The organism is Rhizobium sp. SAFR-030 (genome assembly GCF_059415005.1).
This window is the reverse complement of the sequence record NZ_JBPFDO010000005.1, coordinates 1-113,174: the sequence shown is the minus strand read 5'-3', so window position 1 is coordinate 113,174 and position 113,174 is coordinate 1. Positions and strand designations below refer to the sequence as shown.

The 113,174-nt window shown below is 63.7% G+C and carries 105 protein-coding genes, 2 tRNA genes, 1 other RNA gene and 3 pseudogenes (1 of these 111 running past the window's edge); 67 read left to right on the top strand and 44 right to left on the bottom strand.

What is annotated here, in order from left to right; all coding sequences use genetic code 11:
- The 5 genes from ACR65N_RS16215 to ACR65N_RS16195 form a co-directional block, all read left to right on the top strand.
- Positions 1–83, top strand: partial view of a glucokinase gene (locus ACR65N_RS16215; RefSeq protein WP_440457857.1) — the 3' end only. 943 nt of this gene lie to the left of the window's left edge; the window shows 83 of its 1,026 coding nt (coding positions 944–1,026); the start codon falls outside the window, past its left edge; the stop codon is at positions 81–83.
- Positions 84–193: 110 nt separating this feature from the next.
- Entirely contained in the window at positions 194–1,978 is a 1,785-nt protein-coding gene (locus tag ACR65N_RS16210) for an ABC transporter ATP-binding protein (RefSeq protein WP_440457856.1), read from the top strand.
- A gap of 30 nt (positions 1,979–2,008) precedes the next feature.
- Positions 2,009–2,830: a 4-hydroxy-tetrahydrodipicolinate reductase gene (gene dapB, locus ACR65N_RS16205; protein ID WP_440457855.1), complete on the top strand. Its 822-nt coding sequence runs from the start codon at positions 2,009–2,011 to the stop codon at positions 2,828–2,830.
- 32 nt (positions 2,831–2,862) lie between these two features.
- Positions 2,863–3,498 carry a 2,3-bisphosphoglycerate-dependent phosphoglycerate mutase gene (locus ACR65N_RS16200; RefSeq protein ID WP_430306412.1) on the top strand — a complete coding sequence of 212 codons (636 nt, stop codon included), beginning with the start codon at positions 2,863–2,865 and terminating at the stop codon, positions 3,496–3,498.
- 326 nt (positions 3,499–3,824) lie between these two features.
- Positions 3,825–4,511, top strand: a complete 687-nt coding sequence (locus ACR65N_RS16195; RefSeq protein WP_440457854.1) for a DUF1045 domain-containing protein — start codon at positions 3,825–3,827, stop codon at positions 4,509–4,511.
- Between the two features lie 44 nt (positions 4,512–4,555).
- On the opposite strand, the gene polA is transcribed toward ACR65N_RS16195, so the two are convergent.
- Complete coding sequence (polA, locus tag ACR65N_RS16190; RefSeq protein WP_440457853.1) at positions 4,556–7,555, bottom strand: DNA polymerase I; 3,000 nt, start codon at positions 7,553–7,555, stop codon at positions 4,556–4,558.
- Between the two features lie 513 nt (positions 7,556–8,068).
- Here polA and ACR65N_RS16185 point away from each other — a divergent pair.
- Complete coding sequence (locus ACR65N_RS16185; RefSeq protein ID WP_440457852.1) at positions 8,069–8,509, top strand: MarR family winged helix-turn-helix transcriptional regulator; 441 nt, start codon at positions 8,069–8,071, stop codon at positions 8,507–8,509.
- A 107-nt stretch (positions 8,510–8,616) separates the two neighbouring features.
- Positions 8,617–9,999, top strand: coding sequence for a M20/M25/M40 family metallo-hydrolase (locus ACR65N_RS16180; RefSeq protein ID WP_440457851.1), 1,383 nt, complete (start codon positions 8,617–8,619; stop codon positions 9,997–9,999).
- Between the two features lie 384 nt (positions 10,000–10,383).
- Here ACR65N_RS16180 and ACR65N_RS16175 read toward each other — a convergent pair whose 3' ends face one another.
- Positions 10,384–10,593, bottom strand: coding sequence for a cold-shock protein (locus ACR65N_RS16175; protein ID WP_430306417.1), 210 nt, complete (start codon positions 10,591–10,593; stop codon positions 10,384–10,386).
- Between the two features lie 515 nt (positions 10,594–11,108).
- On the opposite strand from ACR65N_RS16175, the gene ACR65N_RS16170 reads away from it, so the two are divergent.
- Complete coding sequence (locus tag ACR65N_RS16170; RefSeq protein ID WP_440458121.1) at positions 11,109–11,594, top strand: YbaK/EbsC family protein; 486 nt, start codon at positions 11,109–11,111, stop codon at positions 11,592–11,594.
- Here ACR65N_RS16170 and ACR65N_RS16165 read toward each other — a convergent pair.
- Positions 11,588–11,941, bottom strand: coding sequence for a hypothetical protein (locus tag ACR65N_RS16165; RefSeq protein ID WP_430306418.1), 354 nt, complete (start codon positions 11,939–11,941; stop codon positions 11,588–11,590). The genes ACR65N_RS16170 and ACR65N_RS16165 overlap by 7 nt on opposite strands.
- A gap of 114 nt (positions 11,942–12,055) precedes the next feature.
- Positions 12,056–12,304, bottom strand: a complete 249-nt coding sequence (locus ACR65N_RS16160; protein ID WP_430306419.1) for a hypothetical protein — start codon at positions 12,302–12,304, stop codon at positions 12,056–12,058.
- A gap of 356 nt (positions 12,305–12,660) precedes the next feature.
- On the opposite strand from ACR65N_RS16160, the gene ACR65N_RS16155 reads away from it, so the two are divergent.
- From ACR65N_RS16155 to dnaJ, 3 genes are all read left to right on the top strand, one after another.
- Positions 12,661–15,075, top strand: a complete 2,415-nt coding sequence (locus ACR65N_RS16155) for a transglycosylase domain-containing protein (RefSeq protein WP_440457850.1) — start codon at positions 12,661–12,663, stop codon at positions 15,073–15,075.
- Between the two features lie 198 nt (positions 15,076–15,273).
- Complete coding sequence (gene dnaK / locus ACR65N_RS16150) at positions 15,274–17,175, top strand: molecular chaperone DnaK (protein ID WP_430306421.1); 1,902 nt, start codon at positions 15,274–15,276, stop codon at positions 17,173–17,175.
- 83 nt (positions 17,176–17,258) lie between these two features.
- Positions 17,259–18,395 carry a molecular chaperone DnaJ gene (gene dnaJ / locus ACR65N_RS16145; RefSeq protein WP_430306422.1) on the top strand — a complete coding sequence of 379 codons (1,137 nt, stop codon included), beginning with the start codon at positions 17,259–17,261 and terminating at the stop codon, positions 18,393–18,395.
- A 67-nt stretch (positions 18,396–18,462) separates the two neighbouring features.
- Here dnaJ and ACR65N_RS16140 read toward each other — a convergent pair whose 3' ends face one another.
- The 3 genes from ACR65N_RS16140 to ACR65N_RS16130 are packed head-to-tail and all read right to left on the bottom strand — an operon-like array spanning position 18,463 to position 19,596.
- On the bottom strand, positions 18,463–19,005 hold the full coding sequence (locus ACR65N_RS16140; RefSeq protein WP_440457849.1) for a DUF924 family protein: 543 nt from the start codon (positions 19,003–19,005) through the stop codon (positions 18,463–18,465).
- Positions 19,006–19,017: 12 nt separating this feature from the next.
- Positions 19,018–19,257, bottom strand: a complete 240-nt coding sequence (locus ACR65N_RS16135) for a SlyX family protein (protein WP_440457848.1) — start codon at positions 19,255–19,257, stop codon at positions 19,018–19,020.
- 54 nt (positions 19,258–19,311) lie between these two features.
- Positions 19,312–19,596 (bottom strand): hypothetical protein, encoded by a 285-nt coding sequence (locus ACR65N_RS16130; RefSeq protein ID WP_440457847.1) that lies wholly within the window; start codon positions 19,594–19,596, stop codon positions 19,312–19,314.
- 180 nt (positions 19,597–19,776) lie between these two features.
- Between ACR65N_RS16130 and recF the strand changes: the two genes are divergently transcribed.
- Genes recF through ACR65N_RS16115 form a run of 3 tightly spaced genes read left to right on the top strand, consistent with a single transcriptional unit; the run spans position 19,777 to position 22,175 of the window.
- A complete protein-coding gene (gene recF / locus ACR65N_RS16125) occupies positions 19,777–20,898 on the top strand; it encodes a DNA replication/repair protein RecF (protein WP_440457846.1) in 1,122 nt (373 codons plus the stop codon).
- 33 nt (positions 20,899–20,931) lie between these two features.
- Positions 20,932–21,690, top strand: coding sequence for a molybdopterin-synthase adenylyltransferase MoeB (locus ACR65N_RS16120; protein ID WP_440457845.1), 759 nt, complete (start codon positions 20,932–20,934; stop codon positions 21,688–21,690).
- Between the two features lie 2 nt (positions 21,691–21,692).
- A complete protein-coding gene (locus ACR65N_RS16115) occupies positions 21,693–22,175 on the top strand; it encodes a GNAT family N-acetyltransferase (protein ID WP_440457844.1) in 483 nt (160 codons plus the stop codon).
- Here ACR65N_RS16115 and ACR65N_RS16110 read toward each other — a convergent pair.
- Entirely contained in the window at positions 22,165–22,665 is a 501-nt protein-coding gene (locus ACR65N_RS16110; RefSeq protein ID WP_440457843.1) for a DUF3833 family protein, read from the bottom strand. The genes ACR65N_RS16115 and ACR65N_RS16110 overlap by 11 nt on opposite strands.
- A gap of 76 nt (positions 22,666–22,741) precedes the next feature.
- On the bottom strand, positions 22,742–23,746 hold the full coding sequence (locus ACR65N_RS16105; RefSeq protein WP_440457842.1) for a 2-hydroxyacid dehydrogenase: 1,005 nt from the start codon (positions 23,744–23,746) through the stop codon (positions 22,742–22,744).
- Between the two features lie 177 nt (positions 23,747–23,923).
- Between ACR65N_RS16105 and ACR65N_RS16100 the strand changes: the two genes are divergently transcribed.
- Complete coding sequence (locus tag ACR65N_RS16100; protein WP_440457841.1) at positions 23,924–24,478, top strand: SH3 domain-containing protein; 555 nt, start codon at positions 23,924–23,926, stop codon at positions 24,476–24,478.
- Here ACR65N_RS16100 and ACR65N_RS16095 read toward each other — a convergent pair.
- Entirely contained in the window at positions 24,471–25,463 is a 993-nt protein-coding gene (locus ACR65N_RS16095) for an adenosine kinase (RefSeq protein ID WP_440457840.1), read from the bottom strand. The genes ACR65N_RS16100 and ACR65N_RS16095 overlap by 8 nt on opposite strands.
- Positions 25,464–25,804: 341 nt before the next feature.
- Here ACR65N_RS16095 and ACR65N_RS16090 point away from each other — a divergent pair, with 341 nt between their 5' ends.
- Positions 25,805–26,752, top strand: coding sequence for an AEC family transporter (locus tag ACR65N_RS16090; protein ID WP_440457839.1), 948 nt, complete (start codon positions 25,805–25,807; stop codon positions 26,750–26,752).
- A gap of 55 nt (positions 26,753–26,807) precedes the next feature.
- Here the strand turns inward: ACR65N_RS16090 and ACR65N_RS16085 are convergent, their stop codons facing one another.
- On the bottom strand, positions 26,808–27,386 hold the full coding sequence (locus ACR65N_RS16085; RefSeq protein ID WP_440457838.1) for a c-type cytochrome: 579 nt from the start codon (positions 27,384–27,386) through the stop codon (positions 26,808–26,810).
- 162 nt (positions 27,387–27,548) lie between these two features.
- Between ACR65N_RS16085 and ACR65N_RS16080 the strand changes: the two genes are divergently transcribed.
- From ACR65N_RS16080 to ACR65N_RS16070, 3 genes are all read left to right on the top strand, one after another.
- A complete protein-coding gene (locus ACR65N_RS16080) occupies positions 27,549–28,304 on the top strand; it encodes a 3-deoxy-manno-octulosonate cytidylyltransferase (RefSeq protein ID WP_440457837.1) in 756 nt (251 codons plus the stop codon).
- A gap of 12 nt (positions 28,305–28,316) precedes the next feature.
- Positions 28,317–29,180 (top strand): prephenate dehydratase, encoded by an 864-nt coding sequence (locus ACR65N_RS16075; RefSeq protein WP_440457836.1) that lies wholly within the window; start codon positions 28,317–28,319, stop codon positions 29,178–29,180.
- An 84-nt stretch (positions 29,181–29,264) separates the two neighbouring features.
- Positions 29,265–30,176, top strand: a complete 912-nt coding sequence (locus tag ACR65N_RS16070; RefSeq protein ID WP_440457835.1) for a DMT family transporter — start codon at positions 29,265–29,267, stop codon at positions 30,174–30,176.
- Here ACR65N_RS16070 and nudC read toward each other — a convergent pair whose 3' ends face one another.
- Positions 30,177–31,139: an NAD(+) diphosphatase gene (gene nudC, locus ACR65N_RS16065; protein ID WP_440457834.1), complete on the bottom strand. Its 963-nt coding sequence runs from the start codon at positions 31,137–31,139 to the stop codon at positions 30,177–30,179.
- Entirely contained in the window at positions 31,136–31,546 is a 411-nt protein-coding gene (locus ACR65N_RS16060; RefSeq protein WP_440457833.1) for an HIT family protein, read from the bottom strand. The genes nudC and ACR65N_RS16060 overlap by 4 nt, the downstream gene beginning before the upstream one ends.
- Positions 31,547–31,632: 86 nt before the next feature.
- Between ACR65N_RS16060 and ffs the strand changes: the two genes are divergently transcribed.
- The 3 genes from ffs to ACR65N_RS16045 all read left to right on the top strand — a co-directional run bounded on the left by ffs (position 31,633) and on the right by ACR65N_RS16045 (position 34,058).
- Positions 31,633–31,729, top strand: an RNA gene (gene ffs, locus ACR65N_RS16055) — signal recognition particle sRNA small type.
- 80 nt (positions 31,730–31,809) lie between these two features.
- Positions 31,810–33,711, top strand: coding sequence for a DNA polymerase III subunit gamma/tau (locus ACR65N_RS16050; protein ID WP_440457832.1), 1,902 nt, complete (start codon positions 31,810–31,812; stop codon positions 33,709–33,711).
- Between the two features lie 23 nt (positions 33,712–33,734).
- Positions 33,735–34,058, top strand: a complete 324-nt coding sequence (locus tag ACR65N_RS16045) for a YbaB/EbfC family nucleoid-associated protein (RefSeq protein WP_440457831.1) — start codon at positions 33,735–33,737, stop codon at positions 34,056–34,058.
- 95 nt (positions 34,059–34,153) lie between these two features.
- Here the strand turns inward: ACR65N_RS16045 and ACR65N_RS16040 are convergent, their stop codons facing one another.
- Positions 34,154–34,765 (bottom strand): MOSC domain-containing protein, encoded by a 612-nt coding sequence (locus ACR65N_RS16040; protein ID WP_440457830.1) that lies wholly within the window; start codon positions 34,763–34,765, stop codon positions 34,154–34,156.
- Positions 34,766–34,821: 56 nt separating this feature from the next.
- Here ACR65N_RS16040 and recR point away from each other — a divergent pair, with 56 nt between their 5' ends.
- Together recR and ACR65N_RS16030 are read left to right on the top strand one after the other, a co-directional pair.
- Positions 34,822–35,427 (top strand): recombination mediator RecR, encoded by a 606-nt coding sequence (gene recR / locus ACR65N_RS16035; RefSeq protein ID WP_440457829.1) that lies wholly within the window; start codon positions 34,822–34,824, stop codon positions 35,425–35,427.
- 12 nt (positions 35,428–35,439) lie between these two features.
- The gene (locus ACR65N_RS16030) at positions 35,440–36,690 is read left to right on the top strand and encodes a lytic murein transglycosylase (protein ID WP_440457828.1); all 1,251 of its coding nucleotides are present in this window, start codon (positions 35,440–35,442) and stop codon (positions 36,688–36,690) included.
- A 64-nt stretch (positions 36,691–36,754) separates the two neighbouring features.
- Here the strand turns inward: ACR65N_RS16030 and ACR65N_RS16025 are convergent, their stop codons facing one another.
- Entirely contained in the window at positions 36,755–38,395 is a 1,641-nt protein-coding gene (locus ACR65N_RS16025; RefSeq protein ID WP_440457827.1) for an MFS transporter, read from the bottom strand.
- A 244-nt stretch (positions 38,396–38,639) separates the two neighbouring features.
- Here ACR65N_RS16025 and rimP point away from each other — a divergent pair, with 244 nt between their 5' ends.
- The 10 genes from rimP to ACR65N_RS15975 all read left to right on the top strand — a co-directional run bounded on the left by rimP (position 38,640) and on the right by ACR65N_RS15975 (position 51,266).
- On the top strand, positions 38,640–39,245 hold the full coding sequence (rimP, locus tag ACR65N_RS16020) for a ribosome maturation factor RimP (RefSeq protein WP_440457826.1): 606 nt from the start codon (positions 38,640–38,642) through the stop codon (positions 39,243–39,245).
- 59 nt (positions 39,246–39,304) lie between these two features.
- Positions 39,305–40,930 carry a transcription termination factor NusA gene (nusA, locus tag ACR65N_RS16015; RefSeq protein WP_430306448.1) on the top strand — a complete coding sequence of 542 codons (1,626 nt, stop codon included), beginning with the start codon at positions 39,305–39,307 and terminating at the stop codon, positions 40,928–40,930.
- Positions 40,927–41,613 (top strand): RNA-binding protein, encoded by a 687-nt coding sequence (locus ACR65N_RS16010; protein ID WP_440457825.1) that lies wholly within the window; start codon positions 40,927–40,929, stop codon positions 41,611–41,613. Before nusA ends, ACR65N_RS16010 begins: the two co-directional genes overlap by 4 nt.
- A 101-nt stretch (positions 41,614–41,714) precedes the next feature.
- The gene (gene infB, locus ACR65N_RS16005) at positions 41,715–44,480 is read left to right on the top strand and encodes a translation initiation factor IF-2 (RefSeq protein ID WP_440457824.1); all 2,766 of its coding nucleotides are present in this window, start codon (positions 41,715–41,717) and stop codon (positions 44,478–44,480) included.
- Positions 44,481–44,742: 262 nt separating this feature from the next.
- Entirely contained in the window at positions 44,743–45,786 is a 1,044-nt protein-coding gene (exbB, locus tag ACR65N_RS16000) for a tonB-system energizer ExbB (protein WP_440457823.1), read from the top strand.
- 3 nt (positions 45,787–45,789) lie between these two features.
- On the top strand, positions 45,790–46,281 hold the full coding sequence (gene exbD / locus ACR65N_RS15995) for a TonB system transport protein ExbD (RefSeq protein ID WP_440457822.1): 492 nt from the start codon (positions 45,790–45,792) through the stop codon (positions 46,279–46,281).
- Complete coding sequence (locus tag ACR65N_RS15990; protein WP_440457821.1) at positions 46,278–47,282, top strand: energy transducer TonB family protein; 1,005 nt, start codon at positions 46,278–46,280, stop codon at positions 47,280–47,282. The genes exbD and ACR65N_RS15990 overlap by 4 nt, the downstream gene beginning before the upstream one ends.
- Positions 47,283–47,351: 69 nt before the next feature.
- Positions 47,352–48,341, top strand: coding sequence for an Ldh family oxidoreductase (locus ACR65N_RS15985; RefSeq protein WP_440457820.1), 990 nt, complete (start codon positions 47,352–47,354; stop codon positions 48,339–48,341).
- Between the two features lie 371 nt (positions 48,342–48,712).
- A complete protein-coding gene (locus ACR65N_RS15980) occupies positions 48,713–49,339 on the top strand; it encodes a ribonuclease D (protein WP_440457819.1) in 627 nt (208 codons plus the stop codon).
- 220 nt (positions 49,340–49,559) lie between these two features.
- On the top strand, positions 49,560–51,266 hold the full coding sequence (locus ACR65N_RS15975) for a hypothetical protein (protein WP_440457818.1): 1,707 nt from the start codon (positions 49,560–49,562) through the stop codon (positions 51,264–51,266).
- Between the two features lie 85 nt (positions 51,267–51,351).
- On the opposite strand, the gene rpsA is transcribed toward ACR65N_RS15975, so the two are convergent.
- The 3 genes from rpsA to ACR65N_RS15960 form a co-directional block, all read right to left on the bottom strand.
- A complete protein-coding gene (gene rpsA, locus ACR65N_RS15970) occupies positions 51,352–53,055 on the bottom strand; it encodes a 30S ribosomal protein S1 (protein ID WP_430306457.1) in 1,704 nt (567 codons plus the stop codon).
- 162 nt (positions 53,056–53,217) lie between these two features.
- Positions 53,218–53,850, bottom strand: a complete 633-nt coding sequence (gene cmk / locus ACR65N_RS15965; RefSeq protein ID WP_440458120.1) for a (d)CMP kinase — start codon at positions 53,848–53,850, stop codon at positions 53,218–53,220.
- 40 nt (positions 53,851–53,890) lie between these two features.
- The gene (locus ACR65N_RS15960; RefSeq protein WP_440457817.1) at positions 53,891–54,577 is read right to left on the bottom strand and encodes a carboxyvinyltransferase; all 687 of its coding nucleotides are present in this window, start codon (positions 54,575–54,577) and stop codon (positions 53,891–53,893) included.
- 295 nt (positions 54,578–54,872) lie between these two features.
- Between ACR65N_RS15960 and ACR65N_RS15955 the strand changes: the two genes are divergently transcribed.
- Together ACR65N_RS15955 and ACR65N_RS15950 are read left to right on the top strand one after the other, a co-directional pair.
- Positions 54,873–55,259 carry a TIGR02300 family protein gene (locus ACR65N_RS15955; RefSeq protein WP_440457816.1) on the top strand — a complete coding sequence of 129 codons (387 nt, stop codon included), beginning with the start codon at positions 54,873–54,875 and terminating at the stop codon, positions 55,257–55,259.
- Positions 55,260–55,408: 149 nt separating this feature from the next.
- A tRNA-Ala gene (locus ACR65N_RS15950) sits at positions 55,409–55,484 on the top strand.
- Between the two features lie 168 nt (positions 55,485–55,652).
- Here the strand turns inward: ACR65N_RS15950 and ACR65N_RS15945 are convergent.
- Positions 55,653–55,907, bottom strand: coding sequence for a hypothetical protein (locus ACR65N_RS15945; RefSeq protein WP_440457815.1), 255 nt, complete (start codon positions 55,905–55,907; stop codon positions 55,653–55,655).
- Positions 55,908–56,081: 174 nt separating this feature from the next.
- On the opposite strand from ACR65N_RS15945, the gene ACR65N_RS15940 reads away from it, so the two are divergent.
- The 6 genes from ACR65N_RS15940 to ACR65N_RS15915 all read left to right on the top strand — a co-directional run bounded on the left by ACR65N_RS15940 (position 56,082) and on the right by ACR65N_RS15915 (position 61,253).
- Positions 56,082–56,639, top strand: coding sequence for a DNA-3-methyladenine glycosylase (locus ACR65N_RS15940; protein ID WP_440457814.1), 558 nt, complete (start codon positions 56,082–56,084; stop codon positions 56,637–56,639).
- Between the two features lie 130 nt (positions 56,640–56,769).
- A complete protein-coding gene (gene kynU / locus ACR65N_RS15935; protein ID WP_440457813.1) occupies positions 56,770–57,975 on the top strand; it encodes a kynureninase in 1,206 nt (401 codons plus the stop codon).
- Positions 57,976–58,013: 38 nt separating this feature from the next.
- Positions 58,014–58,811 carry a tryptophan 2,3-dioxygenase gene (gene kynA, locus ACR65N_RS15930; RefSeq protein WP_440458119.1) on the top strand — a complete coding sequence of 266 codons (798 nt, stop codon included), beginning with the start codon at positions 58,014–58,016 and terminating at the stop codon, positions 58,809–58,811.
- Between the two features lie 25 nt (positions 58,812–58,836).
- Entirely contained in the window at positions 58,837–59,664 is an 828-nt protein-coding gene (locus ACR65N_RS15925) for a hormone-sensitive lipase (protein ID WP_440457812.1), read from the top strand.
- Between the two features lie 70 nt (positions 59,665–59,734).
- Positions 59,735–60,466, top strand: a complete 732-nt coding sequence (locus ACR65N_RS15920) for a YoaK family protein (RefSeq protein ID WP_440457811.1) — start codon at positions 59,735–59,737, stop codon at positions 60,464–60,466.
- 4 nt (positions 60,467–60,470) lie between these two features.
- Entirely contained in the window at positions 60,471–61,253 is a 783-nt protein-coding gene (locus tag ACR65N_RS15915) for a YdcF family protein (RefSeq protein WP_440457810.1), read from the top strand.
- A 6-nt stretch (positions 61,254–61,259) separates the two neighbouring features.
- On the opposite strand, the gene ACR65N_RS15910 is transcribed toward ACR65N_RS15915, so the two are convergent.
- A complete protein-coding gene (locus ACR65N_RS15910) occupies positions 61,260–61,733 on the bottom strand; it encodes a hypothetical protein (protein ID WP_440457809.1) in 474 nt (157 codons plus the stop codon).
- A 120-nt stretch (positions 61,734–61,853) separates the two neighbouring features.
- Here ACR65N_RS15910 and ACR65N_RS15905 point away from each other — a divergent pair, with 120 nt between their 5' ends.
- Entirely contained in the window at positions 61,854–62,507 is a 654-nt protein-coding gene (locus ACR65N_RS15905) for a trimeric intracellular cation channel family protein (protein WP_430306571.1), read from the top strand.
- 3 nt (positions 62,508–62,510) lie between these two features.
- On the opposite strand, the gene irrA is transcribed toward ACR65N_RS15905, so the two are convergent.
- Positions 62,511–62,927: an iron response transcriptional regulator IrrA gene (irrA, locus tag ACR65N_RS15900; RefSeq protein WP_430306467.1), complete on the bottom strand. Its 417-nt coding sequence runs from the start codon at positions 62,925–62,927 to the stop codon at positions 62,511–62,513.
- A 283-nt stretch (positions 62,928–63,210) separates the two neighbouring features.
- Between irrA and fabA the strand changes: the two genes are divergently transcribed.
- From fabA to fabI, 3 genes are read left to right on the top strand one after another with little or no spacing between them, the layout of a single operon-like run.
- Positions 63,211–63,726, top strand: a complete 516-nt coding sequence (gene fabA, locus ACR65N_RS15895) for a 3-hydroxyacyl-[acyl-carrier-protein] dehydratase FabA (RefSeq protein ID WP_430306468.1) — start codon at positions 63,211–63,213, stop codon at positions 63,724–63,726.
- Positions 63,727–63,786: 60 nt separating this feature from the next.
- Positions 63,787–65,010, top strand: coding sequence for a beta-ketoacyl-ACP synthase I (gene fabB, locus ACR65N_RS15890; protein ID WP_440457808.1), 1,224 nt, complete (start codon positions 63,787–63,789; stop codon positions 65,008–65,010).
- Between the two features lie 4 nt (positions 65,011–65,014).
- Positions 65,015–65,821 carry an enoyl-ACP reductase FabI gene (gene fabI / locus ACR65N_RS15885; protein ID WP_440457807.1) on the top strand — a complete coding sequence of 269 codons (807 nt, stop codon included), beginning with the start codon at positions 65,015–65,017 and terminating at the stop codon, positions 65,819–65,821.
- 102 nt (positions 65,822–65,923) lie between these two features.
- Here fabI and ACR65N_RS15880 read toward each other — a convergent pair whose 3' ends face one another.
- The 6 genes from ACR65N_RS15880 to rbfA form a co-directional block, all read right to left on the bottom strand.
- Positions 65,924–66,616 (bottom strand): tetratricopeptide repeat protein, encoded by a 693-nt coding sequence (locus ACR65N_RS15880; RefSeq protein WP_440457806.1) that lies wholly within the window; start codon positions 66,614–66,616, stop codon positions 65,924–65,926.
- A 78-nt stretch (positions 66,617–66,694) separates the two neighbouring features.
- The gene (locus ACR65N_RS15875) at positions 66,695–67,711 is read right to left on the bottom strand and encodes a class I SAM-dependent methyltransferase (protein WP_430306471.1); all 1,017 of its coding nucleotides are present in this window, start codon (positions 67,709–67,711) and stop codon (positions 66,695–66,697) included.
- 77 nt (positions 67,712–67,788) lie between these two features.
- The gene (pnp, locus tag ACR65N_RS15870; RefSeq protein ID WP_440457805.1) at positions 67,789–69,924 is read right to left on the bottom strand and encodes a polyribonucleotide nucleotidyltransferase; all 2,136 of its coding nucleotides are present in this window, start codon (positions 69,922–69,924) and stop codon (positions 67,789–67,791) included.
- Between the two features lie 339 nt (positions 69,925–70,263).
- Positions 70,264–70,533 (bottom strand): 30S ribosomal protein S15, encoded by a 270-nt coding sequence (gene rpsO, locus ACR65N_RS15865; protein WP_440457804.1) that lies wholly within the window; start codon positions 70,531–70,533, stop codon positions 70,264–70,266.
- A 161-nt stretch (positions 70,534–70,694) separates the two neighbouring features.
- Positions 70,695–71,624, bottom strand: a complete 930-nt coding sequence (truB, locus tag ACR65N_RS15860; RefSeq protein WP_440457803.1) for a tRNA pseudouridine(55) synthase TruB — start codon at positions 71,622–71,624, stop codon at positions 70,695–70,697.
- 6 nt (positions 71,625–71,630) lie between these two features.
- Entirely contained in the window at positions 71,631–72,050 is a 420-nt protein-coding gene (gene rbfA, locus ACR65N_RS15855) for a 30S ribosome-binding factor RbfA (protein WP_440458118.1), read from the bottom strand.
- A 438-nt stretch (positions 72,051–72,488) separates the two neighbouring features.
- Here rbfA and ACR65N_RS15850 point away from each other — a divergent pair, with 438 nt between their 5' ends.
- Both ACR65N_RS15850 and ACR65N_RS15845 read left to right on the top strand, forming a co-directional pair.
- Positions 72,489–73,577 carry a DUF475 domain-containing protein gene (locus ACR65N_RS15850; RefSeq protein ID WP_440457802.1) on the top strand — a complete coding sequence of 363 codons (1,089 nt, stop codon included), beginning with the start codon at positions 72,489–72,491 and terminating at the stop codon, positions 73,575–73,577.
- Between the two features lie 279 nt (positions 73,578–73,856).
- Positions 73,857–74,615, top strand: a complete 759-nt coding sequence (locus ACR65N_RS15845) for a siderophore-interacting protein (protein ID WP_440457801.1) — start codon at positions 73,857–73,859, stop codon at positions 74,613–74,615.
- A gap of 12 nt (positions 74,616–74,627) precedes the next feature.
- Here ACR65N_RS15845 and ACR65N_RS15840 read toward each other — a convergent pair whose 3' ends face one another.
- On the bottom strand, positions 74,628–76,349 hold the full coding sequence (locus ACR65N_RS15840; RefSeq protein ID WP_440457800.1) for a methyl-accepting chemotaxis protein: 1,722 nt from the start codon (positions 76,347–76,349) through the stop codon (positions 74,628–74,630).
- Positions 76,350–76,672: 323 nt separating this feature from the next.
- Here ACR65N_RS15840 and ACR65N_RS15835 point away from each other — a divergent pair, with 323 nt between their 5' ends.
- The 11 genes and pseudogenes from ACR65N_RS15835 to ACR65N_RS15785 all read left to right on the top strand — a co-directional run bounded on the left by ACR65N_RS15835 (position 76,673) and on the right by ACR65N_RS15785 (position 86,937).
- Positions 76,673–76,999 carry an STAS domain-containing protein gene (locus ACR65N_RS15835; protein ID WP_430306479.1) on the top strand — a complete coding sequence of 109 codons (327 nt, stop codon included), beginning with the start codon at positions 76,673–76,675 and terminating at the stop codon, positions 76,997–76,999.
- A complete protein-coding gene (locus ACR65N_RS15830; protein WP_440457799.1) occupies positions 76,996–77,364 on the top strand; it encodes a response regulator in 369 nt (122 codons plus the stop codon). Before ACR65N_RS15835 ends, ACR65N_RS15830 begins: the two co-directional genes overlap by 4 nt.
- Positions 77,361–79,373, top strand: coding sequence for a chemotaxis protein CheA (locus ACR65N_RS15825; RefSeq protein WP_440457798.1), 2,013 nt, complete (start codon positions 77,361–77,363; stop codon positions 79,371–79,373). The genes ACR65N_RS15830 and ACR65N_RS15825 overlap by 4 nt, the downstream gene beginning before the upstream one ends.
- Positions 79,370–79,885: a chemotaxis protein CheW gene (locus ACR65N_RS15820; RefSeq protein WP_430306482.1), complete on the top strand. Its 516-nt coding sequence runs from the start codon at positions 79,370–79,372 to the stop codon at positions 79,883–79,885. The genes ACR65N_RS15825 and ACR65N_RS15820 overlap by 4 nt, the downstream gene beginning before the upstream one ends.
- Positions 79,886–79,903: 18 nt before the next feature.
- Positions 79,904–81,610: a methyl-accepting chemotaxis protein gene (locus ACR65N_RS15815; protein ID WP_430306483.1), complete on the top strand. Its 1,707-nt coding sequence runs from the start codon at positions 79,904–79,906 to the stop codon at positions 81,608–81,610.
- 151 nt (positions 81,611–81,761) lie between these two features.
- Positions 81,762–82,208, top strand: a pseudogene (locus ACR65N_RS15810) (MCP four helix bundle domain-containing protein); the annotation flags it as partial.
- Positions 82,209–82,421: 213 nt separating this feature from the next.
- Positions 82,422–83,669: pseudogene (locus tag ACR65N_RS15805) on the top strand (methyl-accepting chemotaxis protein); the annotation flags it as partial.
- Between the two features lies 1 nt (position 83,670).
- Entirely contained in the window at positions 83,671–84,159 is a 489-nt protein-coding gene (locus ACR65N_RS15800) for a chemotaxis protein CheW (RefSeq protein ID WP_440457797.1), read from the top strand.
- Positions 84,160–84,171: 12 nt separating this feature from the next.
- The gene (locus ACR65N_RS15795) at positions 84,172–85,029 is read left to right on the top strand and encodes a CheR family methyltransferase (protein WP_440457796.1); all 858 of its coding nucleotides are present in this window, start codon (positions 84,172–84,174) and stop codon (positions 85,027–85,029) included.
- Between the two features lie 7 nt (positions 85,030–85,036).
- Positions 85,037–86,116, top strand: a complete 1,080-nt coding sequence (locus ACR65N_RS15790) for a protein-glutamate methylesterase/protein-glutamine glutaminase (protein WP_430306572.1) — start codon at positions 85,037–85,039, stop codon at positions 86,114–86,116.
- 122 nt (positions 86,117–86,238) lie between these two features.
- Positions 86,239–86,937: an AAA family ATPase gene (locus tag ACR65N_RS15785; RefSeq protein ID WP_440457795.1), complete on the top strand. Its 699-nt coding sequence runs from the start codon at positions 86,239–86,241 to the stop codon at positions 86,935–86,937.
- A gap of 10 nt (positions 86,938–86,947) precedes the next feature.
- Here ACR65N_RS15785 and ccoS read toward each other — a convergent pair whose 3' ends face one another.
- The 4 genes from ccoS to ccoG are packed head-to-tail and all read right to left on the bottom strand — an operon-like array spanning position 86,948 to position 91,480.
- Entirely contained in the window at positions 86,948–87,100 is a 153-nt protein-coding gene (gene ccoS, locus ACR65N_RS15780) for a cbb3-type cytochrome oxidase assembly protein CcoS (RefSeq protein WP_440457794.1), read from the bottom strand.
- The gene (locus tag ACR65N_RS15775) at positions 87,097–89,388 is read right to left on the bottom strand and encodes a heavy metal translocating P-type ATPase (protein ID WP_440457793.1); all 2,292 of its coding nucleotides are present in this window, start codon (positions 89,386–89,388) and stop codon (positions 87,097–87,099) included. The genes ccoS and ACR65N_RS15775 overlap by 4 nt, the downstream gene beginning before the upstream one ends.
- Positions 89,385–89,879 carry a FixH family protein gene (locus tag ACR65N_RS15770; RefSeq protein WP_440457792.1) on the bottom strand — a complete coding sequence of 165 codons (495 nt, stop codon included), beginning with the start codon at positions 89,877–89,879 and terminating at the stop codon, positions 89,385–89,387. The genes ACR65N_RS15775 and ACR65N_RS15770 overlap by 4 nt, the downstream gene beginning before the upstream one ends.
- Positions 89,879–91,480 carry a cytochrome c oxidase accessory protein CcoG gene (gene ccoG / locus ACR65N_RS15765; protein WP_440457791.1) on the bottom strand — a complete coding sequence of 534 codons (1,602 nt, stop codon included), beginning with the start codon at positions 91,478–91,480 and terminating at the stop codon, positions 89,879–89,881. The genes ACR65N_RS15770 and ccoG overlap by 1 nt, the downstream gene beginning before the upstream one ends.
- 140 nt (positions 91,481–91,620) lie before the next feature.
- Between ccoG and ACR65N_RS15760 the strand changes: the two genes are divergently transcribed.
- Entirely contained in the window at positions 91,621–91,890 is a 270-nt protein-coding gene (locus ACR65N_RS15760; protein WP_430306492.1) for a hypothetical protein, read from the top strand.
- A complete protein-coding gene (locus tag ACR65N_RS15755; protein WP_440457790.1) occupies positions 91,887–92,312 on the top strand; it encodes a type II toxin-antitoxin system VapC family toxin in 426 nt (141 codons plus the stop codon). Before ACR65N_RS15760 ends, ACR65N_RS15755 begins: the two co-directional genes overlap by 4 nt.
- Here the strand turns inward: ACR65N_RS15755 and ccoP are convergent, their stop codons facing one another.
- The 4 genes from ccoP to ccoN are packed head-to-tail and all read right to left on the bottom strand — an operon-like array spanning position 92,313 to position 95,712.
- On the bottom strand, positions 92,313–93,176 hold the full coding sequence (gene ccoP / locus ACR65N_RS15750) for a cytochrome-c oxidase, cbb3-type subunit III (protein ID WP_440457789.1): 864 nt from the start codon (positions 93,174–93,176) through the stop codon (positions 92,313–92,315).
- A gap of 2 nt (positions 93,177–93,178) precedes the next feature.
- Positions 93,179–93,331, bottom strand: a complete 153-nt coding sequence (locus ACR65N_RS15745; RefSeq protein ID WP_430306495.1) for a cbb3-type cytochrome c oxidase subunit 3 — start codon at positions 93,329–93,331, stop codon at positions 93,179–93,181.
- 12 nt (positions 93,332–93,343) lie between these two features.
- Positions 93,344–94,075, bottom strand: coding sequence for a cytochrome-c oxidase, cbb3-type subunit II (gene ccoO / locus ACR65N_RS15740; RefSeq protein ID WP_440457788.1), 732 nt, complete (start codon positions 94,073–94,075; stop codon positions 93,344–93,346).
- 11 nt (positions 94,076–94,086) lie between these two features.
- Complete coding sequence (gene ccoN, locus ACR65N_RS15735; RefSeq protein ID WP_440457787.1) at positions 94,087–95,712, bottom strand: cytochrome-c oxidase, cbb3-type subunit I; 1,626 nt, start codon at positions 95,710–95,712, stop codon at positions 94,087–94,089.
- A 347-nt stretch (positions 95,713–96,059) separates the two neighbouring features.
- On the opposite strand from ccoN, the gene ACR65N_RS15730 reads away from it, so the two are divergent.
- Positions 96,060–96,833, top strand: coding sequence for an alpha/beta fold hydrolase (locus tag ACR65N_RS15730; protein ID WP_440457786.1), 774 nt, complete (start codon positions 96,060–96,062; stop codon positions 96,831–96,833).
- Between the two features lie 78 nt (positions 96,834–96,911).
- Here ACR65N_RS15730 and ACR65N_RS15725 read toward each other — a convergent pair.
- Positions 96,912–96,988, bottom strand: a tRNA-Pro gene (locus ACR65N_RS15725).
- 206 nt (positions 96,989–97,194) lie between these two features.
- Between ACR65N_RS15725 and ACR65N_RS15720 the strand changes: the two genes are divergently transcribed.
- Together ACR65N_RS15720 and ACR65N_RS15715 are read left to right on the top strand one after the other, a co-directional pair.
- Positions 97,195–98,328, top strand: a complete 1,134-nt coding sequence (locus ACR65N_RS15720; protein WP_430306499.1) for a histidine kinase dimerization/phosphoacceptor domain -containing protein — start codon at positions 97,195–97,197, stop codon at positions 98,326–98,328.
- The gene (locus ACR65N_RS15715; protein ID WP_430306500.1) at positions 98,325–98,741 is read left to right on the top strand and encodes a response regulator; all 417 of its coding nucleotides are present in this window, start codon (positions 98,325–98,327) and stop codon (positions 98,739–98,741) included. The genes ACR65N_RS15720 and ACR65N_RS15715 overlap by 4 nt, the downstream gene beginning before the upstream one ends.
- Positions 98,742–98,772: 31 nt before the next feature.
- On the opposite strand, the gene ACR65N_RS15710 is transcribed toward ACR65N_RS15715, so the two are convergent.
- The 3 genes from ACR65N_RS15710 to ACR65N_RS15700 form a co-directional block, all read right to left on the bottom strand.
- A complete protein-coding gene (locus ACR65N_RS15710) occupies positions 98,773–100,074 on the bottom strand; it encodes a UDP-glucose dehydrogenase family protein (protein ID WP_430306501.1) in 1,302 nt (433 codons plus the stop codon).
- 157 nt (positions 100,075–100,231) lie between these two features.
- Positions 100,232–101,599, bottom strand: a complete 1,368-nt coding sequence (locus tag ACR65N_RS15705) for a sigma-54-dependent transcriptional regulator (protein ID WP_440457785.1) — start codon at positions 101,597–101,599, stop codon at positions 100,232–100,234.
- A complete protein-coding gene (locus ACR65N_RS15700; RefSeq protein WP_440457784.1) occupies positions 101,596–103,410 on the bottom strand; it encodes a sensor histidine kinase in 1,815 nt (604 codons plus the stop codon). The genes ACR65N_RS15705 and ACR65N_RS15700 overlap by 4 nt, the downstream gene beginning before the upstream one ends.
- A 263-nt stretch (positions 103,411–103,673) precedes the next feature.
- On the opposite strand from ACR65N_RS15700, the gene ACR65N_RS15695 reads away from it, so the two are divergent.
- Positions 103,674–105,005: a dicarboxylate/amino acid:cation symporter gene (locus ACR65N_RS15695; protein ID WP_430306504.1), complete on the top strand. Its 1,332-nt coding sequence runs from the start codon at positions 103,674–103,676 to the stop codon at positions 105,003–105,005.
- 95 nt (positions 105,006–105,100) lie between these two features.
- Here ACR65N_RS15695 and ACR65N_RS15690 read toward each other — a convergent pair whose 3' ends face one another.
- Positions 105,101–105,697 carry a DUF922 domain-containing Zn-dependent protease gene (locus tag ACR65N_RS15690; RefSeq protein WP_440457783.1) on the bottom strand — a complete coding sequence of 199 codons (597 nt, stop codon included), beginning with the start codon at positions 105,695–105,697 and terminating at the stop codon, positions 105,101–105,103.
- 114 nt (positions 105,698–105,811) lie between these two features.
- Positions 105,812–109,483: a trifunctional transcriptional regulator/proline dehydrogenase/L-glutamate gamma-semialdehyde dehydrogenase gene (putA, locus tag ACR65N_RS15685; protein WP_440457782.1), complete on the bottom strand. Its 3,672-nt coding sequence runs from the start codon at positions 109,481–109,483 to the stop codon at positions 105,812–105,814.
- A gap of 156 nt (positions 109,484–109,639) precedes the next feature.
- Here putA and ACR65N_RS15680 point away from each other — a divergent pair, with 156 nt between their 5' ends.
- Positions 109,640–110,101 carry an Lrp/AsnC family transcriptional regulator gene (locus tag ACR65N_RS15680; protein ID WP_440457781.1) on the top strand — a complete coding sequence of 154 codons (462 nt, stop codon included), beginning with the start codon at positions 109,640–109,642 and terminating at the stop codon, positions 110,099–110,101.
- 376 nt (positions 110,102–110,477) lie between these two features.
- On the opposite strand, the gene ACR65N_RS15675 is transcribed toward ACR65N_RS15680, so the two are convergent.
- The gene (locus tag ACR65N_RS15675) at positions 110,478–110,651 is read right to left on the bottom strand and encodes a DUF1328 domain-containing protein (protein WP_430306508.1); all 174 of its coding nucleotides are present in this window, start codon (positions 110,649–110,651) and stop codon (positions 110,478–110,480) included.
- Between the two features lie 169 nt (positions 110,652–110,820).
- Between ACR65N_RS15675 and ACR65N_RS15670 the strand changes: the two genes are divergently transcribed.
- Positions 110,821–111,741, top strand: coding sequence for a DMT family transporter (locus ACR65N_RS15670; RefSeq protein WP_440457780.1), 921 nt, complete (start codon positions 110,821–110,823; stop codon positions 111,739–111,741).
- Between the two features lie 71 nt (positions 111,742–111,812).
- On the opposite strand, the pseudogene ACR65N_RS15665 reads toward ACR65N_RS15670, so the two are convergent.
- A pseudogene (locus tag ACR65N_RS15665) lies at positions 111,813–112,706 on the bottom strand (IS3 family transposase); the annotation flags it as partial.
- Positions 112,707–113,174 lie beyond the last annotated feature (468 nt).

The following is a 113,174-nucleotide window of genomic DNA, read 5'->3' as shown; positions in this document are numbered from 1 at the left end:
CGGCACTCGCGGGACTGGCGTCCTATGCGCGGACGCCCGAGCAGTTCGGATTGGCGACGGACGGACGTCGCTGGCGGGGGTAGTAATGCAACAGCCGGCTGGAATCTAAAGGGTGCTTCTAGCCAAAGATGGCACGACTGGTTAAGACCCCAACGCGCGGCCATCTTGCCGCACCGATAAGGGAAGACCTTTTTTGGACGCAGTCGACACAGCGAAGAAGCGCAAGTCCCTCGTGGATTCCGGCACCGTCACGGGCGTGCTGAAGCGGATCATTGCCGAAAACGGCCGCGAGCACCTGGGCGGATATGCGATTGCGATCTCCTGTCTGGTGGTGGTCGCACTGTCGACCGCCTTTACCGCCTGGATCATGGAATCGGTCGTCAACGAGGCGTTCGCCAACAAGCGTGCCGATCTCGTCTGGATGATCTGCGGGGCGATCTTCATCGCCTTCGTGCTGCGCGGCCTTGCCACCTACGGCCAGGCCGTCACCCTGTCGAAGATCGGCAACAACATCGTGGCGCAGTACCAGCGCCGGCTTTATGCCCATCTGATGACGCTGTCGGTCGGCTTCTACAGCGAATCCCGCTCCGCGCATCTTGCCGCGCAGATCAGCCAGAACGTCAACGGCATCCGTGACGTGCTGAACCTCACCGTCACGTCGACGGCGCGCGACTTCCTGACGCTGGTGGCACTGATCGCCGTCATGGTCAGCAAGGATCCGATCCTGTCGCTGATCGTCTTCGGCGTCGCCCCGCCGCTTCTTTATGCGCTACGCTACGTATCGAAGCGACTGCGCAGCGCTACCAAGGAATCGGTGGAACTGAACAGCCACGTCGTCGGCGCCATGCAGGAAACCATCCAGGGCATTTCCATCGTCAAGTCGTTCACGATGGAGAAGGAACTCAGCCGCAAGGTCAACGGCATCATCGACGCCGCCGAGAACCGGGCGAACCGTATTGCCCGCCTGACCGAGCGCACCTCGCCGCTGACCGAAACGTTCGCAGGCCTGTCGATTTCCAGCGTGCTGGCCTATGCCGCCTTCCGGTCCATCTACGACGGCGTACCGCCCGGTGCCTTCTTCGCCTTCGTCGCGGCGCTTCTGATGGCCTACGACCCGGCTCGCCGACTGGCGCGCCTGCAGGTGCAGATGGAACGCGCCGTGGTCAACGCCCGGATGATCTACGAGCTTCTGGACCTGCAGCCGCAGCAGCGCGAAGAGCCGAATGCGCGGGACCTGGTGGTCACCGAGGCACGCATCGAGCTCAAGGGAGTGACCTTCCGCTACGGCGGCGGCGACCAGATCCTGAAGCAGGTCGACATCGTCGCCGAGGGTGGCAAGACGACGGCTCTCGTCGGCCCTTCGGGTGCCGGCAAGTCGACGATCATATCGCTGATCCCGCGTTTTTACGATCCGGCAGAAGGCGTCATCCTGATCGATGGCCAGGACATCGCCAAGGTCACCAAGTCGTCGCTTCGCCGTCATCTCGCCTACGTCTCGCAGCAGCCCTACCTGTTCGAGGGAACGATCCGCGATAACATTCGCTACGGCCGCCCGGAAGCTACCGATGCCGAGGTGGAGGAGGCCGCGAGGCTCGCCTATGCGCACAGCTTCATCATGGCACAGCCGCAGGGCTACGAAACACCGGTTGGCGAGAACGGCGTGACCTTGTCCGGCGGCCAGCGGCAGCGGCTGTCGATCGCCCGGGCACTGGTCCGCAATGCGCCGATCCTGCTGCTTGACGAAGCGACGTCGGCGCTCGACAACGAGTCCGAAGCCGCCGTCCAGAAGGCGCTCGATACGGCGATGAACGGCCGCACGGTGGTCGTCGTCGCGCACCGCCTGTCGACCGTCGTCAAGGCTGACAAGATCATCGTCATGGCGGAAGGCCAGGTGGTCGAGGAGGGTAACCACGAGGCGCTTGCACGGCGCCCCGACGGGCTTTACGCTCGGCTGAACAATCTTCAAACGCCCGTCTGACGGGACGCAGAACGGAGCCGAAATTTCCGCATGAGCGAACATGACATGAAGCTGGTGGTCGTGGGCGCCGCAGGACGCATGGGCCAGACGATTATCCGCGTCATCCAGCAGATGCCCGGCGTCAGGCTGCATGCCGCCGTCGAGCGCGAAGGTTCAGCATTCATCGGCAAGGACGCAGGCGAACTGTCCGGCGCCGGCTTCGTCGGCGTTCCGATCACGTCCGATCCGCTGGAAGCCTTCCTGCATGCGGAAGGCGTCATCGACTTCACCTCCCCCGCCGGCTCCGTCGAATTCGCAGCACTCGCCGCTCAGGCACGCATTGTCCACGTCATCGGCACAACCGGCTGCTCGACTGCCGACGGCGACAAGATCGCCGCGGCCGCGCGGCATGCGCGGGTGGTCAAGTCCGGCAATATGAGCCTCGGCGTCAATCTGCTCGGCGTGCTCGTCGAACAGGCCGCGAAGGCACTTCCGGCCAGCGGCTGGGACATCGAAGTGCTGGAAATGCACCACAAGCACAAGGTCGACGCGCCTTCCGGCACGGCGCTTCTGCTGGGTGAAGCCGCAGCCTCCGGGCGCGGCATCGACCTGGCCGCCCAGGCGGTGAGGGTCCGCGATGGCCATACGGGCGCCAGGAGCGAAGGCACGATCGGCTTTGCGGCCCTGCGCGGCGGCTCGGTCATCGGCGAGCACTCGGTCATCCTTGCCGGCGAAGGGGAACTCGTGACCCTCTCCCACAGCGCTCTCGATCGGTCGATCTTCGCCCGCGGCGCGATTGCCGCCGCACTGTGGGCACGGCCGGAAAAGCCCGGCCTCTACTCGATGCTCGACGTGCTCGGGCTTACCCGCTAACTCTCAGATCATAGACCTTCCTGGAGGAATTCATGACCGGCACACTCGTCCTCGTTCGCCACGGTCAGAGCGACTGGAACCTGAAGAACCTGTTCACCGGCTGGAAGGACCCGGAACTCACCGAGCTCGGCGTGCAGGAAGCGAGTTCCGGCGGCGTGGCCCTGGCGGCAACCGGGATCAAGTTCGACATCGCCTTCACGTCCGAACTTAAGCGTGCGCAGGAAACCTGCCGGATCGTGCTCGACAAGGTCGGCCAGAGCGACCTGGAAACGATCCGCGACGTGGCGCTCAACGAGCGCGACTACGGCGATCTCTCAGGTCTCAACAAGGATGACGCGCGCGCAAAGTGGGGCGAAGAACAGGTGCACATCTGGCGCCGCTCATACGACATCCCGCCGCCGGGCGGCGAAAGCCTGCGCGATACCGGTGCACGGGTCTGGCCTTACTATCTGACGGAGATCCTGCCGCGCGTGCTGCGTGGCGAAAAGGTTCTGGTTGCCGCACACGGCAACTCTCTGCGGTCGCTGGTGATGGTCCTCGACCGGATGAGCAAGGCGGAAATCCTCAAGCTCAACCTCGCGACCGGCGTTCCGATGGTCTACCGGCTCAATGCCGATTCGACCGTCGCTTCCAAGCAGGTGCTGGGCGACATGTCCGGCGCTCACTAGGCGGCGAGCAGCACAAGACGGTGGAATGCGCGTCGTTTCCGGGCGCATCCCCTACTTGGCGTACCAGTAGGCCGTGAGAACGCCGCTGGCGGCAAAGATCGAAATGAAGGTGGTGAAGATAACGGTTGCGTCCATGATCCTGTCTCCTTTTACGAGCGGTCAACGCAGCGAGTATCAATTTCGTTGCATCCCCTCTTGAAGACCCATCACATCCGGCTGAGCTGACACGTCGATGTCATGATCGCAGCTTAGCTGTCGCTGCCTCGCAGACAGGTCGCCGACAGGGCTGAACCCGGCTGCGGCGCTTCAATCAGGTGACATTTCGCATGCGTTACGCCGTCTATTTCACTCCACCCGAAGCACATCCGCTGACCAGCGCCGCTGCAATCTGGCTTGGACGCAATGCTTTCGATGACGCGAAGCCATCGATTTCAGTCCCGCAGACCGATCTCGCCCACGATCAATGGCTGACGGCAACGGCGGAACCGCGCCGCTACGGCTTTCACGCGACGCTGAAGGCACCGTTCTTGCTTCCCCCCGATATGCAGGCGCACACGCTTCACGAGGCGTTCCGCAGCTTTTGCCGGGCGACCTCGGCAACCGTCATCCCAAGGCTGGTGCTGGCCCAGCTGGGTCCGTTCTTCGCTCTTGTTCCGGATGGCGAGTGCCACGCCGTGGCAGAGCTTGGCGCGTCCTGCGTTCAGGCCTTCGAACCCTACCGCGCCCCGCTCTCAGAGGCCGACATGGCGCGCCGCAAGCCTGAGCGGCTCACCGCCCGCCAGCGCGAGAACCTGGAACGCTGGGGCTACCCTTACGTCTTTGACGAGTTCCGCTTCCACATGACCTTGACCGGGCCGATCGAGGCCGCCGACCAGCCGCGGATGCGGGCGATCCTCGAGGAGCGCTTCGCCCCCTTCATCGGCCAGCCGCTTAAGATCGAGCACATTGCATTGTTTGTCGAGGAAGAGCGCGGATCGCCGTTCAAGGTCGCCGAGCTTCTGCCGCTCGCCTAGCCGCGAGCGGCGCGGTTGCTACCACATGGATCCGTTTGCCAAGATCAGTGGGCTTCGTCCCAGTTCAGCGCGGCGCGGGCATCGACCTTCAACGGCACCCGCATATCGAGCGCCGGCATCGCTGAATGCTCCATCGTCCGCACGATGACCGGCATCGCCGCGTCGATCGCATCCTCCTCGACCTCGAAGATCAGTTCGTCATGCACCTGCAAGAGCATCCGCGCACGCTCCGCGAGGCCTGACTTTTCCAGCGCCGGCTCGATCTGTACCATGGCCCGGCGGATGATGTCGGCGGCCGAGCCTTGGATCGGCGCGTTGATCGCCGCCCGCTCGTTGAACGCGCGCACCGACGGGTTGGACGACTTGATTTCCGGATAGTGGGCGCGGCGGCCGAAGATGGTTTCGACATAGCCATGTTCGCGGGCAAATGCCTTGGTGCTTTCCATATAGTCGCGGATGCCCGGGAAGCGCTCGAAATAGCGCTTGATGTAGTCGCCCGCCTCGGACCTCTCTATCGACAGCTGATTGGCGAGACCGAAGGCCGAGATGCCGTAGATGATGCCGAAGTTGATTGTCTTGGCGCGGCGGCGCACATCCGCCGACATGCCATCCACCGGAACGCCGAACATCTCGGATGCCGTCATCGCGTGGATGTCCACGCCATCGGCAAAGGCCTGGCGCAGCTGCGGGATGTCGGCGACATGGGCAAGCACGCGCAGTTCGATCTGGCTGTAGTCGGCCGACAGCAGCCTGTGGCCGGGCGTCGAGACGAAGGCGGTGCGGATCTTGCGGCCTTCGGCATTGCGGACCGGAATGTTCTGCAGGTTCGGCTCAGACGAGGAGAGGCGCCCGGTCGAGGTTGCCGCCATCGAGTAGCCGGTATGCACGCGCTTCGTCTCAGGATGCACGTAGCCCGGCAGCGCATCGGTGTAGGTGGACTTGAGCTTGGTCAGCTGGCGCCAGTCGACGATCTTGCGCGGCAGCGGCTCGCCCTGGGCTGCAAGATCCTCGAGCACCTGCGCTGACGTGGACCACTGGCCGGTCTTCGTCTTCGACCCGCCCGCAAGCCCCATGCGGCCGAACAGGATGTCGCCAAGCTGCTTTGGCGAGCCGATGTTGAAGCGCTCCCCGGCAAGCTGGTAGATCTCGTCCTCGAAGGCTGCTGCCTTCTGCGCCAGCTCGCCGGAAAGCCTCGACAGAATCTGGCGGTCGACGGTGATGCCGCGCTCTTCCATGCGCGCCAGAACCGGCACCAGCGGCCGTTCAAGCCGCTCGTAGACGCGCGTCAGACCTTCGGCCGCCAGCCGCGGCTTCAGAACGAGCCATAGCCGCAGCGTCAGATCGGCGTCCTCAGCGGCATACGTCGTCGCCTTGTCGATATCGACGAGGTCGAGCTTGACGGCCGATTTGCCGCTGCCGGCAACTTCCTTCAGCGGGATCGGCGTGTGACCCAGCCACCGCTCGGCGAGCGGCTCCATGGCATGATTGCCCTGGCCTGCCTCCAGCACATAGGAGATCAGCATGGTATCGTCGAAGCTCTGCATGGTGATGCCATGCCGCTTCATCAGCAGGTAGTCGTATTTGAGGTTCTGCGCGACCTTCAGCACCGCCGGGTCTTCCAGCAGATCCTTCAGAGCCGCAAGGCCTTGGGCCAGCGGCACCTGGTTGTCGACGAGCTTCACGCCCTCGCTGAACAGATCGTCGGAGCCGCTCTTGTGGGCGAGCGGCACGTAAGCGGCACGGATGGTCGAAGCCGCAGGACCCGTCCGATTGTCCTGCACGGCCAGCGAGACGCCGACAAGTTCCGCCTGCATCGGGTCGATCGACGTGCTTTCGGCGTTGAAGGCGACGATGCCGGTGTCGCGGGCCGCAGCGATCCACGTGTTGAGGGTCTCGATATCGCGGATCGTCACGTAGCCGCTGTGATCGATCGGGTGACCGGAAAACGCTTCGTGGCGGGCGGCGGCCACGTCTGCCGCACGGCCGCCGTCGAGAGAGGCTTTCGCCTTGCCGGATGTCCTGGCCAAGGTCACCGGAGCGCTTGGCTGGGCGGCGAGATCCTGGTTGTGCTCGACGCCGGGATCGAGGTCAGGACCATGGGCCGTCGTTCCCCATTCGACCAGAACCTCCGCCGGCTCGATGGCGCTTGCGTCGCAGTCACACGCATCCGCCACGCGGCGCGTCAGAGCGCCGAATTCCATCGCCTTGAGGAAGCCGATCAGCTTCGGGCCATCCTGCTTTTCGAGCACCAGCGCGTCGAGCGGCATGTCCAGCGGCACATCCGTGCGCAACTCGACCAGACGGCGCGAAAGCCGCGCCTGCTCGGCATTGGCGATGATGTTTTCACGCCGCTTGGCCTGCTTGATCTCACCGGCACGCGCCAGCAGCGTTTCCAGATCGCCGAATTCTTCGAGCAGCTGGGCCGCGGTCTTCGGACCGATGCCCGGAATGCCGGGCACGTTGTCGACAGAATCGCCGACCAGCGCCTGCAGGTCGATCATCTTTTCCGGCGGAACGCCCCACTTCTCGATGACGTCCGGGATGCCGATCTGCTTGTCCTTCATGCTGTCGTACATGTGGACGTTCGGCGTCACCAGCTGCATCAGGTCCTTGTCGGAGGAGATGATGGTGACGTCGGCACCGATCGCTTCGGCGGCTCTGGCATAGGTGGCGATGATGTCGTCCGCTTCGAAACCATCGGTTTCGATGCACGGCAGGTTGAAGGCGCGCGTCGCCTGGCGGATCAGGCTGAACTGCGGCACCAGCTCTTCCGGCGGCGCCGACCGGTTGGCCTTGTAGTCTTCAAAGAGCTCCTTGCGGAAGGTCTTCGAGGAGTAGTCGAAGATCACCGCGAAATGGCTTGGCGTGACGCCGACATTCGTGTCGCGGGCGTTGGTCAGCAGCTTCCACAGCATGTTGCAGAAGCCGGAGACGGCACCGATCGGCAGGCCGTCCGATTTGCGCGTCAGCGGAGGCAGGGCATGGAACGCCCGGAAGATGAAACCGGAGCCGTCGACGAGGAAAAGGTGATCGCCATTTTTCATGGGCGATGGATAGCGCGGCGCGCGGCAAAGGTCCATCCGCCAGCATCGCGCGGCCAGTGAATTCCAGGGTTTGAGCTGGCCCCGGCGACCGTCGACGCGTGCCAAGTCTCCCTGGGATCTTCACCGTAACGTTACCGCTTTGTAATTTTCAGATGTCTTGAAAACCCCAGCCAGTGGGGCCATTTCCGATCCATCGGCGATTGATCACGCCGTCGTCTGGTTGCTGGCCTGTCCCCCGCCGCGCCAGACCTGGGCAAAGGCCTCACCCCCTCTCCGGGCCTTTGTCCTTCCATCACCGCCACGGCCTTCCCCCCTCCCGGGCCGTGGCGGTTTTCATCTGGCCGTTCAGCTCGCAGCCCAGGCCGCTTCCCCAACAGTTCGATAATCGATAGAGTGCTATGCAGCTTCGGCTCAGGCATCCGCACATCTTGTTCTCTCGCTGGCAGCCTCGACGAGACCAGCGACAACGCGGGGGACTGCGCCTTCAACCGCAACGGCAAGGGATGTCGTTACATGGGCTTTGAACGCTCGGATTCCCTCCTCTATCTCGCCAGCCGCCTGACGAAGACCTTGGCGCGCGCGCTGCACAAGCGGGCCGCCGCGCTCGGCTTCTCGCCCGGCCAGTTTCCCGTCCTTCTTTCGCTTTGGCATCAGGACGGGCTGACGCAGAGACAGCTTCTCGATCGTCTGGAAGTGGAGCAGGCGACGCTTGCCAATACGTTGGCGCGCATGGAGCGCGATGGACTGATTGCCCGCAAGCCGCACCCAAAGGACCGGCGGGCGCAGATCATCGAGCTGACCGAGCGCGGCCGCGATCTGGAACGCGTGGCGACGGAAGCCGCGGCGCAGGCGGATGCCGAGGTGTTTGCCGGTTTCCGGCTGTTCGAGCAGGAATTGCTGAAGGAGTATCTTCGCAAGGCAGCTTCCAATGCCAAGAACCTCGACCCGCCCTAAGTTCGCCGGTTTCAAGGAAGCGCAAAATCCGGATTTCGCGGTTTCCCTCGCCAGCCGAAAGGGTTTAGGTTGAGGCCTATCCTATCATCCGCAAGGCAGATCCCCTGATGACCGACCTAACTTCCGTCCTCGAGCAGGCCGACCGCAATCTCACGTCCAGCCTCGACCGCCTGTTCGAGCTGGTGCGCATCCAGTCCATTTCCACAGATCCGGCCTACAAGGCCGAGTGCCGCGAGGCTGGCGAATGGCTGGTGTCGACCCTCAACGAGCTCGGCTTTACCGCCTCGCTGCGGGACACGCCCGGTCATCCGATGGTGGTGGCACATCACAATGCGGCTTCGTCCGATGCCCCGCACGTCCTCTTCTACGGCCATTACGACGTGCAGCCGGTCGATCCGCTGTCGCTGTGGGAAAATGATCCGTTCGACCCGAAGATCAAGGATATCGGCGAAGGGCGCAAGGTTATCACCGGCCGCGGCACCTCCGACGACAAGGGCCAGTTGATGACCTTCGTCGAAGCCTGCCGCGCCTACAAGGAAATCAACGGCAGCCTGCCGGTGAGAATCACCATCCTGTTCGAAGGCGAGGAAGAATCCGGTTCGCCGTCGCTGAAGCCTTTCCTCGAAGCCAATGCCGCAGAACTGAAGGCGGAGTACGCGCTCGTCTGCGATACCAGCATGTGGGACGCAGAAACGCCGGCAATCGCCGCAACGCTGCGCGGCTTGGTCGGCGAGGAGATAACGATCACCGCAGCCGACCGTGACCTACATTCCGGCCTGTTCGGCGGCGCTGCCGCAAACCCGATCCACATCCTCGCGAGCATCCTCGCCGGCCTGCGCGACGAGACAGGCCGCGTCACGCTCGACGGCTTCTATGACGGCGTCGAGGAGACGCCGCAGAACATCAAGGCAAGCTGGGACAATCTCGGCCGCTCCGCCGAAAGCTTCCTCGGCGAGGTGGGACTGTCGCAGCCTTCCGGTGAGAAGGGTCGTTCCGTCCTCGAGCTGACCTGGGCTCGGCCGACCTGCGAAGTGAACGGCATCTGGGGCGGTTATACCGGCGAAGGCTTCAAGACGGTCATCGCTGCCAAGGCCTCGGCCAAGGTCTCCTTCCGGCTTGTCGGGGAACAGGATCCGGCGAAGATCCGCGAGAGCTTCCGCAACTACGTGCGCTCCGGCATTCCGGCCGACTGCAGTGTGGAGTTTCATGAGCACGGCGGCTCGCCCGCGATCCAGCTCGCCTATGATTCGCCGGTCCTGACCAAGGCCAAGGCGGCGCTTTCCGATGAATGGCCGAAGCCCGCGGTGGTGGTCGGCATGGGTGGCTCGATCCCGATCGTCGGCGACTTCCAGACCTACCTCGGCATGGACTCGCTGCTCGTCGGCTACGGGCTGATCGACGATCGTATCCATTCGCCGAACGAGAAGTACGACCTCAACTCGTTCCACAAGGGCATCCGCTCGTGGATCCGGATCCTCGCAGCGCTCTGACGCTGCCTCAACGCGCCTGCGCCACCAACCGTGGAGCAGGCGCAGGCTCACCTGACTGACATGCCTCAGAGAGAGAGCCGCAAAAACAAAAAGGCCGGGACTAAGCCCGACCTTTCATACCCGTTTCCACCTGCCAGTACATCCGTGGTCAAACACGAAACGGGTCCGGCATTTCGATCGCTGCGGCTTCTCAGCCTTCGCTTACAAGTCCATCGTCTGCCAGCAAGGTTAACATCCGGTTAAGATGTCCCGTCATTGGCCTACGGCGCAACAGATGTTGCTCGGAGCGGGCGCTGCGATCGTGCCGCTTGATCCAAGAAATGGGAATGGCGCCCCGCGTTTGCAAGGGCGCCATCAATCTTTTCAGCAGGATGTCGCGAAGGCTCAGGCCGAACGCAGGTTGTCCGCCGACATGCGGCCCGAACGCTTGTCCGAAACCAGCTCGTAGGAAACCTTCTGGCCGTCGTTGAGGCTGCCCATGCCGGCGCGCTCTACAGCCGAGATGTGAACGAAGACGTCCTGTGCGCCGTCGTCAGGCTGGATGAAGCCGAAGCCCTTGGTTGCGTTGAACCACTTTACAGTACCGGTAGCCATTACGATGTCCTTTCGATCGCAACGTTGACTCTGCTCCATGACCAGCACGGAGCGCGGATTTCGTATTTGAAGGATGGGTCGTCGTCGGCATGTGCCGTAGTACCGTCGTCAAACAAATAGCGATTGGCATGACCTAGCGTCGAGCCTGAATCGTGTCAAGACGGAGCAGAACTGGGTTGGCTACAGCTGCAACCCCAACATCCGCAAGCCTGATACGTCGGACAGGCTTTCGAGGATGGTGTCTGGACGCCGAAAAGCAAGAAGCCCGGCGCGGGAGGAGGTGCGCCGGGCTTCTAAAACTGACCAGCAACCGGGAGGAGGAGGTGTTGCTGGTCCCCTCGCAAGACACTGGGAGGAGGAGTGCGTCTTGCGATGATTTGACTATAGCTGAGGCACGCTTAAAAAACAGACAGAATTTCGCAGCGCAGCACTGCGAAAAACGCATAGCTCTTGGAGCGTCCGGTTCCTATCGGCGGGACTTGCCGCCGTCACCTCGCGTGGCTAGTCTTGCCCGCATGAGCCTGTCATCCGTCAAAGCCTTCTTCGCCGCGCATGCCGCTGACATCGAGGTGATCGAAACCAAAGAAAGCTCGGCCACGGTCGCTTTGGCTGCCGCAGCCCACCAGGTCGACCCTGATCAGATCGCCAAGACCATCTGCCTGCGGGCCGGTGACACGATCATGCTACTGGTGACATCGGGCAACAGCCGGCTCGACAATCGGAAATTCCGCGATGCGTTTGGGGCAAAGCCACGCATGCTTTCGGCGGAAGAAGTGGTTGAGCGGACCAGCCATCCAATCGGCGGGGTCTGCCCGTTCGGACTGGCCGAACCGCTTGCCATCTATTGCGATGTGTCGCTGAGACGCTGGCCACTCGTCGTGCCTGCTGCAGGCGCCATCAATGCGGCGGTGCGCATTGCTCCAGAAAAAATGGCGGCACTGACGGCCGCCACCTGGATCGATGTCTGTCAGGAGCCGAGATCCGGCGATCCCGATCAGTAGTAACGGTGGTACCAGGCCTGCCGCTGTTCGGCAGAGGCCGAAGCGGATGCCACCAGATAGCCGATCGCGAAGCCGATGCCGCCGATCAGCGTCATCAGTGTCGTCGCAGTCGCGGGGTGTTCGCGGATGACGCCGGCCATCGAGGTGGCTTCTTCCTGGACGTAGACGGCTGCATCGCCAGCGCGGCGCTTCACCGTCTCATAGGTTTCGGCACCGAAATCCGACATCGTCGAGCGGATGCTTTCGATTTCTGCGCGCAGCGAAGAAATCTCGGCCTTCATCGCCTCGGAAGCTTCCTGGGCGGCTCTCTGTTCGTGGCTTTCCGGCGATCCTACGGATTCTACCATTGCGGTCTCCTCGACTATCGCTGTGTGGTGATGTGACGGCCATCAACTTGCGAAGTCGCAATAGGTTCCAGAGACGGCGTGGCAAGCGTCAGGACTGTTGTGGCGAGGAGAGGCTCAGCGGCTATGCGCGAGAGCTTCGGCCAGCGAGGCGAGTGCCTCCTTCTCGCTCATGCCCTTCTGCAGCGAGTTGACCAGGATGAGGGCGAGCGCTTCACCATCGGCGCTTGCCTTGTTGATCTGATGCTCGGCGCAGGCGGCATCGAAGACCTGCTGCAGCAATGACAACTGGTCTGGATTTACCGGACGTCTCACAACTTGTGTTGGCACCAATCCCTCCATCTCCGACAGCTTGTTCTCCGCCATCTTCGTAATCCACCCCCAGCGACTAGATTTATTTCATGGCGCGAGCGTGGCAAGTCTTATTCCAGTCACGTTATTTAGTATCCACTTAAAATTAGGGTGCCGACGCTTGGACTACCAAACAAGAGGCCGAAATGTTCCATCGAGCGCGCTTGCGCAGAAGATAAACCCGCTCCTGCCATTCGGTAGGCGGCGTGGATCGCTATCCTAACGACTCCTTAAATCGCCGCATTTAACCTTCATCGGGATCACAGCGGACGGCTCGGACGCTCATGACCTCCTCAACGGAGACACGCGTCGCTTGCCGCTATAGCAGATACGAGCATTCGCAAGACGGCTGGGGAGCATCACCGGAACACATGGCATCGGGAAACAGATCGCGCCATCGCGTCGAACCGTCCTTCGGCGGGGATCGGCAAGAAGACGAAGTCCGCATCGATGCCGCCGAACGGATTGTCGGGGGTCGAACGGGCAGGACGTCCCGGCAGACGGTCGACGACGAGCAGGCGAAGCCGGCGGCTCGCGCCTCGCGCGCCAGGCGCGGACGCCGAGAGGGCGGCAGCTTCTTCGGCGCCATCCGATCGCTCGTCTATTGGTGCATCGTGCTCGGCATCTGGGGCGCCATCGGCGTTGGCGGGCTGGTGCTCTATTTCGGCGCGCAGATGCCGAGCGCCAGCTCCTGGAACATTCCGAACCGGCCACCCAACGTCAAGATCACCGCGCTCGACGGCACCCTGCTTGCCAACCGCGGCACCACCGGCGGCGAGGCGGTGGCGCTCGAGGAAATGTCGCCGTTCATCCCCCAGGCGGTGATGGCGATCGAGGACCGCCGCTTCTACTCGCACTTCGGCGTCGATCCTCTCGGCCTGGCGCGTGCGTTCGTCAACAATCTCACCGGCCAGAGCATCCAGGGTGGATCGACGATCACCCAGCAGCTTGCCAAGAACCTGTTCCTGTCGCCGGACCGGACGTTCGAGCGCAAGATCCAGGAAGTGCTGCTGTCCTTCTGGCTGGAGCACAAGTTCACCAAGGACCAGATCCTGGCAATGTATCTGAACCGGATGTTCTTCGGGTCGAATGCCTATGGCGTCGAGGCCGCCTCGCAGCGTTACTTCAAGAAATCCGCGCGCGATGTGAACCTTCAGGAGGCCGCGACGCTTGCCGGGCTGCTGAAGGCGCCGACCCGCCTTTCGCCTGCCCGTGATCCGCAGGCTGCCGAAGCCCGTGCTCAGGTGGTGCTCGGCGCCATGCGCCAGGAAGGCTATGTCACCGCCGAAGAGGCGAAGACCGCCATGGCGCAGCCGCCGGCCAAGGCGCGCAGCTACTGGTCTGGCGCCGAACACTATGCTGCCGACATGGTGATGGACGAGGTCAAGTCGCTGATCGGCGACGTCAAGACCGACGTTACCGTGCAGACGACGCTGGACCTGAGGCTCGAGCAGGATGCCGAAAAGGCGCTGACCGATGTGCTGAAGAAGGAAGGCGGAAAGCTCAACGCCTCGCAGGCGGCACTGGTATCCGTCGATGCCACCGGGGCGATCCGCGCCGTCGTTGGCGGCCGCGACTACACCGAAAGCCAGTTCAACCGCGCCTTCAAGGCAAAGCGTCAGCCGGGCTCCGCCTTCAAGCCCTTCGTCTATGCTGCAGCCCTGGAGGCCGGATATCGGCCAGACACGGTGATGGTCGACGGGCCGGTGAAGATCGGCAACTGGACACCGGAAAACTACGAGCAGAAGTACCGTGGCAATGTCACCGTTTCCACGGCGCTCACCCATTCGCTCAATACCATTGCGGCGCAGCTGGTCGTCCAGGTGGGACCGAGCAACGTCATCGCCATGGCCCACCGGCTGGGCATCGACAGTGAGTTGCAGCCGAACGCCTCGATCGCGCTCGGCACCTCGGAGGTCTCGCTCGTCGAACTGACCTCGGCCTACGCGCCCTTCATGAACGGCGGACTGAAAGCAACGCCGCATCTGGTGACGCGGATCACCGACAACGACGGCAAGGTGCTTTACGATGCCGATTTCTCCAACCCGCCACGGGTGCTGAGCGAGCAGATCGTTGCCAGCATGAACGGCATGATGAACCGCGTTCTCGTGGAAGGAACCGGCAAGGCGGCACGGCTTGCCGACTGGCAGGCGGCCGGCAAGACCGGCACCACACAGTCGTTCCGCGACGCGGTGTTCGTCGGCTACACCAGCACACTCACCACCGGCATCTGGTTCGGGAACGACGACGGCACACCGATGAAGAAGGTGACCGGCGGCGGCCTACCCGCCAAGGCCTGGAAGGAATACATGACCGCGGCGCTCGACGGTTATCGCCCGACCCCGCTCTATGGCGTCGGCGTGCTTCCCGCGCAGCCGGCGGCACCTGTCGGCGAGCCGTCGATCGGCGACCTGATCTCCGGTGTCTTCCACGGCGATGCGCCGGAAAACGCCTATCCGGCCGCCCCTCAGGCGCCGGCACAACATCCGACGGCCCAGCACCCAACGGCACCGCAGCCGACGGCAGCCGTTCCGCAAGCTGCGCAGCGCATGCCGCCGATCAACGATCCCCCCGCCGCAGGTGTGCGCGACTATCGCGATTACCGCGGGCCGTACGATCAGGCGAACGGGCGCGGCAGCGAGCCGGAATACGATGAAGACTACGACCAGCCCCTGCCGCCGGCCGATGTCGGAGGCGGGCCGGTCCCTCCCGCTGACGTCGGCGAGCAGGCGCCGCGCCGGTACTCGCGGCAGAGCACCCTGCTCGACGTCATCATGGGGCAGTGAGTTCCACGCGCCGCAGTCCGACAACGGCTGATTTTTTTGCTCTGCGGCGGACCTCTTATCGCCTTGCAGTCGGAAAAACCGGTCCTTATATACGCCGCATGACAGCAGCCCATGCTGCGCACCATCCCAGTCGAGGAACTGTCAGGGAAATGCCTTGATACGGGGTTCCGACAGTTCGCTTTAAGGAGAGAGAAGAACATGGCAAAAGTAATTGGCATCGACCTTGGCACAACCAACTCCTGCGTCGCCGTCATGGACGGCAAGGACGCACGGGTTATCGAAAATGCCGAAGGCGCGCGCACCACGCCGTCGATGGTGGCATTCAGCGATGACGGCGAGCGCCTCGTCGGCCAGCCGGCAAAGCGTCAGGCCGTTACCAACCCGACGAACACGCTGTTCGCCGTCAAGCGCCTGATCGGCCGCCGCTACGAAGATCCGACCGTCGAGAAGGACAAGGGCCTGGTGCCCTTCGAGATCACGCGCGGCGACAATGGCGACGCCTGGGTCACCGCCAACGGCAAGGGCTACTCGCCGTCGCAGATTTCGGCGATGATCCTTCAGAAGATGAAGGAAACCGCGGAAGCCTATCTCGGCGAAAAGGTCGAAAAGGCCGTCATCACCGTTCCGGCCTACTTCAACGACGCCCAGCGTCAGGCCACCAAGGACGCAGGTCGCATTGCCGGCCTCGAAGTCCTGCGCATCATCAACGAGCCGACGGCTGCGGCCCTCGCCTACGGCCTCGACAAGAAGGACGGCAAGACCATCGCCGTCTACGACCTTGGCGGCGGCACCTTCGATATCTCGGTTCTCGAAATCGGCGACGGCGTCTTCGAAGTGAAGTCGACCAACGGCGACACCTTCCTCGGCGGTGAAGACTTCGACATGCGTCTCGTCGAATACCTCGCAGCTGAGTTCAAGAAGGACCAGGGCATTGACCTGAAGGGCGACAAGCTTGCCCTGCAGCGTCTCAAGGAAGCTGCTGAAAAGGCGAAGATCGAACTGTCCTCGTCGCAGCAGACCGAAATCAACCTGCCGTTCATCACTGCCGATGCTTCCGGTCCGAAGCACCTGACGATGAAGCTGACCCGCGCCAAGTTCGAAAGCCTGGTCGACGACCTGGTTCAGCGGACGATGGCACCGTGCAAGGCAGCCCTCAAGGATGCCGGCGTCACCGCAGCCGAGATCGACGAAGTCGTTCTCGTCGGTGGCATGAGCCGCATGCCGAAGGTTCAGGAAGTCGTCAAGCAGCTGTTCGGCAAGGAGCCGCACAAGGGCGTCAACCCGGATGAAGTCGTCGCACTTGGCGCTGCCATCCAGGCCGGCGTTCTGCAGGGCGACGTCAAGGACGTGCTGCTGCTCGACGTGACCCCGCTGTCGCTCGGCATCGAAACGCTCGGCGGCGTGTTCACCCGCCTGATCGACCGCAACACGACGATCCCGACGAAGAAGAGCCAGGTGTTCTCGACCGCTGAAGACAACCAGCAGGCCGTGACCATCCGCGTCAGCCAGGGCGAGCGCGAAATGGCAGCTGACAACAAGCTGCTCGGCCAGTTCGACCTCGTCGGCCTGCCGCCGTCGCCGCGCGGCATGCCGCAGATCGAAGTGACGTTCGACATCGACGCCAACGGCATCGTCCAGGTCTCGGCCAAGGACAAGGGCACCGGCAAGGAACAGCAGATCCGCATCCAGGCATCTGGTGGTCTGTCCGACGCCGACATCGAGAAGATGGTCAAGGACGCCGAGGCGAATGCCGAGTCCGACAAGAAGCGTCGTGCCGGCGTTGAAGCCAAGAACCAGGCAGAAAGCCTCGTTCACTCGAGCGAAAAGTCGCTGGCCGAATACGGCGACAAGGTCACCGAGACCGACCGCAAGGCGATCGAGGATGCCATCGCCAGCCTGAAGACGGCTATCGAAGCTTCCGAGCCGGATGCCGACGACATCCAGGCGAAGACGCAGACGCTGATGGAAGTGTCCATGAAGCTCGGCCAGGCGATCTACGAAGCGCAGCAGGCGGAAGCCGGTGCTGAAGGCGGCAAGCCCGAAGACGGCGTCGTTGATGCCGACTACGAGGAAATCAAGGACGACAAGAAGTCGGCCTGAGGCGCGTCTCGCTCGTATCCGTGTAAATGCGTTGACCTCCGGCTGCCTCGTGCAGCCGGAACCTTTTCGGGACCATTACCTTCATGGCAAAAGCTGACTATTACGAAACACTGGGTGTCGGCAGGACCGCTGACGAGAAGGAGCTGAAAAGCGCCTTCCGCAAGCTCGCAATGAAGTTTCACCCGGACAAGAATCCTGGCGATCAAGAAGCCGAGAAGAAGTTCAAGGAAATCGGCGAGGCCTATGAGGCCTTGAAGGATCCCCAGAAGCGGGCGGCCTACGACCGTTTCGGTCATGCAGCCTTCGAACAGGGTGGCATGGGCGGAGGCCAAGGCTTTGGCGGGGGCGGCCAGGGTGCCGGTGGTTTCTCCGACATCTTCGAAGACATCTTCGGCGAGATGATGGGCGGCGGACGCGCAAGGCGTTCGTCCGGCGGCCGCGAACGCGGTGCCGATCTTCGCTACAACATGGAGATCTCTCTGGAAGAGGCCTATGTCGGCAAGACCGCGCAGATCCGCGTGCCGACGGCCGTGACCTGCGACGTCTGCTCCGGATCGGGCGCCAAGCCGGGCACGCAGCCGAAGACCTGCGGTACCTGTCAGGGTTCCGGCCGGGTGCGCGCCAGCCAGGGCTTCTTCTCGGTCGAACGCACCTGTCCGACCTGTCACGGCCGCGGTCAGATCATCCCTGACCCCTGCTCCAAGTGCCACGGCCAGGGTCGCATCACCGAGGAGCGCTCGCTGTCCGTGAACATTCCGTCGGGCATCGAGGACGGCACCCGCATTCGGCTGCAGGGCGAAGGCGAAGCCGGGGCTCGCGGCGGTCCGGCCGGCGATCTCTACATCTTCCTGTCGGTCAAACCGCACGAGTTCTTCCAGCGCGATGGCGCCGATCTCTACTGCAGCGTGCCGATCTCGATGACGACGGCAGCGCTCGGCGGCACGTTCGACGTGGCGACGCTCGACGGCACCAAGTCACGCGTCACGGTGCCGGAAGGCACCCAGCCGGGCAAGCAGTTCCGACTGAAGGGCAAGGGAATGCCGGTGCTGCGGTCGTCGCAGACGGGCGATCTCTATATCCAGATCCAGATCGAGACGCCGCAGAAGCTGAGCAAGCGACAGCGCGAGCTGCTGCAGGAGTTCGAGCAGCTGTCGTCGAAGGACAACAATCCCGAATCCACGGGCTTCTTTGCCCGGATGAAGGAATTCTTCGACAGCTGAATTGTCTGCCGAACTGTGGATGAAGAAACGCCGCCGTCATCTGACTGGCGGCGTTTTGCTGTCCGGATCAGCCGGAAAAGCCGCCGGCCGCCAGAAATGCCTGCTCCCCGGGCGTCGTCGTGCGCAGCAGTATGTCGTTGCGATGCGGAAAGCGTCCGAAGCGCTGGATGATCTCGCGATGCTCGACGGCGTGCTTCAGCAGATCCGCACCGAGCGGTTCGCAACGCCGGCAGCAAAGATCCTGGTCGTCCAGATCTTCGGAATGCATGAACGGCAGGTAGAAGAAGATCCGCAGCGCCTCCTCGACCTGGCAATCCCACCCCTTGTCGAGCATCAGACGCGCGTAGTGACGCGCCAAAGGGTCGGTCGCATACATGTGTGCCGTGCCCCGGAAGCAGTTGCGTGGAAACTGGTCGAGCAGAAGCGTCAGTGCCAGGCTGCTCTCGGCGTCATCGAGCCAGAAGGCCAGATCCTGACGGGCCGCCGCCAGATGCAGCTCCCGGAAAGTCTCGTGGAAAAGGGCGTCGAACTGGACGTCCTTCTTGAACCACTTGTCCGGTCCTGCCTCCTTCCAGAAGCCGACCACGTCGCCAGCGGACGCCATCATCATCGAATGTGTCTCTCAGTAATGCGGCGGACGGGTATTTGCCGGCGCGTCGAGCGAGGTCTCTTCCAGTGAGAGGAAGCGCTCCGTCAGCCGGTCGAGCTTGGCGCGCGTCTGTTCCACAACCTTCCATTGCTCGGCCAGCTGTTCGGACAGCTCATCGATCGTCCGCGCCTGGTAGGCGACGGTTTCCTCCAGCGCGAGAATGCGGTCGGCAGCGCTAGAATTCGGTTCGGCTGGATGAGGGTTCTGGGACATGGGGCCTTCCTACTGCAGGCGCGCTTCCTTGGGAAGCGGGTCGCTTCGCCCGCGTCAGTCTCTGTGCCTGCGCCTGTCGGGCAGCATCATGATGGCCGAAGCCGTCAACGCACCTGCAAAGGTCGAGGACAATGGCGCGCAAAGCAGGATGAACGCGAGGACCGGTGTCTGCGACCGGGCGATCCGGGAGCCCAGGCCCGCCACGTCCAACCATGCCATCAGGGCCGCCATCGAGAAGCCCAGCACCATACCGAAAGCGGCATTCACGCCGAGGAAGCGCAGCATCCGCGCATGATCTGCGCGGGCCTCCTCCTGTGTCAGGTCTCGCTCATTGCTCATGACCCGTATCCACGTCTGCTCCAGGCGGGAGAACAACAACCATGACCGAGAGTTCCGTCAGCATCGGCCTGTCGCGGATCCTGACGGCGACGAGTGCCCGATGCGGAAGCCCGACAGCTCCGTGCTTGCCATCCGCGGCGCAACGCATTAGCTGCTGAGCCTGGCGAAACGCGAAGGTCCATGGCGCAGAAGACTTCGATATCCCGGCTCAACCTGACCGATTTCCGCAATTATGCGGAAGCCGCGCTGTCGCTCGACGACCGGCATGTGGTGCTGACAGGCGATAACGGATCCGGCAAGACCAATCTCCTTGAAGCGGTGTCCTTCCTGTCGCCAGGGCGTGGCCTGCGACGGGCAGTGCTGTCGGACGTCACCCGCGTCGGAGCGAGCGGCGGATTTTCGGTCTTTGCACACGTCGACGGGCGCGATGGCGACGTGGCAATCGGAACTGGCATCGATGGCGGCGAGGACAGCAATGTCCGCCGCCTGCGGCTGAACGGCACCACCGTCCGCTCGGTGGAGGAACTCACCGACCACCTCAGCGTCCTGTGGCTGACGCCGGCGATGGACGGGCTGTTCACCGGCGGCTCGTCGGACCGCCGACGTTTCCTCGACCGGCTGGTCCTGTCGCTCGATCCCGCCCATGGTCGGCGGGCGGCCGACTACGAGCGCGCCATGCGCAGCCGCAACCGGCTGCTGTCGGAAGGTCGCTTCGATCCCAGCTGGCTGTCGGGCATCGAGGTGCAGATGGCAGAACTCGGGATCGCCATGGCCGCGGCCCGGATCGAAATGCTGGGGCTTCTCTCGGCGCTTGTGGCACGCAGCGGCGAGACTGCCTTCCCCTCCCCCGATCTGGCCCTATCCGGCTTCCTCGACGACCGCGACGGCAGACCATTTGCCGAACTGGAGGAAGAATACGTGATTGGACTGCGTGACAGTCGCTACCGTGACGCTGCCGCCGGCCGCACGCTGGCCGGGCCGCACCGGGTGGATCTTCTGGTCCGCCACCGGGAGAAGGACATGGACGCCGCCCGCTGTTCGACCGGCGAACAGAAGGCGCTGCTGGTGGGTCTGGTGCTTGCCCATGCGCGTCTGACGGCCGACATGACCGGTCACGCCCCGGTGCTGCTTCTCGACGAGATCGCCGCGCACCTGGACGAAGGGCGGCGCGCAGCATTGTTCGACCTCGTCGATGGGCTGGGCGGCCAGGCCTTCATGACCGGCACCGACCAGGCGATGTTCTCGGCGCTCGGCGCGCGCGCGCAATTCTTCACCGTCAGCCATGGCAAGGTCGTGGCCTGATCCCGTTCCTCTCTCGATGCTGGACTTGACCCCATGGACCCACTGAACCCGGACGAGATCGAACGCTACAAACGCCACATCCTGCTGCCGGAAGTCGGCGGCAGCGGCCAGCAGAAGCTGAAGGCGGCGCGCGTTCTGGTGATCGGCGCTGGCGGCCTCGGCGCGCCGGTCCTGCATTATCTCGCGGCAGCCGGCGTCGGAACGCTGGGGCTTGTCGACGACGACCGGGTTTCACTCTCCAACCTCCAGCGCCAGGTGATCCACGACACCGGCACGATCGGCGAGATGAAGACGCAGAGCGCGGCAGAGACGATCGCGCGGCTCAATCCGCATGTGCGGACGCTGCGTTTCGAGGAACGCTTCGATGCGACGTTTGCGGCGATGCATCTTCCGCGCTTCGACCTCGTCATCGACGGGTCTGACAACTTCGACACCCGTTACGCCTCGGCTGAGGCCGCAGAAGCGGCGCGATTGCCGCTGGTGACCGGCGCTGTCGGCCGTTTCGATGGAACCGTCACGGTGCTGATGCCTTACGCGGAAGACGGTGAAGGTCGGCTCAACCCGACCTATCGCGACCTCTTCCCGGTCAAGCCGCCGCAAGGCCTGCTTCCCGACTGCGCCCAGACCGGCGTCATCGGGGCGCTCACCGGCGTCATCGGCACGCTGATGGCGATGGAGGCGATCAAGCTGATTACCGGCATTGGCGAGCCGCTCGTCGGCCGCCTGCTCAGCTATGACGGCCTGGCCGCGTCCTTCAACACCATCCGCTACCGCCGCCGCGGGAAGGCCTGACCGTGGTCACCATCACGCCGATCGATCCGGCCTTCGATGACTGGGACGGGTTGCTGTCGCTCATCATGTCTTCGTTTGCCTCGATGGACGGCGTGATCGATCCGCCGTCGTCCGTCCACCGCCTGACGCCGGCGTTGCTGAAAGAGAAGGCGTTGGAGGAGATTGTCCATCTGGCGCAGGACGAAGGGCAAATGCTCGGCTGCGTGTTCTGCAAGCCGGAGCCGCCGCAGAGCCTCTATATCGGCAAGCTTGCCGTCCTGCCGCAGGCGCAGGGCAGAGGCATCGGCCGCCTGCTGGTCAATGCAGCGGAGATGGAGGCAAGACGGCGGGACCTGCCGGAATTGCGGCTGGAGACGCGCATCGAACTTACCGCCAACCAGTCGACCTTCGCCAGCTGGGGGTTCGCCTGGAGTGCCGACGGCGCGCATGCCGGTTATGCGCGCACGACCTTCATCGAGATGCGCAAGCCACTGGTCAGCGGCTGAAGACGACCTTGGACCGGGCAACCGGGAAGAGGAACTTGGTGACCAGCGCCGTGTTGACGAGGCTCCCGTCCGCCTGCAACTCCATCCGATCGTAGAAATGCACCCGGTTCGGCTTGGCCGGCGTGCCGAGATCGACGACATAGTTGAAGCGGGCGACCTTGCCCTCGATGACGACGTTGGTCGAGCCGACCACATCCTCGCGCGTGCCGGTGTAGCGTCCTTTGCCGGTCTTGGTGAAGCGCCAGGTTTTGGTGTCGCGCTCTCCATCGGAATAGTGGAAGTCCTCGCGCAGCGTCAGGACCTTGCCGTTCCAGCGGCCCGTCAGCGCGACGGTGAACTCTCGCCTGACGCCGTTGATCGCGCTGAACGAGCCCGTCGCCTGCGTCTTGCCGGAAAAATACCGTTCGAGAGCCAGGTCCGCTGCGTGCGCGGTATGCGTCATCGCCAGCATCGTCAGCCCCATCGTCATCGAGAAAAGAGCCCTGTTCATAGAGTGGCCTCCAGTTGATCTGAAGACTTCTACGGCAGGCGATGGAACCTGGATCGATGCGGCCGGAGCAAATCTCTCAGGAGCGGCCCGGGAGAACCCGGTTCGGCGGACGGTGGCCGTCGAAGAAGGTGCGGATGTTGATGATCACCTTGTCGCCCATGTCGATGCGGCCCTCGATGGTCGCCGATCCCATGTGCGGCAGCAGAACCGCCTTGCCCGCGCTGGCAAGCTTCAGGAGCTTCGGGTTGACGAGAGGTTCGTTGGAAAACACGTCGAGCCCGGCACCGGCAATCTTGCCGTCGCGCAGCAGCTGGATCAGCGCCGCTTCGTCGATGATGTCGCCGCGGGCGGTGTTGACGATGATGCTCGAGGGCTGCATCAACGCCAGTCGTCGCGCGGACAAGAGATGGAAGGTCGCCGGTGTCGACGGGCAGTTGACCGACACGATGTCGACGCGCGCCAGCATCTGGTCGAGGCTGTCCCAGTAGGTGGCCTCCAGCTCTTCTTCCGTTGCCGGATTGACGCGGCTGCGGTTGTGATAGTGGATGGACAGGCCGAATGCCTTGGCGCGGCGGGCGACCGCCGTTCCGATCCGTCCCATGCCGACGATGCCGATCCGCTTGCCGCCGATGCGCCGGCCAAGCATCCATGTCGGCGACCAGCCAGCCCAGCTGCCCGGCTGTTCCGTCAGCACCCGCGAGCCCTCGATCAACCGGCGCAGGACGGCGAAGATCAGCACCATGGTCATGTCGGCGGTATCTTCGGTGAGGACATTCGGAGTGTTGGTAACCGTGATCCCCTTGCGGGCCGCGGCGTCGACGTCGATGTGATCCACGCCGTTGGAGAAGCTGGCAATCAGCTTCAGCTGCGGGCCGGCAGCCTCGATGACCGCCGCGTCGATTCGATCGGTGACGCTTGGCACCAGAACCTCGCAAGTGCGCATCGCTTCGGCCAGTTGATCATGCGTCCGCGGCACGTCGTTAATGTTGAGTTCCGCGTCGAAGAGTTCGCGCATCCGGGTTTCGACGGCGTCCGGCAGCTTGCGGGTGATGTAGACCCTGGGCTTTTTCCTGGCGGTCATGGGTGTCCTTCGACGCGTGTTGAGAAGTCGTTAACCAAGATCGGCGACATTCGACGGATCAGGCGTTTTCTACCAGACCCACCGGCGAAGACAAACGAAACCTCGTGGCGGCGGGCCGCTGCAGGCAGCCGGAAGGTCCGGGTGGTCTCACGTCTGGCGACATCGAAGAGAAGACCCATGCGCCGCTTTCCCCGTATTTCCCGCTTTGCTATCCTTCTGGCTGTCTCGTCCGTACTTGTAGGCGCAGTCGCCGATCAGAGCCCCGTTTTTGCGCAAAGCGCAGCGAAGGGCGCCAGCGGCCTGCCGCTGCCACGCTTCGTCAGCCTCAAGTCCCGGCGCGTCAACATCCGCGTCGGCCCGAGCACGGACTACGCCGTCTCGTGGATGTATATGAAGGAAGGGCTGCCGGTCGAAATCATCCAGGAATACGACAACTGGCGGCGTATCCGCGATGCGGAGGGCACGGAAGGCTGGGTGAACCAGGCCCTGCTGTCCGGCGAAAGGACAGCCGTCGCTGCCCCCTGGATGCGCGGCAAGGGGCAGGACGTGTTCGTCAACGTCAGGCGTGATCCGCAGTCTTCCGGCCAGTTGCTGGCCAAGCTGGAGCCGGGCGTCATCGTTCGCATTAAGGAATGCAACGGCACATGGTGCCGGTCGGAAGCCGGCTCCGTGCAAGGCTGGGTGAACCAGGGCGAGATCTGGGGCGCTTACCCCGGCGAGGCCTTCAAATAAGGCCTGCCGCTTCTCCCGCAGCCTTCAACGATGCCATCGGACGCGGGCCGATCTGCTGGATGACGATGCCTGCCGCAAGGCAACCCAGCCTGCCGCAGACGTCGAGCGACTTGCCGGCGGTGTAGCCAACTAGGAAGCCCGAGGCAAACAGGTCGCCGGCGCCGGTCGAGTCGACCACGTTATCGATCTTCAGGGCATCGACCTTGATGCGCTCTTCGCCGCGCACGATGACAGCCCCATCCTCGCTCAGCGTCACCGCCGCCAGCTTGCAGTCGGCAGCGATCTGGGTCAGCGCCGCCTCGAAATCATCCGTCTGGTACAGTGCCAGCGCTTCCTGCTTGTTGGCAAAGACGATGTCGACAGTGCCGGATCGCATCAGATCGAGAAACTCGTCACGGTAGCGGTCGACGCAGAAGGAGTCCGATAGCGTCATCGACACTTCGCGGCCATTCTCGTGGGCGATGCGGGCACATTCGCGAATGGCTTCCTTGGCACGCGGCGGATCCCACAGATAGCCTTCGAAATAGGTGACCTTGGAATCGGCGACGATCTGCGGCTCGACATGCTCCGGCCCGAGATCGACACAGGCGCCGAGATAGGTGTTCATCGAGCGTTCGCCGTCGGGCGTGATGAAGATCATCGAGCGTGCGGTCGGCGGCACCGTCCCGTCGGGAAGCGTCTGGTAGTGAACGCCCTGGGCGCGAATGTCGTGCTGGAAGATCTTGCCAAGCTCGTCCTCGGCCACCTTGCCGAAGTAGGCCGCGCGGGCGCCGAAATTTGCCACGCCGGCGGCCGTATTGCCGGCGCTGCCGCCGGACGCCTCGTGTGCGGGCCCCATCAGCGAGTACAGCAGTTCCGCACGATCGGCATCGATGAGGTTCATCGCACCCTTGATGATGCCGTTCTCATCGAGGAAGCGATCCTCGCACCGCGACAGGATGTCGACGATGGCGTTGCCGATGGTCAGGACGTCGAACTTGCTCATTGAGCTCTCAATCTTCGAAGGTTGTAAGGCAATCCCGTCTTAAAGATTTCGAGATCGAAGAAAAGCAAAAAGGCAGTCCCAGCCGCCGCCGTCATGCTTTCGTCATCGAGCCTTGCTAGATGCTCGATTATCGGAACGCTCTTCAGACCACGGATGAACTGGCAGAGAGCGTGCCGATGCCATCGGGGCGCGGGCGGTCGACAACACAGTCCGTCATCTGTCGGTAAGTTCCAGCTGCGACAATCCCTGTCTGGCGATTGACGCGCCCGGACGCCATAGCGCTTTCATATCCCCGCCAAAGGATTTAAACGGAACCTCTCCTCTCTTGGAAAGACTTCCGCGTGTCAGCCGTTTTCGTCAACGTCGCCCCCGTTTTCCTGCTCATCCTCATCGGATGGATGGTCTCACGAACCGGCCTCATGGAGGAGAAGGCGGGAGACGCGATCGCCGAATTCGTCTTCAAGATCGCCCTCCCGACACTGGTATTCCGTACGCTTGCCGAGGCGCATTTCGAGGGTGCTTCCCCGTTTCGCCTGTGGATCGCCTATTTCGGCGGCGTCGCGATCACCTGGACGGCCGGGCACCTCGTGGCACGACGGTTCTTCCAGCGCGACGCGAAGATCGGCGTCATTGCAGGCATGTCGTCGGCCTTCGCCAACAACGTCTTCATCGGCCTGCCGCTGGTCGGCCGGTCGGTCGGCAATGACGGCATCGTTGCGATCTCCATCCTGCTCGCCATCCACCTGCCGCTGATGATGATCGCCGGCACGATCCTGATGGAGCACGCCGCCTCAAAGGTCGACGGCGGCGGGCGCCGGAGGCTCGGCGCCATTCTGCGCCAGGTGGGAGCGAACCTGGCGCGTAACCCGCTGGTGATCGCCCTCTGCGCCGGCCTCATCTACAATCTGAGCGGCCTCGGTGCCCTGCCGGTGGTGGTGAAGAGCGTCGTCGACCAGATTGCCAGCACGACGGCGGCAGCGGCCCTGATCTCGCTCGGCATGACGCTGCGCAAGTATCCGGTGCGCGGCAATCTTTCGCTGGCGGCGGTGATGGCGGTGCTCAAGCTGCTGCTCCTGCCGGCAGCCGTGTTTTCGCTCGCCAAGCTGCTCGGGCTCTCGCCCGCCTGGACGTCGGCCATGGTGCTGACCTCGTCGGTACCAACCGGGATCAACGCCTGGATCATTGCCACCCGCTTCCAGTCCGGCAGCAGCCTTGCCGCATCGGTGATCAGCATCACGACGATCTTCGGCGTCATCTCGGTAAGCTTCTGGGCCTGGCTTCTGAACTGAGCGGGCCAAACAAAAAGGCCCGGACGAGCCGGGCCTTTTCTTATTTTGCGAGAAATCAGTTGGTCGCCGGGGCTGGCGCGGCTGCCGGATCCGGCAGCGGAACCGGGCTCTCCGCCAAAGACCGCAGATAAGCGATCAGGTTGGCGCGCTCGTCGTCCTTCTTCAGGCCGGCGAAACCCATGGCCGTGCCCGGAATGTAGGACTTCGGCGCCGTGAGAAAGTGGTTCAAGTGTTCGAAGTCCCAGACGACGGACCCACCCTTGGAGAAGTCCTTCATGGCTGCCGAGTAGCCGAAGGCGGCATGCGATGCGAGAGGCCGATTGACCACGCCCCAGAGGCCGGGTCCGACCTTGTTGGGGCTGCTGGGATCGGCGGAGTGACAGCTCGCGCATTTCTTGAAGACAGCTTCGCCGGCCTTGGCGTCGGCCGTAGCGAGAAGCTGGGCGATCGGCACTGCGGCCGCAGTGGCTGCAGCAGCGCCACCTTCGCTTGGAGCTTCTTCGGCAACGATCGCGAAGCCCGGCTTCTCCGGCGCTTCCGAATGGAAGAGGCCCTCGGACGCGATCGAAACCGACATCATCACAAAGACAGTGCTGAGCAAGGCCCCCACAGCCATGTTCGTATAGGAATTCATCCGCCAAAAGCTCCTTGCCGCCCGCCGGCCCACCCGCCGGAATCACAGGCGTCCCACCTTGAAATTCGCCGAAAGCTATGTCTTTTGCGGAACCGGTGCAACCTTATTCACATGATCCCCCCTGAGACCTTTTGCCATCCTCAGGGCCGAGCGAGGCCTTCCATGCGCAATCCGGATTTCGACAGAACGATCGTTCTCATTCCTGCCCGCATGGCCTCGACGCGCCTGCCCGGAAAACCGCTTGCAGACATCTGCGGGGCGCCGATGATCGTCCAGGTGGCGCGTCGCGCACGCGAGGCGGATGTCGGCCGTATCGTTGTTGCCGTCGACGACCAGCGCGTCTTCGACGTGGTGAAGAACGAAGGCTTCGATGTCGTCATGACCCGTCAGGATCACCAGTCTGGCTCGGATCGCATCCACGAGGCGCTGCAGTCCGCCGATCCCGATGGCAGGAGCGAGTTCGTCGTCAATATTCAGGGCGACCTGCCGACCATCGACCCGGCCGCCGTGCTCGCTTCGCTGCGTCCCATGCAAGACCCTTCCGTGGATATCGCGACGCTTTCCGTCGTCATCGACAACGAGGCCGACAAGACCCTGCCGCACATCGTCAAGGTCGTAGGCTCGCCGCTCTCGGACACCCGGATGCGGGCGCTCTACTTCACCCGGGCGACGGCTCCGCATGGCGAGGGCCCGCTCTATCACCACATCGGCCTCTACACCTATCGGCGCCGCGCGCTGGAACGCTTCGTGTCGCTTGCACCGTCGGTGCTCGAGAAGCGTGAATCGCTGGAACAACTGCGGGCACTCGAGGCGGGCATGCGCATCGATGTCGAGATCATTGACACCGTTCCGCTCGGCGTCGATACTCCGGCCGACCTCGAAAAGGCTCGCGCGCTCCTCGCCGGCCGCTCCCTCTGACGGACATCCCCCATGGCTTCCCCGACCAATCGCATCGCCTTCCAGGGCGATTATGGCGCAAACTCCGACATGGCCAGCCGGGACATGTTCCCGGCCATGGATCCGCTGCCCTGCCCGACCTTCGAGGATGCCTTCACGGCACTGGAGAGCGGCGAGGCGGACCTGGCTATGATCCCGATCGAAAATACGCTTGCCGGCCGCGTGGCTGATATCCACCACCTGCTGCCGGAATCGAAGCTGCACATTGTCGGCGAATATTTCATGCCGATCCGCTTCCAGCTGATGGTGCTGCCGGGCGTCGGACGGGACGAGATCCGCACCGTGCACAGCCATATCCATGCACTCGGCCAGTGCCGCAAGATCATTCGCTCGAACGGCTGGAAGGCCGTTGTCGCGGGTGATACGGCCGGCGCCGCGAAGCTGGTCGCAGAACGCGGAGACCGCTCGATGGCGGCACTTGCGCCGCGGCTGGCCGCCGGCCTCTACGGTCTCGACATCCTGCAGGAGAATGTCGAGGACTCCGAGCAGAACGTCACCCGCTTCGTTGTCCTGTCGCGGGACGAAAGCTGGACGCCGAGAACAGGCGGCGCGGACGTGGTCGTTACCACCTTCGTCTTCAATGTCCGCAATATCCCGGCAGCCCTGTACAAGGCGCTCGGCGGTTTTGCGACCAACGGCATCAACATGACGAAGCTGGAAAGCTACCAGATTGGCGGGACGTTCACCGCCACGCAGTTCTATGCCGACATCCAGGGACATCCCGAGGATGCCCCGGTGCGTCGGGCGCTGGAGGAGCTGCAGTTCTTTTCGGAAAAAGTCCGCATCCTCGGCGTCTATCCCGGCCACCCGATGCGCGGTGCGCTGAACGGCAACTAGCCCTCCTCTCTCGTCCCGGGCGGCGGCGTCGGGGCATTCATCGCCCTCGGTCGTCGGGGCGAAGGCATCACAAGGATGTCCGGCATGTTCATCGGAATTCTCGCCGGCTTGCTGACGGGCGCCCTCTGGGGGCTTACCTTCGTCGCGGCGCGGCTGGTCCAGCCCTTTTCGCTGTTCGACATCACCATTGCCCGCTATGCGATCTTCGGGCTGACCTGCCTGATCACCATGCTGCATCCGCGCTTCCGGCTGCGCGGTATCGGCATACGGCGGGCATTCGTCGGCATGGCGCTCGGCGTCATCGGCTATGTCGGCTATTTCGTACTCGCCTCGCAGGCAGTCCTGCTTGCCGGACCGGTTGTGCCGCCGCTGATCATCGGCGTGACGCCGGTGGTTCTGCCGGCTATCGCCAACCTCATCGAGCGGACGATCGGCTGGAAACGGCTTGCCGCGCCGCTCCTGATGATCGGTGCCGGCATCCTCATCGTCAATGTCGAGCTGGTGGCCAAGCTGGATGTCGAAGGCCAGCGGATGATGCTGGCGGGAGCCGGCTGCGCCGTCGCAGCACTTCTGGTCTGGGTCATCTACGGTATCGTCAATTCCCGGCTGATGCGCGCCGAGAACCCGCCCAGCGCGCTCGACTGGACGACGCTGCACGGATTTGGGGCGCTGGCAGGCTCGCTGCTACTGATCCCGTTCTCCTCGGACGCCTACCGGACTGTACCGACTGAGGTGCTCACGCATTTCCTGCTCTGGGCACTGGTGCTCGGCATGGCCGCCTCTTGGCTCGCCACCTGGTGCTGGAGCATCGCCTCGCACCGCCTGCCGCTTGCCCTCACGGCCCAACTCATCGTCGCGGAGACGGTGTTCGGGCTGATCTTCGGCCTGTCGCTCGACGGGCGGTGGCCGACGGTCTCGGAAGCTGCCGGCTGCCTGCTGCAGATCGCCGGCGTATCGCTTGCGGTGCGTGAATTCACCCGAAGGCAGCACGCCTGATCAGCGCGGCCACTCGACCCAGTCACGCATCAGCCGGTGGGCGATCGCGCCCCCAGGCGGCGCGAACGGTCCTTCGCTGGCCGGATCCGCGTCGAGCATGGTCTCCACCTCTGATCGGGTGAACCAGCGGCAATCGGCAAGCTCCTGCGTGTCCACCGAAATCTCCTCCGACAGCGCCTCGGCAAAGCAACCGATCATCAGCGAATGCGGCATCGGCCAGGGCTGCGAGGCGTGGTAGCGGACGCGGCCTGCACGGATGCCGCTTTCCTCCAGCGTCTCGCGCCGGACGGCATCCTCAATGGTTTCGCCCGGCTCCAGGAAGCCGGCAAGCGTGGAATACATGCCCGGTGTGAAGTGGTGACTACGGCCGAGCAGGACGCGATCGCGTGCGACGTCGACCGTCAGCATGATCACCACCGGATCCGTGCGCGGGAACATCATGTGGCCGCAGGCGGGGCAGATGCGCTTATAGCCGCCGAGTTGGCTTTCGGTCGGCGTGCCGCACTTGCCGCAGAACCTGTTGGCGGCGTTCCAGTGCAGCAGGCTCAGCGCCTGCGCCACCTCGCCCAACGTCTCCTCGTCCAGCAGCCCGTCGCGGAAGGCGGAGCGGGCTTCGGTGATCTTGAAATGGGTCGCCAGTTCCTCTGCCTGCAGGGCGACGTTGACCGCCAGCCGCGGCTCGCCGTTCGGCCGGTAGCCGAGCAGGATCAGCGTATCCATCTGCGGATGCAGCCCGGCCAGTTCATGCGGAGCAAACAGCGCATCGAGCACCTGCTCGTCGTGCTTCAGCACGAGCTTGCCGGCGGCAGAGACCAGGACATGGGCGCCCGGATGCTGGAGCGCCGTTTCGATGCAATCATCGCCGCGATGCTCGGCATCGCGATCCAGACGGTTGCCGGAGAAGGCTGTGAGGCGGCTCGCCTCCTCGTGAGGTGCAGCGGTATCGAACAGGGCAAGTGTCATGATGAGAGGGCTTCACTCAGTGTTTTCAGAAAGGCCTTCCTGGCGTTTTCGTCGTAGGCTGTGGCAGAACCGTGGCCCCAGATCGGCCCGGGCCAGTTCGGATCACCCTCGTTGCGCGCCACAACATGCACGTGCAGCTGCGAGACGACATTCCCCAGCGCGCCGATGTTGATCTTTCGCGCGTTGGTGACCTTCTTCAGCGCCTCGGCGACGAGATTGGTCTCGAAGGTCAGCAAGGCCTGGTCGAGCGGCTGCAGTTCGAAGACCTCCGTCTTGCCGGCCCGCTGCGGCACCAGCATCAGCCAGGGCCAGCGGCTGTCGTGGAGAATTCGCAGCTGGCAAAGGCCAAGCACGGTCACCAGATCGGAATCCCTGGCCAGCCGCGCATCCAGTTGAAACTCACTCACGACACCCTCCTAATTTTCATAAGGGCTAGCAGTTTTTTGCCGGCTTGGCTTGCATTTGGTTCTCGAATTGTCGATATGTGACGCCGGGAGGTTGGTGGTGGACGAGCCACTCGCCAACCGGGTCAGGTCCGGAAGGAAGCAGCCCTAACGAGCCAGGCACGGGTCGCCGTGCCAGCCTCCCACCTCATTTTTCCTTGGTCAGCGTCCGGTCCAGTCCATAGGCTGGTTGAAGGCTGGAACGGCCCTTAAGGCTGGCGGACTTCATGAGCGACACCTTGCCGACAATTTCGGGAAACGGCGCGACGGGAGCCTCCGGCTACCGCGTGCTGGCGCGCAAATATCGGCCTAAGGATTTCTCAGATCTGATGGTCGGTCAGGAGCCGATGGTCCGCACGCTGACCAACGCGTTCGAGACCGGCCGCATCGCCCAGGCCTACATGCTGACCGGCGTGCGCGGCGTCGGCAAGACGACCACGGCCCGCATCCTGGCGCGCGCGCTCAACTACAAGACCCACGAGATCGATAGACCGACGATCGACCTGCGCATCCCCGGCGAGCATTGCCAGGCGATCATGGAAGGCCGGCACGTCGACGTGATCGAGATGGATGCCGCCTCGCATACCGGCATCGACGACATCCGCGAGATCATCGAGCAGGTGCGCTACCGGCCGGTTTCGGCGCGCTACAAGGTCTACATCATCGACGAAGTGCACATGCTCTCGACGCAGGCCTTCAACGGCCTCCTGAAGACGCTCGAGGAGCCGCCGGAGCACGTCAAGTTCATCTTCGCGACGACCGAGATCCGCAAGGTGCCGATCACGGTCTTGTCGCGGTGCCAGCGGTTCGACCTGCGCCGCATCAGCGCCGCCGATCTGGTCGGCCTGTTCTCCACCATCCTTGGCAAGGAAGGCATTCCCTTCGAACCCGAGGCGCTGGCAATGGTTGCCCGTGCCGCGGAAGGTTCGGCGCGCGACGGCCTGTCGCTGCTCGACCAGGCGATCGCGCATGGCGGCGGGCATGTGCAGGTGGACACCGTGCGCAGCATGCTCGGCCTTGCCGACCGGGCGCGCATCGTTGACCTCTTCGCCAACATCGTCAGCGGCGACGTGACCGCTGCCCTGCAGGAGTTCACCGGCCAGTACGAAGCAGGTGCCAATCCGGTGGTGGTGCTGACGGATCTTGCTGACTTCACCCACCTGGTCACCCGCATCAAGTATATCCCGGATGCCGCCGACGATCCGTCGCTCAGCGAAGTGGAACGGTTGCGCGGCGCCGAGTTCGCCGGGTCGGTCGCAGTCAGCACGCTGTCGCGCATCTGGCAGATGCTGCTGAAGGGCATTCCGGAAGCCGAGAATTCGTCCCGCCCGGCCGGTGCCGCCGAAATGGTGCTGATCCGCCTGACGCACGCGGCACACCTGCCTTCGCCGGAGGATGCCGCACGCCGCGTTGCCGATCTGTTGAATGGCGGCGAAGGCAGCGTCCAGTCGGCCGCACCGTCGCCATCCGGCAACGGCGGCGCGCGGGCAAGCCTCGGCGGCAATGGTTCGGGACAGGCTTCCGCAACGGCCCGCTCTATCGACGTCGCCATGCCTTCCCGCGCGCCACAGGCTCAGCCAACGACGATGCTGCATGCAGTGCCGTCATCTCAGCCTCAGCCGTCAGTCGTCGGCGTGACCGAGGCGCGGACGCAGGAAGCTCCACAGCCGAAGGTCCCCGTCAGGTCGCTGATGGATATCGCCGATCTCTGCACCAAGAACCGTGACGCCAAGCTGAAGGCGCTGGTGCGCAACTTCGTCCGGCTGGTGAAGATCGAACCCGGCCGGCTCGATATGCGGATGACCGACGGCGCGCCTGGAACGCTGCCGGGAGAGCTCGGCGTCAAGCTGAAGGAATGGACAGGCATCCACTGGATCGTCAGCCTCAGCAAGGAGGCCGGCGAGCCGACCCTCATCGAGGCCGACAATTCCGCCCGCGAGGCGCGGCTGACGGATGCCCGTGCCGATCCCGACGTGGCGGCGATTCTTGCCCAGTTCCCAGGCGCGAAGGTCACCGATGTGCGGATCCGCGTCAGTGAAGAGGACGAGGCCGCCGAGGAAGCGCCGTTGCCGGCGGCCATGGAAACCGCCGAGGGAGACATTCTTCCGGGCGACGACATCGAATTCTAACGAGAAGAAGAAGGAGCCGCCCGATGCGCGACATCATGGGAATGATGGGCAAGGTCAAGGAAATGCAGGCCAAGATGGAGACGATGCAGGCGGAGATCGCCGCGCTCGACGTCGAGGGCAAGGCCGGCGGCGGACTGGTAACGGTGCGACTGAACGGCAAGGGCGAGATGCTCGGCCTGAAGGTGGACCCGTCGCTGTTCAAGGAAAACGAGGTGGAGATCCTCGAGGACCTGATCATCGCCGCTCACAAGGACGCCAAGGACAAGGCCGAGACGATTGCCGCGGAAAAAACCCGCGAGCTGACGGCCGGACTTCCCATTCCTCCCGGCATGAAGCTGCCATTCTGATAGCCGGCTGAGATCCGATCAAAGCGCATGAACTATCGTGCGCTTTGATCCTTGCTCTCTGAAGATGGCAGGTGCCGCAGTTGCGATCGCGCCCGCTAGCTTGCGAAGGTCGGCCTCCAGCGGCTGCCGATCGGGGCGGCGAGGAACCGGGCCTTCTCGGCATCCGTCAGCGTTTTTCCGACAGCGGCCAGCATTTCGGCAATGCTTACGCGGTCGCCTCCGTAGAGTTCATGACGGACCGGATCGCCGACGGAAACGGCACCCGTTTCGATGACGCGGCAATAGATGCCGGGCCGCCCGCCTCTGAAATAGGTCTTGACGAAGGTCGGATCACCCATCTTCACCGCGAAGGTGTTGCACGGACTGCGGGCGCAGCTTGCTTCCAAGACCACCTCCCCCACATGGAAGCGGTCGCCGGCGGCGACATCGCGATTGTCCAGCCCGTCGATGACGAGGTTCTCGCCGAACGTTCCCGGCGGCAGGTCCCTGCCGAGCTGCTGCGCCCACCAGTCCAGGGTGAGACTGCCTTCGAGGAGAACCGCCTGGTCCGGTCCGCCATGGTATTTGCGATTGCAGACCGCATCACCCAGCAGACCTTCGGTGTCGACAAGCACCGCCGACGACACCGGCTGCTTGTTGATGCCTGTCTTGAAGCTCTTGCCCGGCAGCTTCTCGGCATTGCCGATGCAGATGGCGCTGACTTTCATGCGAGGAGCCTTAACTGTTGATTCCGTTCCGCAACCATATGGTCTAAAAGCGGCGCATGGCAAAACGCGTTACCGGTCCAGAAATCGAAAAACTCATCCAGCTGCTGGCAAAGGTGCCGGGTCTCGGGCCCCGGTCGGCGCGCCGGGCAGCTTTGCACCTCATCAAGAGGCGCGAACAGCTGATGGGCCCGCTGTCGCATGCGATGGGCGAGGCCTACGACAAGGTGAAGATCTGCTCGCATTGCGGCAATGTCGACACTGTCGATCCCTGCACGGTCTGCACCGACGAGCGGCGCGATCAGTCGATGATCATCGTCGTCGAAGACGTCTCCGATCTCTGGGCGCTGGAGCGCGCCGGAGCGATGAGTGCCGCCTATCATGTCCTCGGGGGTACACTATCACCGCTCGACGGCGTCGGGCCCGACGACCTCAACATCAAGGGGCTGATCGACCGGGTGAGCGAGGGCGGCATCCGCGAGCTCATCCTTGCTGTCAACGCGACGGTCGAAGGCCAGGCAACGGCCCACTACATTACCGACCGGCTGACCGACCTGCCGGTCAAGATCACCCGGCTTGCTCATGGCGTGCCGGTGGGCGGCGAGCTCGACTATCTGGACGAAGGAACGCTGACGGCGGCGCTTCGTGCCCGAACCGCGATCTGAGGAGCTGATGCGATGAGAAAAGCCCCCCTTCTTCTCGCGGCAGCGACGGCATTCATCCTGTCGCTTGGCCTTCCAGCTTCTGCTGCCCCGTCGAAATCCGAAGTGGAGGCACAGTTCCGAACCTGGCTGACCCGGGAGATCACCCCGGAAGCGCAAAAGGCCGGCGTTTCCGCCGCGACCATTTCCGCCGCGCTGAACGGCATCAGGCTCTATTGGGATCTGCCGGATCTCGTGCCGCCGGGAACCACACCGCCGAAGGAGCGCGACCAGAGCCAGGCGGAGTTTTCCTCCCCCGGCGCCTATTTTTCCGAACAGCGCCTGCAGGGTCTGGCCGCCAGCGGCCGGACGCTTGCCGCCACGCATGCCGCGACGCTGCGCAAGATCGAGCAGGCCTATGGCGTGCCAGGTGCGATCGTGCTGGCCGTCTGGGGTCGCGAATCCGGTTACGGCCGGGCGAAGCTGCCCTACCCGGCGATCGACGTGCTGGCAACGAAGGCCTTCATGTCGACTCGCAAGGAGATGTTCCGCACCGAGCTTATCGATGCGCTGCGGATCATCCAGCACGGTGACATCTCGGCCTCGCGGATGATGGGGTCCTGGGCAGGAGCCCTGGGGCAGCCGCAGTTCATGCCGTCGAGCTATGCCAAATATGCGGTCGACTTCGACGGCGACGGACGTGCGGACATCTGGGATTCGGTGCCGGACACCCTGGCTTCGATCGCCCACTACCTAGCTTTGAAAGGCTGGCAGCGTGGCCGCGATTGGGGCTTCGAGGTGACCATTCCCGCCAGCGTCTCCTGCGCGCAGGAAGGACCTGACCTCGCCAAGCCGCTTTCGGCATGGGCTGCGACCGGCATCGAGCGCGTCGGCGGCAAGGCTTTTCCGGCCAACGAGGCAAAGTCGGACGGGATGATGCTGGTGCCGGCCGGCCGCCACGGCCCGGAATTCCTGGTGACGCCGAACTTCTACGTGCTCAAGGAATACAACAACTCCGATCTCTACGCGCTGTTCATCGGCAACCTTGCCGATCGCATCGCTCATGGAGCGGGCTCCTTCCAGGGCCAGTGGGGCGCTGTCGGCAAGATGCTTCGGTCAGATGTCCAGTCTATGCAGAAGGCTCTGCAGGCGAAGGGTTACGACGTCGGCAAGGCTGACGGGCTGGCCGGCTTCAAGACGCGCCGGTCTCTCGGCGACTGGCAGGCGAAGAACGGGCTCGCGGCCACCTGCTTCCCGGACGAAAGCCTGAAGGCCCGGCTGCGGTAGCAGCCTTCACAGCGATAGCTTGGAGCCCAGCACGGTGGCGCAGACACGCGTCATCGGCGGGTCCTCAATGGTGAAGATCGAGCGACGTCTTGTGAAACACGTCGTCGAGCGCATCATGCGGCGGTATGGCCTGGCGCTCGATCATCCGGTGGACGCGCGGCCCTTCGCCTCCCGCATGCAGCTCGCGGATCCGCTTCCAGACCTCTGCATCGGCCTGCGTGCGCCGCTGGTTGTGGCGCACATAGTCTGCCCAGGTGGCGGTGTGGTAAGTTTCCGTCCAGATGTCCGGGTTCTCCAGGTCGCGCATCAGCGCCCACTGCCGCGCGCCATCGCGGATGCGGATACGGCGGCGCTCCGACATCAGCGTCAGGAACTCGGCCACGTTCTCCTCGTGGATCGTGTAGTCGATAAGCAGCACGATCGGCCCGCTGCGCGGCTGCAGGTCGAGGCGCAGCGAAGGCTCGCGGAAGGTGTTGGCGGGGTCGAGGTTCAGCGTCTCGAGCGACGGCAGCCAGAGCTTCCAACCGACTGCGGCGCCGAGCACCATGACCAGGCTTGCCAGCATCAGCGAGGTGGAAACGCCGTATTCCTCCGCGAGGTATCCCCAGACCCAGCTGCCGACGGCGATGCCGCCGAAAGCCGCGGTCTGATAGAAGGACAGCGCCCGACCGACAACCCAGCGAGGCGTCGAGAGCTGCACCGTGGTGTTGAACAGCGACAGCGCAAGCACCCAGCAGGCGCCCGGCACCAGCAGCACCAGAGCCGTCATCCAGGTTGAACTGGAGAGCGAGGCGACGACGGAACTGGCGGCAAATCCGATGAACGAGATGCGGACGATCATTTCGCTTGAGAACATCTCCCGCAGCCGGGCATTCAGCATCGCGCCGCCGACCGCGCCAACCCCGAAGGCGCCGAGCATCACGCCATAGGTGAGCGGTCCACCGGCCACGAGGTCGCGCGCCACGAGCGGCAGAAGCGCCAGGATGGCGCTTGCCGAAAGGCCGAAGAGCAGCGCCCGGAACAGCACGTTGAGCAATTTCGGCGACATGGCGACATAGCCGAAGCCGGCCGACAAGGCGCGCGCCATGGTTTCCCGCGGCAGCTTGCTGTCGGGCGTCTCCAGCTTCCAGCGGAACAGCGCGAAGATCAGCGCCAGATAGCTGCAGGCGTTGACGGCGAAGGCGGCCGCTGCGCCGAATGCGGCAACGATGGCGCCGCCGACCGCCGGGCCGAGGCTGCGGGTGATGTTGAAGCCGACGCTGTTCAGCGTAACCGCGGCCGGCAGCACCTCACGCGGAACGAGATCGCCGACGGAGGCCTGCCACGACGGATTGTTGAGTGCCGTTCCGCAGCCGATGAAAAAGGTGAAGGTCAGCAGCAGCCAGGGGCTGAGCAGGCCGAAGAAGGCAAACACCGTCAACAGCAGCGACACCGCCAGCATGAAGCCCTGGGCGGTCAGCATGATGGTCCGCCGGTTGTAGTTGTCGGCGAGCGCGCCTGCGATCAGCGAGAACAGCATGATCGGCAGCGCCGTGGACGACTGGACGAGCGCCACCATGTTCTCCGAACTGGAAATCGCGGTCATCATCCACGCGGCGCCGACGGCCTGGATGAGCCCGCCGAAGTTGGATGAAATGCTGGCAATCCAGATGGTGCGGAAGGTCTGGTGACGGAACGGCGCCAGAGGGGAGACCCGCTGTGGCACGGTAAACCTCTCAGTGAATCATGATATGGTTCTAAACTAGTCGTGCCGTCGGGATCGGCAAGCCGAAAAGCGGCGCCAGGAGGCGGAAAGCCGGAGCCCTTGCAATAGCGGGTCCAAAAGTGTATATGAACAGCATATTCTTGATCGGCAGATGAAGAGTGGGCCCGCAAGGACCCGCTCTTTTTTGTTAGGCGATCGACCACCAGGATGTTCGCCGCATGCGGCGACTGCGCCGGAAGAGCTTATGCAGGACAATGTGAAGGAACCGCGTCTTATCGTTGAGACCGGCCTCGACCTCAGGGTCGCTGAAATCATCGAGCCGACGCTCGATGCCATGGATTTCCGTCTCGTACGGGTTCGGCTCCTCAACCAGAACGGCATGACGCTGCAGATCATGTGCGAGCGCAACGACGGGACGATGAATGTCGAAGGCTGCGAAGCAGTGTCCGTCGCCATCTCGCCCGTTCTTGATGTGGAAGATCCCATCGATCGGGAGTATCATCTGGAAGTATCGTCGCCGGGCATCGACCGGCCGATGGTGCGCAAGTCGGATTTCGTCCGCTGGTCCGGGCATCTGGTCAAGTGCGAAACATCGGTGCTGGTCGACGGGCGCAAGCGCTTCCGCGGCAAGATCGTCGAGACCAGCGAAGACGGCGTGACGCTCGAACGTGACCAGCCGGCAAACGGCGAGGATCCGCGCGTCACGGTTCCCTATTCGGCGCTCGCCGAGGCAAAGCTGATCCTGACGGACGACCTTATTCGTGATGCGTTGCGCGCCGACAAGCTGGCGAAGGCCGAGGCCGCCAACCAGAACGACGAAATCGAAGACGAAATCGAAGACGAAGACTGAACCTTTTTCCTGTCCCGCACCCCGGGACACCGAAATTCGATCTACGGAGACCGACGACAATGGCAGTGAGTGCTAACCGGCTAGAACTTCTGCAGATTGCAGATGCAGTGGCGCGCGAAAAGGTCATCGACCGCGAAATCGTGCTGGCCGCCATGGCCGATGCGATCCAGAAGGCCGCACGCTCGCGCTACGGCACCGAGAGCAATATCCGCGCCGACATCAACTCGAAGACCGGCGAAATCCGCCTGCAGCGTCTTCTGGAAGTGGTCGAAGTGGCGGAAGACTACACGACGCAGATCCCGCTGGAGCTGGCGCGCGACCGCAACGTCGACGCCAAGATCGGCGACTTCATCGCCGACCCGCTGCCGCCGATGGATTTTGGCCGCATCGCTGCCCAGTCGGCCAAGCAGGTGATCGTGCAGAAGGTTCGCGAGGCCGAGCGTGACCGGCAGTTCGACGAATTCAAGGACCGCGTCGGCGAGATCGTCAACGGCACCGTCAAGCGCGTCGAATACGGCAACGTCATCGTCGACCTCGGCCGTGGCGAAGGCATCATTCGCCGCGACGAGATGATCCCGCGCGAGAACATGCGCTATGGCGACCGCGTCCGTGCCTATGTCTACGATGTGCGCCGTGAGCAGCGCGGCCCGCAGATCTTCCTGTCGCGTACCCACCCGCAGTTCATGGTGAAGCTGTTCACTATGGAAGTGCCGGAAATCTACGACGGCATCATCCAGATCAAGTCGGTTGCCCGCGATCCGGGCTCGCGCGCCAAGATCGCCGTCATCTCCAACGATAGCTCCATCGATCCGGTCGGCGCCTGCGTCGGTATGCGCGGTTCCCGCGTCCAGGCCGTCGTCGGCGAGCTTCAGGGCGAGAAGATCGACATCATTCCCTGGAGCCAGGATCCGGCTTCGTTCATCGTCAACGCCCTGCAGCCGGCTGAAGTCGCCAAGGTCGTTCTCGACGAGGATGCCGAGCGGATCGAAGTCGTGGTGCCGGACGAGCAGCTGTCGCTGGCCATCGGCCGCCGCGGCCAGAACGTCCGCCTGGCATCGCAGCTGACCGGCTGGGACATCGACATCATGACGGAAGCCGAGGAATCGGAACGTCGCCAGAAGGAATTCAACGAGCGCACCAACCTGTTCATGGACGCGCTCGACGTCGACGAAATGGTCGGTCAGGTCCTGGCATCGGAAGGTTTCGCGCAGGTCGAGGAACTGGCCTATGTCGAACTCGACGAGATTGCCTCGATCGACGGCTTCGACGACGACACGGCCAACGAAATCCAGATGCGCGCCAAGGAATACCTGGAGCGGATCGAAGGCGAAATGGACGCCAAGCGCAAGGAGCTCGGCGTTACCGACGAACTGCGCCAGATCGATGGCCTGACAGCCAAGATGCTGGTCGCGCTCGGTGAAGAGGGCATCAAGACTGTCGAGGATTTCGCCGGCTGTGCTGCCGACGATCTGATCGGCTGGAGCGAGCGCAAGGACGGTGAGACCAAGAAGTTCGAGGGCACCTTCTCGAAGTTCGAAGTGTCGCGCGTCGAGGCGGAGAACATGATCGTGCAGGCCCGTCTGATGGCCGGCTGGATCACCGAGGAAGACCTTGCCAAGGATAACAATGCCGAACTGGACGCCGATGAGGCTGATGAGGAGGCGGACGCCGCAGTTCAGGAATGATCGCGGCAGCGACTGTCGATGACGGAGGCGCAGACGATGCGGAGCTGGTGGTGAACGACCGCACCTGCATCGTCACCCGCGAAGCCACGTCGCCGGAGATGCTGATCCGCTTCGTCGCCGGCCCCGCCGGCGACGTGGTTCCCGACCTGAAGCGCCAGCTTCCGGGACGCGGGTGCTGGATCAAGGGCGAACGGGCCCTGATCGACACGGCGATCAAGCGCAAGATTTTTGCGCGGGCGCTGAAGACGGACGTGACGGCATCGCCGGATCTGGGCGATCTGGTGGAACGGCTTCTGGTTGCCGACCTTCTCGGCATGATGAGCATGGCGCGCAAGGCGGGCCAGTTCGTCACCGGCGCCACGAAAGTGGATGCCGCCATCCGCTCGGGAGCGGCCGCCGGCGTGTTTCACGCAGCGGACGCTGCAGCCGACGGAGTGCGAAAGATAGACCAGGCCCGCAAGGCCTGGAGGCTGGGTACGGAAGCGGAAGAGGACATTCCCTCCTTCGCCCTTCTGACCTCGGCCGAAATGGACGAACTGATGGGCCAGAATGCTTTTATCCATGCCGCGGCGCTTGCCGGACAGGCGGGTGAGGGTGTAGTGAAGCGCGCAAACATGCTCGAAAGGTACCGCAATAGCGGTCAATCCGGAGCACGGAGCGGCGCTGGCCGGCCAGAACTATGATGCGGTCACCGGCAACAGCCGGCCGCCGTACCGGATTAATGCATACAATCGACGGGATTTGATGGTCGCCATCCGTTCCCGTCCGAAGGAACAGGAACGGAATGACCGACAACAAAGACGACAAGACGCTCGGCGTAAAGAAAACCCTCACCCTGAAGCCGTCAGGAATGAGCCAGGGTACCGTGCGCCAGGACATGGGTCGCGGGCGCACGAAGGCGGTCGTGGTCGAGACCGTGAAGCGCCGCCCCACCCGACCGCTGGACGAAAAGCCGATCACACCGGTGGCAGCACCCGTACAGCCGCAGCGCACCGCTGAAGCAGCTCCTGCTGCCGCCCCGCGCCCGGCAGCACCCCAGGCACCTTCGCCGCGCACCCCGCAGCCGAGCCAGCCGTCGCAGCGCCCGCATCAGGCAGGCCAGCGTCCGCAGCAGTCCGGCCAGCGTCCGCAGCCGAGCCCGCAGCGCCAGCCCGACCGGCCGCGCGGCACCGTCCTGCACGACCTTTCTGCCAGTGAAATGGATGCCCGTCGTCGCGCACTTGCCGACGCCCAGGCGCGTGACATCATCGAAGCCAAGCAGCGCGCCGAAGACGAAGCGCGCCGCAAGGCCGACGACGAGCGCCGTGCCGAGGAAGAACGTCTCGAGGCGATCCGTCGCGCCGAGGAAGCGCGCCTCAACCCGCATGCAGCCGCCGAAGCTGCTGCGGCCGAAGCTGCGGCTGCGGCTGCTGCCGAGGCAGCGGCTCAACAGGCCGCAGCGCCCGCTCCGGTTGCCGCACGCGGCGCCGATGGCCGTCCGCAGTCGGCACGTCCCGGCGCTCCGGCTGCTGCTCCGGCACAGCCAGGCGTGGTACGTGGCCGCAAGGGCGGCGACGAAGACGACGATCGCGGCCCGCCGCGCGGCATCCCGGGACGTGGCAAGGTTGCCGCTCCGGCACCCGCCAAGGTTCCTGCACGTCCGAAGGAAGAAGACCGCCGCCGCGGCAAGCTGACGGTCACCACCGCCGGTACCGACGAAGACGGCAATGCTCGTGGCCGCTCGTTGTCGGCCATGCGCCGCCGCCAGGAAAAGTTCCGCCGCAGCCAGATGCAGGAACCGCGCGAAAAGGTCATGCGCGAGGTCATCCTGCCGGAAACCATCACCATTCAGGAGCTGTCGCAGCGTATGGCCGAACGGGCCGTCGACGTGATCAAGTACCTGATGAAGGAAGGCCAGATGATGAAGCCGGGCGACGTCATCGACGCCGACCTTGCCGAACTCATCGCGACCGAATTCGGCCACACCGTCAAGCGCGTGTCGGAATCCGACGTCGAGGAAGGCATCTTCAACGTTGCCGACGACGCCGGCGAACTGGTGTCGCGTCCTCCGGTCGTAACGATCATGGGTCACGTCGACCACGGCAAGACCTCGCTGCTCGACGCCATCCGCCAGGCGAACGTCGTGTCCGGCGAAGCCGGTGGCATCACCCAGCATATCGGTGCCTACCAGGTCGAACAGAACGGCCAGAAGATCACCTTCATCGACACGCCCGGCCACGCCGCCTTTACGGCCATGCGTGCCCGTGGTGCACAGGCGACGGATATCGCGATCCTCGTGGTCGCAGCCGACGACAGCGTGATGCCGCAGACGATCGAATCGATCAGCCATGCCAAGGCGGCTGGCGTTCCGATCATCGTGGCGATCAACAAGATCGACAAGCACGAAGCCAATCCGGACAAGGTGCGTCAGCAGCTTCTGCAGCACGAAGTGTTCGTGGAATCGCTGGGCGGTGAAGTTCTCGACGTCGAAGTGTCGGCGAAGAACAAGACCAACCTCGACAAGCTGCTCGAGGCCATCCTGCTGCAGGCCGAAATCCTCGACCTGAAGGCGGACCCGAGCCGTACGGCCGAGGGCATCGTCATCGAAGCGCAGCTCGACCGTGGCCGTGGTGCCGTGGCAACCGTGCTCGTCCAGAAGGGCACGCTGAAGCCAGGCCAGATCATCGTTGCCGGCGATCAGTGGGGCCGTGTGCGCGCGCTTGTCACGGACAAGGGCGAACAGGTCAAGGAAGCCGGTCCGGCCATGCCGGTCGAAGTGCTTGGCCTTTCGGCGACGCCTGCTGCCGGCGACCGTTTCGCCGTCGTCGAGAACGAGAGCCGTGCCCGCGAGATCTCCGAATACCGCCAGCGCCTGACCCGCGACAAGGCAGCCGCCCGTCAGTCCGGCCAGCGTGGTTCGCTCGAACAGATGATGAGCAAGCTGCAGAACACCGGCTACAAGGAGTTCCCGCTGCTCATCAAGGGCGACGTACAGGGTTCCGTCGAAGCCATCATCGGCGCGCTCGACAAGCTCGGTACCGACGAAGTCCGCGCTCGCATCGTACACTCCGGCGCCGGCGCGATCACCGAATCCGATATCTCGCTCGCCGAGTCCTCGGAAGCGGCAATCATCGGCTTCAACGTTCGTGCCAATGCGCAGGCGCGCACGGCAGCCGAGCGTGGCGGTCTCGAAATTCGCTACTACAACATCATCTACGATCTGGTGGATGACGTGAAGGCAGCGATGTCGGGCCTGCTGTCGCCGGAACGCCGCGAGACCTTCCTCGGCAATGCCGAAATCCTGGAGGTGTTCAACATCACCAAGACCGGCAAGGTCGCGGGTTGCCGCGTCATCGAAGGCAAGGTCGAACGTGGTGCGGGCGTCCGCCTGCTGCGCGACAACGTCGTCATCCACGAAGGCAAGCTCAAGACGCTCAAGCGCTTCAAGGACGAAGTGGCCGAAGTGCCGATGGGCCAGGAATGCGGCATGGCTTTCGAGAACTACGAAGACATCCGCGCCGGCGATACGATCGAGTGCTTCCGCGTCGAGCATATCACCCGGACGCTCTAAGCCTCCGTCACACGAAAATCGCAAAGCGCCGGGCCTCGTGCCCGGCGTTTTCGTATCCGCCGGCGGCCCCACTCCCCCGCACGCATTTCATTATTCTTTTCGCATCTGCGACATAAAATAGTTGTCAAAGTTACTCATGTTTATTATCCGGTAGCCATACCATGCGAGCGCGCCGCCACGATGGCTTCGTTCGCCTTCTCTGCCCATGGGCCCGCAGCGTCCCTTGAGGCAGCGCCTACGCAAAACATGTCCGGAGTTCGTCATGCCGATCAAGTCCACCACCGCCCGGTCGATCGAACGGTTTTCGTCGCTGCCGCTGATCGCGGTGATTGCCGGACTGACGCTCGCCACGCCCACGGCGTTCGCCCAGACCGCGCCACCGGCACCGACGGAAACCGTTCAGCCGCAGCCAGCGCCCGCCACAGACAATGCCGCACCGCAGAGCCTCCCGGCACCGCAGGACCCTCAGCCACAGAACGCTCAGCCACAGGCTGGCACGCCCGCGCCGGACGTCGCACCCGCTCCGGAAGCTGAGCCGGCCGGCCTCATTCCGCAGTTCCTGGAGCCCGATGCGCGGACCGATATTCCGCACAACCTGTCGCCAGTCGGCATGTTCATGGCAGCCGACTGGGTGGTGAAGAGCGTGATGATCGGTCTCGCCATCGCCTCGCTGATCACCTGGACCGTATGGGTGGCAAAGTCGCTGGAACTGGCGGGTGCAAGCCGGCGGGCCAAGACGGTGATCAAGTCCATCCGCGGCTCGAAAACCTTGTCGGAAGCTCTCGCTGCTACCGAAAAGCGCGGCGGGCCGGCGGCGCTCATGCTGCGCGAGGCGGCCCGCGAACTGCAGCTTTCCGAAGGCGCACTGGATCACGCCGAAAATGGCGGCGTCAAGGAACGCGTCTCGTCGACGCTGGGCCGGATCGAATCCTATGCCGGGCGGCGGATGACGCGCGGTACCGGCGCACTTGCCACCATCGGCTCCGTCGGACCATTCGTCGGGCTGTTCGGCACCGTCTGGGGGATCATGAACTCGTTCATCGGCATCTCGGAGTCGCAGACGACCAATCTCGCGGTCGTCGCACCCGGCATCGCCGAAGCACTGCTCGCAACCGCGATCGGCCTGGTCGCCGCCATCCCGGCAGTGGTGATCTACAATATCTTTGCCCGCTCAATCACCGGCTACCGTCAGTTGCTGGCCGATGCCGCAGCCGGCGTCGAGCGGCTGGTGAGCCGCGACCTGGACTTCCGCAAGGTACCTCCGGGCGCGCGCAAGACGCCCGTCTCGCTGGTGGCTGGAGAGTGAACCATGGCCGGAGGCATTCGCGACAACCACGGTGACGACCTGCAGGAAAACCATGAGATCAACGTGACGCCGTTCATCGACGTCATGCTGGTTCTGCTGATCATCTTTATGGTCGCAGCGCCGCTGGCAACTGTCGACGTCAATGTCGATCTGCCAGCCTCGACGGCGACGCCCGCGCAGCGTCCGGACGAGCCGCTCTACCTGACCGTCAAGGACGACCTGAGCCTCAATATCGGCAATGACGCCGTTGCACGCGAACAGCTTGCAGCGACGCTGGAACGCGTCACCGAGGGCGATCGCGAAACACGCATCTTCCTGCGTGCCGACAAGGCTGTCGACTACGGGCACTTCATGGAAGTGATGAACCTGCTGCGTGACGCCGGTTATCTGAAGATCGCGCTGGTCGGTCTGGAATCGGTCCCCGGTGCGGCGCCCGCCGTACCGGCCACGACCGCCACACCGGCGGCCGGAGGCGTTCCCGGAGCCACACCATGAGCCCGATCGTCCCGCGCAGCCGTAACCGTAAGATCGGCGAGGCCATGCTCTGGAGTGGCGCCGCCGCTGTCGTGCTTGTCGCGCATATTGCCGGAGCGGCGGTCCTGCTACGCCAGGAGCCGGATAGCGCGGCGCCTCCAGGCGCGCCCGCTGCCATCATGATCGAGCTGGCGCCAGAGCCGGAAGCAGCGGCAATCGAAGAGACGGTGGTTTCCGAGGAGCAGCAAGATTCGCAGGAAGTGAAGAGCGAGGCGGTGGAGCCGGTGGAAGAACCACCACCCGAGCCGACGCCCGTTCCACCCGAGCCGACGCCCGAACCCGTTGCCGAACCGCCGCCGGAGGTTACGCCTCCGCCAGAGCCGCCGCAGCCCGAACCGATCGTCGAGGAGGTTCAACCCGAGCCGCCTGAGCCGGAGATCGCCGAGACCACTCCCGAACCGCCGCCGGAGCCCGTCGAGCCGGAAGTCGACGTGCAGGCCGAACAGCAGCTGGCACTGCTGAGCAAGGTAGAGGTGCCGTTGCCGGTCGTGCGGCCGCCCGAACCGGTCGAGCCGAAACCCGAGGTGAAGAAGCAAGAGCCGAAGCCGGTGCGCAAGCCGGTTGCCGAACGTCCACGGCCGAAGCCGCCGGCACCGGCCGCCAGGGAGAGCCAGCAGGCTAAGGCTGAGGTGCAGCAGTCGAACCGTACCGCGGCTCCCAAGACATCGGACAACGTCGCGCGCTCTTCCGTGTCGCCTGTCCGCTGGCAGAGCCGCCTCGCCGCCCATCTTGCCCGTCAGAAGGGTAAATGCCCTGCGGCCGGCCGCGGTAGCACCGCCTATGTGACGTTCCGCATCGACAATAGCGGTAATCTCAGCGGCGTCGGCCTGTCGCGCTCGTCGGGATCGCCTGATTTCGACAGCTACATGGTGGATCTGGTGCGGCGCGCCTCACCGGTTCCGGCACCGCCGGCCGGCGTCGGTAACAAGGTGACGGTTCCGCTCGGCTTCAGGAACTGCTAAGGCGGCGGCTGACCTCCCACCGGGTCGCATGCTCTCTGCCTGCGGCCCACCGCCTCAGGAACCTGCAGAATGCACACCCCGCTTGCCGAGCTGGAACGGCAGATCTCCGCCGTCTTCGAAACGAATGACGTCCTCCCCTCCGCGGCGCGCTCGGTCGCGCGCGCACTGGTCGCCGCCGAGGCCGCCGGGCAATCGGGGCACGGCCTGCGTCGGGTTCCGGCCTATGTCAAACAGGTCCGCGCCGGAAAGGTAGACGGCCGGGCAGAGCCGGTCGCCGAGCTCCGCCGTCCGGGCGCGCTGTCGATCGATGCCGGCTTCGGCTTTGCCTATCCGGCTCTCGATCTGGCGGTCGCCGAGCTTGCACCGCTGGCGCGCAGCCAGGGTATCGCTTCTGCCGCCATCCACCGTTCGCACCATGCCGGGGTCATGGCCCTCACCGTCGAACGGTTCGCCGAACAGGGCCTGATTGCGATGATGTTCGCCAATGCGCCGGCGGCGATGGCACCTTGGGGTGGCAAGAAGCCGCTTTACGGAACCAATCCCATCGCTTTCGCGGTGCCGCTGACGGATGCCGATCCGATCGTCATCGATCTGGCGCTCTCGAAGGTGGCGCGCGGCAAGGTGATGGAAGCGCAGCAGAGGGGCGTCGCCATCCCCGACGACTGGGCTCTGGATGCCGACGGTCATCCGACCACCGATCCCGACGCGGCGATGAAGGGAACAATGGCGCCGGCCGGCGGGGCGAAGGGCGCAGCTCTTGCGTTCATGGTCGAGGTGCTGGCAGCCGGGCTGACCGGTGCGCATTTCTCTTATGAGGCAAGCTCGTTGTTCGACGACAAGGGGCCACCGCCAGCACTCGGCCATTTCATCATCGCCTTCGATCCGCAGGCGACCGCTGGTGCAGGCGTCGCCGAACGGCTCGGTGCCTTGGCGCAGGCCATGCAGAGCGAAGACGGCGTGCGGCTTCCCGGACGCAGAGGCCGCTCTCTGCGGCGCCACGCTCTGGAACAGGGACTGGAGATAGATGACGGTGTGATGCAGGCGATTGCCGCACTCTGATTCTGGCGGGGCGCCTCGGGCGCCCTTGCTTCCTCGCAGACGCGAATCCCATTTGGCGAACGTTGGAAGCTATGCCTGAAAATGAAAAAGCCTGCCGCGGGAGGAGGTGCGGCAGGCTTTTAAACTTGATCGGCAATTGGGAGGAGGAGGAGACTGCCGATCTCATCTGGCGACGCTGGGAGGAGGAGTGCGCCGCTTCGATGCTCAATATCTAGCGACGGCACCTGATTCAGGCAAGCCGTACTGCTGCATTGCAGCAATGCATCCCATGCAGGGCTCCCGTCGCTGCTGCCGCTCGCACGTGCATCTCCGGGGCATATCCAGTTCGCCACAGTTGCGCTATAGCGATGCCAACGAGACAGAAGGATTTCATGATGGCTACCATTCGCTACCACGAGGGAGATATTTCGGCCGAGGATGCGGCACGCTACGCCGGCGCCATTGCCATTGATACCGAGACGCTCGGGCTGGTGCCGCGTCGTGACCGGCTCTGTGTCGTGCAGCTCTCGCCCGGCGACGGCTCGGCCGACGTTATCCGGATTGCAGCAGGCCAGCAGCAGGCGCCGAACCTTGTCGAGATGCTCGCCGACGAGCGCCGCGAGAAGATCTTCCACTACGGGCGGTTCGATATCGCCGTGCTCTTCCACACCTTCGGCGTGACGACCGCCAACGTCTTCTGCACCAAGATCGCCTCACGGCTTGCACGGACCTATACGGACCGGCACGGGCTGAAGGACAATCTCAAGGAGATGCTCGACGTCGACGTCTCCAAGGCTCAGCAGCAATCGGATTGGGCGGCAGCCACGCTTTCGCCGGCACAGCTGGAATACGCCGCCTCCGATGTTCTGCACCTGCATGCGCTGAAGGACAAGCTGACCCAGCGGCTGATCCGCGACGATCGGCTGCACCTGGCGGAAGCCTGCTTTGCGTTCCTGCCGACGCGGGCGAAGCTCGACCTGCTTGGCTGGGAAGAGACCGACATCTTTGCCCACAGCTGAGGCTTCGCAGCGCCAGCGCGCGGTATCCGCCGCGGTTGGTTCGAAACCATTTTCAGGGCCGGGACGTGCGTTAGCAATTCGTTAACCATTTCCCGGCATCATCATCTGTCATACGGCCTACAAGACACCATGAGGCGCTGCGGCAGCGACACATCGAACGTCGCATTCCATATCAGCCGAGGCCAGCCTGTCCCGTCAATCGACCAGCGTGGAGCAGCCCGTGTTGCCGCCCGTCGCCTCAGTCACGGACATCCTGCGCGGTCAGTCGAACCAGCCGCAGGTCGTTGCCGCCACTCCCCGGGTCTTGATCGGCCAGCCACCTGCCGAGGCGCGGGTGCCGTCCGATGCCACGGCTCTGACCCCGGCAACCGACCGCCTGACGATCCTCTCGGTGTCCGGCCAGATGCAATTGGCACAGGGGCTGTCGGTGGCCGCCGAAACCGTCGGCGCAATGATGAAGATCGCCCGACGCGAAGGCGAGCCGCTGTCCGACTATGCCGGACGCATTGCCGAGGCGATCGCCGCCCTCTCCAGCGCCCAGAGAGCTGCCCTTCAGCGGGCGCTGAACCAGCTGGTCAAGGGATTGACGATCCGGCTGCTCGCCGAGATCCTCCAGAACCCGGCCGGACCGGAAGCCACGCGGCTGTCGCTGCAGCTGGAAAACCGCACGGCCAGGGATCGCGACCTTGCAGCCCGAGGCGTCGTCAGTTCCTACCGCCAGAATGACAATTCCGGCATGCCCGCCGCGATCGCCGCGCGACCGCCGACGGTGCCGAGCCGTCTCTCCTCTGCAGCCGCGGGTTCGGTGCCTGCCCCCACGCAGGTCACTGCAGCTCTCTCGCCCGCCGGCGCCTCGGCGGCGCCCGAACCACGCGCAGGCGGCGCGCTGTCTACTGCCCCTGCCGACCATACAGGCGATAGCGCAGAGACAGCTCGGCCTGCGGCTCCAACAACGACAGTCTCAGCCGAAACCGGAGAGGCTCAATCCGAGGCTATGCGTGCTGCAGGCAACGATGGAGCAGCCGTCGCGGAGGCGGCCTCGCCGACAGTTTCAGGCGGTCGAGCCGTCATCCCGGGGTTACAGGCAGAGGTAATGGCCCCGCAGGATGTGCAGGGCGCCGAGCAGCCGTTGAAGGACGACGCGGCGTCGCAAGCCGTTGCCGATGCGGGTGAAGCCGTGGCAGCCCGCGCCCGGTCGCTGCAGGGCACTACCGAAGAAATTACCTACGACGCCATGGCGCTTCTCCGCGAGCGCGCGCTCACTTCTGCAGCAACGCAAGCAGCTGCCACTCCCGGTTCGTCCGGCATGCCATCGGCTGCCCGGGCAGCCGGAGGCGGGCTGGTCGCCGCGATCCTTGGAACCGGCTGGTTGGCGGGCGCCGCCGCAGACGGAGCTGCAACCGTGCCGACGCAAGCCGAGGGCCCACCGACCAGCTCATCTCCCTCCGCATCGGCAGGATCACCGATCGACGGTCGCGCTGCCATGGCCACGCCAGCATTGGCCGGGATGAGCGAAAGCGCAGGCCTGGCTGGCGAACCTGCCTCGCTTGCGACTGAGATGGAGATGTCACCACCGGCAGATCCTCATGCCGGTGCCGACATCAACCCTGCGGAACTACAGCTTGCCGTCGTCGCCCAGGCGGTGCTGCTGGCGCGTGCAGCGCCACGCGACGCGCTGGTTCCCGTCTATGTTCCCTATCCTCCGCGTGAGGAGGAGGACGACGATGAGGACCGTGCATCGGTCTCGGCGGTCGACAGGGTTGATGAAGACGGATCGCGCGGCAACAACGGTCGCCAACCGGATGAGCAGGCGGACGACAACGCGGACGGTGATGCGGAAGCGGAAAGCGAAGCCGGCGCAGCCGAGGAAGGCGATGCGGCATCCAGGGACGCCCAGCAGTTCTACCGACGCATGACGGCCTGGTAGCGGCTCACGGCCACGCCGCGATCGGACATGAAAAAACCCGCCGGATCGCTCCGGCGGGTTCTTCATTCTAGAGGCTTTGCGAGGATTATTCGCCGCCGCGGTTCTTCAGAGCCGCGCCGAGAATGTCGCCGAGCGAAGCGCCGCTATCGGACGAACCGAACTGAGCAACGGCTTCCTTCTCTTCTGCGATCTCGAGAGCCTTGATCGACAGCATGACCTTGCGGTCCTTCTTGGAGAAGTTGACGACGCGGGCGTCGAACACCTGGCCAACCGAGAAACGCTCCGGACGCTGATCGTCGCGATCGCGTGCCAGGTCGCCACGGCGGATGAAGGACGTGACATCTTCGTGAGCCACGAGCTTCACTTCCACGCCGCCATCGTTGACGCCGATGACTTCGCACGAAACGACAGCGTTCTTGCGCAGTTCGCCGGAGGTTGCAGCTTCACCAACCGCATCGCGGCCGAGCTGCTTGATGCCGAGCGAGATGCGCTCCTTGTCAACGTCGACGTCGAGAACGACGGCCTTGACGACATCACCCTTGTTGTACTCTTCGATGACCTGTTCGCCCGGACGGTTCCAGTCGAGATCCGACAGGTGAACCATGCCGTCGACATCGCCTTCGAGGCCGATGAACAGACCGAATTCAGTCTTGTTCTTCACTTCGCCCTCAACTTCAGTGCCGGACGGGTGGCTGAAGGCGAATGCCTGCCACGGGTTTTCCAGCGTCTGCTTGAGGCCGAGCGAGATGCGGCGCTTCGACGGATCGACTTCGAGAACGACAACGTCGACATCCTGCGTCGTGGACAGGATCTTGCCGGGATGTACGTTCTTCTTGGTCCAGGACATTTCGGAGATGTGGATCAGGCCTTCGATGCCCGGCTCCAGCTCGACGAACGCACCGTAGTCGGTGATGTTCGTGACGGTACCGGAGATCTTCTTGCCGACCGGGTACTTGGCCGAGATGCCATCCCACGGATCCGACTCGAGCTGCTTCATGCCGAGCGAGATGCGGTGGGTTTCCTGGTTGATGCGGATGATCTGAACCTTGACCTGCTGGCCGATGTTCAGGATTTCCGACGGATGGTTGACGCGGCGCCATGCCATGTCGGTGACGTGCAGCAGGCCGTCGATGCCGCCGAGGTCAACGAACGCACCATAATCGGTGATGTTCTTGACGACGCCGTCAACAACCTGGCCTTCTTCGAGGTTCTGAACGATTTCCGAACGCTGCTCGGCACGCGATTCTTCAAGAACCGTACGACGCGAAACAACGATGTTGCCGCGGCGCTTGTCCATCTTGAGGATTTCGAAGGGCTGCGGGTTGTGCATCAGCGGGGTGACGTCGCGGATCGGACGGATGTCGACCTGCGAACGCGGAAGGAAGGCTACAGCGCCATCCAGATCGACGGTGAAGCCACCCTTGACCTGGTTGAAGATAACGCCTTCGACGCGCTCGCCGGCTTCGAACTTGGCTTCGAGCTTGATCCAGCTTTCTTCGCGGCGAGCCTTCTCGCGCGACAGAACAGCTTCGCCAAGTGCATTTTCGATGCGCTCGACGTAGACTTCGACTTCGTCGCCGACCTTGAGCGAGCCGTCCTTGCCCTTGGCGCCGAATTCCTTCAGCGCGATGCGGCCTTCAACCTTCAGGCCGACGTCAACGACGGCCATGTCCTTCTCGATCCCGGTGACGATGCCTTTGGTGACATAGCCTTCGGCCAGATCGTTGGTTGCGAAGGATTCCTCGAGGAGGGCCGCGAAATCATCACGCGTGGGGTTTGCTACTGACATGAAATCTCCTGGTCGCGTCCCTTTACGGACACGGGTGGCGCCGGGGGTTCGTGTTGATGATCTCAAAGAGAGGTCCGCCCTCCTTTTGGAAGGCAATCCGGCGCGGGGACCTAAGCTTTGAGCTTGCTGTTGCGATGGACTGGCCGGCAAGCCGGCAGGCCGTCAATTGTTTTCCAGGGCGGCGTCGATGATAGACTTCGCGGCACTGAACGCGGCCTCTATACTCATTTCCGAGGTGTCAAGCAAGTGCGCATCCGGAGCCGGCTTCAGGGGACTGTCGGACCGGCCCATGTCGCGTTCGTCACGCGTCTTCACCTCGTCGAAGATGGCCGCATAATCGGCCGCCTTTCCACTGGCGACGATCTCGTCGAAACGGCGTCTGGCGCGCACCTCCGGCGAGGCCGTCACGTAAAGCTTCACCGCCGCATCCGGACAGACGACGGTGCCGATATCGCGCCCGTCGAGGACCGCTCCTGGCGAACGCTGCGAAAAGGCGCGCTGAGCCTCCACCAGTGCCTTGCGAACCGACGGCATGACGGCAATGCGGGATGCCGCCTCGCCGATCGAATGCACCGCCAGCACCGAACGATCGAGCCCGGCAAGGTCCACGTCCCGCGCCATCTTCTGCGCAACCGCCTCGTCATCGAGCGGCAGGCCTGCATCGAGCAGCGCCTTGGCCGTTGCCCGATAGGTAAGCCCGGTGTCCAGGTGGTGGAAGCCGTAGGTCTCGGCGATCCTGCGTGAAAGCGTGCCTTTCCCCGCAGCAGCCGGTCCGTCGATGGCGATGATCACGATGTCGCTCCTTCTTTCTCTGTCGGCTTTCTCTATCGGCTGGCTATCTCTGTCCGGCGACGCTGTCGGAAGGCTCGCTCCCGTCGCAGACGACTTCTGCTGCCATCAGCCGTCTGCGGCCGGTAACCGCGATCTGTGCCGGACCTGACCCGGTCTGCCTCAAATTGATCTCGGCACCGAAGCTGCGGAAGAGCTCGACCAGCCGCTCTGGCTCCCGCGGTGCCACGACAGAGGTGCGACCTTGCGTATTCAGGCCGGCCAGAAGCACGGCGGCACAGATATCCTTGGAAACGCGGGGCGTCATCCATGAGATCGGATTTGCGATGCGCGGGCCGTGCAGGACCGCCTGACAAGGAAGCACCTCCACCTGTGCGCCCATTGCCGCGAGCGGTGAGAGAAGGTCGGGATCGGGTGCTCCGCCTAGGCGGCAGGTGACCGGGAAATCATAGCTCGATGCCAGGCCGGCAAACAGCGCGAAGGCGCGCGGCGCATTCTCAATATCGAGCGCCTGCGACGGCTCGAGCAAGGCCCCGCTTCCTGCACCGGCAACCACCCAACCCGAAGCGCTCCGGTCGATCATCACGCCCATTGCCTCGAGCGCCTGCGCCGCCACAACGAGATCGCTGCTTTGAGCCAGTCCGACGAGCCTGCTGCGACCGATCGAAACACCAGCCAGAAGCAGGGCAAGCACCGACAGAAGCGGCAGGTCCTCAGCTGGTGCTCTCAGCACGAGCCTCGGCCGTTTCGACTGCTCGACAGGCTCCAAATACCCCGGCTGCGACATCTCAAAACCCTGTCATCTGCGAAACGCTGCGAGATCGGCACGCGGGCGACCAGCCTCGCTGCCGGCTCCTATCACAAGAAACATCCGCGGTCATGCGCAGGCACCGCGGAAACCCGGGGCTTTGGCTGCCAAGTTTGCCTTTGACATGCCTGGGGACAACGATTAAGGGGACCGGCTAGCATTTTCAGCGCCGCTTTCGCGGCAACGCCGAACAGATCGGCCATTTTACGGGGCTTCGACAGTGGCAAAAGCGGAACTTGGAACCAAGCGCACCGACCCGGATACGGGCAAGAAATTCTACGACCTGAACCGTGATCCGGTGGTTTCCCCCTACACGGGCAAATCCTGGCCGCTCTCCTTCTTCGAAGAGAACACCGTCCAGATGAAGATGGAGCAGGCCGAGGAAGAGGAAGTCGCGGAAGTCGATGCCGAAAACCCGGACGTCGAGCTGGTCTCGCTGGAAGAGGGTGATGAAGCCGCATCCAGCGATGATATCCCCGACATGGGCGATGACGACGTCGAGATCGAAGGCGACGACGACGACACCTTCCTGGAAGCCGACGAAGACGACGACGATGACGATGTCTCCGGCATCATCGGTGTCGGCGGCGACGACGACGAGGTCTGATCCGACAATTCCGGCCCGGGCGAAAAAATTGCCCGGGCTTTTCATTTTTGGCTTGCACTCCGAAAACACCGGACGTATGAAGCCGCCACCCCGACGCAAGCACTGCTTCGGCGGGGTTCCCGGAACCGGAGAATGCCCGGTACCCTGATGGGGCTATAGCTCAGCTGGGAGAGCGCTTGCATGGCATGCAAGAGGTCAGCGGTTCGATCCCGCTTAGCTCCACCAAACTTTTCCCTAATCTATGGTAGTTGATCTAAGTCTGAGTTCGTCAAACACGATCCACCGTCGCGATCTTCCAGATCCGTCGGTGAGATGAGTTGCCGACGAGGTCGGCATCCGACTGCCGGCCCAAGTCCATGCGACAGCGATCAGACAAGTGACGCCTGCCACCCACTACCGCCGCGGTTCGCCGCCGGGGGCGTAGACGCTCTTGCTTTCGAACCGGAACTTGTGGCTGCACTGGCAGCGCAGCATGTATTTCTTCGGGTCGCGCGAGGCGAATTCGGTGAAGAAGCCTTTTGGCATCTCGTCGACCGAAAAACCCGGATCCCTGCGGCGCGGGTCGTCGTCCTCCGACACTTCGGCAAAGCCGGCATGTCCGCATTGGGGGCATTCGAGTTTTCGGGAATATCGGTCGCGTGCTGCCATTTGCGCTTAACTAGTGATTCGCCCGGCGGGTGGCAAGCCGGCAAGCGCAACTCCGATCCCCGGCGTCTGACGGCCCAGCACCCGCAGCTACTGGGCGCCGCAGATCAGCCCTTGCCCTTGCATCGTCTCGCAGCCGATAAAACGACATTCATCAACGACATGAACGGCGATGCCATGCAGCTTCAGACTTTCTTCGACCGTAGCGCCGTCACGGTGGCATCCGAACTGATCGGCGCCATGCTCAGCGTCGACGGGGTCGGCGGGATGATCGTCGAGACGGAAGCCTACCAGCCGGACGATCCTGCGTCGCACAGCTTTCGCGGGCCGGGCATCCGCAACCGGACGATGTTCGGGCCGCCTGCGCATGCCTATGTCTACCGGTCCTACGGCATCCACTGGTGCCTCAACTTCGTCTGCCGGGCAGGCTCTGCCGTGCTGATCCGGGCGCTGGAGCCGGTCTTTGATCTGTCGCGCATGGCCGAGCGTCGCGGCCGGGCCGATCCGCTGACTTTGTGCGCCGGGCCGGGCCGGTTGGCGCAGGCCCTGGGCATCGATATCGGCGTGGACGGTGCATCGCTCGAACAGCCACCGTTCCGGCTCGAGCTTCGCCAGTCGGAGCCGGCGATCGTCTGCGGTCCGCGGATCGGAATTACCAAGGCGATCGACCTCCCGTGGCGTTTCGGCCTGCAGGGTTCGCCGCATCTCAGCAAGCGGTTTCCGAAGACACCCTGATCTCGGCGGGAACCAAATGACGGTGTGCGGCAAAATTCGGTTCAAACCCGCATCGTCTTCGCTATGCTCCGCACTCCAGCAGGAGTGGAGACTGCCAGCGCAGTTCCGGAGGGTGCAGAAAGTGGCAAGCATGACGGATTTCGACAGGACACGGGCGCTGTTTCACATGCCGACAGGCGTGATCTATCTCGACGGCAACTCGCTCGGGCCCCTGCCGCTTGCCGCGACGGAACGCGTGGCGTCGCTGATGACGAACCAGTGGGGCGAGATGCTGATCCGCGGCTGGAACCAGGCGGGCTGGATGAACATGCCACGGCGTATCGGCGACCGCATCGGCCGGCTGATCGGCGCGCCGGAAGACACGGTAGTCATGGGCGACACCCTGTCGATCAAGGTCTACCAGGCGCTCGCCTCGGCGATTCAGCTTGCCGCCGAAGCCGATCCGAAGCGCCGGGTGATCCTATCGGACAGCGGCAACTTCCCATCCGATCTCTACATCGCCGAAGGACTGATCGGCGCGCTCGACCGCGGCTATCACCTGAAGGTGGTGGAGCCGGAGGCGGTCGAGGCGGCGATCGACGACAGCATTGCGGTGCTGATGCTGACGGAGGTGGATTACCGGACCGGCCGGCTGCACGACATGAAGGCGCTGACCGCGAAGGCGCACGAGGCGGGGGCGCTGGCGGTCTGGGATCTGGCGCACTCGGCCGGTGCGCTGCCTGTCGATCTGGCCGGTGCCGATGCCGATTTCGCCGTCGGCTGCACCTACAAGTACCTGAACGGAGGCCCGGGCGCGCCTGCCTTCATCTACGTCGCGCCCCGTCACCTCGACAGCGTACGCCCTGCCCTCTCCGGCTGGCTGGGACATGAAAAGCCCTTCGCCTTCGATCTCGGCTACCGCCCGGGCGACGGCATCGACCGGATGCGCGTCGGCACCCCGCCGGTCATCGCGCTCGCGGCTCTCGACGCGGCGCTCGATGCCTGGGACGCGGTGGACATGACCGATGTGCGTGCCAGATCGATCGCGCTCAGCGACCTCTTCATCGCGGAAGTTGAACGGCGCTGCCCGTCGCTGACGCTCGGCTCGCCGCGCGACGGCGCTAGCCGCGGCAGCCAGGTGTCGTTCCTGCACGAGGAAGGCTACGCAATCATGCAGGCGCTGATCTCGCGCGGCGTGATCGGCGACTTCCGCGCCCCGAACGCCATCCGCTTCGGCTTCACGCCGCTCTATATCGGCGAGCGCGAGGTGCTGGCGGCCGTCGACATCCTGTCCGACATCATGAACAAGCGGTTGTGGGATGTGGCGCAGTTCAAGCAGAAGGCACTCGTGACGTGACCGAACACCGCTACGATCCGGCAGAGGAAGGCGCGCAGATGTCCTTCCAGGAGCGGATGTCCTACACGGACTACCTGCAGCTCGATCCGATCCTGTCGGCGCAGAAGCCGCTGTCTTCGGCGCATGACGAGATGCTGTTCATCATCCAGCACCAGACGTCCGAGCTCTGGATGAAGCTTGCCATCCACGAGATCAGCTCGGCGATCAGCGCCATCCGGGGCGACCAACCACAGCCGGCCTTCAAGATGCTGTCGCGCGTGGCGCGCATCTTCGAACAGCTGAACAACGCCTGGGACGTGCTGCGCACCATGACGCCCAGCGAATACACCGAATTTCGCGAGGCGCTCGGCCAGTCGTCAGGCTTCCAGTCCTGCCAGTACCGGGCAATCGAGTTCCTGGCAGGCAACCGCAATCTGGCCATGCTGGGACCGCACCGACACCGGCCGGATCTTCTGGCGCAGCTCGAAGCGATCCTCTCGCGGCCCAGCCTCTACGACGAGGCAATCCTTCTGCTTTCGCGGCACGGCTTTGATATCGGGGCCGATGCGGCACGGACGGACTGGCGGGAAACCCGCCGCGAGAGCGCCGAGGTGCTGGAGGCATGGCGTCAGGTCTATGCCTCGCCGCAGCGATACTGGCACCTCTACGAGCTTGCCGAGAAACTCGTCGATTTCGAGGACTATTTTCGTCGCTGGCGGTTCAACCACGTGACCACCGTCGAGCGGGTGATCGGCTTCAAGCGCGGCACCGGCGGAACCTCCGGCACGCAGTATCTGAAGAAGATGCTCGAGGTGGAGCTCTTCCCAGAACTGTGGCGCGTGCGTACCGTGCTCTGAGACGACGATAAGACGAGAGGCCGAGATGATTTTCCAGCAGATCAAGGATTGGGACAACGCCTATACCAATGGCGCCAACATCCCGGGCGGCGAGGCCTGGCCCGCCGCATGGGTCGAGCCGGCCAGAGCCTACCGCGAACAGCTGCTGGCGGCGGGCCGGGCGCAGCTCGATCTGTCCTACGGCGACAAGCCGCGCAACCGCTTCGATCTGTTCCTGCCGCAGGAAACGCCGCGCGGCCTCGTCGTCTACGTGCATGGCGGCTACTGGCAGGGCCTCGACAAGTCCTACTGGTCGCATCTGGCTGCCGGCTCGGTGGACAGCGGCTATGCGGTCGCCATGCCCAGCTACACACTCTGCCCGGAAGTGCGGGTCGGCGAGATCGTCGAGGAGGTCAGCGCGGCGATCACCGATGCGGCGAACGAGATCGACGGGCCGATCCACCTCACCGGACACTCGGCCGGCGGCCATCTGGTGACGCGGATGATCGCTGCCACCTCGCCGCTTGCTCCTGCAATCCGCCAGCGGGTGCGCACCGTGGTGTCGATCTCCGGCGTGCACGATCTGCGGCCACTCGTGAACACGTCGCTCAACAAGAACCTGCGGCTGTCGGCGGAAGAAGCGGCCGCCGAAAGTCCGGTGCTGATGAGCCCGGGCGACGGAGCCCGGCTGTTCTGCTGGGTGGGCGGCAATGAGCGGGCGGAGTTCATTCGCCAGAACGCGCTGATGGCGAGCCTCTGGCTGGGGCTCGGTGCCGAAACCGGCGCCTATGTGGAGCCGGACCGGCATCATTTCAGCGTCGTCGACGGCCTTGCCAACCTCGATCACCCGCTGACACGGACGCTGCTATCCTGATACGCGGCTAACCAGTCTCAAGGGCATCTGCGGATGCAGCGCAGCCCGATGCAAAACCGTTGGAGCGAACATGACACGCGCGAGGCGAAGACGGATCATACGCATCCAGCGCACCTGGACGGGCATAGCGCTCGTGGCCGCGATCTCCTTCATCGCCGGAATGACCGATGCGGTAGGCCTGCGTCTCTCGGGAGACTTCGTGTCGTTCATGACCGGCAACACCACGCGCGCGGCGATTTCTCTGGCCGATGGTGAAACACACCATGGACTGATCCTGCTGCTGGCCATTCTGGTCTTCGTTGCCGGCAATGCGCTGGGCGTCATCGTCGCCCATCTGGTGGCGCGCCGCATCTTCGGGGTGCTGGCCGGCGTCTCCATCCTGCTGGCAACGGCATCGCTTCTCGGCGAGCCGTCGCTGCACCTGCCGCGCTTCTATCTGGTGGTTCTGGCGATGGGCATGGTCAACGCCGCCGTCGAGCACATCGAGGGCCTGCCGATCGGCCTGACCTACGTGACCGGCGCCCTGTCGCGGCTGGGACGCGGGATCGGTGCCTTCATCATGGGCGAACGGCGGCTCGACTGGGGGATTCAGCTGGTGCCCTGGCTCGGCATGGTCAGCGGCGCGATGACGGGTGCCGTCATCGGGATCGCGATGCCGCAGTTCGCGCTGTTCATCGCCGCCATGCTGTCGCTCGCCGTTGCCCTTTCGACGCTCATGCTGCGCCGCGCCCTTCACCAGCGCTACAAGAACCGTCGCCCCGCTTCCGCTTCTGCCGTTCCCCGCACTCTCGCCCGCAAATGAGCTGATGTTCTATCTGTCTAAAATTTTTTGGCTCGTCGTCCAACCACTGTCCCTTGCATTCCTGCTGGCGATGATCGGCGCCTTGGCGGCCCTTGCCGGGTGGCGACGCCTCGGCGGCTTGTCGTCGCTCGTTGCGGCGCTCGTCCTGTTCGTGACGCTCTACACCACCACGGGCAATGTCCTGCTTCAGTCCCTGGAGGACGAGGTTGCGCGACCCGCCGAGCCGCCATCCGCTATCTCCTGCATCGTCATGCTGGGCGGTGCGGTGGAAAACGAAGTGATGAGCGGCCGTGGCGGCATCGAGTTCAATGCCGCAGCCGACCGTTACACCGAGACGCTGCGGCTGGCACTCGCCCATCCGCAGGCAAGGATCCTCGTGTCCGGCGGCGACGGCTCGTTCAGCGGCAGATACGAGGGAGAAGCCGGCGCCTCGGAACGGTTCTTCGCAGCCTATGGAGTGCCGGCCGATCGGCTGATCAAGGAAAACACCTCGCGCAATACCTGGGAGAATACGCTCAACACCCGTGACATGCTGGCGGCGGAAAACCTTGCGGACTGCGTGCTGGTGACCTCGGCCTTCCACATGCCGCGGGCGATGGCGCTGTTTGCCAAGGCCGGGATCGAGGTAACGCCATGGCCGGTGGATTATCGCACCAGCGGCCGCCTCTCATTCGGCTTCGACTTCACCCAGCCGTCCCTGAATTCACAGAATACGGCGACCGCGGTGCGCGAATGGCTGGGGCTGATCGGCTACTATGCAGCAGGACGCATCGACCGGCCGTTCTGAAACCCGCTACTTTCTGGAGATGGTGACCATCCGCGCACCACGGACACGGACCGTCATCTCGCAGGGATTGTCATCGGTGCGATCGCAGTAGCGCGGCGCCATCTTGAAGACGAAGACCATGTTGCCGAAGCGCTTGATGAAATCGTAGCCAAAGATCTGCGCGGTGGCGATCATGAAGTAGCCGCCCTCCTTGACCTGCAGATAGAAGTTATAGGGGCAGCCCTCGTCGTTGCATGCAGCGGCCTTCTTGCCGTCGCAGGTCATTTCGCCGTGGTTGGCGATGGCATCGATGATGCCGTCATTGTTGATGTCCAGACGGGTAATGAAGCCGTCGCCGAATTCGACCTTCTGGCATTGCTTGCGGAAATGATCCTTCTCGTAGATTTCCGGGTCGCTCAGCAGGCTCTGCTGGGCGCCGGCCATGGTCGGCATGAGCACCAGCGCCAGCAACATGGTCATCCGGATGAAGATATGCTGCATGGCCGTCGATCCCTATTCGTCTGTAGACAATGCGCGGCGTCGATGGCCGGGCGTGGCGTGCGGCGCTATGCTATGTGCGTGCACTTGCGCGACGCTGGTGCCGGCTGACGGGGAATGACGATGCCGCTTCTGACGATCCTGGATTATGCCGGCGTGGCGCTGTTTGCCGCAACCGGGGCGCTTGCCGCCTCGCGCAAGGAACTCGACCTCATCGGCTTCCTGTTCTTTGCCGCCGTGACCGGCGTCGGCGGCGGGACTCTTCGCGACCTGGTGCTCGGCCAGGGCCCGGTGTTTTGGGTGGTGGATCCGACCTACCTGATCATCTGCGCCGCGATCGGCGTCATCGTGTTCCTCAGCGCGCACCGCGTCGAGTGGCGATACCGGCTGCTGGTATGGCTCGATGCGGTGGGACTTTCCGCCTACAGCGTCATGGGCGCGGCAAAGGGGCTGGCGATCAGCCAGTCGCCGACCATCGCCATCGTCACCGGGACGATGACCGCGACGTTCGGCGGCATCCTGCGTGACCTGATTGCCAACGAGCCGTCCATCCTGCTGCGCCCGGAGATCTACGTGACTGCGGCGCTCGCAGGTGCCAGTGCCTTCACCGCGGCACAGCTTCTCGGACTGCCGCCGACCTTCAGTTCGGCTGTCGGCATCCTGCTGGCGTTTTCGCTGCGCGGCGGCGCCCTGCGGTTCGGCTGGACGCTGCCACGATACCGCCCGCGCGCCGGACGTCCGGCGCACGAGGCGATGAAAAAGAAGAAGCGGAAATGAGTGTCAGCCGCGCTTTTCGCGCAGCCGGATGATCACGTCGACATGCGCGATTTCCATACCGTCCGGCGCATCGGGCAGGTTGCCGATGGCGATGTTGCTGACCGGAATGTCGAGAACCTCGTTGCGGCCTTCGACGAAGAAATGGTGGTGGTCCGAGACGTTGGTATCGAAGTAGGTCCGGGCGCTCTCGACGGCGAGGACGCGGATGAGGCCCGCTTCGGTAAACTGGTGGAGCGTGTTGTAGACGGTGGCGAGCGATACCGGAACGCCGGCGGCGGTCGCTTCCTCGTGCAGTTCCTCCACCGTCAGATGCCGATCACCCTTGGCAAACAGCAGATCGGCGAGAGCCACCCGCTGCCGGGTCGGCCGCAGGCCACAATGGCGCAGTCTGGTTTCCACATCCGTGATGGCTTCGGCCATTATCGAGGCAAACTCCCGTCGAACGACGATTTGTCGAGTTTGGATATAACTTTTACTTGGCCACCTTTCAATAGGGCCCTTCCGTGCGCCTGCGACCGGCTCGATATGTAAAAATTTGCCTCGCTTGCCTCTAGTTTGCCCTGCCGGGTTCCTATATGCGGACCTATCTCAACCTTGGATACGGCAGCCCTGTGTCGCAGGAAGCCGCCTCCATGCGCTTCAATTTCGAACGGTCTTGCTTTAAACACGCAGGACCGATGACGAGGGGGAACGGACAGACCTCATGGACAGCAGACAATCCAGCTTCACCTACGAAGAAATACTCACCTGTGCGCACGGCCAGATGTTCGGCCCGGGCAATGCACAGCTGCCACTGCCACCCATGCTGATGTTCCACCGGATTACCGAGATCTCCGAGACCGGAGGCCCTAACGACAAGGGCTTCATCCGTGCCGAATTCGACATCACGCCCGACCTGTGGTTCTTCCCCTGCCACTTCGAAGGCGATCCCGTCATGCCCGGCTGCCTCGGCCTCGATGCCATGTGGCAGCTGACCGGCTTCTATCTCGGCTGGCTGGGCGAGCCCGGCAAGGGCCGCGCGCTGTCCACGGGCGAAGTCAAGTTCACCGGCATGGTGACGCCGGAGACGAAGCTTGTCGAATACGGCATCGACTTCAAGCGCGTCATGCGCGGTCGACTGGTGCTCGGCATCGCCGACGGCTGGATGAAGGCCGACGGCGAGGTGATCTATCGCGCTACCGATCTGCGCGTCGGTCTCTTTCAGGAAAAGGCCGCCTGACGGCCCGCGGCCGGGTGTGAACTCGGTCTCGCGATACAACGATTGAAAAGGTCTAATCTCATGCGACGGGTAGTTGTCACAGGTCTCGGTGTGGTTTCCTCCATCGGCAACAATGCCGAAGAGGTCACTGCGTCCCTGCGCGATGCCAGGTCCGGCATCTCGTTCTCCAACGATTTTGCCGAGCATGGCTTCAAGTGCCAGGTCTGGGGTAGCCCGAACCTTGATCCGACCGATCTGGTGGATCGACGGGCGATGCGCTTCCTGTCGCAGGGCGGCGCCTGGAACCATGTGGCGATGAAGCAGGCGATCGCCGATTCGGGTCTCGAGGAAGCCGACTACGCGCAGAACGAGCGCGTCGGCATCATCATGGGATCGGGTGGTCCATCCACCCGCACGCTGATCGAAGCCGCCGAGATCACCATCAAGAACAACAGCCCGAAGCGTATCGGCCCGTTTGCCGTGCCGAAGGCCATGTCTTCGACGGCATCTGCGACGCTTGCCACCTGGTTCAAGCTCCACGGCGTCAACTACTCGATCTCGTCGGCCTGCTCGACCTCGGCGCACTGCATCGGCAATGCCGTCGAGATGATCCAATGGGGCAAGCAGGACATGATGTTTGCCGGCGGCCACGAAGACCTCGACTGGACGATGTCGAACCTGTTCGACGCCATGGGCGCCATGTCGTCGAAGTTCAACGACCAGCCGGCCAGCGCGTCCCGCGCCTATGATGTCAACCGCGACGGCTTCGTCATTGCCGGCGGCGCTGGTGTGCTGGTGCTCGAAGAGCTGGAGCATGCAAAGGCCCGCGGCGCCAAGATCTATGCCGAAGTGGTCGGCTACGGCGCGACCTCCGATGGTTACGACATGGTGGCTCCGTCCGGCGAAGGCGCTGCGCGCTGCATGCGCCAGGCGCTCGCCACCGTCGACGGCACCGTCGACTACATCAACACCCATGGCACGTCGACGCCGGTCGGCGATTCGAAGGAAATCGGTGCCATCCGCGAAGTGTTCGGTGACAAGATCCCGCACATCCAGTCCACCAAGTCGCTGACCGGGCATTCGCTCGGCGCCGCCGGCGTGCAGGAATCGATCTACTCGCTGCTCATGATGCAGGCCGGCTTCATCGGCGAAAGTGCGCACATCCAGGAGATCGACCCGGAATTTGCCGACGTGCCGATTGTTCGCAAGCGCATCGACGACGCCAAGATCGACATCGCACTTTCCAATTCATTTGGGTTTGGCGGCACGAATGCCACGCTCGTCTTCCAGCGTTTCAACGGATAAGACCATGAGCGGACTAATGCAGGGGAAGCGCGGCCTCATCATGGGCGTCGCCAACAATCACTCTATTGCCTGGGGTATCTCCAAGGCGCTGGCGGCACAGGGCGCTGAACTCGCCTTCACCTACCAGGGAGATGCACTCGGACGCCGGGTGAAGCCGCTGGCGACGGAAGTCGGATCGGACTTCGTCGTCCCCTGCGATGTCGAGGATCTCGCCTCCGTGGACACTGTCTTCTCGGAGGTGGCGGAGCGCTGGGGCAAGCTCGATTTTGTCGTGCATGCCATCGGCTTCTCCGACAAGAACGAGCTGAAGGGTCTCTACGCCGACACCACGCGCGAAAACTTCAGCCGGACCATGGTGATTTCCTGCTTCTCGTTCACCGAGATCGCCAAGCGGGCAGCCGGCCTGATGACCGAAGGCGGTTCGATCCTGACGCTGACCTATGGCGGCTCGATGAGGGTGATCCCGAACTACAACGTCATGGGCGTCGCCAAGGCGGCACTTGAGAGCTCGGTTCGCTATCTGGCTGCCGATTTCGGCCCCAAGGATATTCGCGTCAATGCTATCTCGGCCGGTCCGGTGCGCACGCTTGCCGGCGCCGGTATCTCGGATGCCCGGGCGATCTACTCCTGGAACCAGAAGAACTCGCCGCTGCGGCGCACGGCGACGATCGAGGACATCGGCGGATCCTCGCTCTACCTGCTGTCGGACCTGTCGCGAGGCGTGACCGGAGAAATCCACTATGTGGATGCCGGCTACAACATCACGTCGCTGCCGACCCTCGAGCGCCTGCGCAACGCCGACGTGGAGTAGGCGGAGCGCCTACCAATAGTTCGCCGCCCACAGCGGCATCGACCATCAATGACAAAGGCCCAGCCATCGGAAATCGACGGCCGGGCCTTTTTCGTTTGGCGGTCAGCGAGACACTGGTTTTGCGGCAGGCAACCGCCGCAGCTCTGCCTGCGCTTGCGCATTGCCAGCCTCGGCGGCCTGGCTCAGCAATCTTGCGGCACGGCGGGCGTCCGTCGGCTTGACGATCTGCGACAGCCTCCACATGGCCCAGCCATCGCCTGTCTCGGGCAGGCTCAGCTCGAAGTAGCGCTTCGCCTTCTCCAGGTCTCTCGGAACGCCCTCGCCTTCGGCGTACAGTACCGCCAGCATGTGGTAGCCCCAGATGTTGTTCTGGCTGGCCGCCTTCTCGTACCAGCTTGCGGCCATCGCACCATCGGGCTCGACGACAAGGCCGTTCTGGTAGAACCAGCCGATCCGCAGTTGAGCATACCTGTCACGGCGAGCCGCCGCCTCGCGGTACCAGTAGAGCGCCTTCGACAGGTCCTTGGGGACGCCACTTCCGGCCTCATAGGCCTCGCCGAGCTTATAGGCGGCTGCCGGATTGCCATGTTCGGCCGCGCGACGAAAGTAGCGCGCCGCAATGGCTAGGTCGTCCCTGCCCTTCACCTTGTAGTTTCGATAGGTCTCGGCGGCGTTGAACCACTCCCAGGTGATCTGCGCTGGGCCCGGATCGGTAGCCAGCAGAGCTGCGATCAGCGTGGAAGCAAGCGTCGAGCCCATCATTGTCACACCCATGACGACACCAGGCGCAACCATAGTTTGCATCCGGTGGAAGTCAATTCGGGCGCGATCCGCCGGGTGCGCCTCAACGCATTCCGACGGCTGTCGTGATTACTACTTGCGCGCCTGAAGCACCTTGAAGCGGGCGTTGCGGCACACTTCGCCGCTCTCCTTGAACTCGGCGGCCAGGGTCGGCTCATAGGGCAGGCCGCGGTTGGCAACCATCAGCAGCCGGCCACCGATCCGCAGGGCGGCGGAGGCAGCCTTGATGAAAGCCTGACCAAGTTCGGGATCGGCCGCATGTCCTTCGTGGAAGGGCGGGTTCATGATCACCAGGTCGTATTTCTCCTTGATCGGCTCGGCGGCCAGATCCTGCCAGAAGAAGCGGGCCTGCAGGTCCGGGCAGTTAAGGGATAGGTTCTTCTTCGCGAACTCGAGCGCCCGGTGATCAGCCTCGAAGAGGTCGATGCGGTTGGTCCGCGGCGATGCTTCCGCCAGCATCACCGACAGGTAGCCCCAGCCGGCGCCGAGATCGGCGGCGTTGCCGTCAAAGTCGGTCGGCAGGCGGCTGGCGAGAAGTTCCGAGCCCGGATCGACGTGATCATGCGAGAAGGTACCGGGAATGGTCTGGAAGCGCGCCGAGATCACGCTCGGCTGCTTTGTGAGCTTCTCGACTGCTGCCGAGACGTCCTGCGGGCGCTCGAACCACGCAACGACGCCGTGGTACTTCGGCAGGTGCTCTATCGTGAAACCGAAATTCGCCAGCTGCTTGCGCAGCGGCTGGATACCGTCTTCCTTGGAGCCGGCAATCACGATCATGCCGCCGTCGCGGACGCGTGCGAGCGCTTCGGCAACATTCTGCTCGTTCTCGCCCTTGTGCTTACCGCACAGGATCAAGGCGGCATCGTAGCCCTCACCCTCCGGCTCCGGCACCACATGCGCGCCAGCGATGCTCAGGGGGCGAAACAGCGGCCGCAGCGGCTGGACGTTGGTAATCTCGGCAGCGAAGCCTTCCGGCAGGCGCGGACCGCTCTCGGCGGCGAGAAACAGGATGCGAGATCCTTCGGCAGGCGCCGGCAGCGTGCCGGTCGCGAAGGGATGGAACAGCGTCTTGACTGCGTCGCGGCTCATGGGCGTTTTTCCATGTCTTGATAAGAAAAGGGCGCGGAAAATTCCCGCGCCCCGAGAGGTGTCCGGAAGCTCAGGGCTTACTCGGCAGCTTCGCCGCCTTCAGCCTTGGTGAGTTCCTTGCCGGTTGCCTGGTCGACGACCTTCATGGACAGGCGAACCTTGCCGCGTTCGTCGAAGCCCATCAGCTTGACCCAGACCTTCTGGCCTTCCTTGACCACGTCCTGGGTCTTGGCGACACGATCGGAGGCGAGCTGCGAGATGTGGACGAGACCGTCGCGGGCGCCGAAGAAGTTGACGAAGGCGCCGAAGTCGGCGGTCTTGACGACCGTGCCCTCGTAGATGGCACCGACTTCCGGTTCTGCGACGATCGAGTGGATCCACTTGCGGGCCGCTTCGATCTCCTTGCCGGAGGACGAGGCGATCTTGATCGTGCCATCGTCTTCGATGTTGATCTTGGCGCCGGTCTTTTCGACGATTTCGCGGATAACCTTGCCGCCGGAGCCGATGACTTCACGGATCTTGTCGACCGGGATGTTCATGACTTCGATGCGCGGTGCGAATTCGCCGAGCTGGCTGCGACCCTCGGTGATGGCATTGGCCATCTCGTGGAGGATGTGCTTGCGGCCGCCCTGTGCCTGGCCGAGCGCGACCTTCATGATCTCTTCGGTGATACCGGCGATCTTGATGTCCATCTGCAGCGAGGTGATGCCGTCGGCGGTGCCGGCGACCTTGAAGTCCATGTCGCCGAGGTGGTCTTCGTCGCCGAGGATGTCGGAGAGAACCGCGAAGCGTTCACCTTCGAGGATCAGGCCCATGGCGATGCCGGCAACCGGCTTTGCCAGCGGAACGCCTGCATCCATCAGAGCCAGAGAGGTGCCGCAGACGGTTGCCATCGAGGACGAGCCGTTGGACTCGGTGATCTCGGAGACGACGCGCAGCGTGTAGGGGAACTGTTCCGGCGTCGGCAGCATCGGACGAATGGCGCGCCATGCGAGCTTGCCGTGGCCGATTTCGCGACGGCCCGGGGAGCCCATGCGACCGGTTTCGCCGACCGAGTAGGGCGGGAAGTTGTAATGCAGAAGGAAGCGTTCCTTGTACATGCCGGTCAGGCTGTCGACGTACTGTTCGTCTTCGCCGGTGCCGAGCGTCGCAACTACGATCGCCTGGGTCTCGCCGCGGGTGAACAGGGCCGAGCCGTGGGTGCGCGGCAGGATGCCGACTTCCGAGACGATGGCGCGAACGGTTTCAAGGTCGCGGCCGTCGATGCGGCTCTTGGTGTCAAGGATGTTCCAGCGAACGATCTTCGCCTGCAGATGCTTGAAGACGGCGCCGATGACTTCGTTCGTGTACTTCGGCTCGGCACCTTCCGGGAAGAAGTGCGCCTTGACCTTGGCCTTGACGGCGTCGACGGCAGCGTAACGTTCGGCCTTCTGCGTGTTCTTGTAGGCAGTGCGCAGTTCGGCTTCGAAATGCTGCAGCATTTCGGCTTCGAGAGCCGAATGGTCTTCTGCTTCGAACTCGCGCGGCTCCTTGGCAGCCACTTCGGCGAGCTTGATGATCGCGTCGATGACCGGCTGGAAACCACGGTGACCGAACATCACTGCGCCGAGCATGATGTCTTCGTTCAGTTCCTTGGCTTCCGATTCAACCATCAGGACTGCGTCGCCGGTGCCGGCAACGATCAGATCGAGGGTCGACTCATCCATCTCGTCGAGATGCGGGTTGAGGACGTATTCGCCGTTGATGTAGCCAACGCGCGCGCCGCCGATCGGGCCCATGAAAGGGATGCCGGAGATCGTCAGGGCAGCGGAAGCGGCAACCATCGACAGCACGTCCGGATCGTTTTCCAGGTCATGCTGAATGACCGTGACGACGACCTGCGTGTCGTTCTTGTAGCCTTCCGGGAAGAGCGGGCGGATCGGACGGTCGATCAGGCGGGAAACCAGCGTTTCCTTCTCGGACGGACGGCCTTCGCGCTTGAAGTAGCCACCCGGGATCTTGCCGGCGGCGTAGGTCTTTTCCTGGTAGTTGACGGTCAGCGGGAAGAAGTCCTGGCCCGGCTTCGGCGACTTGGCCGAAACGACGGTGGCGAGAACAACGGTTTCGCCGTAGGTGGCGAGAACGGCACCATCGGCCTGACGGGCGATCTTGCCGGTTTCCAGCTTGAGCGGGCGGCCTGCCCACTCGATTTCAACGGTATGCGTATTGAACATGATATGTCCTTCGTAGCGTGGCGGCGCGGCATCGGCTCCCTCCTCGGGAGCCGGAAATGGCGGCGGCCTTCGCAATGTGAACGATCACGGGCAAGACAGCGGGAGGCTTTCGATCGAGCGCCCTCATTTTCGAGGATCGTGGAGAAGCGTTGGCGCTTCATCCCAAAGCATCCGGCAATCCTGCCCCATGACAGGTCAACGGTTTGGTTTTGGCAGAGCCGGCCCATCCGGATCTGCGGGCACTCTCACCACGCGAACAGGGCGCGGCGCGGGAATTGCATCGGACAGGGTCCGAACGTAAAGCGGCAGGCGCTCGATGCGAGCGCCTGCCGGAATGTGCTAGCGGCGGATGCCCAGCGCAGCAATGATCTTGCTGTAACGGGCTTCGTCCTTCTTCTTGAGATAGTCAAGAAGCGAACGACGGGTCGATACCATGGTCAGAAGGCCACGACGCGAGTGGTTGTCCTTCTTGTGATCCTTGAAGTGACCCGTCAGATTGTTGATGCGCTCCGTCAGGATCGCGACCTGAACTTCCGGAGAACCGGTGTCGCCTTCAACGGTTGCGTATTCCTTGATGAGCTCAGCCTTGCGCTCTGCAGTGATCGACATCGGGTGATCCTTTCGTGAAGGGGGAACAGGACGCCAGAAGCCGAGATGTCGGTCAGCTTTGGCCGTGAAAGCTTAAAGAGGCGCAATAAAGCGCGTCTACAGCTGGCGGTGCCTATAAACTATCCGGCGAGCCTTGGGAAGTGGAATGTTCCGGCCGGCCCTCAGGCAAAGACGCGCTTCGGGCGGAACTCCCCCTCGCCGATTTCACCGATCGCCACGAGCTTGCCGCCGGCAAGCGCGACCGCTTCCGGCTCGGCCACGGGCGCATCGCGGCCGCGCAGGATGATCGGATTTCCCATCCGCAGGCGGTGAGCCTGGTCGTCGCTGATGCGGATTTGCGGCAGTGCCGACAGAGCCTCGCTGGTATCGACCAGATAAGCATCGAGAGCCGCCAGACGTTCGTCACGATCCTCGATTTCCTCAAGGGCAATCAGCGCCGAAAGCGGCACCATCGTCTCTTCGGCGAACGGCGCCACGAAGCTGCGGCGGAGTTCGGAGATGTGGCCGTAGCAGCCGAGCTCACGGCCGAAATCACGCGCGAGCGACCGGACATAGGTGCCCTTGCCGCACTCGACCTCGAAGAACGCCCTGTCCGTCTCCGCCTTCAGGAGCGTCAGGCGGTGCACCTCGACCTCGCGTGACGGGATTTCCACCGTCTCTCCCTCGCGGGCCAGATCGTAGGCGCGTTCGCCGGCGATCTTGATGGCCGAGAACTGCGGCGGGATCTGACTGACGACGCCGATATAGGCCGGCATGAGGGCGCGGATCTGTTGTTCCGTCGGCCGCTGGTCGGAGGTCTGCGTGACCTCGCCCTCTAGATCGTCCGTCGAACGCTCTTCGCCCCAGGTGACGGTGAATTCGTAGATCTTGCGGCCGTCCATGACGTAAGGGACGGTCTTCGTCGCATCGCCAAGCGCGATCGGCAGCATGCCGGATGCAAGCGGATCGAGCGTACCGGCATGGCCGGCCTTCTGGGCGTTGAACAGCCACTTGATCTTGCCGACGGCTTCGGTGGAACCGAAATCGACGGGCTTGTCGAGGATCAGCCAGCCGGAAACCGGCCGGCCCTTGGGTTTGCGGGGTCTGGACATGCTTCTCTATTCTGGTTTGTCGTCAGTTGACGCGTCGGGCTCTTCCAGATCGCGACGGACTTCAGGCGAGCGCAAGAGGGCGTCGATCTTCCTGTAGTTGTCGAAGCTGGTATCATCGCGAAAACGCACTTCCGGCATGTACTTCATCTGGCGCAACTGGCCACCGATGCGGCCGCGGATGAATTTGGCGTTCCTGTTCAGCGCTGCGATCACCCCTTCGTGGTCCGCCAAACCGAGCGGCGTCACATAGGCGGTCGCCATCTTCAGGTCCGGCGACATGCGCACTTCGGACACCGAGATGACCGTCTTCTCGAGCAGATCGTCGCGGACTTCGCCGCGCTGCAGAACCTGGGTGATGGCGGCGCGAACCTGTTCGCCGACCCGCAGCATCCGCTGCGACGGCGCGGAAGATGTAACTTTGCTCATTTTTGTTTTTCTTTCCTTCGGCCAGTTTCTTGCAGGCAATATAACAGAAATGCCGCCGACTGGCGCGGGCAGGCGTGCCTCATGCCTTGCAAAGGCGAAAAGGTCAAGGTGATCACGCCGATCCCAAAAAAAGGCTGCTGCGGCTTCGAATGCCATGCAAGCGGAATGGGCGCAGACGCGGACGCCCTTGACGTTTAGCGAAAAGCCGCCAATTTAGGAACAGTCTCCTGCGGTCCAACCGAACCCCAGGGCGGAATACTGGTGCCGGGCCCCTCTGGCGAGAGTTTTTACGGCGCTCTCGCGATGTCGGTACCGCCTGCAAGCAAGCCGGCGGATTGAACCCATGAAATCCTTCAACATCCCACGCGCGGATGCAGCCTTTGGCATGCATGCCGCCTACTCGTCCTTGTGCCTCGTCCTGCCGATCGAGGTGCGCACATGAATCCGAATTCCACGACATCGGCGCTCGGCTACTTCCGCTGGGCCTTCATCGTCACCATTGTCGGCCTGATCCTCGGCGGCGTGCTCGGCTGGCAGTCCACCGGCACCATCGGCGGCATGCTGACCGTGTTCTTCATCTGCGCCGTGCTGGCGGTGCTGGAAATCTCGCTCTCCTTCGACAACGCCATCGTCAACGCCAACAAGCTGAAGGACATGACGCCGGTCTGGCAGCATCGCTTCCTCACCTGGGGCATCCTCATCGCGGTGTTCGGGATGCGCATCGTCTTCCCGTTGCTGATCGTCGTGATCGCCGCCGGCATTGGGCCGATCGATGCGATCGTGCTTGCCGCCGCGGAACCGGAAGAATATGCGCGCATCATGAACGACGCGCACCTGCCGATTGCAGCCTTCGGCGGCACCTTCCTGATGATGGTCGGCCTCACCTACTTCTTCAACCACGAGAAGGACATCCACTGGATTGAGGTGATCGAAAGCCGGATGGCGCGCTATGCGTCGATCAAGGGCGTCGAGATCGCCTTCGTCCTGCTGCTGATCATGCTGTTCTCGCAGCTGCTGCCGGAAACGGAAGCATCAACCTTCGTCCATTCGGCGGTCTACGGCCTCCTTACCTTCCTGCTCGTCGAAGTTCTGGGCGGGGTGCTGGATGCCTCACAGAAAACCATGAGCGAAGCCGCAAAGGGCGGCCTCGGCGCCTTCATCTATCTGGAAGTGCTCGATGCCAGCTTCTCGTTCGACGGCGTGATCGGCGCCTTTGCCCTGACGCAGAACCTGTTCATCATCGCCATCGGCCTTGGCATCGGAGCAATGTACGTGCGCTCGATGACCATCATGCTGGTGGAGAAGGGCACGCTGGCGGAATACCGCTATCTCGAGCACGGCGCATTCTACGCGATCCTGATCCTGTCGGTGATCATGTACGTGCAGACGCTGTACCACATCCCGGAAGTGATCACCGGTCTGGGCGGTGCGGGACTGATCGGCCTCTCGCTCTGGTCGTCGATCCGCTACAATCGGCGGGAACGGAGCCGCGAGACGCATGGCACGCTGGAGAGCAGCCACGTCTGAAACGCCTTCAACATCTGACGACACGACAGGCCCTTCGGGGCCTGTCTTTGTTTGAACGCGGCGACCTGGCGACACACCGGTCGAAATCCGTTCCGCGCGTCTCGGCCGCACGGAAACCCCGGCAACTTTCTAGGGTTCTCATGGCGATATCCGACATCTCGTGGCCGGCCGCATCGCGCTCACAAAATATGACTTCTAAGGGAAGGAATTCCGCGGTATCGGTCAGCATGTTCTGGAGGCAGCGCGGAGCCGCTGCCCGATCGAAGAAAGGAACCTCCGATGGATCAGCCTACCAACACTGCCGAAGGAGCGCCGCGCCAGCGCCCGATGCTTCCCAGCTGGACGCTCACGGTAACCGACGCCTTCGACGTGACGCCACAGCTGCGCCGGGTGCTTCTCGGCACCGACCGGATCGCCGAGTTCACCTACAGACCGGGGCAGGACATCGTGTTCTTCCTGCCGCTGGAGAATGGCGAACTTGGGCGCCGCCACTACACAATCCGCAAGGTCGACCGCGAGACCGGCACCGTCGCGGTCGATTTCGTCATGCACGGCGACAGCGTCGGACCGAATTTCGCCCGAGGTGCCAAGGCTGGCGACACGGTTGAAGTGAAGGGGCCCAGAGGACGGATCGTCTTCAACCCGGAGGCCGACTGGCATCTTCTGACGGGCGATGAGACCTGCATTCCGGGTATCCTGCACATCCTGGAAGAGCTGCCGGCCCGGTCGCGCGCCTTTGCCTTCATCGAGGTGCAGGATGCAAGCTGGCAGATGCCGCTCGACACGTCCGGCGACGTGTCGATGGAATGGATCCATCGTGGCCAGATCCCGGCCGGGCCGAGCAACGTCATGCTCGACCGGCTGTCCGCCTTCGCCCTGCCCGACGGCCGGGGCCAAGCGCTGATCATCGGCGAAACCAGCAATGTGCGGGCCCAGCGGCATCATCTGCTGGAGCGGGGCATGCAACGCAGCCAGATCGCTTCCGAAGGCTACCGGCGACCGGGCCGCCTGGGCGGCCACGACCACGTCGACGACTGAAGGCCGCCGCTCCTAGAACAGCGCGTCGTCGAGATCATCGTCCGACAAGACCATCGGCGGCGATTCGACCGGCGCGGCTGTTCCCAGGATGCGCGCATGCAGTTCGCGCTCCGATGCCATGGTGTAGAGCCTGTTGATCTGCGGGCCGACCACGGCGATCGCCTCCTCCAGACCCTCCAGCGACAGATCTTCGCCGTCGATGGCGAACTCTTCGGCGCAGAGCCGCAGCGTGTCGCCGAGATCGGCCTGGAAGTCGAGCTTCAGCAGAGCGGCATTCATCTGCCGGATGCCGCCCTGTCCTTCCTCCGCGATCCGTTCGAGATCGGATTCCATCGCATCCGCAACCGCATGGATCCGGTCGATGGCACGAGCGAGGCGCGCATCGAGCGTATCGCCTTCCGGCTGTGCCGAAGTCCCATCCGCATCGGCCAAAAGCTGCTCGGTCGTGCCCTGCAGACCCTTCAGTTCGTCCAGGATCTGGTCGGCCACCTCATCAAGCCGGCCGGCAAAGATCCGCAGTTCCGCCGTCACCACGTTGATCGCCCGGCCCTCCTCGCCGATCTTGCCACAGCGCAGGTTGGTGTTCAGCGCCATGTAGTGGATATCACCGCGGACGATCTGCACGACGCCGATCCCCTCCAGCAGCGCCTGCACGGTGGAGAGCGTCCGTTCGGTCATCTCGCCCGCAGAGCGCGCCACCAGTTCGATCTCGCCGACAGCCCGGCGCGCCTCGGCAACGCCTGCTTCGAGGTTTCGCATGGCGCCGGCGCTCCGATCGTCATCCTCACCGGTCATTGCCTGCTGGATGGCGGCAATCTGCGCCAGTTCCGATGTGAAGCTCGAGACGGTTTCGACGATCAGGGTCGTGTCGCGGTCGAAGTCGTGCCGCGATTGTGCGAGCTGATTGGCCACAAGGTGACGAATGAGCGCCGTCAGTTTCTCGCGGTTGTCGGCATTCAGATGATCGGCGTCGGCGGAGCCGAGATAGTCTTCGAGGATCGCGAAGCTGGACTGGCAATGTTCGAGGCGCTGGCGGGTGATGTCGCCGATCTGCATGGCTGACAGCGTCGAGGCAAGCTTGCCCTGGATGCCACGGGCGATGGAGCGCACCTGGCCGGCGCGGGCTGCAAGATCCTGCCGCTGGGAGCGGATCTGGGTGATGCCGCCATTCAGGCTGTCGACGATCTTCGGCACCTGCTGGCCGTAACGGGCAAGCGTTGTCTCGCCCTTGGCCATCACCGGGCCGAGACCGGCGCCCAAGGCTGCAAGCCAATCGGAGAAGTTGTTGACCTGCTGCGCGCCTTCCTGGATGCGCTGCAGGATTTCCTCGGCGAAGCCGGCGAAATCGGCGATGCCGGCACCGGTGATCTTTGCAGTCACGGCAAAGGTGCGGAGGTAGCGGAGCGTCTCCTGCATGGTGGCGACGTGTGGCCGCAGGACACGCTCGCAGAGCGCGATGTCCTTGAGGCGAGCCTGGCGATCGGCCTGCCGAGCCGTCATGCCGGACAGGACGGAGATGGTGGCGGCAAGTTCGTCCATCGTCGCGGCGGCGGTCTCCTCGTCCAGCGAGCCGGTCAGCGCGTCAAGCGAAGCGATCATCTTGTTGAGGATGTCGAGAACCGACAAGAGTACCGCCCCACCATCCAGAAAGCGCTGCTCGAGACGCGAGCGAGCCTCTTCGATCATCGTCAGCTGCGGATGCCCGGACAGCGTCGGTTGGGTTTGGTAACTCATCGCAGTCAAAGCCACAGCCGCGGCCTCCTTCATCATGTCCCGCCTTCGCGGATCTCGCAGCCGTTGCGCAATGATGCGTCCGATCTTGCGTCGCCCATCCAGCACGTTGCGCATCCAGGTTGTGACGAGGGGGCGTTAATGACTGACCAATGGCCTTTTTCAATCGGCGCGCGTGGTTAATTTTGTTCTGCTAATTTACTGCGGAATCGACCATCAGTCTTTCCGAGCGAGAAGTGGTAGCGGGCCCTTAGGGAACCATTAATGATATTTGCTCAGCTTCTGCGTGCACTATCGTAGGCAATGACGCACGGAGAGCGCCTAACATGTCAGTCGTACCGGGGCGCTTCGAGCTCAGCCTGAACGGCCCTCTTTCTCTGCGCACCATCACCGATCATCGCGCGAGCCTGCTGTCAGCTCTCACCGCCAATTCGTCGGTATCTCTGGCCATCGCCGAGGATGCGCAAATCGATCTGAGCTTCCTGCAGCTCGTCGAGTCGGCGCGGATCTATGCCGCCACCTCCGGCCGACAGATTGCACTCGCCAAGCCTGCTTCCGGAACCCTGCGCGATCTGCTCGAGCGCTCGGGCTTCCTTCAAGACATGTCGTCGGAAGATGCAAACTTCTGGCTTCACCAAGGAGACGTACAATGACTGCCAGCATCCTGACCGTTGACGATTCGGCCAGCATCCGCCTGACGACGCGGGTCGCGCTCAGCCATGCCGGCTACACCGTCACCGAGGCGGTGGACGGCGTCGATGGCATCGCTAAGCTGCAGGGCGCCCAGTTCGACCTCATCGTCACCGATCTCAACATGCCGAACATGGACGGCCTGACGATGATCCGCGAGCTGCGCAAGATCCCCTCCTGCATGGGTGTCCCGGTCATCTTCCTGACGACCGAGTCCGACCAGGAACTGAAGCAGGAGGCCAAATCGGCTGGTGCCACCGGATGGCTGACCAAGCCTTTCGATCCGGAGAGCCTGGTAAAGATCGTCAGGAAGGTACTCGGCCGATGAGTTTCCCCGATCCCGTCCAGGTGTTCCGCACCGAGGCCGCCGAGCTCCTGGAACAGGTCGAGGCGGGTCTCCTGGATCTCAACCATGACCTTGGCGACAAGGAACAGATCGACGCCGTGTTTCGCGGACTGCACACGCTCAAGGGCTCCGGCGCCATGTTTGGCTTCGAAGCCCTTGCGGCGTTCACGCATCATTGCGAAAGCGCATTCGACCAGGTGCGCAAGGGAACGGTTCCGGCCAGCCACGATCTCGTCAACGCAGTCCTCGGCGCCACCGATCACATGCGGGCGCTGATCGAGGTGCCGGGCGGCAACCATGACGCGGTGAGCGAGATGCTTCTGGCGCGGCTGCGCACCGCTGTCGATTCAGTCGGCAAGCCGGCTCCGGCTGTACCCGCGAGGCCTGCCGCCTGCACTTACAGGCTGCGCTTCCAACTGCCGGTCAACGCCATGGCGAACGGCACCAATCCGATCGGCCTGCTGGACGAACTTCGCGACCTGGGTGATTGCAGGATCGTTGCCGACCGCTCCACCGTACCGGCGCTCGACGACCTGGTCCCGACCGATCTTCACATCGCCTGGACCGTCGAGCTGATGACCGAGCAGCCGCGGTCGGCCATCGATGACGTGTTCATCTTCGTCATGGACGACATGCAGCTCGATGTCGAAGTGATCACGGGTGCAGGCCCGACTACCGGATCCGTGCGCAAGCCGGCGGTGGAGGCCGTCAGGCCGGAAGCCGCACTGCCGCAGGTACAGAGCCAGCCCGCCGCCGCCGAACTGCCGGCAGCGACAAGGTCCGCGCCAGCCCAGGCCGATCCCAAGCAGGCAAAGAACAACGAAAACGTCCGGGTTCCGGCCGAACGCCTCGACGAGTTGATGGATCGCGTCGGTGAGCTCGTCATCGCCCAGTCGCGTCTCAGCCAGCTGGCCGGTGTCAGCGGCGACCTGATGCTGCGGGCGGTATCGGAGGACGTCGAACGTCTGTCGGGCGAGCTGCGCGATACGATGATGGTGCTGCGGATGGTGCCGGTGGCGCATCTGTTCAGCCGCTTCCGCCGGCTTGTCCACGACCTCTCCATCGAGACCGGCAAGACCATCGAACTGATCACCGAGGGCGAAAGCACCGAAGTCGACAAGAGCGTCATCGAAAGGCTCGCGGATCCGCTGGTTCACCTGGTGCGCAACTCGTGCGACCACGGGCTTGAAACGGCCGATGAGCGCCGCGCCACCGGCAAGCCCGCCTCGGGCAGCATCCTCCTGTCGGCCCGCCAGGCCGCCGGCGAAGTGATCATCACCATCAGGGACGACGGTCGCGGCATCGACCGCGACCGGGTGCGAGCCAAGGCGGAAGCATCCGGGCTGATCGCTCCCAATGCAGTTCTCGGCGACCAGGAGCTTCTGCAGCTGATCTTCCAGCCGGGCTTCTCGACCGCGCAGCAGGTGACCAACCTGTCCGGCCGCGGGGTTGGCATGGATGTCGTCAAGCGCACCATCGATGCATTGCGCGGCACCATCAGCGTCGTTTCCCGCCCCGGCGAAGGGTCGGAAATCTCCCTGGCCATTCCGCTGACGCTTGCCATCATCGACGGGCTCCTCGTGCGCGTCGGCACCGGCCGCTATGTCATCCCTCTGTCGGCGGTCGAGGAGTGCCTCGAACTGTCCGTTGAGGAAGACATGCGCTCGCGCGGCCGCAGCTTCATCTCGCTGCGCGACAGCCTGGTTCCGTTCATCCGGCTGCGGGATCTCTTCCGCACCGGCAGCAAGCCCGACCAGTTCCAGAAGGTGGTGGTGATTTCCACCGGCTCCGAGCGCGTTGGCCTGGTCGTCGACCAGATCATCGGTGACCACCAGACCGTCATCAAGAGCATGTCCAAGCTTCACCACGATGTCGCCAGCTTCTCGGGCGCCACGATCCTCGGAGATGGCGGCGTGGCACTCATCCTCGACGTCGCGCATCTCGTGTCGGCTGGACAATATCAGGAGGCGCAGTTGCGCGCTGCAGGATGAACGAAACGCTTCGCAAGATCTCCGACAGCCTCTGGGCAGGCCGCACCGAACTCGAGGTGCTGACCTTCGACATCGCCGGCGAGATGTTCGCAATCGAGGCGGTAAAGGTTCAGGAAATCCTCGACCTCCTGCCGGAGACGCCGGTGCCCGGGGCGAAGGCCTTCGTCGGCAGCGTCATCAACTTCCGCGGCAAGGTCATTCCGCTCGCCGATATCCGGCTCGCTTTCGGCATGGAGGCGACGGTCCCGACCATCGACAGCCGCATCATCGTCATCGAACTCGACATCGAGGGCGAGCCGACGCTCACCGGCATCCGCACCGACAAGGTCAACGAGGTGACGACGCTGGAGAGAAGCGCCGGCGAACCGCCGCCGAGCGTCGGCATGCGCTGGCGGCCGGACTTCATCGACTGCCTCGTCCGGCGCGGCGGCGAATTCATCATCATTCCCAACCTGCAGACCATCTTTTCGAGCCAGCAGGAGCGGCCATCCGCTCATGCTCTCACGGCCTAACGCACCAGAGGACATATCATGCGTGCATCGATCAAACTTAAACTGGCCTCCGCGTTCGGCTTTCTCATCCTCATGCTCGTGGCCGTCGCGACGCTTGGAATCATCAGCCTGGGCGGTCTCAACGCGACGCTCGAAAACACCATCGAAGGTCCGGCCGCCCGCCTCAAGCTGACCCAGGATCTCGCCAACGCGCAGCTGCAGCAGCTGAGACAGCAGAAGAACATGCTGCTCGCCACCGATGCCAACGAGATCCCCGGCTACGCATCGAAAATCGATACGCTGCGCAAGGATTTCGACGTCAGCTACGACGCGATCCTGCAGAAGGCTACCGAAAAGGGCATGGTCTACTGGAGCAAGCTGAAGTCGCTGGTGACGGATTACCGCAAGCAGGACGACCAGATCCGCGCGCTGATGCTGGCTGGCGATCATGCCGGTGCGCTGCGGATTTCCTCGACCGACAACCGCGTTACCGTGACCGAAATGGACAAGCTCCTCGACGAAGTCGTCGAGATGGAAACCGCGCGCCTGGCCGAAGCGAAGGCGGATGCGGCAGCAGATTACCAGCAGACGCGGATGATCATGATCGCGGTTGCCGGCATCGCCCTGCTGGTCGCGCTTGCCGCTGCTTTCTGGATCGCGCTCTCCATCAATCGCGGCCTGCGAAATGCCGTGACTGCGGTACAGAACGTTGCCGAGGGCGACCTGACGACGCTCGCCACGATCACCACCCGCGATGAAATCGGCGACCTGCTCGGCTACGTCAACACGATGATCGAACGCCTGCGCGGCGTGGTCGGCGACGCGCTTGCGGCTTCCGACAACGTGTCGTCGGGCAGCCAGGAACTGTCGTCCAGTTCCGAGCAGCTGTCGCAGGGTGCGACGGAACAGGCATCTGCTGCAGAACAGGCCTCCGCGTCGATGGAGGAAATGGCGGCCAACATCAAGCAGAATGCCGACAATGCCGCACAGACCGAAAAGATCGCCCGCCAGTCCTCGCGTGACGCAGAGACCTCCGGACAGGCCGTTTCGCGTGCCGTCGGTGCCATGCGCACGATCGCCGAGAAGATCTCGATCGTTCAGGAAATCGCCCGCCAGACAGACCTCCTGGCGCTGAACGCCGCCGTGGAAGCCGCACGTGCCGGCGAACACGGCAAGGGCTTTGCAGTCGTCGCATCGGAAGTCCGCAAGCTTGCCGAGCGCAGCCAGGCGGCTGCGGCGGAAATCTCTGCGCTCTCCGGCGACACCGTTCAGGTGGCGACCGATGCCGGCGAGATGCTGAACCGGCTCGTGCCGGATATCCAGAAGACGGCCGAACTGGTGGCCGAAATCTCGGCTGCCTGCCGCGAGCAGGACGTCGGGGCAGCTCAGATCAACGAAGCGATCCAGCAGCTCGACCGGGTGACCCAGCAGAACGCCAGCGCATCCGAGGAAATGTCCTCGACCTCCGAAGAACTCGCCGCGCAGGCCGAGGAACTGCAGGCGTCGATCGCCTTCTTCAAGGTCGAGCATGGCCATGGGTCAGCCCGCAGGCTTGCGCCGGCAGCACAGCCGGTGGTTCGCAAGATCGCGCCTGCCAAGTCCGCTTCGCCGAAGGCGGCGGCCACACAGGCCCGCCGTGCCGAACACAGCGTTACTGCCCAGCAGGCACGCGTGAAGGGATTTGCCCTCGACATGTCGACGGGCGGCCCGGATGCCGACGACGCCGACTTCCGCCAGAGCGCCTGAAGACAAAGCGCGGGGCCTCGGGTCCCGCGCAGCTTTTACGTCTGCGCATGATGCACGGGATGTTCAAGCGGCCGGTGAAAGCAGGAGCTTTCGCACCGGCCGCGCTTGTGCCGGATGTGGATCCGACATGTAACGAGATTGGATTTGCGAGATGCGGTTCACCATCAAATCAAAACTGAGCCTGGCGTTCGCGCTGCTGACGGCGCTGCTGATCGGCGTCGCCATCTATGGCGGCGTGAGCGTCAGCAAGTTGAACGACGCCAGCACGCACATGCTCGACGGTCCGGTCCGGCGCCTGGAACTGGCACTGACGGCGAACGTCGCCTCGGTGGATGCCGTTCGCGCGCAGGAAACCGCGCTGCTGATGACCAATCCGGCTGAGGTGAAGGCATTCTACAAGGAATCGGACGAACACCTCCAGCTGTTGACGAAATCGGCCCAGGAAGGCCTGAACATCTCGGCGGCTGAAGGGCGCGCCTATTGGGAGCAGCTGCTGGCGGATGCCAAGCTGTTCAGCCAGAAGAGCGACGAGATGGAAGGACTGCAGACCAGCGGCAACCGGGATGCTGCCGTCGCCCTGGCGATGAACGAGGTGCATACGATCTCGACGGAACTTGCCGCCTCGGTCTCGGGGCTTCTCGACATCCAGCGCCGCGGCATGGCGGAAACCCGCCAGTCGGATGCTGAACTGTTCACCGCGACGATGACCATCCTCACCGCCGCCGCGACCCTTGCCGTACTCGTTGCCATCGGCGCGGCATTCTGGATCACGCTCGGCATTACCCGTGGCTTGAGCAAGGCGTCTTCCGTCGTCAATGCAGTGGCGATCGGCGACCTGAACCAGACGGTATCGGTAAAGACGAACGACGAGATCAAGGACCTGATCGACACCGTCAATGTCATGACCGCCAATCTGCGGGCGACGGCCGGTATTGCCGACCAGATCGCCACCGGCGATCTCTCCGTCGAGCCCAAGCCGCTTTCCGACAAGGACACGCTCGGACATTCGATGCGCAGCATGGTGTTGAACCTGCGGGAGACGGCGCGCGTTGCAAACGAGATCGCCTCCGGCGACCTGACCGTATCGCCGAAGCCGCTGTCCGACCAGGACACGCTGGGTCTTGCGCTGCGCAGCATGGTGGAGCGCCTTCGCGGCGTGGTCGGCGACGCGCTGTCGGCTTCCGACAACGTCTCGTCCGGCAGCCAGGAACTGTCGTCCAGCTCAGAGCAGCTGTCGCAGGGTGCGACGGAACAGGCATCGGCTGCCGAACAGGCATCTGCCGCCATGGAAGAGATGGCCGCCAACATCAAGCAGAACGCCGACAACGCTGCACAGACCGAGAAGATCGCACGCCAGTCCTCGCTCGATGCCGAAGCATCGGGACAGGCCGTGTCGCGGGCCGTCGGTGCCATGCGCACGATCGCCCAGAAGATCTCGATCGTCCAGGAAATCGCCCGCCAGACAGACCTGTTGGCGCTGAATGCTGCGGTCGAAGCCGCACGTGCCGGCGAACACGGCAAGGGGTTCGCGGTCGTCGCATCGGAAGTGCGCAAGCTTGCCGAGCGCAGCCAGGCGGCGGCGGCGGAAATCTCCGCGCTCTCCGGCGACACGGTGCAGGTGGCGACCGATGCCGGCGACATGCTGAACCGTCTGGTGCCGGATATCCAGAAGACCGCCGAGCTTGTGGCCGAGATCTCGGCGGCCTGCCGCGAGCAGGACATCGGCGCGACCCAGATCAACGAAGCGATCCAGCAGCTCGACAAGGTCACTCAGCAGAATGCCGGAGCCTCCGAGGAAATGTCCTCGACCTCCGAAGAGCTTGCCGCCCAGGCCGAGGAGCTGCAGGCCTCGATTGCCTTCTTCCGGGTGGAAACGGCACTGAAGGCAAGAACGGCCGGACGCGCGCCGACCGTCCGCCAGCCTGCCCAGACCCAGCCGTCGCAACCTGCAACAGGCCGTTCGTTGTCTGCTCAACAGGCGCGGGTGAAGGGCTTTGCCCTCGACATGTCGATGGGCGGGCCAGACGAAGACGACGCAGAGTTCCGGGAGAGCGCATAACATGGCAGCAGCATCTGAAGCGCAGTTCGTCACCTTCAGCCTCGGCAACGAGATCTTTGCCGTGCCGGTGGAAGTCGTCCGGGAGATCCTCGACCACGAGGAACCCTTCCGCATTCCGCATGGGCCGGAATATCTGCTGGGGCTGCGCGACGTCCGCGGCCAGGGTGTGCCGGTCATCGACCTGCGGCTGCGGCTCGGGATGAGTGCTACGGAGAAGACGCCGCACACGCGCATCCTGGTGCTCGACGTTCCAGTCGACGGTCGCGTGCTGGCGCTCGGGCTGGTGGCCGACCGGGTCTACGAGGTCGTGCCCTTCCAGCGCGAGCAGATCGAGACCGCGCCGGACATCGGTATTCGCTGGCGTTCCGACTATATCGCCGGCGTCGTGCGTCGCGATGGCGGCTTCGTGGTGATCATCGACCTCGCCCGGTTGTTTTCCGATTCCGGCAGCGCGCTTGCGGGCGTGACGCCGGCACAGCAAGTGGCATAAGCGGAGTTCAGCGTGGCCTCATCGGCAAGCCTTCAACGACAGCCTCTGGACGACCGCCTCAGCCGGCGGAACTTCGACAGGCTGGCGAAGTACATCTACGACTACAGCGGCATCAAGATGCCGATCACCAAGCTGACGATGCTGGAGGGCCGGTTGCGGCGCCGGTTGCGCGCGACGGGGGCGACGACCTTCGACGGGTACTGCGACTTCCTGTTCAGCGGCAACGGGCTGGAGGGCGAATCCGTCTATCTGATCGACGCCGTCACCACCAACAAGACGGACTTCTTCCGCGAGCCCAAGCATTTCGAGTATCTCGCCGAGGCCGCCCTCCCCGAACTGCTGCAGTCTGGCAGCAACCAGATCCGCGTCTGGAGTTCGGCCTGCTCAACCGGTGCCGAACCCTACACGATCGCCATGGTGTTGGCCGAGTGTTTGGCACAGCGGCCCGACACCTCGTACAAGGTGATCGCCACCGATCTGTCGACGGAAGTCCTGGAGACGGCCCGCCGGGCGATCTACACCAAGGAAATGGTGCGGCCGGTGCCGACCCAGATGCGGCGCAAGTACGTGATGGAGGCCATCAATCCGCGCCGCGACGAGGTGCGCATCGCGCCGCTCTTGCGCCAGCGCGTCGGCTTCGGCCGGCTCAACCTGATGGACGAAGCCTATCCGCTGAAGGAGGCCCAGCATGTCATTTTCTGCAGAAATGTGCTGATCTACTTCGACAAGCCGACTCAGCAGCATGTTCTTTCGCGCCTGTGTGATCGTCTGGTGCCAGGCGGCTATCTGTTCATCGGCCATTCGGAAACCGCCTCGGGTCTCAACCTGCCGATCCGCCAGGTCGCCAATACTGTGTTCAAACGGGTATGACGCCATGCTGGGAAAGAAGATCCGCGTCCTGATCGTCGATGATTCGGCCAGCATCCGCCAGACGCTTACCCAGCTGCTGTCCGAGGATCCGGAAATCGAAGTGATCGGGGCTGCGGCCGATCCCTTCGCCGCCGCACGCAAGATCCGCGAAGAGATCCCGGACGTCATCACGCTCGATGTCGAGATGCCGCAGATGGACGGCATTACCTTTCTGCGCAAGCTGATGTCGCAGCATCCGATCCCCGTCGTGATGTGCTCGTCGCTCACCGAGGCGGGATCGGAAACTCTCCTGCAGGCGCTTGACGCCGGCGCCGTCGACGTCATCCTGAAGCCGAAGATCGGTGCGGCCGATCATCTTGCGGAAAGCGCCGAGCGCGTGCGGGCGGCGGTCAAGGGTGCGGCGCGCGCCCGGCTTGGCAAGCTGCGCCGGTTCCGGCCGGACAGCGCACCGACGGCCAAGCTGACTGCCGATGCGGTGCTGCCGCCGCCGCGTATCGGCGCCATGGCGAAGACCACTGAGATGGTGGTCTGCGTCGGCGCCTCGACCGGCGGCACCGAGGCGCTGCGCGAGCTGCTGGAAGCGCTGCCGGCAAATGCGCCGGGCATGGTCATCGTCCAGCACATGCCGGAAAAGTTCACGGCCGCCTTCGCCAAGCGGCTGAATAGCTTGTGCGAGGTCGAGGTGAAGGAGGCCGAGCAGGGAGATCCGGTGTTGCGCGGCCATGTTTTAATCGCTCCCGGCGACAAGCACATGCTCCTCGACCGGCGCGGCGCGCGCTACGAAGTGACCATTCGCTCGGGCCCGCTCGTGTCACGTCACCGCCCGTCGGTCGACGTCCTGTTCCGCTCCGCCGCCCGGGCTGCGGGGGCGAACGCCATGGGCGTCATCCTGACCGGCATGGGCGACGATGGAGCGCGCGGCATGGACGAGATGCACCAGGCAGGTGCCTTCACCATTGCGCAGGACGAGGCAACGTCGGTGGTCTTCGGCATGCCGAAGGAGGCAATCGCCCGCGGCGGCGTCGATCGTGTTGTGCCGCTCGATCAGGTGGCGCGGGAAATCCTGGCGGCCGACAAGCGCCATTAGTCCGGGTCCGGACAGGCCGTCTTCGTCTTTCGTTAACCATGCTGCGTCAGAATGGCGGCTGCACAATGACAGTGCTCTGACTGAGCGATCGAGGCTCACGAACCTTTGCCCAAGGATCGACGATGCCCGTCATCACATTTGCCAACACCAAAGGCGGCGCCGGCAAGACGACCGCCGTGCTGCTGCTTGCGACAGAGCTCGCCCGCATGGGCCACCGCGTCTGCGTCCTCGATGCCGATCCGCAATATTGGATGTCGCGCTGGTACGACCTTTCGCAGCCGGTAAGCCGGCTATCGGTCGTCTCCTACGTGACGCAGGCCTCCATCGATCGCCATCTGGAAGAAAAGCGCGCCACCACGGACTATTTCCTCATCGACCTGCCGGGGGCGCGCAGCCCGCTTCTGGCAAAGGCCATTGGCCTGTCGGACCACGTGCTGATCCCGATCCAAGGCTGCGCGATGGATGCCCAGGGGGGCGCGCATGTGCTCGAACTCCTCCAGTATCTCGACGCCAAGCTCGGGCTGAAGGTGCCGCATTCGGTGGTCCTGACCCGGGTGAACTCGATGGTCACCACCCGTGCTCTGCTCGCCGTCAAAGGTCTGCTGGCGCAGCGCAATGTCGACGTCCTCAATACACCGATCATCGAACGCTCTGCCTTCCGAGATGTCTTCGACTGCGGCGGCACGCTCTACTCGATGAGCCCGGACCGGGTCAGCAATCTCGACAAGGCACGCGAGAACGCCGGCTTGTACGCGCAGGAAATCCTGCGCCGGGTCCCGGTCGGGATCGCCCGGCCACGCATGGAGCAAAGCGCCGCCTGAGACGGCTGCACTAAGCACCCGGCGTGTCATCCTCCTCCAGCACCCGCCAGGCCGCACCGTCGAGGTCGTCATACTGACCGCTGCCCAGCGACCAGAGAAAGGCGCCGAGGCCTAAGGCTCCCAGCAACAGCGCGATCGGGATCAGGTAGATCAGCATGTTCATGCGAGGCTGGCCTCCGCAGCAGTCTGGACGCCAAGTCGCTGCGTTTGAGCAGCATCGGTTGTCGGCCGCGCCATGCGGTTGAGACGCAAGGCATTGACGACAACGATCAGCGACGATGTCGACATGGCCACGGCCGCAACCAGCGGTGTTGCATAGCCGGTGATTGCCACCGGCACGGCGATGATGTTGTAGCCCACGGCGAGCGCGAAGTTCTCGCGGATCAGCCGCGCGGCAGTGCGGGACACCGCGATGGCCGTCTGCACCGGCTCGAGGCCCTCGCGCAGGAAGACGAAGTCGGCGGCCCGACGACCGATATCGGCGGCCGTCGCTGGCGCCATCGATACGTGTGCGGCACTGAGCGCCGGCGCGTCGTTGATCCCGTCACCCACCATCAGGACGTGTCGTCCCGCAGCACGCAGCCGGTCCAGGGCTTCAGTCTTGCCCTGCGGCGATACATCCGCCGTCCAAGTCTCGATGCCGAGCCGGTCTGCAGCATCCCGGACGGCCGCGGCGCGGTCGCCGGAGAGGATCGACAGCGGAAACCCCTGCTGCTGCAAAGACAGCACGACGCGTCTTGCATCCGGGCGCAGGGCGTCGCGAAAGGCGAAGCGTGCCTTTTCCTCGCCGTCGACGGCCAGCACGACTTCGGAGGCAACGTCGGCGTCCCGCGTCGTGGATCCGGCGCAGGCAAAGGCACGTCGTCCGAGCCGCACTTCGCCGGCCGGTGTGTCGACGGCCATCCCCTCGCCGGCGATTTCACGGACGCCTTCAATGGCAGGCGTTGGACCATGATGCAAGGCCGCCAGCGCCCGCGACAGCGGGTGACGCGAATGGGTGGCAATCGCAGCGGCCAAGGCCTGAAACTCGGGATCGCCCTCAGCCTCGATCAGCACGGGCCGGCCGACAGTGAGTGTTCCGGTCTTGTCGAAAGCGATGGTATCGGCTTCGGCGAGCCGTTCCATCGCCGACCCGTCCTTGACCATGATGCCGCTCTGAAACAGCTTTCCGGCCGCCACTACCTGCACCACCGGCACCGCAAGTCCCAACGCGCAGGGGCAGGTGATGATCAGCACCGAGATCGCGATCAGCATCGCCTGCTTCCAGTCGCCGCCGAACATGCCCCAGCCAAGGAAGGTCAGAAGCGCCAGAAGATGAACGACTGGGGAATAAATGGTCGCGGCGCGATCGGCAATGCGGCGATACTGCGCACGACCGCCTTCGGCAGCTTCCATCAGAGCGATGACTTCAGCGAGGAAGGATTGGTGGACGGTGGCGGTCGCCCGCAAAATCAGCGAGCCGGTGAGGTTGATGACGCCCGCCTGGACCGCGACTCCGGGACGGACGGGCTGTGGAGCGCTTTCGCCTGTGACGATGGAGAGATCCAGATCGCTCATCCCTGAAATCACGATGCCATCCACCGATACCCGATCTCCGACAGCGACGGCAAACCGGTCCCCCGGGGCGATTTCTTCCACGGGACGGTATTCGCGGCTACCGTCGTCCAGCACGACCATGGCCCCACGCGGTGCAAGACGCGCGAGCCCGGTGATTGCCGAGCGGGCGCGGTCACGCATGATATGATCCAGCGTCCGGCCGATCAGCAGGAAGAACAGCAGCGACACCGTCGCATCGAACCAGGCGTGCTCGCCGTGGTGCACTGTCTCCCACAGCGAGACGGCATAGGAGAGCGTGATGGCGAGTGCAATCGGCACGTCCATATTGGTGCGGCCATGCCGCAGGGCCTGCCACGCCGACCGGTAGAAAAACCGCCCGCCATAGATCAGCGCCGGCGCCGCGATAAAGGCGGAGATCCAGTGGAAGAGGTCGCGGGTCGAGGCTTCCGCTCCGGACCAGACAGAGACCGAGAGCAGCATGATGTTGGCCGAGGCGAAGCCCGTGACGGCGACACCGCGGATCAGTTGCATCCTCAAGCGGTCGCTCTCCTCGGCGTCGCCTGAGAACAGATGAGCGGAATAGCCGGTGGCACTGCGGATCGCCTCGACGAAGGCGACGGGGTCAGTGGTGCCCTCGGCATTGCGCCAGATGATGGAAACGCGGCGTGTCGACAGGTTGACACGCGCCTTTTCGACGGCGGGCAATCGCCGGAGTGCCTGTTCGATCGACGAGATGCAGGCGCCGCAATGGACGCCGGGCACGCTGAGATCTGTCTGATAGCGATCCTCGCCAAGGTCACGACGGGCCAGCAGCAGCTCTTCACGTGACGGCGCGCCAAAAGCAGGAGAGGATAGATCGAGGGCAGCTTCGGTGCCCGGTGCGCAGCAGCTCATGAGGCAGGCCCTCTCACGGCGATGCGCTTGGAATGGTGCAGGATCCGCTCGCCCGATTTGAGGCCCGTCACCTCGACGATCCAATGACCCGGCAGAACCTCGCGCTGGGCTTCGTACACGCCGTTGCCAAGCGGGGAGAGCAAGAGCTCGAAATCCTGGTGATCGCCGACGGGGCGCTTGAAGCGAACGGTCAATTCATCGGCGACGACAGGCCTGCCCGCCGCATCGACCATCCGATAGCGGATCATGCCGTCGCCAACCGTCAGCGTTCCGGACAGGCCGCTGGCCGCAAGGCGCTTGGCTTCTTCGACCTTTCCGTTGAACTGCTGACTTGCCACATAGGTGTTCTCGACAACCAGCCCGCTCCAGCTGTGGACCGCCTGGTAGGCCATGTAGACGTTGACCGAAATGATCGTGCCGAAGAACAGGCAGACGACGCCCGCCATGTGCCATCCGGTGAAGGTAAAGTCGTGGGATCGGCGCATGAACATCACTGGGCTCCGGGAATATTGAAGGCGGCGCGGTAGACGTCCTTCTCTTGGCTGATCCGATCCTCGACGATGAAGGCGAGGCCTTCGCGCGCATCGCCCAGCGCCTCCTTCGGCAGCGTCACGAACACTTTCAGTGTGGTGACCCTGTCAGGCTCCACCTGAATGGCGAAGACACGATCGGCATAGTCGGCAGCGAGTGCCGGGATCTTCATCTCGGCGCTGTTCAGCCCCTGCAGTGACAGGAGAAGGGTTCGGCGTTCCGGGATCATGTTGAGGAGGCGGATCGTGTAGCCGTTGCGGATTGCGCCATCCGACTCGAGCACGAATTGCGGATTGCGGTCGTGCAGGACATTCAGCTCAAGACGATCCCGGGCAAGCAGTGCAACCACAAGGCCGATGCCGACCGCACACCAGGCCGCCGTGTAGAAAAGCGTGCGCGGCCGAACGATGATCCGCCAGTCGAAGGATCTGACGGCCTCGGCGAAGCGGCCATCGGCGGTGCGCACCCGTGCGGGGTCGATGGCCGTGCGACCGCCGTCGGTGGCAATGGCCATGTTGGATCGGTACTCGTCGAGCGTCGCGTAGGCGATCAGCCCGCGTGCGCGGCCGAGCTTGTCCATTACGCCGTCACAGGCGTCGATACAGAGCGCGCAGGTAATGCAGGCGAGTTGCTGGCCATCGCGGATGTCGATGCCCATCGGACAGACGGCGACGCAGGCGTCGCAGTCGACGCAATCGCCCATCGGCTGATTGGCCGCGGCCGCCTTCTTGGCATGCCGGCCCCGTGGCTCGCCGCGCCAATCGTTGTAGGTGACGACAAGCGAGCTGTCGTCCAGCATGGCGCCCTGTATGCGTGGCCAGGGACACATGTAGATGCACACCTGCTCGCGCAGCAGTCCGCCGAAGACATAGGTGGTGGCGGTAAGGACAGCGACTGTCGAATAGGCAACGAAGGGCGCCTGGCCGTTGAGAAAATCGAAGGCCAGCGACGGCGCATCGGCGAAGTAGAAGATCCAGGCGCCGCCGGTCAGGACCGCGATGAGCAGCCATGTCGCGTGCTTGCCCGTTCGCTTGGCGAGCTTCTCGAAGGTCCAGGGGCCGGCATCGAGTTTCATTCGGGCGTTGCGGTCTCCCTCGATGAAGCGCTCAACGACCAGGAACAGGTCCACCCAGACGGTCTGCGGACAGGCATAGCCGCACCAGGCGCGACCGACAGCCGACGTCACCAGGAAGAGGCCGAAGCCGGCCATCACCAGGAGGCCGGCGACGAAGAAGAACTCCTGCGGCCAGATCTCGATGAAGAACACGTAGAAGCGGCGCGATGCCAGGTCGATGAGCACCGCCTGGTCCGGCGCATAGGGACCACGATCCCAGCGGATCCAGGGCGTGATGTAGTAGATCCCCAGCGTCACCAGCATGACCAGCCATTTGAAGCGCCGGAATCGTCCTTCGGCGCGCTTGGGGAAAATCTTCTTCCGCTTCTGGTAAAGCGGCTGGCCGGCTGGCTGGTCCGGGCCTGGCGCGTCAGTTTTCTTGCCGCCCTCACCCGCGGTTGCGATGCCGGACGCTGTTATGTCGGAAGCTGCAGTATCGAGAGGCATGGGACCATCCTTTGGCCCATACTCTTGCCGTTCTCGGCCCAAGGTTTCCTTGATGGAAATCAATCCGCAGGCGGCCACTTCGTCCTGTTGTGGCGGGATCGACGGAATTGCGCTATGCTGAGATGGAAGTGGAGAGACCCGTGGGCCTGCACAGACTGGAAATCGAAGTGGATGACGAGATGCTGTCGCGGATCGATGCCGCAGCCGCCCGGACCGCAGGATCGCGCGCGAAAGTTGTCGTCGAAACGCTAGCCGACCACCTTCCTATGGACTTGGAAGTCGAAGCTGCGTCTGTCGAAGAGCAACGTGACAAACTGCAAAAATGGCTGGACGAAGCAACCCGTCACTCATCTCACCTGTCGGACGAGGAGGTCCTTCGCGAGGTCCGAGATGCACGTGGCGACGAATGATCAAAGCGCGCCGACGCACGTACCTGGATTCAAACATAATCATCTATCTCGTTGACGGTGAACCGGTTCGTCAAACTGGAACGGCACGACTGATCCGGTCCCTCAAGCTCGACACCGACTTCGTAACAAGCGAGATGACCGTGGGTGAATGCCTGCGTGGGGCCTTCCGTCGGAGCAACAGAGGCAGCGCGCAAAGCTACCGCGATCTGTTGCTCAACCCGGAATTTGTCGCCCTGGTCCCGGTTGATCTTGCTCTTATTCAACGCGCGACCGAACTCGGTGCCGAGCTGAACATGAAGCTCATCGATGCCATCCATGTCGCGACGGCCGAGGCGCTTTCGTGCGATGTCTTCCTGACGAACGACCGGGGCATTCGCGCTCCGGCCGCTGTCGCGTTGCGCTATCTGTCGGCGCAGGTCTGATCACTCTCCGCCGCCCAGTGCGTGGATATAGACCGCCAGTTCCTTGACCGTCGTTTCGCCAAGCCGCGCCTGCCAGGCCGGCATAACGCCATGCTTCGGCTGGCGGATCTGCGCTGCGATCTCGCTCTCGCCGTTGACCTTCAGCCAGATCGCATCGGCAAGGCTCGGCGCGCCGAATTCGCGGTTTCCCTCGGCACTTTCGCCGTGGCAGGAGGCGCAGTTGTCGGCAAACAGCTGCTTGCCGGGTTCGACCATCGCTGCGTCACTCGGCGTGCCGGTCAGGCTGACCACGAAGGCTGCCACCTGGCGGATCTCCGCCGGCTGCAGGATGTCGACGAAGGCCGGCATCTCCGACAATCGGCTCTCGGCGTCCTCGGTCGACCGGATCCCGTGAGCAATCGTCTGGTGGATCTGATCCACGTCGCCGCCCCACAGCCAGTCGTCGTCATTGAGGTTGGGATAGCCGGCACCGCCGGCTGCACCCGAACCGTGACACTGCACGCAGTTCACCTTGAAGGCAGCGGCACCGGCTGCCGTGGCGAACTGGTTGAGCTGTGGATCGGCGATGATCTCCTGAAGCGAGGCGGAGGCGATGCGGTCGCTGATCGCCCCTTGCGCGGCCTTGGCGCCGGCGAGATCTGCCAGCAGCTCGCCACGGCTGGAATAGCCGAGCACGCCCCGCGTCGCATCCGTCAGCATCGGGACGGCGGGATAGACGATAATGTATCCGATCGCCCAGAGGATCGTGGCGTAGAAGGTCCACAGCCACCAGCGGGGCAGCGGATTGTTCAGCTCGCGGATGCCGTCCCACTCGTGGCCGGTGGTTTCGACGCCGCTGATTTCATCAATATGCTTGTCCGCCATGATCAATCCTCCTTCAGAGGGATTTTGGCCGCCTCGTCTGCCTGAGCCCGGGCGCCGGGCCGCACCGTGCAGAGCACGACCCCAACGAAAAACAGCAGCATGGCGAGGAGGCCCCAGCTGTCTGCGAAGTGACGCATTGCCGTATAGAGTTCCATTACCCGTCCTCCTCAGCGGTAGCCGGTCGCGTCGTCATAGGTCGAGAAGTCGACCAGTGTGCCGAGCATCTGCAGGTAGGCGACCAGCGCATCCATTTCGGTGAGCTTTGCCGGATCGCCGTCGAAGTCGCCGACCTTCGCCTTGGGATAGCGGGCGAGGAGCGCCGCCGTATCGGCGTTTGGATCAGCCTGAGCGGTCAGATCCGCCTTGGCGTTTGCCAGCATGTCCTCGCTGTACGGAACGCCGACCAGCGTGTTGGCCTTCAGGTCCATGGTGACGTCGGTCACCTTCAACGGCGTTGCCTTGAGGAAGGCATAGGCCGGCATGATCGATTCCGGCACCACGTCGCGGGGCCGCACCAGATGCTGGACATGCCACTCGTTGGAGTATCGATCGCCAACGCGGGCAAGATCCGGCCCGGTGCGCTTGGATCCCCACTGGAACGGGTGGTCGTACATGGATTCCGCCGCGAGACTGTAGTGGCCGTAGCGTTCCACCTCGTCGCGGAAGGGACGGATCATCTGGCTGTGGCAGACATAGCAGCCTTCGCGGATGTAGATGTTGCGCCCCGCCAGTTCGAGCGGCGAGTAGGGCCGCATGCCTTCCACCTTCTCGATGGTGTTTTCCAGGTAGAAGAGCGGCGCGATCTCGACGATCCCGCCGATCGATACGACGAGCAGGGATCCGACCAGGAGCAGCGTCGCATTGCGTTCGATGAATTGATGCTTATCCATGATGGACATGGGTGCGCTCCTTATTCGGCCGGCTGGAGAGCGGCGGGCATGGTACCTGCCACCGTCTCGCGCCGCTCGTGTCCGAGAATGGTCATGGTGATGTTGAAGGCCATGATCAGCGCACCGGCGAGATACATGGCACCGCCGACGGCGCGCAGCAGGTAGTAGGGGAACATCGCGGCGACGGCCTCGGCGAAGGAATAGACGAGGAAGCCCTGGTCATCGTATTCGCGCCACATCAGCCCCTGCTGAACGCCGGCGACCCACATGACGGCGGCGTAGACGACGATGCCGAGCGTGGCGAGCCAGAAGTGCCAGTTGACCATGGCCAGGCTGTAGAGTCGCGGGCGGTTCCAGAGCTTCGGGACCAGGAAGTAGATCGCTCCGAAGGAGATCATGCCGACCCAGCCAAGCGCGCCGGAGTGGACGTGGCCGATGGTCCATTCCGTGTAGTGGCTGAGCGAGTTGACCGCCTTGATCGACATCATCGGGCCTTCGAAGGTCGACATGCCGTAGAAGGCGATCGCAATCACCATCATGCGGATGATCGGGTCGGTGCGGATCTTGTCCCAGGCGCCTGACAGGGTCATCAAACCGTTGATCATGCCGCCCCAGGAGGGCATCCAGAGCATGATCGAGAACACCATGCCGAGCGTCTGCGCCCAGTCGGGCAGTGCGGTGTAGTGCAGGTGGTGGGGGCCGGCCCAGATGTACATGAAGATCAGCGCCCAGAAGTGAATGATCGACAGACGATAGGAATAGACCGGGCGACCGGCCTGCTTGGGCACGAAATAGTACATCATGCCGAGAAAGCCGGCGGTCAGGAAGAAGCCGACGGCGTTGTGGCCGTACCACCACTGGGTCAGCGCATCCTGGACGCCGGAAAAGGCCGAGTAGCTTTTGACGCCGAGGAAGGAGACCGGCACCGCGAGGTTGTTCACCACATGCAGCATGGCGATGGTGACGATGAAGGCGAGGTAGAACCAGTTCGCCACATAGATGTGCGGCTCCTTGCGCTTCAGGATGGTACCGAGGAACGTGACGAGGTAGGCGACCCAGACGATCGTCAGCCAGAGGTCCACGTACCATTCCGGCTCGGCATATTCGCGCCCCTGGGTAATCCCCAGCAGGTAGCCGGTCGCAGCCATGACGATGAACAGCTGGTAACCCCAGAAGACGAACCAGCCCAGCGCCTCCCCGCCAAACAGCCGGGCCCGCGAGGTCCGCTGCACGACATAGAGCGACGTACAGATCAGCGCATTGCCGCCGAAGGCAAAGACGACGGCTGAGGTGTGAAGGGGACGCAGTCGGCCGAAGTTGAACCACGGACCTACATTGAGATCCGGATAGGCAAGCTGCAGAGCGACGATAACACCTACCAGGAAGCCGACCACGCCCCAGAAGACTGTCGCGATCGTACCGTATTTTACCACTTCGTCGAAGTAGACCGACCGCTCCGCCACCGGTGCGGATCTGGGGGTCGGCTGGAAATTGACCCGCTGCAGCATGACGATGGTTGCCGCCGCCAGCGTGAAGAACAGCACCCACATGTGGGCCGCGAAGAGATCGTCATGCGCGAAGCCGGCGCCGAGAAGCGCCAGAAAGGCGCCCAGCGACAGCGCCGCGATGGGTACGGTGGTATTCATCAAACATCCCCCGGATGCAAAAGGCAGCAGGCGCCGGCTGTGCCGCCGGCCTCTCTGCCTGCACCCATGTCATTGCAACCGGCTGGAAGCCTTGATCTGGATCAACGGGGCGAGCCAGAATGATCTGAGCGCCGCTGCCGCCGCCTGGCTGGGATGCCTCTGCCCGCCCATCCGTGTGAGAGACACGTCGTCAAAGGGCGTTTGTCCAAGCCTCGACGGGATTGCGCAGGCTAGTATTTTGAAAGGTGACGGGCGGCGCCAATCGGCATCATGCATGCACCGCGTGTTTGCAGTTGCACCGACACTCACAGTCAAAGTCACAGTCACAGACCCTGAAGGAGCGGACGATGATGAACAGACGCGATTTCTCCCGCACGATCGGCCTCGGCATGGTGGCGGCAGCGGCCAGCCGCGGCGCACGTGCCGCCACTCCTGCGCAACCGCCCGCACGCAACGTGGTGTTCGTCCACGGACTGTTTGCCGATGGATCCTGCTGGACGGAGGTTATCGAGCGACTGCAGGCAAAAGGCCTCAACTGCACCTCGGTCCAGAATCCGCTGACCAGCCTTCCCGATGCCGTTGCCGCGGCGCGACGCGTGCTTGATCGGCAAGACGGTACGACCGTGTTCGTCGGGCACTCGTTTTCCGGCATGATCCTCACCGAAGCCGGCGATCATCCGAACGTCGCCTCTCTGGTGTACGTCGCCGCCCGGGCTCCCGACGCCGGCGAGGATTACGCGGCCCTGGCGAAAACCTATCCGACGCCGCCGGCAACCGCCGGCATCGTTTTCGACGGTGATGAAGGCCGCCTGTCGAGGGAGGCCTTCCTGCGTGACTTTGCCGGCGACCTGCCGGCCGACAAAGCGGAGGTGCTCTATGCCGTCCAGCAGCCGTTCATGAAGGCGCTGCTGACCGGCAAGACGACCAGGGCTGCCTGGCGTTCGAAGCCGAGCTTCTATGCCGTGTCGACGCAAGACAGGACGATCAATCCGGAGCTCCAGCGGTTCATGGCCAAGCGGATGAACGCCAAGACGATCGAGATCGAGGCAAGCCACCTGTCGCTCATCTCGCAGCCGGACATCGTTGCAAAGCTTGTCCTTGACGCGGCAGGACAGGCCTAACCGTTCGACCGGGACGGCAAGGAACTTTGTCTGGAAGGGGGAAGAAACGAAAAAGCCCCGCATTGCGGGGCCTTCGGCTGGTCGGAGTGAGAGGATTCGAACCTCCGACCCCCACGTCCCGAACGTGGTGCGCTACCAGACTGCGCTACACTCCGTGACCAGTGGCGCGGATATAGACGAGCCCTTTCCTTTGCACAAGCACCTTTCAGGATTTTTTAGAGAGGCGTGACAGCCGCTGTGCGTCATCCAGGCGTTGTGCCTGCGCCCGGCGCCTTAGCCATCCGTCGCCGGTGATCCCGGATGGAACCGGTTCCGGCACGTTGCGTTGAGGCGCCGGTGGGAACGAATTGATGAACGGTCGATGAGCAGCATCCGGGAAGATCAGAAACGCAGTGCGCGCGACGCGGGAGACCGCCTGCTTGCAAAGCATCTGTCGGACGATCCTTTCTCGGCCGCCTTCAAGGCGACCCGCATGCCGATGATCATCACCGATCCCCGCCAGCCCGACAATCCGATCATCTTTTCCAATACGGCGTTCAGCGACCTTTCGGGTTTCAACGCCGAGGAGCTGGTCGGCCGGAACTGCCGCCTGCTGCAGGGGCCGGAGACCGACAAGAACAGCATTGCCAAGATCCGTAGCGCCATCGAATCCGAGCAGAGCATCTCGATCGATATCCTGAACTACCGCAAGGACGGCTCGACGTTCTGGAATGCGCTGTTCATCAGCCCGGTTCGGGATCAGAGCGGGCGCGTGCTCTACTTCTTCGCCTCGCAGCTGGACTTCACCCACGTGAAGGACAAGCAGCGTGAGCTGGCGGCGGCCCGCAGTTCGGCCGAAGAGGAGGTGGCACGGCGCACAAAGGATCTGCAGGACGCGCTCGACGCCAAGACGCTTCTGGTCCACGAGGTGGATCACCGGGTCAAGAACAACCTCCTGACGATTGCCTCCATCCTCAAGCTGCAGGCCCGCACCACCGAGAACGAAACGGTGCGCGCCACCCTGCGTTCGGTGCTCGACCGGGTCGAGGCGCTGAGCACCGTGCAGCGGAAGCTGTTCACAACCGCCGACGTCGAGCGGTTCGACGTCGCCGACTTCGCCCACGAACTGGTGGTGGACGTCGTGGGAGCCTTGCGCAGAGACGACATCCAGATCACCTTCGACCTGTCACCGGTGCTGGTGCCGGCGATCAAGGCATCGCCGCTGGCGCTCATCATCAACGAGCTGGTCGGCGATTCCCTGCGGCGCGGGCTGCGCGACGGCGGCGGCACCATCCACCTTTGCATCAAGCGGTTGAACGGCCACTTCGTCATCAAGATCGTCGACGACATGGATCCCTGTTTCGTCGATGCCGAAGAGCAGGCCTTCAGCCGCACCATCCTCGAAACATGCGCGCGGCAGGTGAACGCCGCGATCGACAGACACACAAGCGGACGTCAGACAACCGTCGAGGTGAAGCTCGCGGTCGACAGCGTACAGGGAGCACCACAGACTTGAACATTCTCATCGTCGAAGACGAAGCGTTGCTGGCGCTGGAGCTTGAAAGCGAACTGGAGGCGGCCGGCCACACGATTGTCGGGCAAGCCATGTCGAGCAGCGAGGCAATGGCCCTGATCGATGCCGGCGAACTCGATTTCGCCTTCGTCGACATTCATCTGCTGGACGGGCCAAGCGGCATCGAGGTTGGCCGGCACCTGGCGAAAAAGGACATTTCGTACGTCTTCGTCACCGGCAACCTGAAGCGCATCCCGGAGGATTTCGCCGGTGCGCTGGGTGCCATCGAGAAGCCCTACACGATGAACGGGCTGGAGAACGCCTTGTCCTTCATAGAGGGCTTCGTCGAGGGCGAGCGCCGCAGCACAATCCCGCCAAGCCTGGTGCCCGCCCCCTGGCTCGAGGGCGTGGCCTGAGGAACCGACGGGTGGCCCGAAGGCCGCCCGCTCAGCGACCGACGCCGCAATAGCGCAGCCCGTGGCGCGTCACTTCCTCCTGCGGATAGACGTTGCGAAGGTCGACCAGCACCGGCTGCGCCATCAACGTCTTCAGACGGCGGAAATCGAGCGCCCGGAACTCATCCCACTCGGTGACCAGTACCAGTGCGTCCGCGGCCTCGGCAATCTCGTAGGGGCCGCTGCCGAAGGTGACGCCCGGCAGCATGGCTTGCGCCGCCTCCATGCCCTCCGGATCGTAGGCATGAACATCGGCACCGTTGTCCTGCAGTGCCTGGATGATCGACAGGGCCGGCGCGTCGCGCATGTCGTCGGTGTTCGGCTTGAAGGTCAGCCCGAGCACGGCGATCTTCTTGTCGCGCACCGATCCGTCGCAGCAGGCAATCACCTTGCGCGCCATTGCCCGTTTGCGGCTGTCGTTGACGGCAACCGTCGTCTCGATGAGCCGGATCGGGCTCTCGTGGTCCTGCGCGGTCTTGACCAGCGCCATGGTATCCTTGGGGAAGCAGGACCCGCCATAGCCCGGGCCGGCATGCAGGAACTTGTCACCGATACGCTTGTCGAGGCCAATGCCCTTGGCGACCTTCTGGACGTCCGCACCGACCTTCTCGCAGAGGTCAGCCATCTCGTTGATGAAGGTGATCTTCATCGCCAGGAAGGCGTTGCCAGCATACTTGATGAGTTCCGACGTGCGGCGGTCGCAGAAGAACAGCGGCGCCGAATTGAGGTAGAGCGGGCGGTAGACCTCGCGCATCACCTCGGTTGCGCGCTCGTCCTCCGAGCCGATGACTATGCGATCAGGCCGCTTGAAGTCGGCAATCGCCGCCCCTTCGCGCAGGAATTCGGGATTGGACACCACGGCAAAATCGGCATCCGGACGCTCAGTGCGGATGATCCGTTCCACCTCGTCGCCGGTGCCGACGGGGACGGTCGACTTCGTCACAATGACCGTGAAGCCAGTCATCGCATGGGCGATTTCTTTCGCCGCAGCGTAGACATAGGACAGATCCGCGTGACCGTCGCCGCGACGGGACGGCGTACCGACGGCGATGAAGACCACATCCGCATCGGCGACAGCGCTCTTGAGATCAGTGGTGAAGGTCAGGCGCTTGCCCTTGACGTTCGACTTCACCAGTTCGTCGAGGCCCGGTTCGTAGATCGGCACCTTGCCGGCGCGCAGCGCCTCGACCTTCTCCTCGACATTATCGACGCAGGTCACATGATGTCCGAAGTCGGCAAAGCAGACCCCCGACACCAGACCCACATAGCCGGCACCGATCATCGTGATACGCATGGATTTCTCTCGTTAAAGGTCCGGCGGAGGACACCGCCGGTCTCAGGCTAGGCTTGACCCAAAGGCATATAGGCAGCCACGCCAAGTTTCAAATGCCGCCGCCGGGCTTTTCGCCGACGTTGAAGACTACGGACGGTCGGGCACCCGAAGCAGGCGATCAGTCGTCGCGCCCGGAAAACTGACCGCGGACGATGCCGTGGCGCTGCAGCTTGTCGTAGAAGGTCTTCCGCGGAATGCCGAGCAGCTCCATCGTCCTTCGAACGTCTCCTCCGGTCTCCTTCAGCGCCTGGCGGATGAAGCCGGCCTCTACCTCGGCCAGCCGCTCGGGAAGGCTCCCCGTCACCGTCGTGGCATCCTTCGAGGCTGGCACGGCAACGGCCTCGTCTTCCACCGGCTCCAGGCCGAGCACGAAACGCTCGGCGAAGTGTGTAAGCTCGCGCACATTGCCCGGCCAATCGTGGCCGGCAAGATGTCGGTTCACGGCAGGCGTCAGGTCCGGCACCGGCCTGCCAAAACGTTTTCCGGCTCGCTGCGCGAAGTGACGGAAGAGCAGCGGCACGTCGTTTCGCCGCTCGCGCAGCGGCGGGAGCGAAAGAGTGACGACGTTGAGCCTGTAGTAGAGGTCCTCGCGAAAGCCGCGACGCTGCGAGGGGTCGCCGAGATCCACCTTGGCGGCCGCCACGACGCGCAGATCGACGGGCCGCACCTCGTTGGTGCCAAGCGGCGTCACCTCCCGCATTTCCAGCACCCGCAGCATCTGGACCTGGGTGGCCGGCGCCATGCTCTCGATCTCATCGAGGAACAGAGTCCCGCCGCTGGAATGCTCGATCCGGCCGACCCGGCGTTTCTGGGCGCCGGTGAAGGCCCCCTGCTCGTGGCCGAACAGTTCGCTCTCCATGATCTGCTCGGGAAGCGCGCCACAGTTCAGGGCAACGAAATTGCGCGGCGCCCTGCGGCTCCACCGGTGAAGCAGACTTGCCACCACCTCCTTGCCGGTGCCGGTCTCTCCGGTCAGCAGCACGTCGACATCGGTATCGGCGATCTGACGTAGCGTCGCGCGCAGCCGCTCCATCACCGGCGTCTGGCCGATCAGCGGCAGATTGTCCCCGTCTTCTTCAGCACTTTCCCGCAGCCGACGGTTTTCAAGCACCAGTGCGCGCTTCTCGCCGGCCCGATGCACGCACTGGACCAGCCTGTCGGCCGCGAAAGGCTTGGCAATGAAGTCATAGGCGCCGGCCTGGATCGCCTTCACCGCCATCTGGATATCTCCGTGGCCGGTGACCAGGATGACCGGAATGTCAGGATCGATCGCCCGCACCCGGTCAAACAGTTCCAGCCCATCGATGCGCGGCATGCGGATGTCGGAGACGATGACGCCGGGGAAGGAGATGTCCACCAGCGGCAGCGCTTCGGCTGCCGACGCGCAGGCCGTCACGGCAAAACCTGCAAGATCGAGTGTCTGGGCTGTTGCCCGAAGCAGGTCCCTGTCGTCGTCGATCAGGATCACCGGAAGCGATGTGTTCATGTATCTGCCCGTTTGAGTTCGACCGTGAAGCGGCTTCCGTTCGACGAACTCTCGGCATCGATGCGTCCGCCGTAGTCACCGACAATGTCCTTGGCGATGACCAGTCCGAGGCCAAGACCGGCTTCCTTGGAGCTGTTGAAGGGGGTGAACAGTTGGTCTCGGATGGCCGGCGGGATCCCCGGACCATTGTCCTCGACGATGATGACGATGCTGTCGTCGGACAGCCTCGTTTCGACCCGCACCTGGCCATCCGGTCGGTCCTCCACCGCCTCGAGGGCGTTCTGCAGGAGGTTGATCATCACCTGTTCCAGTCGGAGCCGGTTGCCCAAGACAAGCACCTGCGGCGCGGGAAGATTGATCTGCAGCGCCTCCAGCCGCCCCGAGAAGCGGCTCTTCAGCAGCATGATAGCGCCGGTGATGACATCGCAGAGGATTACCGGTTGCGCAGCGCCGCGCCCTTTTCGAGCGAGAGCCTTCAGATCGTCGGTGATGGCGCCGATGCGCTCGGTGAGGCCGGCGATCTCCTGCAGGTTTTCCTCGGCCGGCTGCATCTGCCGACGCTGGAGGAAGGTGCGGGCATTATCGGCATAGGCACGGATCGTTGCCACCGGCTGGTTTATCTCATGGGCGACGCCGGCCGCCACCTGCCCCAGGATCGCCAGCCGATTGGCCTGCACCAGCTCCTGCTGGACGCCCTGCAGCCTTGCCTCGGTACCGCGATGGTCGGTAATTTCCGCCTGCAACCGGTCACGGGCCTGGCTGAGATCACGCGTACGTTCTTCGACCCGCCGCTCCAACTCCTGTCGCGCCCGCTGTTCGGCAGCGATCGTCGAGAGGATGCGCTGGCGCCGGCGGATCAGCCAGCCGGCAGCGGCGAGGATCGGCGCGAGCACCAGGACGGCTGAAAGCTGTGCCTGGCGGGCGGCAGCGGCAAGCACCGGCTGCACCGGGAGAAGGTAGTGAAGCACCCAGGGGGTCGACGGGACCGTCAGCGAGACCTCCACATAGGTTTCCTCCTGGTCACCCGGAAGCACCGTGCGCACGAGCTCCGCGCCATCAGTTCTCTGCTCCAGAGTGACCGATGGCAGTGCGACCAGTTTTTCGGCACCGAACTGCCGGCTTTGCCGGACCGCCTGCAGGGTTTGCGGCACAGCGGTGTCGGTGGACATGAACCGCCAGGACGGGATGCTGGTAATGAGCACGACGCCGTTCTGGTCGGTGACGAAGGTCGGCCGCATGGCGCTGCGCCAGTCGCTCTCCAACTGGTCGAATTCCGCCTTCACCACAACGACACCCAGCGGAGCGGTCTGCGGCCCCACACGATGGGAGATATAGAGCCCGGGCCTTCCGCTGACATTGCCAAGCGCGAAGTGCTCGGCGGTGCTCATCCGCATCGCGGCGGAGAAATAGTCGCGGAAGGCATAGTCGTTGCCGACGAAGCTGGACTGCTCGCGCCAATTGCTGGAGGCGATCGCCACGCCCCGCGTATCGGTCACATAGAGAACCGAGGCATTGGTCCCGGCGACCAGATCCTCAAGCTTCCTGTTGAGAGCCGCCAGACGACCCGGTTCAGGTCCGGCCAGCGCCTCTTCGACGTCGCGATCGCGGGCAAGGAGCAGCGGCAGCGAGCGCGGTCGCTCCAGCACGGCCCTCAGCAACGCCACCTTCAACCCCGCATCCACACGCCCCTGCTGCTCCAGTGTCGCGAGTGCGGTTGCGGCTGCGTAGCGCTGGACGCCGATGAGCGTCGCGGCCAAGAGAGCTGCGGCAACGACTGCGAAGACGAGCCATGGTCGCCTGGTCGCGGTCATGGACACTTCGTCACCAACGGACATCACATCCTGTTCCATGTGCGGATAATGACACTTTGCGGCAGAGACAGCAACGCGCGGGCGAGCGGAATTCCGCACAATTCCGGCTTCACCGCGTGAGCCTCTGCCAGCCTGTTCCGCGAAAACAACGACTTAAGACCTCCTGGTCAGACTGGCACGCTGCTTGCGAGTGAGGGGGTCATCATCAAAGACCGCCCCGGGAGAGCTGTTCAACAGTTGGGGCGCGCTGGAGGATCTATCAAATGGATTTGAATGTGAATGCCGCGGCTCCGCGCGGCAGAATTCCGCTTTATCGCCAGCTTTATGTCCAGGTTCTGGTGGCAATCACCGCCGGCATCGTGCTCGGCCACTTCTACCCCGAATTCGGCGCGTCTCTGAAGCCGCTTGGCGACGCTTTCATCCGCCTCGTCAAGATGATCATCGCGCCGGTGATCTTCCTGACGGTCGCGACCGGCATTGCCGGCATGTCGGACCTAAAGAAGGTCGGGCGCGTCGCCGGTAAGGCAATGATCTACTTCCTGACATTCTCCACGCTGGCGCTTGCCGTCGGCATGCTGATTGCAAACGTTCTGCAGCCGGGCTCCGGCATGCATATCGATCCCGCCTCGCTGGATGCCAAGGCCGTCGCCACCTACGCTACCAAGGCGCACGAGACGTCCGTGACCGGCTTCCTGATGAACATCATTCCGGAAACCATTGTCGGGGCGTTTGCCCAGGGCGACATCCTGCAGGTGCTGTTCTTCTCGGTGCTGTTCGGCATTTCGCTCGCCATGGTCGGTGAACGCGGCAGACCTGTCACCGAATTTCTCAATGCCGTCATGGCACCGATCTTCAAGCTCGTGGCGATCCTGATGAAGGCCGCACCGATCGGCGCCTTCGGCGCCATGGCCTTCACCATCGGCAAATACGGCATCGGCTCGGTTGCCAATCTCGCCTTCCTGATCGGCACCTTCTATGTCACGTCGCTGATCTTCGTGTTCGTCGTTCTCGGCGCCGTCGCCCGCTACAACGGCTTCTCCATCCTGGCGCTGGTCCGCTATATCAAGGAAGAGCTGCTGCTGGTTCTCGGCACCTCGTCCTCGGAAGCGGCACTTCCCGGCCTGATGCAGAAGATGGAACGCGCCGGCTGCAAGCGGTCGGTCGTCGGCCTGGTCATCCCCACCGGCTATTCGTTCAACCTCGACGGGACCAACATCTACATGACGCTTGCGGCGCTGTTCATCGCCCAGGCGACCGACATCCAGCTGTCCATCGGCGACCAGATCCTGCTGCTGCTGGTGGCGATGCTGAGCTCCAAGGGTGCCGCCGGCATCACCGGCGCCGGCTTCATCACGCTGGCTGCCACCCTGTCGGTCGTGCCCTCGGTTCCGGTCGCCGGCATGGCGCTGATCCTCGGCATCGATCGCTTCATGTCCGAATGCCGGGCGCTCACCAACTTCGTCGGCAATGCGGTGGCGACCATCGTCGTCGCGCGTTGGGAGAACGAACTGGATACCGGCATGCTCGCAGAAGCCATGGCTGGCCGCCTGCCGAGCGAACCGAGCACCCCGGCTACGCTGCAGCCCGCCGAGTAAAGCTTCCTCCCAAGGAACGAGGCTCCGGCCTCCAAAGGGGTCTGCCGACTATCCGGCAGGCCCCTTTTTCTATGACGGGATTTTTCCGATTTGGATCAGGGGCCGTTGACGAGCGCCAGGATCAACTGGTGCACCTTGCCGCCAGGATTGAGCTCGACCTTGTCGAACTCGACGTTCTTCGCCCGCTCGGCGCGGGACAGTTCGCCCAGCCGTGCTGTCAGGACCTGGCGGATCCGCTGGCACCCGGGGTCGTTCTCCTGGCGCAGGCCGAGACTGAAATCCTGGATCTGCTGGACGAGCGTCTTGATGAAGTCGCCGTGCACGCGTTCGTGGGTTTCGACGCCCTCGATGAATCGCGCCCAGCTTCGCGCAACCTCGGCAGACAGCCGGCTCGCCGGCTTCGGCAGCGTGTAGGTGATGATGACCTTCGGCCTGGCAACCGTGATGACGCAGGCCGAACCGTCGGGTGTATAGGTCCGCGTCCAGGTAAGACGGAAGCTGGTATGGGCAATGGCCAGTCCGCCGCCGGCGCTTGGCGCTCGTTCGCCGATTGCCGCGTATAGCTCTGCACCGGTCTTTCCCTTGATCGCGTAGGTCTTGATCTGTTCGACTGCCTGCCAGTCGGCGGCACTTGCCGTGGAGGGCGTGATGAAGGTCAGGGCTGACGCCGCCAAAAGCCAGCTGGAAATCATGCGCCTCAAACGACCGTCCTTCTCATATCCTGATACTCCCGACGCGTTTGCGCCGGCTGTTACCAGCCGGCGCATCATAAGGCGTCTGCCTTCGCAGGCAAGCTGTGTCGGGCGTCAGCCGATCGCCATCAGGCTGGCATTGCCGCCTGCTGCCGCCGTGTTGATCGAGGTGGAGACTTCCTCCAGCAACCAGTTCAAGCAATAGGCGCCTTCCCCGGCGACAGCTTGGCTCGATGCCGCCTGCGCCAGAACAAGCGGACCATCCAGCGCCGCGATCCGCGCCAGTGCATCGCGCACCTGATCCGAGGCACCCTCGATCAGTGCGCCCGAAACTGCGCCGCTTGCCATCCCGTTCGAGGTGGTGACGATGCGGGCCTTCAGCGTTTCCGGCAGCGCGGCGAGCGACTCCGTAAGAGCGACAGGGCCTTCCACCACGGCCGAATTGCCTGTCGCCAGGGCGCAGGCCAGTTGGTTGAACAGGCCGGCTTGCGTCTGCGGCAGAAGGAGGATCCGGCCGCGCGGATGCAGCTCATAGAGATTCTTCTCGCCGACCGGCCCCGGCAGCGAAAGCTCCAGCCCGAGCGCCGATTGGCTGCCGATCATACGCGCCAGCTCGGCGGCCTCCGGCTGCTGACGGTCCTCCAGCCAGCGGACGAAATCCGTGAGCGCTGGATCGATATGGACGGAACTGAGTTGCGGCGGCTCCGGCGGCGTCTCGACCAGACGGCCGAGATAGAGCGGTCCACCGGCCTTCGGCCCGGTGCCGGACAGGCCACGGCCACCGAACGGCTGGACCCCGACCACCGCGCCGATGACGTTTCGGTTCACGTAGCGGTTGCCGGTCCTTATCCGGCTCATGACGTGGGCAATCGTCTCATCAAGCCGGGTGTGAAGGCCAAAGGTCAATCCGTAACCGGTGTCATTGATCTGGTCGATCAGCCGGTCCAGATCCGCGCGGCGGTAGCGGATCACATGAAGGACCGGCCCGAAAACCTCGCGGGTCAGGTCCTTCAGCGACGGAAGCTCGATGATCGTCGGCGCTACGAACGTGCCCGCCGACGCCGCTACCGGCAGCGGCGCCTGATGGATCTTGTGACCGAGGCCGCGCATCCGCTCGATATGCGTTTCGATCGACTGCTTTGCCTCAAGCGTGATTACTGGGCCAATGTCCGTGCTGAGGCGATCCGTGCGGCCGATCGACAGTTCGGCGAGCGCGCCCTTCAGCATCGAAAGCACGCGATCGGCAACGTCTTCCTGCAGGCAGAGAACGCGCAGTGCCGAGCAGCGCTGTCCGGCGCTGTCGAAGGCAGACGAGATGACATCGCCGACCACCTGTTCGGCAAGCGCCGAGGAATCGACGATCATCGCGTTCTGGCCGCCGGTCTCGGCGATCAGAGGCAGGGGCTTGCCGACCGGCGAAAGGCGGATCGAAAGCTGCGCCTGGATGAGCCGCGCCACCTCGGTCGAGCCGGTGAACATCACCGCCGCCGTCTCAGGTGCTGCAACCAGCGCCGCACCGATGCGGCCATCGCCGGGAAGAAGCTGCAGCGCATCTGTCGGCACGCCGGCCTCATGCAGGATCCGCACCGCCTCCGCCGCAATCAGCGGCGTCTCTTCGGCGGGCTTTGCAAGCACCGGATTGCCGGCCACCAGAGCCGCGGCGACCTGGCCTGTGAAGATTGCCAGCGGGAAGTTCCACGGGCTGATGCAGACTACCGGACCGAGCGGAAGATGCCTGGGGCCTAAGGTGCGCTTGGCCTGCTCCGCATAGTAGCGCAGGAAATCGACGGCTTCGCGGACTTCGGCAATCGCGTTCAGCGCAGACTTGCCGGCCTCGCGCATGATGAGACCCAGCAGGTGCGGCATCCTCTCTTCAAGAAGATCGGCCGCCCTCTCAAGGCAATGGGCCCGCTCGGCCGGTGACACGTCTGCCCACGCCATGCCGGCTGAAGCGGCACGCTCTGCAGCGCGCAGGGCGTCGACTTCGCCGGCCGCCGCTACCGTGCCGACCTGGTCCCGGTGATCTGCCGGATTGATGACCGGCTGCAGCGCGACTTCGCCCTCCACGACAGTGGGCTGCGCCTGCCAATCGATGGCGGCACTTTCGAGCAGCGACTGCGATAGCTTTTCAAGCACCGCCTCATTCGACAGATCGAGCCCGGCGGAGTTCTTTCGGGACTTGCCGAACAGGTCCTGCGGCAGGGCGATCTTCTCATGCCGCGACCCCGGCTGCGCCATGGCCCGCACCACATCCACCGGATCGGCGATCAGGTCGTCGATCGATACCGTCTCGTCACCAATGCGGTTGACGAAGGAGGAATTGGCGCCGTTTTCCAGCAGGCGGCGGACGAGGTAGGCGAGCAGCGTCTCATGCGTCCCGACGGGTGCGTAGATGCGGCACGGACGGGCGAGCCGGGTCGGATCGACGACTTCCTCATACAGCGGTTCGCCCATGCCATGCAGGCACTGGAACTCATAGGAGCCAACGGAGAATTCCGGGCCAGCCATCTGATAGATCGTCGCCAGCGTCTGGGCATTGTGGGTCGCAAATTGCGGGAAGATCATATCCCGGGCGACCAGCAGCTTGGCCGCGCAGGCGATGTAGGAGACGTCTGTATGGACCTTGCGGGTGAAGACCGGGAAGTCGTCCAGGCCCTCGAGCTGGGCCCGCTTGATCTCGGCGTCCCAGTAGGCGCCCTTAACCAGCCGCACCATGATGCGGTGACCGCTGCGCCGGGCGAGATCGACGATGTAATCGAGAACGAAGGGGCAGCGCTTGCCATAGGCCTGGACGACAAAGCCGATCCCGTTCCAGCCGGACAGCGTCGGCTCAAGGCAGAGCTCTTCCAGGAGATCCAGGGAAAGCTCCAGCCGGTCCGCCTCTTCGGCGTCGATGTTGAGGCCGATGTCATATTGCTTGGCGAGTGCCGCCAGCGCCTTTACCCGCGGCAGCAACTCCTCCATCACCCGGCTCGCCTGCGTCCGCGTATAGCGCGGATGCAGCGCCGAGAGCTTGATGGAGATGCCGGGGCCCTGATATACGCCGCGGCCCGCCGCAGCGCGGCCAATCGCGTGGATGGCGTTTTCGTAATCGCGGTAGTAGCGCTCGGCGTCGGCCTTCGTGGTCGCCGCCTCTCCGAGCATGTCGTAGGAGTAACGAAAGCCCTTGTCTTCCATCGTCCGCGCGCGCCGGAGGGCCTCGTCGATCGTCTCGCCGGTGACGAACTGCTCGCCCATCATGCGCATCGCCATGTCGACGCCACGGCGCACCACCGGCTCGCCGCAGCGGGCAAGAAGTCGGGTGAGAGCCGCCGTCAGGCTGCGATCGTTGACCGTCGAGGTGAGCTTGCCGGTCACCACCAGTCCCCAGGTGGCGGCATTGACGAACAGCGAGCGACCGCCGCCGAGATGCGACCTCCAGTCGCCCGCAGCGATCTTGTCGCGGATCAACGCGTCTCGCGTCGCCGTGTCGGGGATCCGCAGCAGCGCTTCCGCAAGACACATCAGCGCGACGCCCTCCTGCGACGACAGCGCGTATTCATGCACCAGTCCCTCGACGCCACTGCCCTTGTGCTTGGCGCGCAGGGCGACCACCAGTTGGCGCGCGGTCCGCTGGGCGGCAGCCTTGTCCTCGCCCGACAGGCTTGCGGCATCGAGCAGCGAGGCGATGCACTCGATTTCCGGGCGCCGGTAGGCGGCGGTAATCGCCCGGCGCAGGGACGACTGCGGGCGGATCGGCTGCGCGAATTCGGCGAACGGAGCAGCGGCAGCGTTTCCGTCAGACATGGAGTTCAGGTCTTGCGACATCATCGGATGAGATCTCGATCGAGGAAAAGTGGGTGCAGCGATCATAACCGCTCGTCGTCCCTCTCGAAAGTCTGTAGATTGAAGTCAGAACAGCCTTCTTGACCATCTTCAGCGCATCTAAAAGGAAATTTGTCCATGGATATCGACAGGGAAGACGATCTGGATGCCTTCGACCTGAAGATCCTGGCAATTCTTGCCGAAGATGGTCGGATCGCGGTGACCGAGCTTGCGTCACGCATCGGATTGTCGAAGACGCCGTCCGCGGCGCGCCTCAAGCGGTTGACCGAGACCGGCTACATCGAAGGCTTCAAGGCGGTCATCAATCAGAAGAAGCTGGGGCTCGATCATGTCGCCTTTGCCGAAGTGAAGCTGTCGGACACGCGCGAGAAGGCACTCGAAGAGTTCAATCGCGCCGTTTCGAAGATCCGCGAGGTTGAGGAATGCCACATGATCGCCGGGCGGTTCGACTACCTGCTCAAGGTGCGGACGCAGAACATCCGTCGTTACCGGGAAGTGCTGGGCGAGAAGATTTCCAGCCTGCCGCATGTGGCCAGCACGTCAACCTCGGTCGCCATGCAGTCGGTCAAGGAACGCTAGGACCAATCGCCGTTGACGATTTGGAGCTTGGTATCAGCGACAGCGGATTGATTGCGCGAAATCGCCATTGGATCCGGCATCCCGCGATGATCCGCCGCAAGCCTCCTCCGCTTCCGCTGCCGACTCCGCGCGCGCAGCGCCCGCACCTTGGATGTCGCTCCGGCTAGGGCCTTCGCCGTTGGGATTTCAGGATCTCACGGAGCAACCGTGATATCGTACCGTTTCAGGGCAAACTGCCCTCGCCGGATGTCACAAGCTCTGGCTGAATGAGTTGCTCGCGCCGATCCGGCGCCGAGCTTTCCCCCAGATTGCCCTGCCTCGGCAGGGCTTTTTTGTGTGGGTCCGCCGGATCAGCGGCAGGTCCCGCGACGTGGCGCTAGAATACGATGCTGCCTGCCATGAAGGCCAGAACCAGGAACACCAGGAACACGGCAATGGCGATGAAGAACAGGATCCGCGCAATTGTGGCGGTGGCGGCCGAAACACCTGAGAAGCCGAGGAAGCCGGAAATCAGCGAGATGGCGAGGAAAATGAGAGCCCATTTCAGCATGGCAGATCCTTTCAGGTGGCAGATGCCCCTCAACGGCTGAGCAGGTTCCGGGTTCCACCAGCCGGTGCCAGTTTTCCGACGGCGGCGCAGGCTCCCGACAGGGGCTGGCGAGGTGGGTGACTGCATGCTAACGCTCCAGCAGCAAATCGCCAAGGCGGGCAGAGACACGATGAATTTTCAGCATGTTCCGGGCGCTGCCCGAAAGGCTCTCGGCGCCGCCGGACCGGGGATCATGCTGCTCGGCATGCTGATGTTTGCGATGAACGACGCAATCGGCAAATGGCTGGTTGCGAGCTATGGCCTGGGGCAGGTGATCCTGATCCGCAGCGTCGCGGCGCTCATCATCCTCATTCCGCTGATGTGGAAGGATGGCCTGGCACCGCTCATCACTGTTGAGAGGCCACGCCTGCAGGCTGCCCGGGTGGTGTTTTCGACGCTTGAACTGTTCTGCTTCTACTATGCCGTCATGTACATGCCGCTTGCCGACGTGATGACCTACTGGCTGGCTGCACCGATCTACGTGGCGGCCGCCTCGCCGCTCATCCTCGGCGAAAAGGTCGGCTGGCGGCGCTGGAGCGCCATTGCCGTCGGCTTCGTCGGCGTCGTCATCACGCTTGAACCGTCATCGGCAATGTTCACCTTCCCGGCGCTCATCTCGATCCTCGGAACAGGCGCCTTCGCCTTTATGCTGCTGTCTGGCCGCAGTCTGCGCAACACGCCGGACAAGGCACTGGTCTTCTTCCAGCTGGCTGGTTGCGGCATCGCCGGCTTGGTCATCGCACCCGTCGGTTGGCAGCCGATCGCCTCGCTCGGAGAAGGCCTGCTGCTCGGCCTGCTCGGCATCGTCGCTATGGGTGCCCACATGCTGGTGAACAGGGCGCTGAAGGTGTCGGATGCAGCAACCGTGGCGCCGCTGCAGTACACGCTCCTTCTGTTTGCGGTGATCTTCGGGTGGACGATATTTGGGGAGGTGCCGGGCAATGCGATGATCGTCGGCGCCACCCTCATCGTCGGATCCGGCCTGTTCATCTTCCTGCGCGAGCAACAGTTGAAGAAGCGCGACACGGTACTGCCCAGCGTGCCGGAATAAATCGGGTTGCAGGTGGGCGAATCGCGAAGGTCATGATTACTGACATGAGACCCCATTTCCCTCCAGCGTCCGGGAGAGCCGGGGGCGATGTAGTGCCATTCAACCGTGGTCTCCTGGCACCATTTGAGGATGGCCATGCTGGTCATTTCTGTCCCGTTGTCAGAGACAATCGTTCTCGGCTTTCCCCGCCTGGCAATGAGACTATCCAACTCGCGGGCGAGCCGTGCTCCCGAACAGAGATGTATCGGCGATCAGGCACAGGCATTCGCGGGTGAAGTCGTCTACAACCGCCAGCACGCGGAACCGGCGGCCGTCCGTGAAGGCGTCGCTGACGAAGTCCAGGCTCCAGCGCTCATTGGGACGCGACGGCAGAGCCAGAGGGCGTCTCGTCCCCAAGGCCCGCTTTCGGCCGCCACGCTTGCGCACCGTCAGCTTCTCCTCCCGATAGAGACGCCGAAGCTTCTTCAGGTTCATGACGATCCCCTGCCGGTCAAGCACGACATGGATAGGCGGATAACCGAAGCGCCGGCGCTCGGACGCCTCCTTCTTCATCGCCTTGCGTATGGATGCATCGTCTGGCCGCACGCTGCGATATCGCATGCTTGACCGATCCACCGACAAAGCCTCGCACGCCCGACGCTGGCTCACTCCATGCTTCGCACAGACGTGAACCACCGCATCCCGCTTTACATCGGGCGTCACCATTTTTTTGCAGCGACATCCTTCAGGATCGCATTGTCCAACATCCCCTCGGCGAGCAGCTTCTTCAGCTTGGCGTTCTCGTCCTCAAGCGCCTTCAGCTTGCGGGCATCGGACACGTCCATGACGCCATACTTCGCCTTGTATTTGTAGAAGGTTGCATCCGAGATGCCATGCTTGCGGCAGACATCGACTGTCTTCGCACCCGCCTCCTGCTCCTTCAAGATCCCGATGATCTGTTCTTCCGTGAACCGTGAACGCTTCACTCGTCCGTCTCCTCGATGTGACGGACTCTACCAAAGTCTGGAGGAAGTTTAGGGGCTCAGGTCAGGGTGCACCCGCCGGGTAAGGGCGGGTGTGTCAAACTTTCGAAGTGCTGAAGAGGAGAAGCTGTATGCCGGACGGGCTGCGCGCTGTCTTGGTGGGGACGGCTGACTGGCGAAGGGAGCCCAAACAAAGTTGTGCGGCCGACTATTCCTCGGGCCGTCGCGGATTGGTACGGCTGTCGGCACGCGGTCCAGCCCTTCAGGCTTTGTGCTGAGTAGAGCCCACGGGCAGTTTTGGGCCTGGCGATCGGGGGAATGCCGGCACTTGTCCGGCTCTGTTTGCCGCTGTCTTTTGGTCTGGTGTGTTTTGGTTTGGTATTTTTTGGGGGGATTTGGTTGCGGGGGCAGGATTTGAACCTGCGGCCTTCAGGTTATGAGCCTGACGAGCTACCGGGCTGCTCCACCCCG

Bases quoted from the DNA above. Each gene is read 5' to 3' on its own strand.
- truB (WP_440457803.1), bottom strand. From the start codon at position 71,624: ATGTCCAGACCCCGCAAACCCAAGGGCCGGCCGGTTTCCGGCTGGCTG.
- ACR65N_RS16180 (WP_440457851.1), top strand. From the start codon at position 8,617: ATGACCGACCTAACTTCCGTCCTCGAGCAGGCCGACCGCAATCTCACG.
- ACR65N_RS15705 (WP_440457785.1), bottom strand. From the start codon at position 101,599: ATGAACACATCGCTTCCGGTGATCCTGATCGACGACGACAGGGACCTG.
- ACR65N_RS15675 (WP_430306508.1), bottom strand. From the start codon at position 110,651: ATGCTGAAATGGGCTCTCATTTTCCTCGCCATCTCGCTGATTTCCGGC.
- ACR65N_RS16010 (WP_440457825.1), top strand. From the start codon at position 40,927: ATGATCGCGGCAGCGACTGTCGATGACGGAGGCGCAGACGATGCGGAG.
- dnaJ (WP_430306422.1), top strand. From the start codon at position 17,259: ATGGCAAAAGCTGACTATTACGAAACACTGGGTGTCGGCAGGACCGCT.
- exbD (WP_440457822.1), top strand. From the start codon at position 45,790: ATGGCCGGAGGCATTCGCGACAACCACGGTGACGACCTGCAGGAAAAC.
- ACR65N_RS15825 (WP_440457798.1), top strand. From the start codon at position 77,361: ATGAGTTTCCCCGATCCCGTCCAGGTGTTCCGCACCGAGGCCGCCGAG.
- ACR65N_RS15775 (WP_440457793.1), bottom strand. From the start codon at position 89,388: ATGAGCTGCTGCGCACCGGGCACCGAAGCTGCCCTCGATCTATCCTCT.
- kynU (WP_440457813.1), top strand. From the start codon at position 56,770: ATGACGGATTTCGACAGGACACGGGCGCTGTTTCACATGCCGACAGGC.
- ACR65N_RS16140 (WP_440457849.1), bottom strand. From the start codon at position 19,005: ATGATGATGGCGTCCGCTGGCGACGTGGTCGGCTTCTGGAAGGAGGCA.
- ACR65N_RS15850 (WP_440457802.1), top strand. From the start codon at position 72,489: ATGAATCCGAATTCCACGACATCGGCGCTCGGCTACTTCCGCTGGGCC.
- ACR65N_RS15840 (WP_440457800.1), bottom strand. From the start codon at position 76,349: ATGAGTTACCAAACCCAACCGACGCTGTCCGGGCATCCGCAGCTGACG.
- rpsA (WP_430306457.1), bottom strand. From the start codon at position 53,055: ATGTCAGTAGCAAACCCCACGCGTGATGATTTCGCGGCCCTCCTCGAG.
- ACR65N_RS16030 (WP_440457828.1), top strand. From the start codon at position 35,440: ATGAGAAAAGCCCCCCTTCTTCTCGCGGCAGCGACGGCATTCATCCTG.
- ACR65N_RS15835 (WP_430306479.1), top strand. From the start codon at position 76,673: ATGTCAGTCGTACCGGGGCGCTTCGAGCTCAGCCTGAACGGCCCTCTT.
- exbB (WP_440457823.1), top strand. From the start codon at position 44,743: ATGCCGATCAAGTCCACCACCGCCCGGTCGATCGAACGGTTTTCGTCG.
- infB (WP_440457824.1), top strand. From the start codon at position 41,715: ATGACCGACAACAAAGACGACAAGACGCTCGGCGTAAAGAAAACCCTC.
- ACR65N_RS16175 (WP_430306417.1), bottom strand. From the start codon at position 10,593: ATGGCTACCGGTACTGTAAAGTGGTTCAACGCAACCAAGGGCTTCGGC.
- rpsO (WP_440457804.1), bottom strand. From the start codon at position 70,533: ATGTCGATCACTGCAGAGCGCAAGGCTGAGCTCATCAAGGAATACGCA.
- ACR65N_RS15690 (WP_440457783.1), bottom strand. From the start codon at position 105,697: ATGATTTCCAGCTGGCTTTTGGCGGCGTCAGCCCTGACCTTCATCACG.
- ACR65N_RS16110 (WP_440457843.1), bottom strand. From the start codon at position 22,665: ATGAACAGGGCTCTTTTCTCGATGACGATGGGGCTGACGATGCTGGCG.
- nudC (WP_440457834.1), bottom strand. From the start codon at position 31,139: ATGACACTTGCCCTGTTCGATACCGCTGCACCTCACGAGGAGGCGAGC.
- ACR65N_RS16105 (WP_440457842.1), bottom strand. From the start codon at position 23,746: ATGACCGCCAGGAAAAAGCCCAGGGTCTACATCACCCGCAAGCTGCCG.
- ACR65N_RS15815 (WP_430306483.1), top strand. From the start codon at position 79,904: ATGCGTGCATCGATCAAACTTAAACTGGCCTCCGCGTTCGGCTTTCTC.
- ACR65N_RS16170 (WP_440458121.1), top strand. From the start codon at position 11,109: ATGAGCCTGTCATCCGTCAAAGCCTTCTTCGCCGCGCATGCCGCTGAC.
- nusA (WP_430306448.1), top strand. From the start codon at position 39,305: ATGGCAGTGAGTGCTAACCGGCTAGAACTTCTGCAGATTGCAGATGCA.
- ACR65N_RS15785 (WP_440457795.1), top strand. From the start codon at position 86,239: ATGCCCGTCATCACATTTGCCAACACCAAAGGCGGCGCCGGCAAGACG.
- ACR65N_RS15990 (WP_440457821.1), top strand. From the start codon at position 46,278: ATGAGCCCGATCGTCCCGCGCAGCCGTAACCGTAAGATCGGCGAGGCC.
- ACR65N_RS15745 (WP_430306495.1), bottom strand. From the start codon at position 93,331: ATGGAACTCTATACGGCAATGCGTCACTTCGCAGACAGCTGGGGCCTC.
- ccoN (WP_440457787.1), bottom strand. From the start codon at position 95,712: ATGAATACCACCGTACCCATCGCGGCGCTGTCGCTGGGCGCCTTTCTG.
- rbfA (WP_440458118.1), bottom strand. From the start codon at position 72,050: ATGAGCAAAGTTACATCTTCCGCGCCGTCGCAGCGGATGCTGCGGGTC.
- recR (WP_440457829.1), top strand. From the start codon at position 34,822: ATGGCAAAACGCGTTACCGGTCCAGAAATCGAAAAACTCATCCAGCTG.
- ACR65N_RS15980 (WP_440457819.1), top strand. From the start codon at position 48,713: ATGATGGCTACCATTCGCTACCACGAGGGAGATATTTCGGCCGAGGAT.
- rimP (WP_440457826.1), top strand. From the start codon at position 38,640: ATGCAGGACAATGTGAAGGAACCGCGTCTTATCGTTGAGACCGGCCTC.
- ACR65N_RS15770 (WP_440457792.1), bottom strand. From the start codon at position 89,879: ATGTTCATGCGCCGATCCCACGACTTTACCTTCACCGGATGGCACATG.
- ACR65N_RS15920 (WP_440457811.1), top strand. From the start codon at position 59,735: ATGACACGCGCGAGGCGAAGACGGATCATACGCATCCAGCGCACCTGG.
- ACR65N_RS15830 (WP_440457799.1), top strand. From the start codon at position 76,996: ATGACTGCCAGCATCCTGACCGTTGACGATTCGGCCAGCATCCGCCTG.
- ACR65N_RS15945 (WP_440457815.1), bottom strand. From the start codon at position 55,907: ATGGCAGCACGCGACCGATATTCCCGAAAACTCGAATGCCCCCAATGC.
- ACR65N_RS16095 (WP_440457840.1), bottom strand. From the start codon at position 25,463: ATGAGCAAGTTCGACGTCCTGACCATCGGCAACGCCATCGTCGACATC.
- fabB (WP_440457808.1), top strand. From the start codon at position 63,787: ATGCGACGGGTAGTTGTCACAGGTCTCGGTGTGGTTTCCTCCATCGGC.
- ACR65N_RS16045 (WP_440457831.1), top strand. From the start codon at position 33,735: ATGCGCGACATCATGGGAATGATGGGCAAGGTCAAGGAAATGCAGGCC.
- ACR65N_RS15910 (WP_440457809.1), bottom strand. From the start codon at position 61,733: ATGCAGCATATCTTCATCCGGATGACCATGTTGCTGGCGCTGGTGCTC.
- ACR65N_RS15845 (WP_440457801.1), top strand. From the start codon at position 73,857: ATGGATCAGCCTACCAACACTGCCGAAGGAGCGCCGCGCCAGCGCCCG.
- ACR65N_RS15940 (WP_440457814.1), top strand. From the start codon at position 56,082: ATGCAGCTTCAGACTTTCTTCGACCGTAGCGCCGTCACGGTGGCATCC.
- ACR65N_RS15755 (WP_440457790.1), top strand. From the start codon at position 91,887: ATGATCAAAGCGCGCCGACGCACGTACCTGGATTCAAACATAATCATC.
- ACR65N_RS16135 (WP_440457848.1), bottom strand. From the start codon at position 19,257: ATGTCCCAGAACCCTCATCCAGCCGAACCGAATTCTAGCGCTGCCGAC.
- ACR65N_RS16185 (WP_440457852.1), top strand. From the start codon at position 8,069: ATGGGCTTTGAACGCTCGGATTCCCTCCTCTATCTCGCCAGCCGCCTG.
- ccoG (WP_440457791.1), bottom strand. From the start codon at position 91,480: ATGCCTCTCGATACTGCAGCTTCCGACATAACAGCGTCCGGCATCGCA.
- ACR65N_RS15695 (WP_430306504.1), top strand. From the start codon at position 103,674: ATGGATTTGAATGTGAATGCCGCGGCTCCGCGCGGCAGAATTCCGCTT.
- recF (WP_440457846.1), top strand. From the start codon at position 19,777: ATGGCGCAGAAGACTTCGATATCCCGGCTCAACCTGACCGATTTCCGC.
- dnaK (WP_430306421.1), top strand. From the start codon at position 15,274: ATGGCAAAAGTAATTGGCATCGACCTTGGCACAACCAACTCCTGCGTC.
- ACR65N_RS15915 (WP_440457810.1), top strand. From the start codon at position 60,471: ATGTTCTATCTGTCTAAAATTTTTTGGCTCGTCGTCCAACCACTGTCC.
- ACR65N_RS16195 (WP_440457854.1), top strand. From the start codon at position 3,825: ATGCGTTACGCCGTCTATTTCACTCCACCCGAAGCACATCCGCTGACC.
- polA (WP_440457853.1), bottom strand. From the start codon at position 7,555: ATGAAAAATGGCGATCACCTTTTCCTCGTCGACGGCTCCGGTTTCATC.
- dapB (WP_440457855.1), top strand. From the start codon at position 2,009: ATGAGCGAACATGACATGAAGCTGGTGGTCGTGGGCGCCGCAGGACGC.
- ACR65N_RS15680 (WP_440457781.1), top strand. From the start codon at position 109,640: ATGGATATCGACAGGGAAGACGATCTGGATGCCTTCGACCTGAAGATC.
- ACR65N_RS16070 (WP_440457835.1), top strand. From the start codon at position 29,265: ATGTTCATCGGAATTCTCGCCGGCTTGCTGACGGGCGCCCTCTGGGGG.
- pnp (WP_440457805.1), bottom strand. From the start codon at position 69,924: ATGTTCAATACGCATACCGTTGAAATCGAGTGGGCAGGCCGCCCGCTC.
- ACR65N_RS16100 (WP_440457841.1), top strand. From the start codon at position 23,924: ATGCGCCGCTTTCCCCGTATTTCCCGCTTTGCTATCCTTCTGGCTGTC.
- ACR65N_RS16080 (WP_440457837.1), top strand. From the start codon at position 27,549: ATGCGCAATCCGGATTTCGACAGAACGATCGTTCTCATTCCTGCCCGC.
- ACR65N_RS16155 (WP_440457850.1), top strand. From the start codon at position 12,661: ATGGCATCGGGAAACAGATCGCGCCATCGCGTCGAACCGTCCTTCGGC.
- ACR65N_RS16075 (WP_440457836.1), top strand. From the start codon at position 28,317: ATGGCTTCCCCGACCAATCGCATCGCCTTCCAGGGCGATTATGGCGCA.
- ACR65N_RS15800 (WP_440457797.1), top strand. From the start codon at position 83,671: ATGGCAGCAGCATCTGAAGCGCAGTTCGTCACCTTCAGCCTCGGCAAC.
- ACR65N_RS15710 (WP_430306501.1), bottom strand. From the start codon at position 100,074: ATGCGTATCACGATGATCGGTGCCGGCTATGTGGGTCTGGTGTCGGGG.
- ACR65N_RS15905 (WP_430306571.1), top strand. From the start codon at position 61,854: ATGCCGCTTCTGACGATCCTGGATTATGCCGGCGTGGCGCTGTTTGCC.
- ACR65N_RS16165 (WP_430306418.1), bottom strand. From the start codon at position 11,941: ATGGTAGAATCCGTAGGATCGCCGGAAAGCCACGAACAGAGAGCCGCC.
- fabI (WP_440457807.1), top strand. From the start codon at position 65,015: ATGAGCGGACTAATGCAGGGGAAGCGCGGCCTCATCATGGGCGTCGCC.
- ccoO (WP_440457788.1), bottom strand. From the start codon at position 94,075: ATGTCCATCATGGATAAGCATCAATTCATCGAACGCAATGCGACGCTG.
- ACR65N_RS16085 (WP_440457838.1), bottom strand. From the start codon at position 27,386: ATGAATTCCTATACGAACATGGCTGTGGGGGCCTTGCTCAGCACTGTC.
- kynA (WP_440458119.1), top strand. From the start codon at position 58,014: ATGTCCTTCCAGGAGCGGATGTCCTACACGGACTACCTGCAGCTCGAT.
- ACR65N_RS15730 (WP_440457786.1), top strand. From the start codon at position 96,060: ATGATGAACAGACGCGATTTCTCCCGCACGATCGGCCTCGGCATGGTG.
- putA (WP_440457782.1), bottom strand. From the start codon at position 109,483: ATGTCTGACGGAAACGCTGCCGCTGCTCCGTTCGCCGAATTCGCGCAG.
- ACR65N_RS15700 (WP_440457784.1), bottom strand. From the start codon at position 103,410: ATGACCGCGACCAGGCGACCATGGCTCGTCTTCGCAGTCGTTGCCGCA.
- ACR65N_RS15720 (WP_430306499.1), top strand. From the start codon at position 97,195: ATGAGCAGCATCCGGGAAGATCAGAAACGCAGTGCGCGCGACGCGGGA.
- ACR65N_RS16120 (WP_440457845.1), top strand. From the start codon at position 20,932: ATGGACCCACTGAACCCGGACGAGATCGAACGCTACAAACGCCACATC.
- ACR65N_RS15670 (WP_440457780.1), top strand. From the start codon at position 110,821: ATGAATTTTCAGCATGTTCCGGGCGCTGCCCGAAAGGCTCTCGGCGCC.
- ACR65N_RS15985 (WP_440457820.1), top strand. From the start codon at position 47,352: ATGCACACCCCGCTTGCCGAGCTGGAACGGCAGATCTCCGCCGTCTTC.
- ACR65N_RS15925 (WP_440457812.1), top strand. From the start codon at position 58,837: ATGATTTTCCAGCAGATCAAGGATTGGGACAACGCCTATACCAATGGC.
- ccoP (WP_440457789.1), bottom strand. From the start codon at position 93,176: ATGGCGGACAAGCATATTGATGAAATCAGCGGCGTCGAAACCACCGGC.
- irrA (WP_430306467.1), bottom strand. From the start codon at position 62,927: ATGGCCGAAGCCATCACGGATGTGGAAACCAGACTGCGCCATTGTGGC.
- ACR65N_RS15875 (WP_430306471.1), bottom strand. From the start codon at position 67,711: ATGAGCCGCGACGCAGTCAAGACGCTGTTCCATCCCTTCGCGACCGGC.
- ACR65N_RS15820 (WP_430306482.1), top strand. From the start codon at position 79,370: ATGAACGAAACGCTTCGCAAGATCTCCGACAGCCTCTGGGCAGGCCGC.
- ACR65N_RS15880 (WP_440457806.1), bottom strand. From the start codon at position 66,616: ATGGTTGCGCCTGGTGTCGTCATGGGTGTGACAATGATGGGCTCGACG.
- ACR65N_RS16040 (WP_440457830.1), bottom strand. From the start codon at position 34,765: ATGAAAGTCAGCGCCATCTGCATCGGCAATGCCGAGAAGCTGCCGGGC.
- ACR65N_RS16200 (WP_430306412.1), top strand. From the start codon at position 2,863: ATGACCGGCACACTCGTCCTCGTTCGCCACGGTCAGAGCGACTGGAAC.
- fabA (WP_430306468.1), top strand. From the start codon at position 63,211: ATGGACAGCAGACAATCCAGCTTCACCTACGAAGAAATACTCACCTGT.
- ACR65N_RS16160 (WP_430306419.1), bottom strand. From the start codon at position 12,304: ATGGCGGAGAACAAGCTGTCGGAGATGGAGGGATTGGTGCCAACACAA.
- ACR65N_RS16130 (WP_440457847.1), bottom strand. From the start codon at position 19,596: ATGAGCAATGAGCGAGACCTGACACAGGAGGAGGCCCGCGCAGATCAT.
- ACR65N_RS16050 (WP_440457832.1), top strand. From the start codon at position 31,810: ATGAGCGACACCTTGCCGACAATTTCGGGAAACGGCGCGACGGGAGCC.
- ccoS (WP_440457794.1), bottom strand. From the start codon at position 87,100: ATGAACATGCTGATCTACCTGATCCCGATCGCGCTGTTGCTGGGAGCC.